Annotated in this window: 75 protein-coding genes and 1 pseudogene; 36 read left to right on the forward strand and 40 right to left on the reverse strand. The window is 71.8% G+C overall.

From position 1 onward, the window contains the following. From NVV95_RS16655 to NVV95_RS16665, 3 genes and pseudogenes are all read right to left on the reverse strand, one after another. A pseudogene (locus tag NVV95_RS16655) lies at nucleotides 1-354 on the reverse strand (hypothetical protein); the annotation flags it as partial. Beyond that, on the reverse strand, nucleotides 344-4477 hold the full coding sequence (locus NVV95_RS16660; RefSeq protein WP_259487680.1) for a glycosyltransferase family 2 protein: 4134 nt from the start codon (nucleotides 4475-4477) through the stop codon (nucleotides 344-346). The pseudogene NVV95_RS16655 and the gene NVV95_RS16660, both read right to left, overlap by 11 nt. 145 nt (nucleotides 4478-4622) lie before the next feature. Then, a complete protein-coding gene (locus NVV95_RS16665) occupies nucleotides 4623-4949 on the reverse strand; it encodes a WhiB family transcriptional regulator (RefSeq protein ID WP_173184054.1) in 327 nt (108 codons plus the stop codon). A gap of 195 nt (nucleotides 4950-5144) precedes the next feature. Between NVV95_RS16665 and NVV95_RS16670 the strand changes: the two genes are divergently transcribed. Further along, on the forward strand, nucleotides 5145-6101 hold the full coding sequence (locus tag NVV95_RS16670; RefSeq protein WP_259487681.1) for a GlxA family transcriptional regulator: 957 nt from the start codon (nucleotides 5145-5147) through the stop codon (nucleotides 6099-6101). Nucleotides 6102-6139: 38 nt separating this feature from the next. Here NVV95_RS16670 and manA read toward each other — a convergent pair whose 3' ends face one another. Then, on the reverse strand, nucleotides 6140-7423 hold the full coding sequence (manA, locus tag NVV95_RS16675; RefSeq protein WP_259487682.1) for a mannose-6-phosphate isomerase, class I: 1284 nt from the start codon (nucleotides 7421-7423) through the stop codon (nucleotides 6140-6142). 124 nt (nucleotides 7424-7547) lie between these two features. Between manA and NVV95_RS16680 the strand changes: the two genes are divergently transcribed. The 4 genes from NVV95_RS16680 to NVV95_RS16695 all read left to right on the forward strand — a co-directional run bounded on the left by NVV95_RS16680 (nucleotide 7548) and on the right by NVV95_RS16695 (nucleotide 12370). Beyond that, nucleotides 7548-8726: an acyl-CoA dehydrogenase family protein gene (locus NVV95_RS16680; protein WP_259487683.1), complete on the forward strand. Its 1179-nt coding sequence runs from the start codon at nucleotides 7548-7550 to the stop codon at nucleotides 8724-8726. 88 nt (nucleotides 8727-8814) lie between these two features. Beyond that, nucleotides 8815-10170, forward strand: coding sequence for an O-antigen ligase family protein (locus NVV95_RS16685; protein ID WP_259487684.1), 1356 nt, complete (start codon nucleotides 8815-8817; stop codon nucleotides 10168-10170). Then, nucleotides 10167-11492: an O-antigen ligase family protein gene (locus NVV95_RS16690; RefSeq protein ID WP_259487685.1), complete on the forward strand. Its 1326-nt coding sequence runs from the start codon at nucleotides 10167-10169 to the stop codon at nucleotides 11490-11492. The genes NVV95_RS16685 and NVV95_RS16690 overlap by 4 nt, the downstream gene beginning before the upstream one ends. Then, nucleotides 11489-12370 (forward strand): glycosyltransferase family 2 protein, encoded by an 882-nt coding sequence (locus tag NVV95_RS16695; protein ID WP_259487686.1) that lies wholly within the window; start codon nucleotides 11489-11491, stop codon nucleotides 12368-12370. The genes NVV95_RS16690 and NVV95_RS16695 overlap by 4 nt, the downstream gene beginning before the upstream one ends. On the opposite strand, the gene NVV95_RS16700 is transcribed toward NVV95_RS16695, so the two are convergent. Both NVV95_RS16700 and NVV95_RS16705 read right to left on the reverse strand, forming a co-directional pair. Next, nucleotides 12367-13170, reverse strand: a complete 804-nt coding sequence (locus NVV95_RS16700; protein ID WP_259487687.1) for a glycosyltransferase — start codon at nucleotides 13168-13170, stop codon at nucleotides 12367-12369. The two genes, NVV95_RS16695 and NVV95_RS16700, sit on opposite strands and share 4 nt — an antisense overlap. Continuing rightward, nucleotides 13167-14441: a hypothetical protein gene (locus tag NVV95_RS16705; protein ID WP_259487688.1), complete on the reverse strand. Its 1275-nt coding sequence runs from the start codon at nucleotides 14439-14441 to the stop codon at nucleotides 13167-13169. The genes NVV95_RS16700 and NVV95_RS16705 overlap by 4 nt, the downstream gene beginning before the upstream one ends. 56 nt (nucleotides 14442-14497) lie before the next feature. On the opposite strand from NVV95_RS16705, the gene NVV95_RS16710 reads away from it, so the two are divergent. The 4 genes from NVV95_RS16710 to NVV95_RS16725 are packed head-to-tail and all read left to right on the forward strand — an operon-like array spanning nucleotide 14498 to nucleotide 18182. Beyond that, the gene (locus NVV95_RS16710; RefSeq protein ID WP_259487689.1) at nucleotides 14498-15394 is read left to right on the forward strand and encodes a glycosyltransferase; all 897 of its coding nucleotides are present in this window, start codon (nucleotides 14498-14500) and stop codon (nucleotides 15392-15394) included. 27 nt (nucleotides 15395-15421) lie between these two features. Continuing rightward, complete coding sequence (locus NVV95_RS16715; protein WP_259487690.1) at nucleotides 15422-16159, forward strand: glycosyltransferase family 2 protein; 738 nt, start codon at nucleotides 15422-15424, stop codon at nucleotides 16157-16159. Further along, nucleotides 16156-16536 carry a DUF2304 domain-containing protein gene (locus NVV95_RS16720; RefSeq protein ID WP_259487691.1) on the forward strand — a complete coding sequence of 127 codons (381 nt, stop codon included), beginning with the start codon at nucleotides 16156-16158 and terminating at the stop codon, nucleotides 16534-16536. The genes NVV95_RS16715 and NVV95_RS16720 overlap by 4 nt, the downstream gene beginning before the upstream one ends. After that, entirely contained in the window at nucleotides 16533-18182 is a 1650-nt protein-coding gene (locus NVV95_RS16725; protein ID WP_259487692.1) for a DUF2142 domain-containing protein, read from the forward strand. Before NVV95_RS16720 ends, NVV95_RS16725 begins: the two co-directional genes overlap by 4 nt. Here NVV95_RS16725 and NVV95_RS16730 read toward each other — a convergent pair. After that, entirely contained in the window at nucleotides 18160-18693 is a 534-nt protein-coding gene (locus tag NVV95_RS16730) for a GtrA family protein (protein WP_259487693.1), read from the reverse strand. The genes NVV95_RS16725 and NVV95_RS16730 overlap by 23 nt on opposite strands. A gap of 143 nt (nucleotides 18694-18836) precedes the next feature. Between NVV95_RS16730 and NVV95_RS16735 the strand changes: the two genes are divergently transcribed. Genes NVV95_RS16735 through NVV95_RS16755 form a run of 5 tightly spaced genes read left to right on the forward strand, consistent with a single transcriptional unit; the run spans nucleotide 18837 to nucleotide 24909 of the window. Beyond that, nucleotides 18837-20042 carry a nucleotide sugar dehydrogenase gene (locus tag NVV95_RS16735; protein WP_259487694.1) on the forward strand — a complete coding sequence of 402 codons (1206 nt, stop codon included), beginning with the start codon at nucleotides 18837-18839 and terminating at the stop codon, nucleotides 20040-20042. Then, on the forward strand, nucleotides 20039-20788 hold the full coding sequence (locus tag NVV95_RS16740; RefSeq protein WP_259487695.1) for a glycosyltransferase: 750 nt from the start codon (nucleotides 20039-20041) through the stop codon (nucleotides 20786-20788). The genes NVV95_RS16735 and NVV95_RS16740 overlap by 4 nt, the downstream gene beginning before the upstream one ends. 44 nt (nucleotides 20789-20832) lie before the next feature. Further along, the gene (locus NVV95_RS16745) at nucleotides 20833-21858 is read left to right on the forward strand and encodes an NAD-dependent epimerase/dehydratase family protein (protein WP_259487696.1); all 1026 of its coding nucleotides are present in this window, start codon (nucleotides 20833-20835) and stop codon (nucleotides 21856-21858) included. Between the two features lie 16 nt (nucleotides 21859-21874). After that, the gene (locus NVV95_RS16750; protein ID WP_259487697.1) at nucleotides 21875-23569 is read left to right on the forward strand and encodes a hypothetical protein; all 1695 of its coding nucleotides are present in this window, start codon (nucleotides 21875-21877) and stop codon (nucleotides 23567-23569) included. Further along, the gene (locus NVV95_RS16755; RefSeq protein WP_259487698.1) at nucleotides 23560-24909 is read left to right on the forward strand and encodes a hypothetical protein; all 1350 of its coding nucleotides are present in this window, start codon (nucleotides 23560-23562) and stop codon (nucleotides 24907-24909) included. The genes NVV95_RS16750 and NVV95_RS16755 overlap by 10 nt, the downstream gene beginning before the upstream one ends. Before the next feature lie 25 nt (nucleotides 24910-24934). Here the strand turns inward: NVV95_RS16755 and NVV95_RS16760 are convergent, their stop codons facing one another. The 5 genes from NVV95_RS16760 to NVV95_RS16780 all read right to left on the reverse strand — a co-directional run bounded on the left by NVV95_RS16760 (nucleotide 24935) and on the right by NVV95_RS16780 (nucleotide 31418). Beyond that, a complete protein-coding gene (locus tag NVV95_RS16760) occupies nucleotides 24935-27613 on the reverse strand; it encodes a hypothetical protein (protein ID WP_259487699.1) in 2679 nt (892 codons plus the stop codon). Between the two features lie 59 nt (nucleotides 27614-27672). Then, nucleotides 27673-29712 (reverse strand): glycoside hydrolase family 99-like domain-containing protein, encoded by a 2040-nt coding sequence (locus NVV95_RS16765; RefSeq protein WP_259487700.1) that lies wholly within the window; start codon nucleotides 29710-29712, stop codon nucleotides 27673-27675. 28 nt (nucleotides 29713-29740) lie between these two features. Then, nucleotides 29741-30550: a rhamnan synthesis F family protein gene (locus tag NVV95_RS16770; RefSeq protein ID WP_259487701.1), complete on the reverse strand. Its 810-nt coding sequence runs from the start codon at nucleotides 30548-30550 to the stop codon at nucleotides 29741-29743. Between the two features lie 4 nt (nucleotides 30551-30554). Beyond that, nucleotides 30555-30815, reverse strand: a complete 261-nt coding sequence (locus NVV95_RS16775; RefSeq protein WP_259487702.1) for a nucleotide exchange factor GrpE — start codon at nucleotides 30813-30815, stop codon at nucleotides 30555-30557. 81 nt (nucleotides 30816-30896) lie between these two features. Further along, the gene (locus NVV95_RS16780; protein WP_259487703.1) at nucleotides 30897-31418 is read right to left on the reverse strand and encodes a hypothetical protein; all 522 of its coding nucleotides are present in this window, start codon (nucleotides 31416-31418) and stop codon (nucleotides 30897-30899) included. Nucleotides 31419-31481: 63 nt separating this feature from the next. Between NVV95_RS16780 and NVV95_RS16785 the strand changes: the two genes are divergently transcribed. The 7 genes from NVV95_RS16785 to NVV95_RS16815 all read left to right on the forward strand — a co-directional run bounded on the left by NVV95_RS16785 (nucleotide 31482) and on the right by NVV95_RS16815 (nucleotide 40679). Then, on the forward strand, nucleotides 31482-34046 hold the full coding sequence (locus tag NVV95_RS16785; RefSeq protein WP_259487704.1) for a glycosyltransferase: 2565 nt from the start codon (nucleotides 31482-31484) through the stop codon (nucleotides 34044-34046). A gap of 96 nt (nucleotides 34047-34142) precedes the next feature. Next, a complete protein-coding gene (locus NVV95_RS16790) occupies nucleotides 34143-35054 on the forward strand; it encodes an ABC transporter permease (protein ID WP_259487705.1) in 912 nt (303 codons plus the stop codon). After that, nucleotides 35054-36262 (forward strand): ABC transporter ATP-binding protein, encoded by a 1209-nt coding sequence (locus NVV95_RS16795; RefSeq protein ID WP_259487706.1) that lies wholly within the window; start codon nucleotides 35054-35056, stop codon nucleotides 36260-36262. Before NVV95_RS16790 ends, NVV95_RS16795 begins: the two co-directional genes overlap by 1 nt. Nucleotides 36263-36281: 19 nt before the next feature. After that, nucleotides 36282-37280 (forward strand): glycosyltransferase family 2 protein, encoded by a 999-nt coding sequence (locus NVV95_RS16800; protein WP_259487707.1) that lies wholly within the window; start codon nucleotides 36282-36284, stop codon nucleotides 37278-37280. An 88-nt stretch (nucleotides 37281-37368) separates the two neighbouring features. Beyond that, complete coding sequence (locus tag NVV95_RS16805) at nucleotides 37369-38520, forward strand: glycosyltransferase family 4 protein (RefSeq protein WP_259487708.1); 1152 nt, start codon at nucleotides 37369-37371, stop codon at nucleotides 38518-38520. Further along, on the forward strand, nucleotides 38517-39407 hold the full coding sequence (locus NVV95_RS16810; RefSeq protein WP_259487709.1) for a glycosyltransferase family 2 protein: 891 nt from the start codon (nucleotides 38517-38519) through the stop codon (nucleotides 39405-39407). The genes NVV95_RS16805 and NVV95_RS16810 overlap by 4 nt, the downstream gene beginning before the upstream one ends. A 66-nt stretch (nucleotides 39408-39473) precedes the next feature. Beyond that, the gene (locus NVV95_RS16815) at nucleotides 39474-40679 is read left to right on the forward strand and encodes a glycosyltransferase family 2 protein (protein ID WP_259487710.1); all 1206 of its coding nucleotides are present in this window, start codon (nucleotides 39474-39476) and stop codon (nucleotides 40677-40679) included. Nucleotides 40680-40730: 51 nt separating this feature from the next. Here NVV95_RS16815 and NVV95_RS16820 read toward each other — a convergent pair whose 3' ends face one another. The 8 genes from NVV95_RS16820 to NVV95_RS16855 all read right to left on the reverse strand — a co-directional run bounded on the left by NVV95_RS16820 (nucleotide 40731) and on the right by NVV95_RS16855 (nucleotide 50029). Then, a complete protein-coding gene (locus tag NVV95_RS16820) occupies nucleotides 40731-43121 on the reverse strand; it encodes a cell wall-binding repeat-containing protein (RefSeq protein ID WP_259487711.1) in 2391 nt (796 codons plus the stop codon). Between the two features lie 75 nt (nucleotides 43122-43196). Further along, on the reverse strand, nucleotides 43197-44069 hold the full coding sequence (gene rfbA / locus NVV95_RS16825) for a glucose-1-phosphate thymidylyltransferase RfbA (protein WP_259487712.1): 873 nt from the start codon (nucleotides 44067-44069) through the stop codon (nucleotides 43197-43199). Beyond that, nucleotides 44069-44680, reverse strand: a complete 612-nt coding sequence (gene rfbC, locus NVV95_RS16830) for a dTDP-4-dehydrorhamnose 3,5-epimerase (protein WP_259487713.1) — start codon at nucleotides 44678-44680, stop codon at nucleotides 44069-44071. The genes rfbA and rfbC overlap by 1 nt, the downstream gene beginning before the upstream one ends. 17 nt (nucleotides 44681-44697) lie before the next feature. Further along, complete coding sequence (gene rffA / locus NVV95_RS16835; protein ID WP_259487714.1) at nucleotides 44698-45846, reverse strand: dTDP-4-amino-4,6-dideoxygalactose transaminase; 1149 nt, start codon at nucleotides 45844-45846, stop codon at nucleotides 44698-44700. Further along, complete coding sequence (locus tag NVV95_RS16840) at nucleotides 45836-46882, reverse strand: glycosyltransferase (RefSeq protein ID WP_259487715.1); 1047 nt, start codon at nucleotides 46880-46882, stop codon at nucleotides 45836-45838. The genes rffA and NVV95_RS16840 overlap by 11 nt, the downstream gene beginning before the upstream one ends. Continuing rightward, nucleotides 46882-48690: a hypothetical protein gene (locus NVV95_RS16845; protein WP_259487716.1), complete on the reverse strand. Its 1809-nt coding sequence runs from the start codon at nucleotides 48688-48690 to the stop codon at nucleotides 46882-46884. Before NVV95_RS16845 ends, NVV95_RS16840 begins: the two co-directional genes overlap by 1 nt. Next, nucleotides 48687-49526 carry a glycosyltransferase family 2 protein gene (locus tag NVV95_RS16850; protein ID WP_259487717.1) on the reverse strand — a complete coding sequence of 280 codons (840 nt, stop codon included), beginning with the start codon at nucleotides 49524-49526 and terminating at the stop codon, nucleotides 48687-48689. Before NVV95_RS16850 ends, NVV95_RS16845 begins: the two co-directional genes overlap by 4 nt. Next, nucleotides 49526-50029: a GtrA family protein gene (locus NVV95_RS16855; protein WP_259487718.1), complete on the reverse strand. Its 504-nt coding sequence runs from the start codon at nucleotides 50027-50029 to the stop codon at nucleotides 49526-49528. The genes NVV95_RS16850 and NVV95_RS16855 overlap by 1 nt, the downstream gene beginning before the upstream one ends. Before the next feature lie 120 nt (nucleotides 50030-50149). Between NVV95_RS16855 and rfbB the strand changes: the two genes are divergently transcribed. Genes rfbB through NVV95_RS16870 form a run of 3 tightly spaced genes read left to right on the forward strand, consistent with a single transcriptional unit; the run spans nucleotide 50150 to nucleotide 53141 of the window. After that, nucleotides 50150-51136 (forward strand): dTDP-glucose 4,6-dehydratase, encoded by a 987-nt coding sequence (rfbB, locus tag NVV95_RS16860; RefSeq protein WP_259487719.1) that lies wholly within the window; start codon nucleotides 50150-50152, stop codon nucleotides 51134-51136. Between the two features lie 14 nt (nucleotides 51137-51150). After that, nucleotides 51151-52002 carry a dTDP-4-dehydrorhamnose reductase gene (rfbD, locus tag NVV95_RS16865; protein ID WP_259487720.1) on the forward strand — a complete coding sequence of 284 codons (852 nt, stop codon included), beginning with the start codon at nucleotides 51151-51153 and terminating at the stop codon, nucleotides 52000-52002. Further along, nucleotides 52002-53141 (forward strand): glycosyltransferase family 4 protein, encoded by a 1140-nt coding sequence (locus NVV95_RS16870; protein WP_259487721.1) that lies wholly within the window; start codon nucleotides 52002-52004, stop codon nucleotides 53139-53141. The genes rfbD and NVV95_RS16870 overlap by 1 nt, the downstream gene beginning before the upstream one ends. A 91-nt stretch (nucleotides 53142-53232) precedes the next feature. Here the strand turns inward: NVV95_RS16870 and NVV95_RS16875 are convergent, their stop codons facing one another. The 6 genes from NVV95_RS16875 to NVV95_RS16900 all read right to left on the reverse strand — a co-directional run bounded on the left by NVV95_RS16875 (nucleotide 53233) and on the right by NVV95_RS16900 (nucleotide 59688). Beyond that, entirely contained in the window at nucleotides 53233-54609 is a 1377-nt protein-coding gene (locus NVV95_RS16875; RefSeq protein WP_259487722.1) for an LCP family protein, read from the reverse strand. Continuing rightward, nucleotides 54606-55106: a 5-(carboxyamino)imidazole ribonucleotide mutase gene (purE, locus tag NVV95_RS16880; RefSeq protein ID WP_259487723.1), complete on the reverse strand. Its 501-nt coding sequence runs from the start codon at nucleotides 55104-55106 to the stop codon at nucleotides 54606-54608. Before purE ends, NVV95_RS16875 begins: the two co-directional genes overlap by 4 nt. A 123-nt stretch (nucleotides 55107-55229) precedes the next feature. Next, on the reverse strand, nucleotides 55230-57152 hold the full coding sequence (locus NVV95_RS16885) for a cell wall-binding repeat-containing protein (RefSeq protein WP_259487724.1): 1923 nt from the start codon (nucleotides 57150-57152) through the stop codon (nucleotides 55230-55232). Between the two features lie 31 nt (nucleotides 57153-57183). Beyond that, nucleotides 57184-58311, reverse strand: a complete 1128-nt coding sequence (locus tag NVV95_RS16890; protein WP_259487725.1) for a 5-(carboxyamino)imidazole ribonucleotide synthase — start codon at nucleotides 58309-58311, stop codon at nucleotides 57184-57186. 4 nt (nucleotides 58312-58315) lie between these two features. Further along, entirely contained in the window at nucleotides 58316-58864 is a 549-nt protein-coding gene (locus NVV95_RS16895) for a PH domain-containing protein (RefSeq protein WP_259487726.1), read from the reverse strand. A gap of 29 nt (nucleotides 58865-58893) precedes the next feature. Further along, the gene (locus NVV95_RS16900; protein WP_259487727.1) at nucleotides 58894-59688 is read right to left on the reverse strand and encodes a biotin--[acetyl-CoA-carboxylase] ligase; all 795 of its coding nucleotides are present in this window, start codon (nucleotides 59686-59688) and stop codon (nucleotides 58894-58896) included. 122 nt (nucleotides 59689-59810) lie between these two features. Between NVV95_RS16900 and NVV95_RS16905 the strand changes: the two genes are divergently transcribed. Together NVV95_RS16905 and NVV95_RS16910 are read left to right on the forward strand one after the other, a co-directional pair. Then, nucleotides 59811-61382 carry an acyl-CoA carboxylase subunit beta gene (locus NVV95_RS16905; protein ID WP_259487751.1) on the forward strand — a complete coding sequence of 524 codons (1572 nt, stop codon included), beginning with the start codon at nucleotides 59811-59813 and terminating at the stop codon, nucleotides 61380-61382. Further along, nucleotides 61379-63064, forward strand: a complete 1686-nt coding sequence (locus NVV95_RS16910; RefSeq protein ID WP_259487728.1) for a M1 family metallopeptidase — start codon at nucleotides 61379-61381, stop codon at nucleotides 63062-63064. Before NVV95_RS16905 ends, NVV95_RS16910 begins: the two co-directional genes overlap by 4 nt. A 27-nt stretch (nucleotides 63065-63091) precedes the next feature. On the opposite strand, the gene NVV95_RS16915 is transcribed toward NVV95_RS16910, so the two are convergent. After that, a complete protein-coding gene (locus NVV95_RS16915) occupies nucleotides 63092-65614 on the reverse strand; it encodes a phosphatidylglycerol lysyltransferase domain-containing protein (protein ID WP_259487729.1) in 2523 nt (840 codons plus the stop codon). Between the two features lie 50 nt (nucleotides 65615-65664). Between NVV95_RS16915 and NVV95_RS16920 the strand changes: the two genes are divergently transcribed. Beyond that, on the forward strand, nucleotides 65665-65901 hold the full coding sequence (locus NVV95_RS16920; protein WP_259487730.1) for an acyl-CoA carboxylase epsilon subunit: 237 nt from the start codon (nucleotides 65665-65667) through the stop codon (nucleotides 65899-65901). A gap of 321 nt (nucleotides 65902-66222) precedes the next feature. Here NVV95_RS16920 and NVV95_RS16925 read toward each other — a convergent pair whose 3' ends face one another. The 4 genes from NVV95_RS16925 to NVV95_RS16940 form a co-directional block, all read right to left on the reverse strand. Continuing rightward, nucleotides 66223-67242 carry a DUF8320 family protein gene (locus tag NVV95_RS16925; RefSeq protein WP_259487731.1) on the reverse strand — a complete coding sequence of 340 codons (1020 nt, stop codon included), beginning with the start codon at nucleotides 67240-67242 and terminating at the stop codon, nucleotides 66223-66225. After that, on the reverse strand, nucleotides 67239-68444 hold the full coding sequence (locus tag NVV95_RS16930; RefSeq protein ID WP_259487732.1) for a sensor histidine kinase: 1206 nt from the start codon (nucleotides 68442-68444) through the stop codon (nucleotides 67239-67241). The genes NVV95_RS16925 and NVV95_RS16930 overlap by 4 nt, the downstream gene beginning before the upstream one ends. Beyond that, a complete protein-coding gene (locus tag NVV95_RS16935; protein ID WP_259487752.1) occupies nucleotides 68434-69081 on the reverse strand; it encodes a response regulator transcription factor in 648 nt (215 codons plus the stop codon). Before NVV95_RS16935 ends, NVV95_RS16930 begins: the two co-directional genes overlap by 11 nt. Nucleotides 69082-69201: 120 nt before the next feature. Next, on the reverse strand, nucleotides 69202-70584 hold the full coding sequence (locus tag NVV95_RS16940; protein WP_408611209.1) for a class I SAM-dependent RNA methyltransferase: 1383 nt from the start codon (nucleotides 70582-70584) through the stop codon (nucleotides 69202-69204). A gap of 81 nt (nucleotides 70585-70665) precedes the next feature. On the opposite strand from NVV95_RS16940, the gene NVV95_RS16945 reads away from it, so the two are divergent. The 3 genes from NVV95_RS16945 (at nucleotide 70666) to NVV95_RS16955 (ending at nucleotide 74830) form a co-directional block, all read left to right on the forward strand. Then, a complete protein-coding gene (locus NVV95_RS16945) occupies nucleotides 70666-71370 on the forward strand; it encodes a Maf family protein (protein WP_259487734.1) in 705 nt (234 codons plus the stop codon). 92 nt (nucleotides 71371-71462) lie between these two features. Continuing rightward, a complete protein-coding gene (locus NVV95_RS16950) occupies nucleotides 71463-73247 on the forward strand; it encodes an acetyl/propionyl/methylcrotonyl-CoA carboxylase subunit alpha (protein ID WP_259487735.1) in 1785 nt (594 codons plus the stop codon). Continuing rightward, nucleotides 73244-74830: a Gfo/Idh/MocA family oxidoreductase gene (locus NVV95_RS16955; protein WP_259487736.1), complete on the forward strand. Its 1587-nt coding sequence runs from the start codon at nucleotides 73244-73246 to the stop codon at nucleotides 74828-74830. Before NVV95_RS16950 ends, NVV95_RS16955 begins: the two co-directional genes overlap by 4 nt. Nucleotides 74831-74961: 131 nt before the next feature. Here the strand turns inward: NVV95_RS16955 and NVV95_RS16960 are convergent, their stop codons facing one another. Continuing rightward, a complete protein-coding gene (locus NVV95_RS16960; protein ID WP_259487737.1) occupies nucleotides 74962-76395 on the reverse strand; it encodes an NAD(P)H-quinone dehydrogenase in 1434 nt (477 codons plus the stop codon). A gap of 85 nt (nucleotides 76396-76480) precedes the next feature. Between NVV95_RS16960 and NVV95_RS16965 the strand changes: the two genes are divergently transcribed. The 3 genes from NVV95_RS16965 (at nucleotide 76481) to poxB (ending at nucleotide 81019) form a co-directional block, all read left to right on the forward strand. Further along, the gene (locus tag NVV95_RS16965) at nucleotides 76481-77314 is read left to right on the forward strand and encodes a purine-nucleoside phosphorylase (RefSeq protein WP_259487738.1); all 834 of its coding nucleotides are present in this window, start codon (nucleotides 76481-76483) and stop codon (nucleotides 77312-77314) included. A 68-nt stretch (nucleotides 77315-77382) separates the two neighbouring features. Beyond that, nucleotides 77383-79116, forward strand: coding sequence for a phospho-sugar mutase (locus NVV95_RS16970; RefSeq protein WP_375163857.1), 1734 nt, complete (start codon nucleotides 77383-77385; stop codon nucleotides 79114-79116). Nucleotides 79117-79279: 163 nt separating this feature from the next. Next, nucleotides 79280-81019: a ubiquinone-dependent pyruvate dehydrogenase gene (poxB, locus tag NVV95_RS16975; RefSeq protein ID WP_259487739.1), complete on the forward strand. Its 1740-nt coding sequence runs from the start codon at nucleotides 79280-79282 to the stop codon at nucleotides 81017-81019. A 116-nt stretch (nucleotides 81020-81135) separates the two neighbouring features. On the opposite strand, the gene NVV95_RS16980 is transcribed toward poxB, so the two are convergent. Both NVV95_RS16980 and NVV95_RS16985 read right to left on the reverse strand, forming a co-directional pair. Beyond that, nucleotides 81136-81408, reverse strand: a complete 273-nt coding sequence (locus NVV95_RS16980; protein WP_259487740.1) for a PTS sugar transporter subunit IIB — start codon at nucleotides 81406-81408, stop codon at nucleotides 81136-81138. 4 nt (nucleotides 81409-81412) lie between these two features. Further along, nucleotides 81413-81889: a PTS sugar transporter subunit IIA gene (locus NVV95_RS16985; protein WP_259487741.1), complete on the reverse strand. Its 477-nt coding sequence runs from the start codon at nucleotides 81887-81889 to the stop codon at nucleotides 81413-81415. Between the two features lie 117 nt (nucleotides 81890-82006). On the opposite strand from NVV95_RS16985, the gene NVV95_RS16990 reads away from it, so the two are divergent. After that, nucleotides 82007-82414 (forward strand): VOC family protein, encoded by a 408-nt coding sequence (locus NVV95_RS16990; protein ID WP_259487742.1) that lies wholly within the window; start codon nucleotides 82007-82009, stop codon nucleotides 82412-82414. 60 nt (nucleotides 82415-82474) lie between these two features. On the opposite strand, the gene NVV95_RS16995 is transcribed toward NVV95_RS16990, so the two are convergent. Beyond that, nucleotides 82475-83596: an adenosine deaminase gene (locus NVV95_RS16995; protein ID WP_259487743.1), complete on the reverse strand. Its 1122-nt coding sequence runs from the start codon at nucleotides 83594-83596 to the stop codon at nucleotides 82475-82477. 131 nt (nucleotides 83597-83727) lie between these two features. On the opposite strand from NVV95_RS16995, the gene NVV95_RS17000 reads away from it, so the two are divergent. Next, nucleotides 83728-85086 (forward strand): hypothetical protein, encoded by a 1359-nt coding sequence (locus NVV95_RS17000; RefSeq protein WP_259487744.1) that lies wholly within the window; start codon nucleotides 83728-83730, stop codon nucleotides 85084-85086. Nucleotides 85087-85180: 94 nt separating this feature from the next. Here the strand turns inward: NVV95_RS17000 and NVV95_RS17005 are convergent, their stop codons facing one another. Both NVV95_RS17005 and NVV95_RS17010 read right to left on the reverse strand, forming a co-directional pair. Next, a complete protein-coding gene (locus tag NVV95_RS17005) occupies nucleotides 85181-86005 on the reverse strand; it encodes an IclR family transcriptional regulator (RefSeq protein ID WP_259487745.1) in 825 nt (274 codons plus the stop codon). A 2-nt stretch (nucleotides 86006-86007) separates the two neighbouring features. Next, complete coding sequence (locus tag NVV95_RS17010) at nucleotides 86008-87189, reverse strand: adenosylhomocysteinase (RefSeq protein WP_259487747.1); 1182 nt, start codon at nucleotides 87187-87189, stop codon at nucleotides 86008-86010. Nucleotides 87190-87226: 37 nt separating this feature from the next. On the opposite strand from NVV95_RS17010, the gene uriH reads away from it, so the two are divergent. After that, nucleotides 87227-88216 (forward strand): uridine-preferring nucleoside hydrolase UriH, encoded by a 990-nt coding sequence (gene uriH / locus NVV95_RS17015; protein ID WP_259487748.1) that lies wholly within the window; start codon nucleotides 87227-87229, stop codon nucleotides 88214-88216. Nucleotides 88217-88364: 148 nt separating this feature from the next. On the opposite strand, the gene NVV95_RS17020 is transcribed toward uriH, so the two are convergent. The 3 genes from NVV95_RS17020 to NVV95_RS17030 form a co-directional block, all read right to left on the reverse strand. Further along, nucleotides 88365-88883, reverse strand: a complete 519-nt coding sequence (locus NVV95_RS17020) for a DinB family protein (protein ID WP_259487749.1) — start codon at nucleotides 88881-88883, stop codon at nucleotides 88365-88367. 114 nt (nucleotides 88884-88997) lie between these two features. Next, entirely contained in the window at nucleotides 88998-90017 is a 1020-nt protein-coding gene (locus NVV95_RS17025; protein ID WP_375163856.1) for an HAD-IIA family hydrolase, read from the reverse strand. Continuing rightward, entirely contained in the window at nucleotides 90001-92349 is a 2349-nt protein-coding gene (locus NVV95_RS17030; protein WP_259487750.1) for a hypothetical protein, read from the reverse strand. The genes NVV95_RS17025 and NVV95_RS17030 overlap by 17 nt, the downstream gene beginning before the upstream one ends. Between the last annotated feature and the right edge of the window lie 1513 nt (nucleotides 92350-93862).

Raw genomic sequence — 93862 nt, forward strand, 5'->3', positions numbered from 1 at the left:
GGCCCGCTTCGCGGCGGCGCTGTCGGCTGCGCCCGTCGCGGTCGCGGCGGCACCGTCGGCTGCGCCCGTCGCGGTCGCAGCGGCACCGTCGGCGGTCGCGGCGGCGGGTGCGGCTACGCCGGTCGAGTCGGTGACGGTCGCGTCGGACGCGTTCGCGCCGGCGGCGGCCGCGCCGGTGGAGGCCGCATCGGAGGCCACGCGGTGGGCCGGGGCCGAGTCGACGGTGCCGAGCTCGCTCTTCGTGGGCTCGGCGCTCGTGGGCACACCAGCTGCGGGCGCACCATTCGTGGGCGCGGCGTACTCGGGCTCGCCGTTCTCCGGCTCGCCGTTCACGGGGCGGGTCTCATCGGGCATCGGTGGGTCCCTCCTCGTGGTCGTCTTCGTGGTGGGCGTCTGACCCGTGGTCGTCGTGCTCGTGGGCGTCGGGGGTGACGCCGTCCTCGCGGTCGATGGCGTCGCGGATGCTCAGCACCGTCTCGTCGTCGGGGTCGTAGTCGTCGTACTCCGGGGCCGGGAGGGGGGTGCCCTGCGGCGCGACGTAGCCGGGCTCGAACCGCGACTGCGGCTGCGCTGCTGCGACGTCGGCGGAGCCGTCGTGGCGGTCCTCCGCACGCTCGTCCACCCGGCCGTCGGCCTGGGCCGCCGCGTGGTCGAACGCCGACACCGGGGCGGGCAGCTCCTCGGCGTGGACGCGCTCCGTGTCCACGGAGTCGCCAGCCGGTTCGGCAGCCTGTGCCTCCGCCGGCGGGATGATCGGCGTCGGAGCGGTGTCGGCCGTGGCGGCCTCCACCTGCTCGCTCAGGCTCGGCTGCGGCGCCACGGGCTCCTCGGCGGGCGCGTCGCGAGTGAACCCGGCCGCATCTCCTTCGTCGCCCAGCTCCACGGGCGCGTCGACAGTCGGAGCGTCATCGGCCACCGGCGTGACGACGGCCGGGGTGGCGTCGGCCGGGGTGGCGTCGGGCTCGGGGCGGTGGCCCGCGTACTCGGCGGTGGAGTTCTGCTCGGCCACGGGCATGCTGGGGCGCGAGGTACCCGCCCACCACGGCGCGTCGGAGCCGGACTCGGGGGCCGTGACGGCGGCGGGAGCATCCGGAGCAGCGGGCTGCTCGTCGACGTAGTGCGCCGCGTAGACACCGGCCGCGGTGGTGACGCTGCTCGCCGCAGCACGATCGTCTTCGGGAGCGGCAGCCGGAGCCGCGGGCTCGGTGGCACCGGCGTCAGTCGCGTCAGGTGCCTCGTCGGCCGTCTGGGCCGCCGCGGTGCCGCCAGTGGACGGTTCGGCGGCGGTCGAGGGGCCGGTCGACGGGTTGGCGTCGGCCGCGTCGTCGGTGGTGGAACGGTCCGTCGCCTCCGCGGTGGTCGCGCCCGCGAGGGCGATCGCCGAGACGGTGGCAGCCGCCGCGCCGCCGGCGCCGATTCCGGGTGCCGCCGCGGGGCCGGCGCTCTCGACCGCGACCGGGGCGGCCTCCGCCGAAGCGGGGGTGACCGGGGCAGCGGAAGCAGGGGCAGTCGCAGGGGCGGCCGCCGGCGCGCGGGCGCCCGCAGGGGCGTCGAGCGCCTCGGGCTCCTCGCCGACGGGCACGCGGTCGGAGACGTCGGTGAGCTTCTCCTCCGCGATCTCCTCCTCGACCGAGTCGGCCGCGCCGACGTGGGCCGTGGTGCTGACCGCGCGGTTGCCCTGCACCTGCAGGCGCCCGGCCGGCAGGGCCAGCAGCAGCGCGACGCCGAAGACGAAGGCCTGCACGACGAGCACCAGCACACCGAGCGGCGTACCCCCGTTCGTCGGAGACGGCTCGGGCAGGCTCGCGAGCGTCCCGTCGTCGGCCACCTGCCAGAGCGCTCCGGCGAAGGTCTCGCCGATGAAGGTGAACTGGGCGTTGCTGTTCAGCGCGTTCGCGGTGCGGGTGGCGATCTCGTCGGCGGGCGCACCCTGCTCGTCGGCCGGGGCCGGGGTGAGTAGCACGAACTCGATGCCGAGCGCGGTCAGGCGGCTGGAGACCTCGGCGCCGCTGATCGACGCCGCGTTCCCGACGATCGAGGCGAGCTCCGACCCGTCGGCGCCGTCGACCCCCGCGTACGCCGCGGTCGAGGCGAGCGTCGACTGCTGGTCGAGCGTCGGTCCGGCTCCGTGCACGACGGATGCCCCGATGCCCCCGTCGCCCTGGGGCGCGAGCAGCAGCGTACCGACGCGGGGCGTGTTCGACGCCTCGGCCGTGACGTAGGCCGGCAGCTGCCGGCCCGCTCCCGCGGCGACCTCGGAGGTGCCGAGCAGCAGTCCGAGCGCCGACGGCAGCACGATCACCGCGACGGCGGCCGTCGCGACCACGGCCGGCAGCGCGACGAGCCGCGGCAGCGACGACAGTCCGAGGATCGCCGCCCCGATGAGTCCCAGCCACGCGAGGCTGAGCCCCGACCCGGGCCAGATCGCCACCGACTGCGAGCCGCTCGTGGCGAGCGCGAGCTGCTGCGATCCGACCGCGGTGGCGAACCCGAGCAGGGCGATCACGACGGCGACGACGGCGCGGTACGAGCCGGGCAGGAACAGCGCGGCGAGGGCGATCAGCGCGAGCGGCACCACGAGGATGCCGAGCACGAGCAGCACGATCCCCGCGTCGATCCCGACACCGGCGGCCAGCGACTCCCAGCCGCCGAGACCGGTACGCGGAAGCCCGAGCAGGAGCTCGACCACCGGCACGGTCGGCCGCCAGACGGTCAGCCCGGGGTCGGCGAGCAGGGCGAGCGGGGTACCGCGCTGGAACTGGTCCCAGATGAGCGGGGCGAAGAGCACGAGCGCCGGCAGCGGGATGCCGATCAGCCGCATCACGTCGCGGCGGCTGGCGATGGTCGCGATCAGCCACACGACGATCAGCGCGGGCCAGAGCGACGGGGCGCAGGCGAGCACCGCGGCGAACAGGATGGACGCGATCGCCGACGCCGACCACGACTTCGGCGCGGCGAGCAAGGCGAGCACCAGCCAGGGCAGCAGCAGGTGCGCGATCACCGGCCCGATCATCCCGGCATCGAGGGCCCCGACGAACGGCGGAGCGAGCACCCAGAGCACGGCGGCGGCGCTGCGCAGCACCGGCCGGTCGGTGAGCCGGGCCGCGCAGAACCACGCGGCCAGCGCGGCCAGCGGCAGCGCGACGAGGTAGAGGCCGACGATCGCGAGCGACGGCGACCAGAAGGTGATGCTGCCGAGCACCGCGAGCACGGCGGCGAACGGGTCGGCCGCCCCCACGAAGCCGAGGCCGATGTCGCGGAAGCCGGTGCCGATCTGGGCCCAGAGCCCGCCGACCGTGGTCTCGAGCGGCAGCGCACCGCCCCCGGTCAGGGCCGCGGCGCCGAACACCGGGAGGAAGACGACGGAGCCGATCAGGGCGATCACGAGAACGGTCGCGACTCCCCCGCTCGAGATGAACTGGATGCGATCGCGCTCGCCCCGCAGGTAGGTCAGGGCGATCTCGCGCTGCAGGGAGGCGCGGCGCCGGATCTCGTCACCGGGCATCCGGAGCGGGGCGATGGCGCGCCAGCCGACCTTCTTGGAGGCCTTCAGGCGCCGGCGGGCCGCCCCGATGTGCGAACCGAAGGCGGTCTTGAAGGCCGCGGCGAACTCCCCGCCGATGGCCCCCGGCTGCTTGCGCACGAGCTGGAACAACGAGCGCGCGACGGCGAGCGGCACGAGCGAGAGCCAGTGGAAGACGACGGCGAACGCGGGCGCGTAGACCAGCCGGCGGTGCAGCTGGGCGGCGCGGCGGGCGGTCTGACGCTTGCGGCGCGCCGAGCCCTTGATCGAGCGGCCGGGGCCCGAGAGCCCGTCGCCGTCGGTCGCGACCCGGGCGGCAGGCACCGCGATCACGCGATGTCCGGCCAGGCGGGTGCGGATGCCGAAGTCGAGAGCGTTGTCGGCGGTCGGCAGGGCCGGGTCGAAGCCGCCCACCTCGTTCCAGACGGTGTGGCGCACGAGGAGGCCGGCGGCGCCCATGGCGAGCACGTCGCTCATACGGTCGTGCTGGGCCTGGTCGAGCTCGGTCTCCACGAGCGGCACGCTGGCGCCGGTGCGGGTGATCGTCTCGCCGAACTCGCTGATGTAGTCGGGGTCGTCCCACTCCATCTGCTTCGGGCCGGCGGCGGCGACGGAGGGGTTGACCTCGACGGCGGCCAGCAGGGCGGCCAGGGCATCCGGCTCGGGGGCCGTGTCGTGGGCGAGCAGCCACAGCCACTCGTTCGCGTCGTCGGGCGGGGGCGCGACGCCGAGGGCGTGCGCGATCGCGGTGCCGAAGTTCAGTCGGCTCGAGGCCTGAATGAAGCGGGTCGGATGCGCGGCCGCCAGCAGCGCCGAGGTGGCGTCGGTCGAGGCGCAGTCGACCACCACCAGCGCATCGGGGGCTCGGGTCTGGGCCGCGATGGCCTCGAGGGTTCGCGGGAGGTAGTCGGCTCCATTCGAGGAGACGAGGACGGCAGTGACTCGGGCGCGCATATCGTGACGACTCTAGGTGGCCCCCGACGCCTTGCCCGGCGACCGCTCCGGCGTGCCGGTTTCTTATGAATCCCGTGTGAAGTGGGGAGGGAAGCGCGCCGCAGAGGCGGCGGCGCACCGGACGGGCGCAGCCCGGCCCAGCGATTCAGACGGCTCGCTTGCGCAGCTTACGGCGCTCGCGCTCGCTGAGCCCGCCCCAGATGCCGAAGCGCTCGTCGTTCTGCAGCGCGTAGTCGAGGCACTGGGCCTTCACCTCGCAGGAGGTGCAGATGCGCTTCGCGTCACGAGTCGATCCGCCCTTCTCGGGGAAGAACGCCTCGGGGTCGGTCTGCGCGCAGAGCGAGTCGGCCTGCCAGGCGAGAGGATTCTCCTCCTCATCGACCCGCGGCTTGCGCACCCCGGGAACACCGAGGCTGACCGGGTCGACGAACCAGTCATCCGGTACGCCTGAGCGGTACTCTGACATGGCCATATCACGCTCCACCCTCTGAACCAGCTTGCGACTTGCCGAAAACCCCGATGCCTAATTACACCCGTGTAGTTCCCTCACGTCAAGTCGCGGATGCTAAACCCTCAACCCCGCCTTAAGGCTTGCGACACGGCGCGTGTCGTGCGCCATCCGAGGGTCGGCTGGACATTTCTCGGCCGCCGTCGATATCCTGCCAGCATGCTCCACAAGGTCGCCCTCATCGCCATCCCCGGCGTCGCCCCGTTCGAGTTCGGCACCGTCTGCGAGGTGTTCGGGATCGACCGCACCGACCACGGCGGCCCGGAGTTCGACTTCACGATCGTCACCGCCGAGCCCGGCCCCGTGCGCACCAGCCTCGGCTACGACATGATGATCTCGGCGGGGCTCGACCAGGCGGCCGACGCCGACCTCATCGCGGTGCCGGCGCACGAGATCGACGCCGACGTGCACCCGGAGGTCGTGCGCCTCCTGCAGGAGGCGTCGGCGCGGGGGGCGTGGATCCTCAGCATCTGCAGCGGAGCCTTCACGCTCGCGAAGTCGGGGCTGCTCTCGGGCCGTCGTGCCACGACGCACTGGATGCATGCCGACCGCCTCGCCCGCGACTTCCCCGACATCGAGGTCGACCCCGACGTGCTGTTCGTGGAGGACGGCACCATCATCACCGGCGCCGGCACAGCCTCGGGCATCGACGCGTGTCTGCACCTCATCCGGCTGGAGCTCGGCGCCTCGGCCGCGAACGTGGTCGCCCGGCGCATGGTGGTGCCCCCGCAGCGCTCGGGCGGGCAGTCGCAGTACATCGCGACGCCCATCCCCGAGTGCCGCAGCGATTCCTTCGCCGAGGTCACGGCGTGGATGCTCGAGAACCTCGACCAGGAGCTCACCGTCGACGAGCTGGCCCGCAAGGCGCTGATGTCGCCGCGCACCTTCGCCCGGCGCTTCAAGGCCGACACGGGGGCGACCCCCGGAGCCTGGCTGAACCGGCAGCGGCTGCTGCGCGCGCAGCAGCTGCTCGAGGAGAGCACGCTCGCGCTCGACGGCGTCGCCGCCGAGAGCGGGTTCGGCACGGCCGCCGTGATGCGCCACCACTTCTCGAAGACGCTGAACACGACGCCCGCTGCCTACCGCCGCGCCTTCACCCTGCGCGCGACGGCCTGACGCGCGACCCCGCCGAGCCCGCCGAACGAGCGCGGCCCCTACGGCAGCTCCGCCGCCGGCGCCCCCGGCGCCGCCACGAACACCGTGCCCGACCCGCCGAACGCCAGCGCCCCCTCGTCGGGCGTCGCGAAGAACGCCTCGCCGCGCGCGAACCGGTGCGTCCCCGACGCCCCCGTCACGGTCACGGCCCCCGCGATGCAGATACCGATCGCCGCGCCGAGCGGCGTGAACCCCACGGTGGGAGCGGCGAACGGCCGGTCGATGCCGACCTCCACCTGCGCCAGCACGAAGTCGGGCACTCCCGGCGTGAACACCGACAGCCCGGGCACCGGCCGCGTGGGCACGAGGTACGGCACCGGCAGCGCGTCGAAGTCGAGCACCTCGAGCAGCTCGGCGACGTCGACGTGCTTCGGGGTGAGCCCGCCGCGCAGCACGTTGTCGCTCGCCGACATCAGCTCGACGCCGAGGCCCGACAGGTAGGCGTGGATGTTGCCGGCCGGCAGGTAGAGCGCCTGCCCCTTCGCCAGCGTCACACGGTTCAGCAGCAGCGAGATCACGATGCCCGGGTCGCCCGGGTACTCCTCGTTCAGCCGCACGACCGTCTCGAGCGACGGCGTGTACGGATCGGTGAGGTGCGCGTGCGCCGGGTGCAGCGCCTTCTCGGCCGTGCGCACGAGGTGCCCGACGAGCGCCGGCACCTCCTCGGCCCCGCTCAGCAGGTAGGCCACGACCGAGCGCAGGATGTCGGCGTCGCTCTCGAACGCGGTGGGCGAGTCCTCGAGCAGGTGCACGATGGGCCCGTAGAGCTCCCAGCGCGGGGCCGTCTGCGAGCCGTCGATCATCACCAGCAGGTCGACGATCTCGCGCACCTCGGCGAGCGCGCGGAAGCCGCAGAGCGCCTCGTACCGGTCGCTCAGCGCCACCACCAGCTCGGGCTTGTGCAGCGCATCCTTGTAGTTGCGCGCCGGGTCGTCGAGGGCGATGCCCGCGGCGTTCTCGCGGGCGAACCCCTCGCGGGCGCGCTCGAGCGTCGGGTGCGCCTGCAACGACAGGGGGGCCGCGGCGGCCAGGATCTTGAGCAGGTACGGCAGCGTGCCGCGGCGCCCGACGATGCGGGTCGGGTCGCTCGCGATCCACGACTCGAGGTCGGTGTGCCCCTCGGTCAGCGACGGGTCGAAGATGCGCGCCGGGCTCCCCGGGTGCGCTCCGAGCCAGAGCTCCGCCTGCGGCTCTCCGGTCTCCTCGGTGCCGAGCAGTCGCGGGATGGCCGTCTCCGACCCCCAGGCGTAGTCACGCGGCGTGTTGGTGATGGGTACGAACATCTTCCCTCTTCACTTCGGGGCCTTATCAACGACCTACAAGCAGCGGCGGCCCGTCGATGGGCCGTTTAGACCAAACTACCAAGCGCCTCGAACACCGGATGCACGCCCGAATAGGCTCGCCGCCATGACCTTCGAGCTCCTCGCCAGCGACTTCTACTCCTATGAGAACCTCCTCGACGAGCGGGAGAAGGCGGCGATCGCGGGGCTGCGGCACTACCTCGAGACCGAGGTCAAGCCGATCGTCAACGGTCACTGGGAGGCCGCGACCTTCCCGCACGAGATCGTGAAGGGCCTCGCCGAGCGCGACGTCTACAGCTACGCCTGGGACGAGACGAAGCCGTTCGAGAACTCGGCCGTCTTCCGGGGCTTCGTCGCGCTCGAGCTCGCCCGGGTCGACGCGAGCGTCGCCACGCTGGTGGGGGTGCAGAACGGTCTCGCAATGGGCTCCATCAGCGTGACCGGCTCCCCCGAGCAGCGCGCCGAGTGGCTGCCGAAGATGGCGCGGGGCGAGATCGTCGGCGCCTTCGGCCTCACCGAGCCCACCTCGGGATCCGACAGCGCCCAGGGCCTGCGCACCGTCGCCACCCGCGACGGCGACGAGTGGGTGCTGAACGGCTCGAAGCGCTGGATCGGCAACGCCACCTTCAGCGACATCACCGTCATCTGGGCGAAGGATGCGGCCGACGGCCAGGTCAAGGGCTTCATCGTGCCGACCAGCACCCCCGGGTACACCGCCACCAAGATCGAGGGCAAGCAGAGCCTGCGCATCGTGCAGAACGCCGACATCACGCTCGAGGACGTACGGGTGCCCGAGAGCCTGCGGCTGCAGAACGCGAATTCGTTCCGCGACACCGCGAAGGTGCTTCGACTGACCCGCGCCGAGGTGGCCTGGGCCGCGGTCGGCAACTCGGTCGGCGCCTACGAGGCGGCCCTGCGCTACACCAAGGAGCGCGTCCAGTTCGGCAAGCCGATCGCGAGCCACCAGCTCATCCAGGACCTGCTGGTCAAGAGCATCGGCAACATCACCGCCAGCCTCGGCATGGTGGTGCGCGTCTCGCAGATGCTCGACGAGGGCACCCAGAAAGACGACCACTCGGCGCTCGCGAAGGCCTACACGACGGCCCGGATGCGCGAGACCGTCGCCTGGTGCCGCGAGGCCCTCGGCGGCAACGGCATCGTGCTCGAGTACGACGTCGCCCGCCACTTCGCCGACGCCGAGGCGCTCTACTCCTACGAGGGCACCCGCGAGATGAACACGCTGATCGTCGGCCGCAGCCTCACGGGCTTCGCCGCGTTCGTCTGAATGTATTCGGATGCGCCCCCGTCGCATCCGCCTGCCGATGGCGGACGCGCCCCCGTCGTCGGCGCGGGCCCTGGGTAGGATCGTCCCCATGCGCTACCCGACCGACGCCGTGATCCGGTCGCTCGCCGTGCTCGTGTTCTTCACGGCGTTCGGGGCCGACCTGTGGCGCAACCTGATCGGCTGGTGGGGCTACCTCGCGGTGGCCGCCGTGCTGACCGCGGCATCCGCTGTGCTGCTCACGCGGCGACGCCTCTGGGGGCGCCTGCACCCGCGCCGCCTGCCGCGCACCTTCGTGCTGTTCGCACTGCTGCTCGTGCTCTCGCTGGCCTGGTCGTCCTACCCCGGCGCCACCGTGCTCGGCCTCCTCGCCCAGGCGGCCACCACCCTCTGCGCCCTGTTCCTCGTGGCGGCCCTGAGCTGGCCGCAGCTCGTGGCGGCGGCCTCCACCGCCCTGAACTGGATCCTCGGCCTCTCCCTCGTGTTCGAGCTCGTGGTGGCCCTGTTCGTGCGTCAGCCCGTGCTCCCCTTCTTCACCGACTACGCCGGGCAGAAGGTGCCCGACGCCTTCTACTGGTCGCAGGGCCTGCTGTTCCACGGCGGCCCGATCCAGGGCGTCGTCGGCAACCGCAACCTGCTCGCCTTCGCCGCGGTGCTCGCCCTGGTGCTCGTGCTGGTGCAGCTCGCCCAGGGACTGCGCCGCCGCGGCCCGGGCCTCGCCTGGGTGGTCGTGGCACTGGCGACCTTGGCGCTCACCCGCTCGGCCACCGCCATCGCCGCCCTGGTCATCACGGCCGGGATGCTCGGGGTGCTGCTGCTCGCCCGCCGCGTCGGCCCCGGCCGTCGCACCTGGCTGCTCGCGGGTGTCGCCGCCGTCGTGGCCCTCGCCATCGTCGGCGTGAGCACCTTCTGGTCGCAGATCCTCGCGCTCTTCGGCAAGAGCGACGACCTCACCGGAAGGCTCGACATCTGGCGCGCGGTGAGCGAGCTGTCCGCCCAGCGTCCGGCTTTCGGCTGGGGCTGGGTGAGCTACTGGGCGCCCTGGGTCGAACCTTTCCAGGGTCTCGCCGTGCGGAAGGGCGTGACCTACCTCCAGGCCCACGACGCCTGGCTCGACGTGATGCTGCAGCTCGGCATCGTCGGCCTCGTGCTCTTCGCGATGCTGGCCGTCGGCACCTTCTACCGCAGCTGGTGGTTCGCGGTCGACCACCCGCTCGACGGCGGCGGTCGCCCGCTCCCGCGGGTCGCGCTCACGCTGGCCCCCGTGCTGCTGCTGACCGCGCTGCTCGCGCAGAGCGTGGTCGAGAGCCGCATCCTGGTCGAGGGCGGCTGGCTGCTCTTCGTCGTGATCGCGGTGAAGACGAAGATCGAGCTCGGCGCCGTCGCGCAGGACCTCGGCACCGAACCTCCCCGCCTCATCGGCCTGGCCGAGCCGGCGCGGCGATGACCGCGGAGCCGAGGCCTCCGCACCATCCCGTCGCGGCCGCGCTGACCTTCTTCGGCCAGACCCGGTTCGCGAAGGCGCTGACCACGGCGATCCTCGGCACCGCGTTCCTCTCCCACCTCCTGCGGTCGACCGTCGGCTGGCCCGGGCTGATCGCGATGATCGCCGTGCTGGTGCTGTTCGCCGCCCTGTCGTTCGCGGGTCGCTGGCGCGCGCTCGACTGGCACGGGCTGCTGCCGGTGTCGCTGCTGCTGTTCCTCGCCTGGTGCGCGCTGACCTCGCTCTGGAGCCAGTACGTGCCCACGACCCTGAACGGGCTGGCCTACCTCCTGGCGTATGCCTTCCTCGGCATCTACGTCGCCGTGGTGCGCGACCTGATCCAGATCGTGCGCGCCCTCGGCGACGTGCTGCGGGTCGTGCTGACGCTCTCGCTCGTGGTCGAGGTGATCTCGGGCGTGCTGCTCGACGTGCCGATCCGCTTCCTCGGCATCACCGGCTCCCTCGCCTCGGGCGGCCCGATCCAGGGGGTGCTCGGCACCCGCAACATGCTCGGCTTCGTGGGGCTGATCGCCCTCGTGACGTTCGCGATCGAGCTCGCCACCCGCTCGGTGCGCCGCGGCACCGGCGTGTTCTCGGTGGTCGTCGCGGCGCTCGCCATCGTGTTCTCGGGCTCGCCCATCACGGTCGGCGTGGCCGTGGTCACGGCCACGGCCGCCCTCGTGCTCTTCGCCCTCCGCCAGGCGGCACCCGAGACCCGGCGCGGCTGGCACTTCGTGCTGCTCGCGGTCGGCCTGCTCACCCTGGTGCTCGGCTTCCTGGTGCGCGGGCGCATCCTCGAGATCCTCAGCACCCGCCGCGAGTTCACCTACCGGCTCGAGATCTGGCGGGAGCTCTGGCGGCTGATCGACCTCAACCCGCTGGAGGGCTGGGGCTGGGCCGGCTTCTGGCGCTCCTCGGTATCGCCCTTCTTCGCGCTCGACGTGATCGGCAACCGGGCCCACACCTCGGCCCTGAACGCCTACTTCGACGTCTACTTCCAGACCGGGCTGATCGGCATCGCGATCTTCGTGGTGCTCGTGGCTCTCACCCTGGGCCGGGCCTGGGTGCTCGCGGCGGCCCGCAAGAGCATCGTCTACGTCTGGATCGCGCTCGTGATGGTGGTGCTCGTGGTCACCAGCTCGGCCGAGAGCGCCGTGCTCGTGGAGTACGGCTGGCTGCTGCTCGTGATCTGCACCGTGAAGGCCGCCCGCGACCTCAGCTGGCGGCGCAACCTCCGCCGCGCCGACGACCCCGTGCCCGCCCCCTCCCAGGAGACCACCCCGTGACGCTCGACATCATGATGCCGTTCTACGGTCGCCTCGACCACTTCCGCGAGGCGGTCGACAGCGTGCTCGCCCAGAGCGACCCCGACTGGCGGCTGGTGATCGTCGACGACGTCTACCCCGATCCCGCGCCGGGCGAGTGGGCGGCCTCCCTCGGCGATCCGCGGGTGCATTACCTCCGCAACGTGGTGAACCTCGGCGTCGGGGGCAACTTCCGCGAGTGCGTGCGGCTGATCGAGAACGACCGCGCCGTGCTGATGGGCTGCGACGACCGGATGCACGCGGGCTACGTGGCCCGCGTGGCCGAGCTCGTGCGCGAGCATCCTGACGCCGCCATCGTGCAGCCGGGCGTCGAGGTGATCGACGCCGAGGGGCGGGTGCACCGGCCGCTCGCCGACCGGGTGAAGGCGAGACTGCGGCCGCGTGGCCCGAAACCGGAGCTGCTCGGCGGCGAACCCCTCGCCCGCAGCCTGCTGATCGGCAACTGGGCCTACTTCCCCTCGGTCGTCTGGCAGGCCGACGCGCTCCGCCGCTTCGGCTTCCGGCCCGGCTACGAGGTGGTGCAGGACCTGCAGCTGATGCTCGACATCGTCTTCGACGGCGGATCGATGCTGCTCGACGACGAGGTGGTGTTCTCGTACCGGCGGCATGCCGGCAGCGTCTCGGCGGTCACGGGGCCCGACGGCGCCAAGTTCGGCGAGGAGCACGCACTGTTCTCCGAGACGGCCGCCCGGGCGCACGCGGCGCGCTGGCACCGGGCCGAACGGGCGGCACGACTGCACCCCACCTCACGGCTGAACGCGGCGACCGAGCTGCCCGCGGCTCTGCGGGCGGGAGACCCCGCCGGGCGCCGGGCGCTGCTGCGGCACCTGCTGCGCTAGCGCGACGCCCGCGCGGCCCGGCCGGCGCGCAGAGCCTGCCGCGCCCGCTTCGCCGCCAGCGCGCGGCGCCACGCCTCGAGCACGGCGCGGGCGAGCATCCGCCTGGCCCGCAGGATGGTGCCGAGCCCACGCACCCCGAGCGGTGTCTGGTTGCTGTCGTGCAGGCGACGTTCGACGACGTCTCGCTCGAGGTGCCGGATGCTCCCCCGCACGTTGCCCGTGATGGCGATCCAGACGTCGTGCGACTCGGTGACGAACGGCGGGATCGGCAGCACGCCCCCGTCGACGACCTCTCGCCGGAAGCCCATCGCGCAGCCGAAGTACGGCCGGTAGCCGACGAGGATCGCGAACAGGTTCAGCAGATGCTTCGACGAGGTGCCCGCCCGGAGCGGCGGGTACCAAAGACGCGTGCCGGCCCGACCGAGGATGGAGTGGTTTCCGGCGACCACCAGCGCGTCGGACAGCCCGGCGATCATGGCCTCGTGACGGCCCGGGGTCCAGACGTCGTCCTGGTCGCTGAGGAAGACGTAGCGGCCGCGGGCCCGGCGGATCGCCGCCTCGAACGCCCGCACGTAGCCGACGTTCTCGTTCGTGGAGGTGAGGAACACGCGCGACTCGTTCAGCCGGGCGACGGTCTGCACGATCACGGCGGCCGTGTCGTCGGGCGAGGAGTCGTCGACGATCACGAGCTCGTCGTCGGGCCCCAGCTGGGCGACGATGGACTCGATCTGCTCGGCCACGTAGGCCGAGCCCTTGTAGGTGGCCATGCAGACGCTGGCGCGGATCTCCCCGGAGGTCATGCCACCGTCCTCTCCTGCCGGCTCGCGCGCCGCAGCACGACGAGATGGATCACAAGACCCGCCAGCGGGCCGATGCCCAGGGCGAGCACGGTGCGCAGCTCGGTGCCGCCCTCGCCCTCGAGGGGCAGCAGGAGCAGCAGCACGGCGAGCGCCGTCGCCGCCAGCCACCCGAGCGAGAACCACCGGTGCTTCTCGAGCGCGAGGCAGAGCGCCCCGGTCAGCGTGAGCAGCGCGAGCATCGCGGCGGCGAGCACGAGCCCGGCGACGGTCCAGCCGCTGATGACGTAGTCGGGGCCGTAGACGAGGGTCAGCAGCCACGGCCCGAGCAGGCCGCCGAGCACGGCGCCCGCGGCGGCGATCAGGCCGATCAGCCGGGCCACCGGGGCGAGCGCCCGCAGACCCGCCGAGCGGTTGTTGACGAAGTGCGCGATGGCCACGCCCTGGTAGGCGTTCAGCGGGATGAGCAGCGGGGCCCGGGTGAAGGTGACGGCGACGAGCAGGGCGGCCGCCGCCTCGTACTCGGCGCGGGTCGAGGTCAGCGTGAGGACGACCGGGAAGCCCACCACGAGCACCGCACTCGACCCCGACGCGAGACAGGCGTGGCCGATGCGCTTCAGCAGGTCACCGAGCCCCACGTCGCTGCGGGCCGAGGCGGCCCGGCGCAGGGTGGGCGAGAACACGAGTCCGATCAGCCACGCCACCGACGCGACGCTGGCCGCCACCGCGAACCCGGCGACCGTCGCCGCGATCAGGGCGGCGCCGCCCACCAGCACGATCCGGAGCGCCGAGTCGCCGATCACGAGGCGCGCGAAGGTCGCCCACTCCAGGCGCCCGCCGAGGATGCCGACGAGGGTGGCGTGCCCCGAGTAGAGCGCGACCGAGCAGCTGAGCGGCAGGGCCAGCCAGGCGTACTCGGCACCGAGCACCGCGGGGCCCCACCAGAGGCTCGAGGCCCAGAGCAGCACGCCGAGGCCGACACCCACGGCGAGCCCGACGACGAGCAGCCGCGGTTCCCGGCGGTCCGGCCGGTCGATGGTGTCGCTCGCGTGCACGGCCCGGGTCGTCTCCGACGAGAGCCCGCCGAGGATGCCGTACCAGGCGAACAGGAACGACCAGAACGCCAGGAAGGTCGTGGTGGCGGCCTGGTCGTCGCCGAACGTCCGCGGCACGATGACGATCACGGCGAAGCCGACGCCGGCCGAGATGAGCGAGGCGACCCCCACGCCCACGAAGGAGCGCCGGCCGATGGTCGCCCGAGGCTCTCCGGTCATAGCGTGCAAGCATAGTAGGCGCGCCCGGACGAGCCCCGGGTCGGGAGAGGTGCACAGTGTCCGACGAGGTCGTCGCGGTCGTCACCGCCTTCGCTCCCGGCCCCCGGCTCGCCGAGCTGGTGCGGGCCCTCGTGCCGCAGACGGCGCGTGTCGTCGTGGTCGACGACAGCGGGGCGACGGATGCGCGTCCCGCCGTCCTGGCGGCCGAATCCGCCGGGGCGACCGTCGTCCGGCACCCCACGAACCGCGGCATCGCCGCCGCCCTGAACACCGGCGCCCGCGAGGCCCGCGCCGTGCCGGGCGCCCGCCACCTGCTGACCTTCGACGAGGATTCCGGGATCGACGACGGCTTCGTCGACGCCCTCGTCGGCGCGCTCGACACCGCCCGGGGCGCGGGCATCCCCGCCGGACTCGCCGCTCCGGCGGCCGTGTCGGGCCAGCCGGCTCCGGCGGTGCGCACGCAGCGCGGCATCCTGATCGGGCGCACGCCGATCCAGTCGGGGCTCCTCGTGCCCTTCAGCACCCTCGACGAGGTCGGCGGCTTCGCCGAGGGGCTGTTCATCGACGGCGTCGACACCGACTACGCCCTGCGGGTCGCCGGGGCGGGGCTCGCGGTCGTGCACGCCCGGGGCACCGAGCTCGCGCACAGCCTGGGTCGCCGGCACACGGCGACCGTCGCCGGCCGCCGCGTCGAGCTGACCCACAGCGCGCCGTTCCGGTACTACTACCTCGCCCGAAACCGGGTGCTGCTCAACCGCCGCCGCGGCCTCTACCGCGGTTACCGGCCCGTGCGCGACACGCTCGCCGACCTCCGGCACCTCGTGATCGTCTCCCTGTTCGTGCCCGGCCGGGGCACCCGGCTGCGCGCGGCGGCCCGGGGCCTCGTCGACGGCTGGGCCGGGCGCACGGGGCGCATCCCGCGCGACCTCGAGGCCCGGCTCTCCCGGGTCTGACCGGGGCCCGCCGCTATGATGGGCCGCATGCCGACCGCCCTCGAACGCACGCTGATCGTGATGCCCGCGTTCAACGAGGAGGAGTCGGTCGCCGCCGTCGTGCGCGAGGTCTTCGCCACCGTGCCGGGTGTCGCCGTGCTCGTGGTCGACGACGGCTCGCGCGACGCGACGGCCCGCGAGGCCGCGGCCGCCGGCGCCACCGTGCTGCAGCTGCCGATCAACCTCGGCGTGGGCGGCGCCATGCGCGCCGGCTTCAAGTACGCCATCCAGAACGGGTTCCGCAACGTCGTGCAGGTCGACTCCGACGGCCAGCACGACCCGGCCGGCATCGCCACCCTCGTCGAGGAGCTCGACCGGCACGACCTGGTGCTCGGCGCCCGGTTCGCCGGGGTGGGCGACTACGCCGTGCGCGGGCCACGGCAGTGGGCCATGAAGGTGCTGTCGGGCATCCTGAGCCGGCTCACGAAGACCCGGCTGACCGACACGACCTCGGGCTTCCGCGCCAGCGGCCCCCGCGCCGTGGCGCTGTTCGCCCAGCACTACCCCTCGGAGTACCTCGGCGACACGGTCGAGTCGCTCGTGATCGCCTCGCGGGCGAAGCTCACGGTGGCGCAGGTGCCCGTGGCCATGCGCCCGCGCGCCGGCGGGGTGCCCTCGCACAACCCCTACAAGGCGGCCGTCTACCTCGGCCGGGCCGGCATGGCGCTGTTCGTCGCCCTGATCCGCCCGCCCGTGACCTTCGTCGAGCCGGCGGTGACCGCGTGACGCTCGCGAGCTACATCCTCGGCATCGTCGCCGCCCTGATCGTGCTGGGCGTGGTGATCGAGTCGCTGCGGCGGCACCACCTGCGCGAACGGCACGCCGTCTGGTGGCTGCTCGCCGGCATCGTCGCGCTGATCATCGGGGTCTTCCCCGACCTGCTCGGCTGGGCCGCCTCGCTCGTCGGAGTCACCGTGCCGACCAACCTCGTGTTCTTCCTCAGCATCGCGGTGCTGTTCCTGGTCTCCATCCAGCACTCGGGCGAGCTCACCGAGCTCGAGAGCGAGACCCGCACACTGGCCGAGTCGGTCGCGCTGCAGGATCTGCGCATCCGGGAGCTCGAGGCCGCCCTCGCCGAGATCGAGTCGCGAAGGAATCGATGACGTCCGCACCACCCGAGGCGGCACCCGCCACCACCGCCCCCGTCTCCCGCCCGGTCGGCCGCTGGCTGCTCCTCCCCTGGCTGCTGATCGCGCTGATGGGCACGCTCTGGGCCCTCGCGACCCCGATCGGCGGCTCGCCCGACGAGCCCGCCCACGTCGTGAAGGCCGGATCGGTCGTGCGCGGCGAGCTGCTACCCGAGACGATGATCCCGACAGGCGGCGTGCTGCACGTGCCGGCCGCGCTGGCCTTCGAGTACAGCCAGAACTGCTTCGCCTTCTTCGCCGACACCCCGGCCTCGTGCGCGCCGGAGTTCAGCGGCGACCCGTCGACGCTCGTCGAGAGCTACTCAGCGGCGAGCCTGTACAACCCGGTCTACTACTGGCTCGTCGGCTGGCCCTCCCTCGCCCTGCCCGACGTCACGGGCATCTACGCCATGCGCATCGTCAGCGCCGTCATCACCTCGTTCTTCGTGGCCTCGTGCTTCTTCATGATCGGCTCGTGGAAGCGGCGCCGGCTGCCCACCATCGCACTGCTGGCCGGCCTCACGCCGATGGCGGTCTACCTGATGGGCACGGTGAACCCGAACGCGCTGGAGTACACCGGCGGCCTCGCGCTGTTCACGGCGATGCTCGGCATCACGCTGCAGCCGAACCCGAGGCTGCTCGGCAGCCGGCTCGCGATGGTGGTGGTGGCCGCCGCGCTGGTGTCGAACTCACGGGGCATCTCGCCGCTCTGGGTGGCGGTGCTGCTCGTGGCACCGCTGCTGCTGCTCGGCGGCCGGGAGCTCGGGGCGCTGCTCCGGCGGCCGAGCGTCCTGGTGAGCATCCTGCTGATCATCGCGACGGCGCTCGCGAGTGCGTGGTGGACGCTGACGAGCAACTCGCTCGGTACGGCTCCGAGTGCGGGCCCCGCGACGCCGCCGGTGAACGAGGGCGTCGGCCTCAGCCCGGTGGAGGGGTTCTTCGGGCTGCTGGGGAACTTCTACCTGCAGCTTCGGCAGATGGTGGGCATCCTGGGCTGGCTCGACACCACCCTGCATCCCTCGGTGTATTGGGTCAGCTACGTGATCTTCGCGCTGCTCGTCGTGGGGGTGCTCGTCTGGGTGCGCGGGCGGCGGCTGGTGTTCGTGATCGCGCTGGCGCTGGCCTTCTTCTTCCTGCCGCCGCTGGTGCAGGCGTTCTACGTGACCGCGGGCGGCTTCATCTGGCAGGGGCGGTACACGCTCATCCTGCTGATGACGTTCCTGCTCGGCATGGCGGCCGCGATCGCCACCTCACCGCGGTTCGAGCGCCGCCCGCCGCGGGTGCTGCTCGGCGTCGTGGCCTGGCTGTTCGGGGCGGCCTGGATCTACGCCACCGTCTACGCGTTCGCGACCACGCTGCGCCGCTTCGCCTCGGGCTATAAGACCGACTGGCCCGCGATGCTCGAGCCGAGCGCGTGGGTGCCGCCGTTCGGGGCGATCCCCCTGATCGTCGCGTTCGCGGTGGTCGCCGTGGCGTTCGCCCTGACGGTCGCGGTCGTCGGGCGCGACCCGAAGTGGGTCGCCGTGCCGCCTGCGACGCCGCCGGCGGGGCCGTTCGGATTCGGGCCGGCCGTTCCGGGCGCGGGCGACGGGCCGGAGCTCAGCCGACCGGTGCGTCTCTGACCGCTGCCGCCTCGGCCTCGGCGGCCTCGGCGGCCTCTCGGTTCTTGATCGCCGTGAACCCGTCGGCGCGGCCCGGTGCGAACACCCAGTAGCGGTAGAGCAGGAAGCGGAAGGCCGTCGCCAGCACCAGGCCGACGACGTTGCCCGAGATGTTGTCGGCGACGATGCTCGTGAGGCCGAGGAGATAGTGCGAGACGTAGAGGCAGGCCAGCGAGATGCCGAGGCCGAGCACCGCGATGAGGGTGAACTCGGCGAGCTCGAGCAGGAAGTTCTTGCGCCGGTGGTCGCGGAAGGTCCAGTACCGGTTGCCGAACCAGGTCGCGAGCGTCGAGATCGCGACCGAGACGAACTTCCCGCCGAGCGGGGTCTCGTACCAGCCTTCGCCGAGAGCGCCCGACCAGAGCAGGTTCGACACGCTCAGATCGATCACGTAGCCGACCAGTCCGACCACTCCGAACTTGAGCGCGTAGCGCACCAGGCGTTCCCAGAGGTAGTCCCAGATCTTCTTCACTAACGATGCCTTCTGCGCGTCGATGCCGGGGCTCGCGTCCCGAGCCCTCAAAATGATAACCGCCGCTGTATCCTGTCCACTGCTCTACCGCTGTCGATCGACCGTGTCGCAGTCGGGCACCCATCACGAACGAGGTCAAACGCGTGTCATCGAAGTTCAGCAACGACGTCGTCGTCATCGGAGGCGGGGGCCACGTCGGTCTCCCCCTGGCCATCGCCCTCGCTGACCGCGGCTCGAAGGTGGTCGTCTACGACGTGAGCGAGCGCGCGGTCGCCGGCATCACGGCGGGGCGCATGCCGTTCAGCGAGCCAGGCGCGGAGCCCGTGCTGCAGCGGGTGCTGGCGAACGGCATGTTCTCGGCCTCGACCGACGCCGCCGTGGTCGCGACCGCCGAGAACGTGATCGTCGTGATCGGCACGCCGGTCGACGAGCACCTCAACCCCGACCCGAACGCCATCCCGAAGGCGCTCGAGACCTGCATGCCCTACTTCAGCGACGAGCAGCTGCTCATCCTGCGCAGCACGGTCTACCCGGGCGTCACCGCGCTCGTCGAGCGGCGCCTCCGGGAGGCGGGTCTCGCCACCGAGGTGGCGTTCTGCCCCGAGCGCATCGCCGAGCACAAGGCGATGGAGGAGCTGTTCACGCTGCCGCAGATCGTGTCGTGCCGCACCGCGGCCGGACGGGCCCGGGCATCCGCCCTGTTCTCGACCCTCACCGAGCAGATCGTCGACCTCGAGCCCGAGGAGGCCGAGCTCGCCAAGCTGTTCACGAACACCTGGCGGTACATCAAGTTCGCCGCGGCCAACCAGTTCTACATGATGGCGAACGACCGCGGCCTCGACTTCGAGAAGATCCGGGCGGGGCTCACCCACGACTACCCGCGGGCGAAAGACCTGCCGGGCCCCGGTTTCGCCGCCGGGCCGTGCCTGTTCAAAGACACGATGCAGCTCGCCGCCTTCAGCGACAACAAGTTCGCACTCGGCCACTCGGCGATGCAGGTCAATGAGGGGCTGCCCCTCTACATCGTGACCCAGCTCGAGAAGCGCTTCGATCTCGAGAACCTCACCGTGGGCATCCTCGGCATGTCGTTCAAGGCCGGATCGGACGACATCCGCTCGAGCCTGTCGTACAAGCTGCGCCGGGTGCTGAAGTTCCGGGCGAAGGCCGTCATCGGCACCGATCCCCACGTCACCGAGGAGACCGACGACACGCTGCTGCCGCTCGAGGCCGTGCTCGAGAAGGCCGACATCCTGATCGTCGCCACCCCGCACAGCGAGTACCGCGGGCTCGTGACCGACAAGCCGGTGGCCGACGTGTGGAACCTGCTCGGCCAGGGGGTCGTGATTTGAGCGAGGCTCCCCGCGCGTCGATCGTCATCCCCGCCTACAACGAGGGTGAGGACATCGTTCCGGGGCTCGACCGCATCTTCGAGGCGGTGAAGCTCGACGCCGAGGTGCTCGTCGTCGTCGACGCCCCCACCGACAGCACGGTGCCGGTCGTGTCGGCCTACGCGTCGGCCGGGCGGCCGAACCTGAAGGTGCTGATCAACGACTACGGTCGTGGCCCGGCCTACGCCATCCGCTACGGCATCGACCACGCCACGAGCGACACCGTCGTCGTCACGATGGCCGACGGCTGCGACGACCCGCGCCAGATCGACGACCTGGTGCGCCTCGTCGAGCGCGGCGTCGTGGTCGCGGCGGCCTCCCGCTACATGCCGGGCGGCCAGCAGGTCGGCGGCCCCCGGTTCAAGAGCTTCCTGTCGCGGATGGCCGGCATCACCCTGCACGTGTTCACGAACGCGGGCACGCGGGACGCCACCAACTCGTTCAAGGCCTACAACGCCGAGTTCGTGCGGCAGGTCGGCATCGACTCCAAGGACGGCTTCGAGATCGGGCTCGAGCTCACGGCGAAGGCCAGGCGGCTGCGGCTGCCGGTCGCCGAGATCCCGACGATCTGGCTCGACCGGGCCTTCGGGGAGTCGAACTTCAAGCTCGCGAAGTGGATCCCGAAGTACCTGCGCTGGTACCGTTTCGCGTTCGGCCGCAAGCTCACGCTGGAGGAGCTGCACGCCCTCACCGACCCCACCCCCTGATCGTCATCGTCACGTCGAACACCCCAGAAGAAGGAACGCATCACATGAAGAAGGTTCTCGTCACCGGATCCGCGGGATTCATCGGCGGCTACATCGTCGAGGAGCTGCTCGAGAAGGGCTACCAGGTCGTCGGAGTCGACAACTACTCCAAGTACGGCCCCGTCAAGAAGTCGTACGACGACAACCCGAACTACGAGCTCGTGGTCGGCGACGTGCAGGACGTCGAGCTGATGACGCGTCTGCTCGAGGACTGCGACCACTTCATCGCGGGCGCCGCGCTGATCGGCGGCATCTCCTACTTCCACACCTACGCCTACGACCTGCTCGCGCAGAACGAGCGCATCATCGCCTCGAGCGTCGACGCCGCGATCGCCGCGCACAAGAAGGGCCGCCTCGAGAAGGTGACCTACATGTCGAGCTCGATGGTGTTCGAGTCGACCGACCGCTGGCCGTCGAAGGAGGGCGACGAGCGCGAGGTGCCGCCGCCGCTGTCGAGCTACGGCTTCCAGAAGCTCGCCGTGGAGTACTTCGCCCGCGCCGCCTGGGACCAGTACAAGCTGCCCTACACGATCCTCCGCCCCTTCAACTGCGTCGGCATCGGCGAGAGCCGTGCGCTCGGCGACGTCGAGATCGACTCGGGCAATGTCAAGCTCGCCATGAGCCACGTCGTGCCCGACCTCGTGCAGAAGGTGCTGAAGGGTCAGGACCCGCTGCACATCCTCGGCTCGGGCGAGCAGGTGCGTCACTACACCTACGGCGGCGACCTCGCGCGCGGCATCGTGCTCTCGCTCGACCACCCGGCCGCGCTGAACAACGACTTCAACGTCTCGACCGCCGAGGGCCACTCGGTGCTCGAGCTCGCCGAGACGATCTGGCAGAAGATCAAGGGCCCCGACGTGCCCTTCAACTACACCAGCGACCCCGGCTTCGAGTACGACGTCGCCAAGCGCGTGCCCGACGTCTCCAAGGCGAAGGAGCTGCTCGGCTTCGAGGCCACCACGACCCTCGACGACATGCTCGACGAGGTCATCCCGTGGATCGAGAACGCCGTCGCCGACGGCACCATCTGATCCGCCGCACCGCACCGTGAGCACCGAGCGAACGTCCGCAGCCCGCCGCCTCGATTCCGCCGTCGACCTCAGGGTCGTCGGAGCGCAGCGGCGGCTGCGGGCGTTCGCCGACCGCCTGAACCCCGATCTGGTGGCGGCGGTCGCCCTCGCCCTGGTCGTGCTGGTCGCGGGCGCCGTCGTGCTCGCGAACGTGCGCACGCAGTACTTCATCTACGACGAGTTCGACTACCTGACCCCGCCCGACGGCGCCTCCTGGCTGGGCTGGATCATCACGCCGCACAACGAGCACACCATCCTGTTCACGAAGGTGTGGTTCTCGCTGCTCTACCAGGTCATCGGGCTGCAGGGCTACTGGCTCTACGCCCTGCCGATGGTGATCTGCCACCTCGCCGGAGGCGTCGCGGTCTACGCGCTGCTGCGCCTGATCATCTCGTCGCGGGCGGTCTGCGTGGCGGTCGTGGCACCGGTGCTGATCATGGCAGCCGGGGCCGGCACGCTCACCTGGGCGGGGCAGTTCCAGTACACGGCCGCCACGACCGCCGGCCTCTGGATGCTCTACCTCGCCCTGTCCCCGCGGGTGAAGCCGCGCATCCGGGTCATCGGCGTGATCGCCCTCTCGCTCTTCGGGACCTTCAGCGGGTCGGCCTACATCCCGCTCGGCATCGCCGCCGGGCTGGCGCTCCTGACCCTCCGCCGCTACCTGCTCGGCGCGATCGCCGTGCTCGTGCCCGCGGTCTGGTTCGTGGCCGTGCGGGTGCTCTTCACCATCCCGAGCTACAACAGCGCCCACAGCGTCGATCAGGTGCTGCGCGACGGCCCCGCGTTCGTCTACGCCCTGCTCGCCAAGGCGGTGAACGACTCCATCCCGCTGAGCGACCCGTTCACCCCGGCCATCCTCGTCGTGGCGACCATCGGCACGCTCGCCTACCTCGCCGTGCGCGACCCGGCCGGCGGCAGTTCCCGGGCCCGTCGCACCTATCTCTTCCTGCTCGTCGCCCTCGTGCTGTCGCTGGCCATCACCCTGATCGGCCGGCTCAGCCGCGACGTCGCCGAGTCGGCCAGCGGCGGCTACTCGTACTTCATCCTGATCGCCGCCATCCCCGTCTTCGTCGCGAGCCTCGCCCGCTTCCTCAGCGGCACGCGCATCGCGGCCGGGATGCTCGTGCTGCTGCTCGGCGGGTGGGCCGCGATCAACGTGGTGGGGCTCGGTGACACCGCCGAGGGCCTCGCCGACTGGAAGTCGTCCAACGCCGCGCTGCTCGGCGCGGCGGCCTCGCTCGCCGACGACGGACTGGTCGCCGTCTCGCCCGACGCCGTGCCCTCGCCGCAGCTCGCCCCGTCGGTCGACTGGCGCGAGCTCTCGGAGATGGCGGCCGACGACCGCATCGCCGACGTGCAGCCGTCGGTGCTCGACGCCGACCAGGTGTCGCTGAACGTTCAGTGGACGGGGCTCGACGAGCCGGTGGGCGACGAGCTGACGACCTGCCAGCCGATCGAGCCGTACGCCGCGATCGAGCTGCCGGCGACCGGACGGCTGGCCCTCGAGCCGGTCGGCTCGCTCACGCAGACCGTCACCGTGACCCTCGCCTATCCCACGAGCGCCGCGACCCTCGCCGTGGGCGTCGACGACGACGGCACGCTGCTCGCCTCCACCGCCGACCGCCCCGTCGTCGTCACCGCCGGCGACACCGCGGTGACGGCGTGCCGCTGAGCCGCGCCCGCGCCGCCACCTGGGTCTTCGGCCCGGAGGCGGGGCGGGTCTCGCCCTTCCCCGCCCGGGCCGGAGCGGTGACGGCGCTCTTCGTCGTCGGCACGGCCGTCGCCGCCCTGCGACTGCCCGACGGGCAGCGGAACGTGCTCTGGTCGGAGGACGGCAACCAGTTCCTCGAGGGCGCGTTCGCGCACGACTACCTCACGAACCTCGTCACGCCCTACGCGGGCTACATGCACTTCCTGCCCCGCACGGCCGCTCAGCTCGTCGAGGCCGTGGTGCCTACGACCCAGCTCGGCACCGGGATGAACCTCGCGGGAGCGATGGTGTGGGCCGCCGCGGCCGTGGCGGCCTTCGTCTTCACCCGCGACCGGGTGCAGCGGCCGCTGCGTCTGCTGCTCTGGCTGCTCGTGCTCATCGTGCCGATCGGGTCGCTCGAGGTGGCGACCAACGTCGCCAACTCGCACTGGTTCCTGATCTTCGCGCTGTTCCTCGCCCTGTCGGCCCGCTCGGGCCCGGGCGTCGGGCGGCTGCTGTTCGGCTCGGTGCTCGTCGCCGCCGCCGTCATGAGCGATCCCCTCGCGATCGCGTTCGCTCCCCTGGTGCTCGCCCGGGCCGTGCTGCTCCCCCGGCTGCGCGAGAACGTCGTGGGGATCGTCTTCGCCGCCGCCGCGGTCGTGCAGGTGCTCGTGGTGCTCGGCACCGAGCGCGACCGCGGCGAGCCCGAGCTGGAGCCCGCGGCGATGGCGGCCACCTATCTCGTGCGGGTGGTCTTCGGCGACCTCCTCGGCCACACCACCGGCAGCGCGGTCTACGACACCCTCGGGCGCCACCCGGTCGTGCTGATCGCCGCCGCGGTTGTGGCGCTCCTCGTGCTGCTGATCGCCCTGCGCCTCGGCCGGGACGGCCTGCCCGCCCTCGCCCTGGCGGCCTCGGCGGCGTTCTTCACCGTCACCGCGGTGCTCACCTGGGCGAGCCTCGGCGCGCCGGCGCCCGGCCAGGAGGTGTTCCGCGCCGGACGGTACCTCGTCGTGCCGTCGCTGCTGCTGATCGTCTCGACCGTCTCGGCGACGAGCGCCTGGCTGCCCGGGCCCGACGCCCGGGGCGGCCGTCGCGTCGCCCGCATCGTGGGCGTCGCCATCGTGGCCGCCGCCCTGATCGCCCCCGGCGTGGTCGACTACCGCTCGCCCGACAACAAGGCGGGCGTGCCCGAGCTCACCGAATCCGTGCCCACCTTCCGCGCCGAGTGCGAGGCCGACCCGGCGGCGGAGGTGCGGGTGCCCATCGGCCCGGCGGGCTACTGGTTCCTCGTCCCCTGCGACCGCATCCTGCACGAGTGAGAAAACGCCCGGCGGGAGCGCCCCGCTACGGGATCGTGACGGTGCTGCAGCCGAGCGAGCGGTTGTCGAACGTCGCCGTGATGCACACCTTGCGGGTGCCCGACGGCGCCTTCACGACAGAGTCGACGCCGTGGTTCGGCCCGACGCCCGGGAAATAGGAGTCGATCCAGGCGAGCGGCTTGTCGGCCGCCACCGGGAAGCCCCCGACACCCTGCACGTCGACCCAGAGGTAGGTGCCCTCGGTCGTCTGCCGATTCACCGACCAGCCCTGAACGCGTACGCCACCCGCGACACCCGTGACGGAGTCGACGCTCGCGGCACCGGGCGACTGCACGTCGACCGTACGGCACCCCAGGTCCTGGTTGTCGAAGGTCGCGGTGACACAGACCTCGCGCGGGCCGGCGCCGGCCGGCACGTCGATGGCGAAGCCGTGGTTCGGGCCGACACCCGGGAAGTAGGAGTCGATCCACCCCAGGGGGCGGTCGGCCTTGTACGCCTTGCCGACTCCGTCGATGCTGACCCAGACGTAGGTGGTCGCCTTCGAGAGCCGATCGACGGCCCACCCGGTCAGCGAGACGGTGCGGTCTCCCGCGGTGACGCTGTCGAGACTGGCCGCGCCGCTCGTCGGGACGGTGACGGTCTTGCAGCCGTACGAGACGTTCTCCTTCGTACCGGTGAGGCAGACCTCGTGGGATCCGGCGGTGGCGGCGAAGGTCGCGGCGAAGCCGTGGTTCGGGCCCGACTTCGGATACAGGACGGGAATCCAGCCGAGGGCGCGGTCGGCCTTGATCGGGCCGGCGCTCTTCCCGTCGATGAAGGCCCAGACGTACGTCGTGGCCGACGAGGTGCGATCGAGCGACCATCCCGTCACCGAGATCTTGCCCATCACGGCGCTGATGCTGTCGAAGTTGCCCACCTCGTTGTTGGGCACGACCACCTGCTGGCAGCCGTAGGAGGTGTTGCCCGAGGTGCCGGTGACGCAGAGGCGGTGGGCGCCGGGCTTGGCCGGGATGGTGACCTTGTAGCCGTGGTTCTTGCCGAGCGAGGGGAACGCCGCCGCAGCGGAGGCCGAGGGCAGGTTCGCGGCCACGGCGCGACCGGCGCCGTCGACGTCGACCCAGACGTAGGTCGAGGCCGAGCTGCGCTGGTCGAGGCTCCAGCCGGCGACCTCGATGCCGCCCACGACACCCGTGGCGCTCTCGACCTTGCCGGTCTCGAAGGGCTGCACGGTCACGGTCTTGCAGGCGATCAGCAGCGATTGCACGCCGTAGACGCAGATCTCCCGGATGCCCGGGGTGGCCGGTACCGTGACGTCGAAGCCGTGCAGGTTGCCGACGTTCGGGAACAGGTTCGGGGTCCAGCTGAGGCGCTTGTCGACCTTGTAGGCCGAGCCCTTGCCGTCGACGTTCACCCAGAGGTACGTCTGGGCGCCGCTCTTCTTGTCGACCGACCAGCCGGAGATGTGGATCCCGCCGGGTGTGCCCTCGGCGACGTCGAGCGACGCGGCCGCCCGGTCGTTCGACGGAACGGTGACGCTCTTGCACCCGAGGTCGACGCCGTTCGCCTTCGACACGCACACCGTGTGCTTGCCGGGGCTCGCCCCGATGACCTGGCTGAAGCCGTGGTTCGCGCCGAGCGTGGGGTACAGCACCGGCAGCCAGTCGAGCCGGTAGTCGGCCCGGTAGGAGCTGCTGGTTCCGTCGATGGCGACCCAGATGGAGGTCGGGTCGGCGGTGTTGGGGTCGACCGCCCAGCCGGTGACCTGCACGCCGCCGATGACCCCGGCGACCTTGTCGAAGGCGCCGTGCGGGTTCGAGCCCGTGCGGGGGTCGCCGAACCAGTCGGTGTAGAGCCGCCAGAAGTTGCGGTTGCCGTAGGAGGAGCAGCCGTCGGTCTGGCCGCCGTAGAGATTCGACATCGCGACCGCATTGGGCTGGTACGGCGTGTAGTAGTAGAGGCCGGCGGTCGCCTTGTTCTTGATCAGCACCGGCGAGGAGCCGCAGGCGGCGTTCGGGTGGTACCGCACGGCCGAGTACTTGCCGACCGGGAACCAGGTGAAGAACGCCGAGGTGCCGGCGGGGTTCGTGTAGCGCTTGTACTGCCACGCCGCCTTGTAGACCTGGTTGTAGAAGCCGGAGAACTCGGCGTCGCAGGGGGCGGTGTCGGGGCAGGCGAAGCCGGTCGCCGAGCGGTACTGGCTCTCGCTCGGCCAGGAGTCGGTGATCAGCGACTGCTCCTTCTGCAGCAGCACGATCAGCACCGACTGGCTGACGTTGCAGGCCTGGCCCACCTTGTAGATGATCGTCGCGGAGGTCTCGTTGGCGGCGCCCGAGTAGGCGTTGCACATCGCGTCGGCCGAGCGTGACCAGGTCGTCTGCCGGTAGTCCTTGAGGCAGGTGTAGCCCGAGCGGCAGCTGGAGACCTGGCTGTTCAGGAAGTTCTGCACGGCGCCGGCCGACATCGCGTTGCCGTTGAAGAAGTTCTCGTCGCTGATGATGTTGCCGGGGTCGAAGTCGGCCGCGGTCGCCGTGACGAGGGCCTGCGGAGCGGTACGGGTGAGCGCCGACGACGCCGCCGAAGCCGAGGCCGCCGTGGCCGGCGACGCCCCCGCGGCGGTCAGCCCGGCCACGACGAGGATCAGGCTGAGAACGGCGGCGACCAGTCCCCGTCGAGTGGTCGTGCGTGTCATCGTGGCTCCGCTCATCACACCTCATCCTAAAGAGAGGCTGTACGAAGCCCGGGGACTCGCCCGGTTGCGGCGTGTCAGCGGTGCAGCACGTCCCGCACCGCGAGCAGGTACGTGCGCCCGTAGCGCTGCGAGGGCTCGAGCACGGCCCCCTCGGCCCACTCGTTCCACGCGTTGATGAACACGACCCGCTCGTCGCGCGGCCGCTCGGCCACCGAGGAGACGGTGGTGTTGAGCCAGCGCCGGAACGTGAACGGGTTCGAGCCGTACCACATGTCGGGCTGCCACTGCCGGCGGGCGGTGTTGTCGAAGTTCACCATCACACCCGGGTAGCGGTGGGCGGGGGGCGCGGTGTTCAGCCGCTCCTCCGCCTTCTCGGCCATGGCCGGGTAGGAGAGCAGGTTGCCCTGGAAGCGCTCGTCGAGGCCGCGGTGGTCGCGGGGCAGCGACTGCCAGAACATGTTGTGCGGCGCGAACTCGAGGTAGGCGTCGAGCCCGTGCTCCGCGAGCGATCCCTCGACGCCCTGCATCGAGGTGCCGACGTCGACGGTCACGAGGTGCAGGCCCGGGAGCCCGGCCTCCTCGGCGACCTGACGCCAGTGCGCGACGACCTCGACGTGGTCGGGGATCTGGGTGATGCGGTAGACCGCGATCACCGGCTTGTCGTCGATGCGGATGTAGCGCGGGTCGGTGATCAGGTGCAGCACGTCGTGGATGAACTGCTTGGCCGAGACGCGGTCGTAGTCCTGGGCGATCAGGATGTTCTTCTCGCTGCCGTCCCAGCGCCTCGTCCAGTTCTCGTTCGCCCACATGAGGCAGAACGGCTGGTCGGAGTCGGACGCCGCCAGGTCTTCGACGGGCAGGTCCATCAGCTTCTTGCCCGCGAACCAGTAGTAGTAGTACATGAAGCCCTCGAGCCCCGCCGCGGCGGCGAGCTCGTACTGGGCGTCGCGCACGCCGGGGGTGCGCAGGTCGTAGAAGCCGAGCTCGCTCGGCAGCAGCGGCTGGATGTGGCCCGGGTAGAGCGGGGTTCCGGCGGCCACGTTCGACCACTCGGTGAAGCCCTTCTCCCACCACTCGTCGTTCTCGGGGAAGGTGTGGAACTGCGGCAGGTAGAAGGGGATCACCCGCGCGCGCGGCTGCACCACCGCATCCGCCCCGAACCGCTCGAAAGCCGTGCCCTCGGCGGTCGAGGTCAGCGTCGAGGCGTCGCGCACGTCGTAACCGGCCTCACCGGCGACGATGCCCAGGATGCGCTCGATCGCGTGAGCCGTCGTGGCGTCGACCTGGCCGGCCTCCTCCTCGAAGTCGGAGGCCTGCAGCTCGAAGGCCCGCAGCCCCTGCAGCAGGAAGCCGCGCACCCAGTAGATGCTCCCGGCGGCGAAGCGCAGGCGGTCCTCGTCTCGGTCCATCTGGATGCGCCGCAGCAGCGACCCGACGATCTCGCGGTCTCCGCCCCAGAACTCGGGGCCGAGCACGTTGCCGGTCGAGGTCAGGATGCCCAGGGCGGGGTCGCTCGCGAACTCGTTCAGCACGCGGGTGACCGTCTCGACCGAGCCGGCCAGCTCCGAGAAGAAGCTCTCGCGCCACTCGTCACCCGAGCCGGCGAGCTCGCCGTGCGCCTCGCGCCAGGCGCTCTTCTTGGTGTGCACCTTGAACACGAGCTCGTAGGGGTCGAGGAGGCCGGCGTTCACGACGGAGACGAGCGGCAGGATGTCGCGCCCGTGGTTCGCGATGTCGAAGACCTGCACGCGGCCGACGTTCGCGAGGCGGCTGGTGTCGAGCGTGAGCTCCTCGCCCGAGGCGTTGGTGACGATCAGGTCGAACTGCACCGGCAGCGCCTCGAGCGACCCCAGGATCTGCTCGACGAGGTCGGTGTAGAACACGTGCACGACGACGGCGACGCGCGCGGTGGTGGGCTCGGCGACGAACTGCTTCTTCCACTCCCCCGGGTACAGCGCCTTGAGGCGGTTGGTGCGGTTCTTCGACCAGGCCCCGAATCCGGCCGGGAAGTCGTCGGGGGCGGCGGGCGCCGGCGACTCGGCGAGCTTGTCGCCGACCTTCAGCATGGCCCGGCCCGTGCGGCGCTTGACGCCGCCGATGGTGATTCTTCTCATGACCCTCTAACTCTCCCCAGCTGGGCTCTCACACCCACGCGCGCGGGTCTTCGCCGAACATCCGCTCGATGACGGCGGGCACCTCGAAAGCGTCCCCCACGATACCCGGGTTGGTCACGAGCTCCCGCTTGACGAACGGGAAGCCGTGCTCGAGCAGGCCCTTCCAGCCCTGGATGGTGGGGTTCTGCGTGTACTGCACCACGAGCTCGTAGTCGAACCAGGCGCCCGAGACGTAGCCCTCGCCGTAGAGCAGGCGACTGAGGCCGAGCTCATACTTGTCGATGATGTCGAACTTCGTGGGCTGCTCGGGCAGGTTCTGCCAGAAGTGCTTCAGCGTCGGGTCGTCGAGCACGCCGCCCTTGAATCCCATCAGGAAGCTCTGCAGGTGCTGCATGTACTGGCTCGTCCAGGTGCCGCCCCAGACATCGAAGAAGCTCGTCTCGAAGTCCTCGACCATGGGCGCGAGGCTCGCGAACGGCCCGACCAGCGAGTCGTTCGTGAGCAGCACGTAGGGCTTGCGCCTGATCTCGGGGAAGAGCTCGAGGCCCGTCGCCCACGAGCCGAAGTCGTAGCCGATGTTCGGCTTCCGCACCACGATGGCGTCGTTCGCCGGCCCGCGCGACCAGTCCAGCGGGGCGTGGTCGTCGGATGCACGCACCACGACGACCTCGTAACCGGCCTCCTCGAGGCGCGCGACCATCCACGACAGCGACAGTGAGACCGTCGAGGAGGTGCCGAAGCTCGCGACCACGGCGACGCGGTCGGTGGCGGGCAGGCGGCGCTTCTCGGTCTCGACGACGGTGAGCGGGAGGACCTTGTCGAGGACTCTCGTGCTCACCGGATCAGGTCCAGCCGTTGTTGAGGGCCTTGCGCCGGCGCATGCGCAGCGGGCGGGTGATCGTCCACGAGCTCGACCCCCGCAGCGCCTTCAGCTGGGTGGCGAGCCGCTCCGCCTGGTTGCGGCTGGCCACGAGCCGCCGCCGGTATTCCTCGGTCTCGGCCGTGCGGCGCGCGAGCTGCGCGCGCAGCGCCTGCACCTCGAGGCGCAGTTCGCGCAGTTCGTTCGCGACGTCGCCGTCGGGGGGTGTCACTGCTGAGCTCATGCTCGGTACCGATCCTTCATGACGGGGGAAACTCCCCCACTGTAATCGGGTTCGAGCGCCGCCGCCTGGGAGCTCCGCCCGTCAGGCCGCCTCGATGCTGCCGGTGGTCGACCCGGAGTGGGTGGGGTCGGTGAAGGTCAGCTCGACGCTCCAGGTGCCGGTGGCGCCGGCGGGCAGCACGACCGCGAGGTTCGAGCAGTAGGTGACTGCCGCATCCGCCATGCCCGCCGCCTCGGTGGTGGCGCTCTGGTCGCCCTGGGCGACGGTGAGGGTGCAGGTGCCGGTCGAGGAGACGAGGTCGGTCACCATGCCCGCGACCGAGACCGTCGAGGTCGAGGGGTCGTAGGAGCTGTTCAAGATCTCGAGGGAGACCACGGAGGACTCCGGGGTGGTCGGGGTGGGGGTCGGCGTCGGCACGGGTGCGGCGGTCGGGGTGGGCGTGGGGGTGGCCGTCGGCGTCGGGGTGGCCGAGCGCGTCGGCGTCGGCGAGCTCGCCGAGGGGCTCGGCGTGGCCGCTCCGCCGATGCAGGCGGCCGTCGACAGGGCCGCTGCGGCGACGATGAGCGTGCTGAGGGATGCGCGGAGGAGCGTCGTACGTGCCATGTCCCCGATCCTAGGCATCGGGCATCCGGATGCCCGCTGACGCTCCGGCGATAGGCTGATCGGGTGAAGATCGCCATGCCGAAAGCCCAGCCCGGAGTCGTGTCGGTGGTCGTGGTGAACTTCCGCGGCGCCGACGACACGATCGAGTGCGTCTCCCAGCTGGGTGCCGTCGACTGGCCGCGCGAGAAGCTCGACGTCGTCGTGGTCGAGAACGGCTCGGGCGACGACAGCCTCGCCCGGCTCACCGCCGCCTTCTCCGACGACGAGCGGGTGCGCGTGATCGAGTCGGCCGAGAACCTCGGCTTCGCCGGCGGGTCCAACCTCGGCGCGGCGAATGCCCGCGGCGAGTTCGTGGCCTTCCTGAACAGCGACGCCAAGCCGCACCCCGCCTGGGTGCGGGAGGCCGTCGCCCAGTTCGACACCAGTCCCGCGGTCGCCGCGGTCGGCAGCAAGGTGCTCGACTGGGAGGGCAAGGTGGTCGACTTCGTCGGCGGCAGCCTGACCTGGTTCGGCATGGGCTACAAAGACCACGAGAACCAGCCCGACGACGAGCGCTTCCAGGAGCCGCGCGACATCCTCTACGGCACCGGGTCGGCCCTGTTCGTGCGGGCCTCCGCCTTCGCCGAGGCCGGCGGCTTCGACGAGCGCTTCTTCATGTTCTACGAGGACGTCGACCTCGGCTGGCGCCTGAACCTGCTCGGCTACCGGGTGCGCTTCGCGCCCGCCTCGATCGTCTACCACCGCCACCACGCCTCGATGCGCAGCTTCGGCCCGTACCGCGAGAGCTACCTGCTCGAGCGGAACGCCCTGGCCACCCTCTACAAGAACCTCTCGGCCGAGAACCTCGGACGCTTCCTGCCGGGAGCGATGGCGCTGCTCGCCCGGCGCGCGGTCGCGAAGAGCGACCTCGACTCGCAGCTGTTCGACATCCGCCGCTTCGGCGGGGCTGCCGACGAGTTCGACGCCACGACGCCGGTGGCGAAGGAGTCGCTCGCGAGCCTGTTCGCCCTCGACCAGTTCGTCGAGGAGCTCGAGTCGCTGAGCGCGACCCGCGACGAGCTGCAGGCCGCCCGACGGCGCACCGACGCCGAGCTGTTCCGGCTGTTCGGCAACATGATCCACCCGCTGCTCGGCGACTCCTCCTATCTCTCGGGATTCCGCGCGGTGGTCGACGCCTTCGAGATCGAGGCCTCGACCGATCGGCGCCACGTGCTCGTGATCACGGGCGACGCGCTCGGCGAGAAGATGGCGGGGCCCGGCCTCCGCGCCTGGAAGATCAGCGAGGCGCTCAGCGCCGAGCACGACGTGCGCCTGGTCACCTGGAACGCCGCCAAGCGGCAGTCCGACCGCTTCGAGGTCGCCCACGTGCAGCTGCAGAACGAGCGGCAGATGGCCGTGCACGAGCAGTGGGCCGACGTGATCTTCTTCCAGGGCTACGCGCTGCACCACTTCACCACCCTGCAGAAGTCCGAGAAGATCGTCGTCGCCGACATCTACGACCCCATGCACCTCGAGCAGCTCGAGCAGGGTCGCGAGTTCGGCACCGAGCGCTGGACGAACATCGTGCGCTCCGCCACCGAGGTGCTGAACGCGCAGCTCGCCCGGGCCGACTTCTTCCTCTGCGCCTCCGAGCGGCAGCGCCTGTTCTGGCTCGGTCAGCTCGCCGCCCTCGGCCGCATCAATCCCGCGAACTACGCCGCCGACGACTCCCTCGACGAGCTGATCTCGATCGCGCCCTTCGGCCTCGACTCGACTCCCCCGCGGCACACCCGCGACGCCGTGCGCGGGGTCGTGCCGGGCATCGGTAAGAGCGACAAGCTGGTCATCTGGGGTGGCGGCATCTACAACTGGTTCGACACGCTCACCCTGGTGCGGGCCGTCGGGGTACTCGCCGAGCGCCGCCCCGACGTGCGCCTGTTCTTCATGGGGGTCGCGCATCCGAACCCCGACGTGCCCGAGATGGCCATCGTGCAGCAGACCAGGCGGCTCGCCGAGGAGCTCGGGTTGACCGGCCGCCACGTCTTCTTCAACGACTCCTGGGTCGACCTCGACGACCGGCAGAACTACCTGCTCGAGGCCGATGTCGGCGTGAGCACGCACTTCGACCACATCGAGACGACATTCTCGTTCCGCACGCGCATCCTGGACTACCTGTGGGCGTCGCTGCCGATCGTCACCACCCGCGGCGACAGCTTCGGCGACCTGGTCGAGAAGGAGGGGCTCGGCGTGAGCGTGCCCGAGCGCGACGTCGAGGCCCTGGCCGACGCCCTCGAGCGGATGCTCTACGACGTCGACGAGCGCGCCGCGGCCGTCGAGGCGGTAAAACGGGTGCGCGAGCAGTTCACCTGGGAGGAGACGCTGCGCCCCCTCGTGGAGTTCTGCCGCGACCCGCACCCCGCCGCCGACCGCGTGCTCGGCTCGCTCTCGGCCCCGATCGAGCTCGGCGCCGGTGCACGCCGCACCCGACCCGTCACCGCGGAGGAGAAGTTCCAGGCCATCTCGACCCGGCGGCACGGCCTCGGGCGCGACATCGCGCTGGCCCGGCACTACCTCACCAACGGCGGCGTCTCGTCGCTGATCGCCAAGGTGCGCTCCCGCTCCGAGCACGCCCGCGCGGGCCGTCGCTGACCTCGGCTCCCGCCCAGGGGCCGTGTTGTATCCTCGAACCCGGCAGTCGGCCCTCCCAGCCGACCTACCCGGATGATGGCTTTGGAGGCCGGAAGCATGACTGGCTTGCAAGAGTCCCCGCTGCAGCGGGCGAACCGACTGAGCACCGAGCCCTGGCAGCAGGCCGGCGGCCGCAGCTCGGGCGTGACGGGCACCGTCGCCTCGGTGCGCGAGATCTGGGAGCAGCGTCGTCTGCTCCGCCTGCTCACGGGGCGCGAGCTCAAGTCCCGCTACAAGGACAGCGCGGGCGGGTTCCTCTGGAGCCTCGCCAAGCCGCTGACCCAGCTGTTCATCTACTACCTGGTGATCGGCCAGTTCCTCGGCGCCGCCCGGGGCATCGAGAACTTCGCCATCTACATCTTCGCCGGCCTCACCATCTACACGCTGTTCAGCGAGATCGTGGGCGCCGGCACCGGCTCCATCATCGCGAACGCGGGCCTGGTGAAGAAGGTCTACCTGCCGCGCGAGATCTTCCCGCTCGCCGCCGTCGGCTCGGCGCTGTTCAACTTCGCCGTGCAGTTCGTCATCCTCATCATCGCGTCGATCGTGGTCGGCACGCTGAGCTTCGGCCCGCAGCTGCTGTTCGGCCTCGGCGCGCTCGTGCTCATCCTCATCTGGGGCACCGCCGTCGGTGTGCTGCTCGCGGCGCTGAACGTCTACCTCCGCGACATCCAGTACCTCGTCGAGGTCGTGCTGCTGCTGCTCATGTGGGCCTCCCCCATCCTCTACTCGTGGCAGCAGGCCGCGGCGATCCTGCCGCAGTGGCTGCTCGAGATCTACGTCAACTCCCCCATCACGCTCGCCGTGCTGGGCTTCCAGGAGGCCTTCTGGTCGGAGGCGTCCAACGGCGTCCCCCTGCCGCACCTGGCCATCCGGATGCTGATCGCCGGCGTCGTGGGCCTCGTGGCCCTGTTCGCCGCCCAACGAGTCTTCAGCCGCCTGCAGGGCGACTTCGCACAGGAGCTGTGATGGCAGAGCACGTCCCCGTCGTCGAGGTCAACGACGTCTCGAAGCGGTTCATCATCCGCAAGGAGAAGAGCCTCAAGGAGCGCCTGGTCAACGCCGGCCGCTCGAAGCAGTTCAAAGAGGACTTCTGGGCCCTCAAGAACGTCTCGCTCGAGATCGGCTCCGGCCAGACCATCGGCCTGATCGGGCCGAACGGCTCGGGCAAGTCGACCCTCCTGAAGACCATCGGCGGCATCATCCAGCCCACGAGCGGCACCATCCGTCGCCGCGGCCGGCTGGCGGCGCTGCTCGAGCTGGGTGCGGGCTTCCACCAAGACCTCACCGGGCGCGAGAACGTCTACCTGAACGCCTCCATCCTCGGCCTGTCACGCAAGCAGACCGACCTCTACTTCGACGACATCGTCGAGTTCTCGGGCATCAAGGACTTCATCGACACCCAGGTGAAGTTCTACTCCTCGGGCATGTACGTGCGACTCGCCTTCGCGGTGGCCGTGCACGTCGACCCCGACCTGCTGCTCGTCGACGAGGTGCTCGCCGTCGGCGACGAGGCCTTCCAGCGCAAGTGCCTCGACAAGATCCGCTCGTTCCAGCGGGAGGGCCGCACGATCGTGCTGGTCACCCACTCGCTCGGCCAGATCACCGAGTTCTGCGACCGCGCCGTGCTGCTGAACAAGGGCGAGGTGCTCTTCGACGGCGTGCCGCACGAGGCCGTGCGCGACTTCCGCGACGTGCTCGAGGAACGCCGCCAGGACGAGGCCGAGGCCCACAACGCCACCCACGAGGAGCAGGTGCCGGTCAACAACGGCCGCATCGTCTCCACCACGGTGCACGCCGCCGGCCGCGCCGAGGGCGACCCCGTGCATCCGGGTGACGACCTCATCGTGCGGGTCACGTACGAGCACCCCACGGGCCTGCCCGACTGGATCGCCGCGATCCAGATCGACAACGTGCAGGGTGTGCCGGTCTACGGCACCGCCTCCCCGCGCATGAAGCTCGACCTCGGCGTGCTGCGCGAGCCCACCACGGTGGAGTTCGTGCTGCACGACGTGCAGTTCGGCACCGGCAAGTACTTCATCAACTCCACGCTGATGAACCGCGAGCGCGCCCACGTGCACGACGTGCCGCAGGCCGTCTCGTTCGACGTGCCGTACTACGACCTCGCGGTCGGCATCGTGCACTCCACGCCCGAGATCCGCGTCGTCGGCGCCTGAGCCGCCGGGCCCTCCGACCATGACGAGCGACACGGATGCCCGGGTCGCCGTCTCGGCGATCCTGGTGAACTGGCGGCAGCCCGATCTCACCTCCGCGGCGGTGGCGTCGCTCGAGCGGCAGACCGGCCTCGCCGAGCGCGGCCTCGAGCTCGCCATCACGATCGTCGACAACGGATCGGGCGACGGCTCGCTCGAGGTGCTCCGGGAGCGTCATCCGCAGCACCTCGTGGTCGACGGCGGGCGCAACGACGGCTTCGGCGCGGGCGTGAACACGGGCATCCGGGCCCGCCCCGCCGACGTCTACGTGCTGCTCAACAACGACGCGGAGGCCGAGCCCGGCTTCGTGGCGGCCCTGGTCGACGAGCTGCGCGGGGCAGAGGGCCGCGGGGCCGTCACCGCGCGCATCCTGCTCGCCGGCACCCACCCGGTGCTCGTCAACAGCACCGGCAACGAGATGACCCGCTCGGGCAACGGCCGCGACCGCGACTGGCTCGTGCCGGCGGCCGACGAGCACCGCCCGGCGGGCGAGGTGATGGGCTTCTCGGGAGGCGCCGCGGCGCTCGACGCCCGGGCCCTCGACGACGTGGGGCTGTTCGACGAGAGCCTGTTCATGTACTACGAGGACACCGACCTCTCCTGGCGGCTGCGGCGCGCCGGCTGGAGCATCCGCTACACGCCCGACGCCGTCGTGCGGCACGCGCACGCGGCCTCCTCGGGCACGGGCAGCGACGTCTTCCGCTTCAGCAACGAGCGCAACCGGATGCTCGTGGCCCTCCGCCACGCGCCCGCCCCCGTCGCCCTCACCGCCGTCGCGCGCACCGCGGCCGGCACCCTGCGCGCCCTCGTCGCGGTGGCGCGCACCCCCACGCCCGCCCACCGTGCCGACGCCCGACGGCGCCTGCGCTCCTTCGGCTCCGCCCTGCGCCTCACCCCGGCGAACCTGGCCCGCCGGGTGCGGATCGACCGCTCCGCCCGCGCACCGCGCCGGGCCGTCGCCGCCTTCCTGGTCGCCGAGTGACGCCGGAGGCGGCGGGTATGCTTGAGGCGGCCTCCGGGCACCCCTCCCGGAACGAGACCCCGCCGGGAACGAGAGCTAGGACGTCGTGGTGAGCACACAGATCCCCGTCCTCCTCGACGCGACGAGTCTGCCGCCGTCGTGGGGCGGCGTCGCCCGCTACATCGAGGGGCTGCTCACCGGTCTCGACGAGCTCGGGGTCGCGCTCGACGTCGTGGTGAAGCCCGGCGATCTCGACCGGCTGCGCGCCGCCGCGCCGGGTCACCGCTACCACGCCGGCCCTGCGTCGCTTGCGAAACGACCCGTGCGCTTCGCCTGGGAGCAGCTCGGGCTGCCCCGGCTCGCCAAGCGACTCGGCGCGCGAGCCGTGCACTCGCCGCACTACACCTTCCCGCTGCTCACCCGTCGCTCCCGCATCGTCACCCTGCACGACGCCACCTTCTTCACCGACCCCGGCGTGCACTCGCGCCTCAAGCGCACCTTCTTCACGAGCTGGACCAGGTGGGCCGGCCGCCGGGCCACCGCTCTCGTGGCACCCAGCCGCGCCACGGCCGCCGCCGTGCGCGACGCGGTACCCGTGCGCGCCGAGATCCGCGTGGCCTACCTCGGCGTCGACCCCGAGGTCTTCCGGCCGCCGGCCCCCGCCGCGGTCGACGCCTTCGCCGCCGCGCACGGCCTCGGCGGCACCGGCTGGATCGCCTTCCTCGGCACCATCGAGCCCCGCAAGAACGTGCCGGCCCTGCTCGGCGCCTACGCGAGCCTGCGCGCCGACCGCCGCGCCCGCGACCTGACCACCCCCGAGCTGGTGCTCTCGGGCTCCCGCGGCTGGGACGAGGAGGCCGCGCGCCTGCTCGACACCCCCGGCGAGGGCGTCACCGAGGCCGGGTACCTCCCGCTGGAGGAACTCGGCGCCTTCCTCGGCGGCGCGACCGTCGTCGCCTACCCCTCCCTCGGCGAGGGTTTCGGCCTGCCCGTGCTGGAGGCCATGGCGTGCGGTGGAACCGTGCTCACCACCGATCGGCTCTCGATCCCCGAGGTCGGCGGCGACGCGGTGGCGTACACCGAGCCGGATGCCCACTCCATCGCCGTGGCGCTCGAGCAGCTGCTCGACGAGCCGGGGCGCCGCGCCGAGCTGTCCCGGGCCGCCCTCGAGCGCTCGCACGGGTTCACCTGGGCGGCCTGCGCGCGGGTGCACCTCGACGCGTACGCCGCGGCCGGGGTCACCGTGGAGGTGGCCGCGTGAGGGCGGAACGCGCATCCGGAACCCGCCCCCGCATCGCGGTGGTGACCGTCAGCTACGACTCGGCCGCCGTGCTGGGGCCGTTCCTCGACTCGGTGCCGGCCGCCGCGGCCCGCACCGAGGTCGACGTGGTCGTGGCCGACAACAAGCCCGGGTCACCCGCGCGTGCCGAGGTCGAGCGCCTCGTCGCCGCGGCGGGCGGCCGCTACCTGCCGATGACGGGCAACGTGGGCTACGGGCACGCCATCAACGAGGCCGTCGCCTCGCTCGGCGGCGGTCACGAGTTCGTGCTCGTCTCGAACCCCGACGTGGTGCTCGCGCCGGGGTCGGTCGACGTGCTGGTCGACACCATGCTCGAGCTCGACGACGCCGGGGCGATCGGGCCGAAGATCCTCGAGAGCGACGGCAGCGCCTATCCGTCCGCGCGGTCGGTGCCCTCGATCCGCAACGGCATCGGGCACGCCCTCTTCGCCAACGTCTGGCCCACGAACCCATGGACCCGCTCGTACCGTCTCGAGATCGGCGAGAACCCCGAGCGCCGCGACGCGGGCTGGCTCTCGGGCTCGTGCTTCCTGGTGCGGCGGGAGGTGTTCGACGCCTTGGGCGGTTTCGACACCGGCTACTTCATGTACTTCGAGGACGTCGACCTCGGCTACCGCATCGGCCGGGCCGGCTGGCGGAACGTCTACGAGCCCGCCGCCGAGGTGCTGCACACCGGGGCGCACTCGACCACCACCGAGTCGGCCCGGATGCTCCAAGCCCACCACGACAGTGCGAAGCGGTTCCTCGGCAAGAAGTACTCGGGGCCGCTGCTCTGGCCGGTGCGGGCGGCGCTGTCGCTCGGTCTCGGCGTGCGCTCGGCGTTCGTGCGGCGGCGTTCGGCGCACTGAGCCGCGACCCACGCGTTCGCTAGGGTGGAGGCTGGACGACCCCGACCTGAGATGGAGATCCGCCCGGTGAAGCTCGCAATGACCCTGATGGTGCGCGACGAGGCGGACATCATCGGGCCCATGATCGACCACCACCTCGCCCAGGGTGTGGACGTGCTGATCGTGACCGACAACGGTTCCGGTGACGGCACCGCCGAGATCCTGCAGCGCTACGCCGACGAGGGGCGCATCGACCTCCGGCACGACCCGGTGCACCGCAAGCAGCAGAGCCCCGTCGTCACCCGCATGGCCCGCGACGCGGCCGCCCTGCACGGCGCCGACTGGGTGATCAACGCCGACGCCGACGAGTTCTTCGCCCCCGTCGACCGCTCGCTGACGCTGCACGACGTGTTCGAGCGCCTCGATCCCGCCATCCGCTCCTTCCTCGTGCCGGTCACGAACCTCACCGGCACCGCCGCCGAGGCCGGCACCGGTTTCGACCGCCTCGTCTACCGCGACCGCCGACCGGTCGAGAAGCTGCGCGCCACCGGCCTCCGCGACCACCCCACCGCCGACGCGGTGCACGTGGGCGACCCCGAGGTCGACGTCATCCAGGGCAACCACTTCGTCAGCATCGCCTCGGCCGGCCTGCCGCCCGAGGAGCTCGCCATCGAGGTGCTGCACCTGCCCTGGCGCTCCTGGGCCCAGTACCGGCACAAGGTCGAGGTCTCGGGCCGCGCCTACGACGAGAACCCCGAGCTCACGCCCAGCCCGAACCACCACGGCATGCGCGACTACCGCCGCCTGCAGCAGGGCGCCCTGCTGCCCTTCTACCTGCTGCGGCACCCCGACGAGCGCGAACTCGCCGAGGGTGTGGCCGCCGGTCACTTCGTCGAAGAGCGGATGCTCGCCGGCACCCTCGCGTCCCCGGTCGCCGACCTGGCCTTCGACCCGGCCGTGCTCGAGCGCTTCCGGGAGTTCGCCCCCGCGCTCCGCGACTCGGAGGCCCGCGGCTTCCGCATGCTCACCGCGGCCGAGGAGCGACTTCGGTTGAGCGAGGAGGAGAGCGCCCAGGCCCTCGCCGTACTGGAGGCCGAGCTCCGCGGCGAGGTGAACGCCATGAGCGACCGGCTCGGGGCCTCCGATCACGAGCGCCGGTTGGCCCAGGAGGAGCTCGCGCTCACCAAGGCGCACGCCGCCTCGCTCGAGGCCGAGCTCGCACGCCTGCGGCACCGGCCCGAGGTGCGCGTGGCGAACCGGCTGCGTCGGGCACTGCCCGGCACGAAGGGCTGACGCGCGGTCGATCCGGCCGGCCGCCCTGGGGGCTCCCAGCCCCGGGCGGCGTCAGTTCGTGCAGGCCGTGAGGCCGGCGACGCCCGCGGTGAGCGTGTCGGCGCCGCCGAGCAGCACCACCTTCGTGGCCTTCAGCGCCCCGATGTCATTGATGACGGCCCGCGGGATGCAGTCCTTCGGCACGATGTAGAGCGGAGCCTTCGTCTTGCCCGCCAGCACCCCGCCCGCCAGGGCGTCGGGGAAGTTGTAGCCCGTGGCGAGGTAGACGGTGCCGCTCGCCGTGAACACCGAGCGGTTGACCGCCTGGGAGGTGCCGAAGCGGTCGTCGCCCTGCAGCCGCTGCACCGTGATCCCGGCCGACCCGAGCGACGAAGCCACCCCGGCCGACACGGAGTAGACGCCGCCCGCGATCACCGCCTTCGTGGTGCCCTTCGCCGCGAACAGGTCGAGCGTCGGCCGGTCGGCCGTGGCCGCTCCGCCGTTCACGAGCACGATCGGTGCCCCCTTCGCTCCGGCGGCCGGGCCGGCCGAGAGCGCGTCGGGGAAGTTCGCCCCCGTGGCGGTGTAGGCGAGCGGGGCGGTCGGGAAGGCGGCGTCGGCGACCGCACGCGACACGGCGAAGCGGTCGTCGCCGTCGATCCGCGTCGTGTCGGCGACCAGGGCCTTCAGCTGGCCGAGCACGGCGTCGTTCACGGCGAAGCGTCCACCGACCACCACGATCTTCGTCGGCTGCAGACGGCTGATCTCGGCCGCCACCACGGGCAGCAGCTGGTCGGTGGGCGTGAGCAGCAGGGGGCCGCCGAGCTTCACGGCCGCGGGGGCGGCGCTCAGGGCATCCGGGTAGTTGCTGCCCGCCGCCACGAAGACGACCTTCGCCGTGCCGGGGTAGGCGCGTTTGGAGATCGTGGCCGCCACGTCGTAGCGGGTGGCGCCGCCGATGCGGTCGACGGCCGGGCGGGGCAGCAGCTGGTAGCTGTCGGTCACGACCGGTGAATAGGTGACGTCGCCCCACTTCGCACCGACGGTGAAGCTGTGCCGGCCCGACTGCAGATTCGACGGGATCGGCAGCGACCAGGCGCCCTTCGCGTCGGGGGTGACGCTGTAGGAGGTGCCGTCGATCGTCACGAGCACCCGGTGCCGCGGCCCGCCGCCCGCGAGGGTGCCCCGGATGCTGTCGCCGACGAAGGAGGGTCGCAGATAGCTCGGCGTCGCCACCTTCACGCCGAGCTCCCAGTTCGGCAGGGCGCTGGCCACGCTCGGGCTGCCGTTGGAGGTGATCAACGGGAAGAAGGCGCTGATCGCGTTCGGCTGCGAGCCCCGGTCGCAGGTGCCGACCCAGTCGCCCGCGGTGCCGAGCCCGAACGCCGAGTCGCCGATCAGGGCCGAGGCGCCGCTGTCGCCCGGCAGCATGCACACGTCGGTGAGGGTCAGGTTCACGTACTGCGGGGTGCCCGAGTGGTTGTAGACCGGGTAGGACTCGTTGACGACGAGGATGCTGCCGCAGGTCCAGCCGGTGGTGCGCCCCGACTTGCAGATCGGGGAGCCGACGATGCCGGTGGTCGCGTCCTTCACGGTGACGGGGGTGCCGTCGCCGAGCGCTCCGGCCCCACCGCCCCAGGTCGACACGACGGGTCGCGTGCCCCAGTCGGGCGAGACACCCACGGCGCCCACGTCGGCGCCGCCCCCGAACTTGTACTGGTCGGCGATCGGTGCCCCGATGATGGAGCCGCGGGTCGGGGTTCCCCCCGCCGCCGACTGCTTCGACTCGTAGTAGTAGGTGCCCGAGGCGTGGTCGGGCTCGATGCAGTGCCCCGAGGTGACGAACTGCGGCTGCGGGTAGGCCTTGTAGCGCCCGGTGAAGCCCACCGAGCAGACGTAGGTGTAGCCCTGGGCGAGGAACTGGAAGCCCTGGCCGCCCACGATGTCGGCGAGGGCGTCGAGCTTCAGCCCGGAGAGGTCGGGCTCGGCCGGGGCGCCGAGCTCGGCCGTCGCGCCGAGCGACTCGACCGTGGCCGCCGCCTGCTCGTCGGGCACGTTCACCACGAGCGAGGTGCCCTCGAGGCGCGAACCCAGCACCTCGAGGCCGCCGGCGGCGAGGGCGTCGACCACGTCGGAGGCGTCGGCGGCCGCGTTCGAGCGGGCGAGGTACTCCTCGGGGGTCTCGCCGAGGTCGCGCTCGACCGCCTCCGTCAGCTCGGCCGGGAGCTCGGCCGCCTCGGCGACGTACGACGCCGCGTCGTAGGACGACATGATCGGCGCGTCGGCCGGGAGCTCGACGGTGTCGCCGGCCTCGGCGTCGGGTCGGGCATCCGGAGCCGGGGTGGACGTCGTGGGCGGCGGGAGCGTCTCGGCCGAAGCCGTGGCCGCCGGGGCCACGAGGAACGCGCCGGCCACGAGGGCGGCGGTCAGGAGCGCGAGCGGAGAGCGGGCGGGGCGGGGCACCCTCTCACGCTACGGGGCGCACCCCGCCCCGCCCGGCTGCGACTCGCGCCGCCGCCGAGCCGGGGCGTGCGGGCGTCAGGCCTCGTCGGCCGCGATCAGGGTCTGCAGGTAGGCGCCGTAACCGCTCTTCACGAGCGGGGCGGCGAGCTTCGCGAGCTGCTCCGAGTCGATCCAGCCGGCACGCCAGGCGATCTCCTCGATGCAGCCGATCTTGAAGCCCTGCCGGTCCTCGATCACGCGCACGTACTCGGAGGCCTGCATCATCGACTCGAAGGTGCCGGTGTCGAGCCAGGCCGTGCCGCGCTCGAGCACCTGCACGTGCAGGTCGCCACGCTCGAGGTAGCGCTCGTTGACGGTCGAGATCTCGAGCTCGCCGCGCGCGCTCGGCTCGATCGACTTGGCGATCTCCACCACGTCGTTGTCGTAGAAGTAGAGCCCGGGCACCGCGTAGTTCGACTTGGGATGCTCGGGCTTCTCCTCGATCGACAGCGCGGTGAAGTCGTCGTCGAACTCGACCACGCCGTAGGCGCGCGGCTCGGCCACGTGGTACGCGAAGATCTTCGCGCCCTCGAGCGTGCCGTTGTCGCGAAGGGAGGAACCGAGGCCCGAGCCGTGGAAGATGTTGTCGCCGAGCACCAGGGCGACGCTCTCGTCGCCGATGAACTCCTCGCCGATGATGAACGCCTGGGCGAGGCCGTCGGGCGAGGGCTGCACCGCGTACTCGAGCCGGATGCCCAGCTCGGAGCCGTCGCCGAGCAGCGCCTTGAACTGCTCGTTGTACTCGGGCGTGGTGATGATCAGGATCTCGTTGATGCCGGCCATCATCAGCGTCGACAGGGGGTAGTACACCATCGGCTTGTCGTAGATGGGCATCAGCTGCTTCGAGATGCCCTTCGTGATCGGCCACAGCCGCGTGCCGGAACCGCCGGCCAGGATGATTCCGCGCATCAGACGCCCTTCTCGCTCAGCGAGGCGTAGAACGCCCGCGCCTCGTCCCAGGTGGGGAGGATGCCCGCCGCGGCCGCCTCGGCGAGGGTCGGCGCATTCGTGTCTTTGGGGCTGAGCAGCGGCTCGCCCGCCTCGGGCGGGAAGACCAGGCCGATCGCCGGGTCGCGCGGGTCGATGCCGTGCTCGCGCTCGGCGTTGAAGGTCGAGGTGACGAGATAGCTCACGGTCGCGTCGTCGGTGAGGGCGACGAAGGCGTGGCCGAGGCCCTCGCTGAGGTAGATCGCGCGGCGGTCGACGTCGTCGAGCAGCACCGAGTCCCACTGGCCGAAGGTCGGCGAACCGACGCGGATGTCGATCACGAAGTCGAGCACCGCCCCGTGCGTGCAGGTGACGTACTTGGCCTGCGACGGCGGGATGTCGGCGAAGTGGATGCCGCGCACGACACCCTTCTTCGACACCGAGGTGTTGGCCTGCGCCAGGTCGAGCGGATGCCCGATGACCTCTTCGAGCTTGTCGAAGCGGTACCACTCCAGGAACACGCCACGGTCGTCGCCGAACTGCTTCGGCGTGATCTCATAGCTGTCGGGGATCGTCAATTCGCGGATCTGCACGGTCAGAGTCTAACGAATCACGCCACGCGCACCGGGCGGTAGCCCGTCACGCCCTCGATCACGCGCTCGATCTGCGCGTCGGACAGACCCGCCCAGAGCGGCAGCCGCACCAGCTGAGACGAGAAGGCCGCCGTGCGGTCGAGCTGGTGCGCGGTGCGGCCGAAGCGCCGGCCGGCGGGCGAGGAGTCGAGCGGCACGTAGTGGAAGGCCGCGCGCACGCCGGCCTCGCGGAGATGCGCGATCAGCCCCTGCTGGCCGTCGTGGTCGCCCATCACCGCGTAGAAGAGGTGCGCGCTGTGCTCGAGACCCACCGTGTCGGAGACCAGGGTGGCTCCGACGTCACCGGCCCACTCGGCGAGGCCCTCGGCGTAGGCCGTCCAGACCCTCAGGCGGCGCTCTTGGATCTCGTCGAAGGCCGCCAGCTGCGCGTCGAGCACGGCGGCGTTCAGCTCGCTCGGCAGGTAGCTCGAGCCCTCGTCCTGCCAGGTGTACTTGTCGACCTGGCCACGCAGGAATCGGGCGCGGTTGGTGCCCTTCTCCCGGATGATCTCGGCCCGCTCCCAGAGCGCCGGGTCGTTCACCAGCAGGGCCCCGCCCTCGCCGCAGTGCACGTTCTTGGTGTCGTGGAAGCTCTGGGTGCCGAGCACCCCGGCGGTGCCGAGCCGGTGCCCGCCGGAGCGGCCGCCGAGGCCGTGGGCGTTGTCCTCCACGAGGGCGACCCCGGCCTCGGCGGTGACCGCGAGGAGGGCGTCGAGGTCGACCGCGGCGCCGCCGTAGTGCATCGCGATCACGGCGCGGGTGCGCGGGGTGATCGCCTCGGCCACCTGACCGACGTCGAGGTTGCCGCTCGGGCCCTCGATGTCGACGAACACGGGTGTCGCCCCGCGCGCGACCACCGCGATGGCGGCGGAGGTGAAGGTGAAGCTCGGCAGCACGACCTCGTCGCCCGGGCGGACGTCGACGAGCAGCATCGACATCTCGAGGGCGTGCGTGCAGGAGGTGGTGAGCAGGGCGTCGCCGGCTCCCGAGATGCCGCGCAGGCGCTCGGTGGCCGAGGCGGTGAACGCTCCGTCGCCGTGCGAGTGGTCGGAGTCGAGCACGGCGGCGAGGTTGGTCAGCTCTCCGGGCGCCCGGAAGGGGCGGCTGAAGACGATCTCATCGGTCACGGGGCGCCTCCTCGGACTCTCCCGGCTCGGGGTCGTCGGGCATGATCGTCTCCGGGTTGTCGACGGTGAGGTAGAGCGGCCGCCCCATCGACACGTTCAGGCCCACCCCGATGTACTCGGCGATCACCCCGAGGGCGAACAGGATGGCGCCCGAGCACAGCAGCACGGCCACCATCAGCGAGGCCCAGCCCGCGGTCTCGGGGTTCGACCCCACCTGCGGGGCGATGATCACGTAGAGCGCCACCGCGATGCCGAGCAGCGCGATGATGCCACCCAGCACGCTCACGGCCCGGAGGCCCGCGGTGCCGCTCGTCAGCACCATGCGCCAGAAGTAGGCGAACAGCGCGGGCAGCGAGTAGCCCGAGACCCGCCCGTCGGCGGTGCGCAGCCGGGTCGGGCAGGTGGCCACGCGGTTCGTCACCCAGGAGAGGGCGACATCCAGGTAGACGCCGGTCGCCGCGAACGAGGCGAGCTTGCGGCCCATGTCGCCGCGCACGAGACGGAAGCTCTGGAACTGGCTGGCGTCGGGGAGGTGGAAGGCGGTGCCGAGCATCCGCTTCGACGACTTCGACGCCGCGGCCCGCAGGAACCCGTGCGGGCGCTCGTTGGTGAACCGGGCGTAGACGACGCCGGCCCGCTCGCGGACGGCGGTGTCGAGGAAGGCGCCGAGGTCGGCCGGATCGTGCTGGCCGTCCTCGTCGAGGGTGACGATCCAGCGGCCCGTCGACTTCGCCATGCCCGCGATCGTCGCCGCGTGCTGACCGAAGTTGCGGCTCAGCCAGATGATGCTGACGAAGGGGTGCTGCTCGGCGAGGGTGCGCATCACCGCGTCCGACTGGTCGGGCCCGTTGTCGTGCACCAGGATGACCTCGGCGATGCGGTAGGCGTGCCCATCGGGGGTGATCGCCCCGTGCGTGTAGGGCACGAGCTCGCCGACCATCGCGGCCAGGGTGCGCTCGCCCTGGTAGACCGGCACCACGACCGACATCGTGTAGACCGGCTCGGCGCGCGGCGGGAGGGGATCGACGGGGGTCATCACTGCGGGAGCTCCAGTAAGGTGAATCGACCGTCGGGTGAGTCGAAGGTGGTGGTGGGGCCGACGACGGCCGTGAGCTGGTCGATGACCGCCGAGCCCCCGTCGGTGTAGGCGGCCCGGTCGAGCACGAAGCCGCAGGCGCCGAGACCCTCGACGGCCTCGACGAGCTGCGGGGCGGGCAGGGAGGCGAGGGCGCCGACCTCGTCGATCGGGGCGCGGCCCTTGATGCCGCCCGCCGACCAGCGCAGGGTCTCGGAGTGCAGGAACGGCCGCAGCTCGTCGGAGTCGGTGGCCCCGTTCACCGGCGGCGACTCGGGGAAGGCGATGTAGGGCAGCTGGTAGATCAGGCACTCCGGCGCGACGTCGGCCTCGACCTGCTCGGTGAAGGTCTCGTCGGAGTCGTAGGCGGCCACGGTCGCCGCGCGGGCCTCGGTGTCGACCGGCGGGATCTGGTCCCAGACCGCCAGCAGCACCAGCAGCACGGCGAGCGGCACGGCGAGGAGCGGGAGGCGTCCGCCGCGCATCCGCGTCGCCGCCCGGCGCAGCACGCCGTCGAGCAGCAGGCCGACGGCGGCGAGCGAGAGCAGGGCGATCAGGATCGCGATGCGGTTCCAGGAGCGGATGGGGAAGTCGACGAAGGAGAGCAGCGTCGAGAGCCCGCCGACCGTGCCGAAGAGGAAGGCGACGAGGGTGAGCCCGGCGAGCACGGCGAGGGCCCGGGTCGACTGCGCGGGGCCCCGCCAGCCCGTGCGCCCCGCCGAGAGCAGCGCGTGCACGGCCACCACGACGAGGGCGACGAAGCCCGCGGCGGCGATCAGGCCGAGCGCCGGCTCCTCTGAGGGCAGCGGATAGTAAGTGTCGTAGAGCTGCCGCAGGGTGGCGAAGGGGCCGAAGCGGTGGCCGGGCACCGGCAGCAGCAGCGACGAGAGCTTGAACGAGTAGAGCTCGGCCTCGGGTGGGCTGCGCACCAGCACGGCCTCGTTCACCCCGTTGGCGAGCCGGTACAGGATGCTCGGGGTCAGGTTCACCAGCATGGTGACCGCGATCAGACCGCCGGCCGCGGCCGCCCCGAAGAAGCGGCGCCAGGCCCGGCTGCGCCAGAGGGCGCTGAGCCCCGCGACGGCGAGCACGAGCGCGACGAACACCGAGTAGTAGCTGGAGGCCGTGCCGAGCAGGGCGACGGTGCCGACGGTGGCGGCGTTCCGGCCCGTGATCGGCCGCAGCCAGCGCCGCTCGCGCGAGCCGTCGGCGCGCACGGCGGGGCGCAGCCGCCAGAGCGGCCGGCCGGTCGCGACGAGGTAGATCAGGCCGACGGCCAGCGGCACCACGAAGTAGGCCGCGAGGAACAGGTGGCCCTCGCCCTTGACGAAGTGGTACGGCGCGATCGAGTAGACGACGCCGAGCGCGACGGCGAGCGGAGTGCCCACACCCACGAGACGCAGGAACCAGAGCGCGGTGATCGCCGCCAGCGGGAAGCCGATGACGAAGTAGACGTTCATCGCCACGCCGAAGTGGGAGGTGAACAGCCGCAGCACGTCGGCGGCGATGAAGTGCAGGTTGTCGGCCTGCGGGTAGTCGCTGTAGAACTGCCCGTACGGCGCCCCGAGGTCGGGCTGGTGGGTGAACCAGCCGGTCTCGATGATGGTCTTGAAGTGCGAGGCCACGGCGAGCGCGTCGCCGGAGTAGTAGAAGGGCACGCGCCAGTCGACGGCCCAGAGGTTGAGGCCGAAGAACACGGCGACGAGCGAGACGACGGCGGCGACCCCGTACGGGGCCAGTCGCAGCGCCACGCCCTTCGCGGCGCTCATCGGGCGGCTCGCATGCGGCGGGCGTTCAGGGCGTAGTAGCCGCGGCGGGCCAGCGCCATCAGCTCGGCACGGCGGTCGCCGAGGCGCACGTCGGCGGCGCTGATCACGTCGGGCGCCTGCTCGCGGCACCACGCGTGGTAGGCCTTGGCCTGGGTCGACTGCTCGTCGACGAGGGCGACGCTCCACTGCGTGTCGTTCACGCGGAACCCGGCGAGCGGACGGTCGACCGGCAGGTAGTCGCCGCGCAGCAGCACCGTGGAGTAGCTCGTCTGGTCGATCAGGTACGGGAAGCGGGCGTCCCAGCCGCCGGCGGCCTCGAGCACCTCGCGGCGCATCGTCACCGAGCCCGGTTCGCCGAACACGTTGGTGCCCTTTCGCACCGTGGTGCGGATGGCTTCGACCCCGGGCTGCACGGCCCGCCGCACCCCCTGCAGACCCCGGTTGCGGATGGTCACCCGACCCCGCGCGTCGACGATGTCCCGCGGACTCGACACCAGCACCACGCCCGGATGCGCGTCCAGTGCCTCGGAGTGCGCCTCCAGGGCGCCGGGGTAGAGCAGGTCGTCGCCGGGCAGCAGCTTGAGGTACTCCCCCGTCGCCGCCTCGGTGACCCGGCGCCAGTTGGCCTCCGCGCCGCCGCCGGCGGGGGTCGAGAGGATCGTCAGCCGAGCATCCGCGTCGAAGGCCCGCACCGCCTCGAGGGTGCCGTCGGTCGAGGAGTGGTCGGCGACGATCAGCTCGAAGTCGCGGTGGCGCTGGGCCAGCACCGAGCCCACCGCCTCGGCGATGTAGGCGGCGTTCTCGAAGGCCGGGATGACGACGGAGAGCTGGGGCATCAGCGGGGGCTCTCCTCGTGCAGGTCGAGCTCGGTGGCCGCCTCGGCCTCCTGGGCTCCGCGGCGGAAGGAGAAGCCCTTGTGGCCGAACCAGCTGATCGCGGTGGTGACCACCAGGATCGACAGCTGGGCGAGGATGCGGTTCCAGCCGAAGCCGACGAGCACGGGCAGGATCACGGCGTTGATCGCGATCGCCACGAGGTAGACGCTCTCGAAGCGCGCGAGGTCGCGCCAGACGTGACCGCGCACCTTGAACACGAAGCGGCGGTACATCACGAAGGCGAAGAGCACCCCGAGCACGTGCGCGCAGGCCAGGGTGCCGAGCGAGCCGACCGTCTCGTTGACGGCGGCGTCGAGCCACGCGCCGACGGTGAGGTCGAAGGCGATGAAGAAGAGGAAGCCGACGCCGGTGTTGGTGGCCCCGACGAGGAGGAACGCGATGCGCTGGTCGCGCACGAGCCGGAGCAGCGGCCCGGGCGCACCGGCCTGCTGAGGATCGTTCACGGTGCACACTCTAGAGGCCCCAGCCGCCAGCGAGCCGTGCGACACCCACCCCACTCCGAGGGCGGTTCCCGGCCCTCCCGTACAATCGGGAGCGACCACATCTGAGGAGACCTCCCCACCATGAAGATTCTTGTCACCGGCGGAGCCGGGTTCATCGGCTCCAACTTCGTCCGACGCACGCTCGAAGACGCCTATCCGGGCCTCGAGGGCGCCGAGGTCGTCGTGCTCGACGCGCTGACCTACTCGGGCAATCTCGACAACCTGCTGCCGGTGAAGGACGACCCGCGGCTCACCTTCGTGAACGGCGACATCCGCAACGGCCAGCTGCTCGACGACCTGTTCCCCGGGCTCGACGCGGTGGTGCACTTCGCCGCCGAGTCGCACGTCGACCGCTCCGTGCGCGACGCCTCGATCTTCGTCGAGACCAACGTGCTCGGCACGCAGCAGCTGCTCGACGCCGCGCTCCGCAACAACCTCCCCCGCTTCGTGCACGTCTCGACCGACGAGGTCTACGGCTCGATCGCCGAGGGCTCCTGGGCGGAGGACCGCCCGCTCGAGCCGAACTCGCCCTACTCGGCCTCGAAGGCCGGCAGCGACCTGCTCGCCCGCTCGTACCACCGCACGCACGGCATGAACATCTCGATCACGCGCTGCTCGAACAACTACGGGCCGTATCACTTCCCCGAGAAGGTCATCCCGCTGTTCGTCACCAACCTGATCGACGACAAGCACGTCCCGCTCTACGGCGAGGGCAACAACATCCGCGACTGGCTGCACGTCGACGACCACACACGGGGCATCGCGATGGTGCTCGTCGGCGGCCGCGCCGGTGAGATCTACAACATCGGCGGCGGCACCGAGCTGACCAACAAGGAGCTGACCCAGCTGCTGCTCGACGCCACCGGCAAGGACTGGTCGTACGTCGACCGCGTCGCCGACCGCCTCGGTCACGACCTGCGCTACTCGGTCGACATCTCCAAGATCCGCGACGAGCTCGGCTACGAGCCGCAGGTGCCGTTCGAGCAGGGGCTCGCCGACGTGGTGCAGTGGTACCGCGACAACCGCCAGTGGTGGGAGCCCCTCAAGGCCCGCGCGGCCCTGAGCTGAGTGTCGGGCATCCGATGACTCGCTATCTCATCACCGGAGCGGCCGGGATGCTCGGCCGCGACCTGCAGGAGGCCCTGGCGGGCCGCGACGTCGTGGCGCTCACCCGCGCCGAACTCGACATCACCGACCCCTCGGCCGTGGCCGCCGCGGTCGCGGGCGTCGACGTCGTGTTCAACTGCGCCGCCTACACCGCGGTCGACGCCGCCGAGACCGACGAGGAGGCCGCTTCGCTGGTCAACGCCGTCGGGCCGGCCACGCTCGCGGCGGCCACCCGGGCGACCGGCGCCAAGCTGATCCAGGTCTCGACCGACTACGTCTTCCAGGGCGACGCCACGTCGCCCTACGCCGAAGACGAGCCGCGCGACCCGCTGAACGCCTACGGGCGCACGAAGGCGGGCGGCGAGGAGGCGGTGCTCACGGGCAACTCCACCGGCGGCTACGTGGTGCGCACGGCCTGGCTGTACGGCCGCCACGGGGCGAACTTCCCCGCGACGATGCTGCGGCTCGGGCGCGAGCGCGACTCGGTCAGCGTCGTGCACGACCAGGTCGGGCAGCCCACCTGGACGTCCGATCTGGCCCGTCAGCTCGTGCTGCTGGCCGACTCGGATGCTCCGGCCGGCGTGTATCACGGCACCAACTCGGGCCAGGGTTCGTGGTTCGACTTCGCCCAGGCGACCTTTCAGGAAGCGGGACTCGACCCTGATAAGGTCAAGCCCACGGACAGCTCGCAGTTTGTTCGTCCCGCCCCGCGGCCCGCGTACTCCGTACTCGGGCACGACGCGTGGTCCCGAGCGGGATTGGAGCCCATGCGAGACTGGCGCACCGCCCTGCACGCGGCGGTGACCTCGGGAGTTTTTGGAGAGTAATGGCCACGCTACGAGTCGTCGTCGACCAGCTCGTGGCACCGGTCCCCGGCGGAATCGGCCGGTACACCCTCGAACTCACCCGGCAGCTCATCGCCACCGCTCCCCGCGACTGCGACGTCGAGGGCATCGTGTCGGCCGTCCCCCAGGAGACGGCCGACTCCCTCGTCGACCGGTTGCCCGGCCTCGCCGGCCTGCACCGCGCCACGCTCCCTCGTCGCGAGCTCTCGGCGGCCTGGCAGCACGGCGTGATCGGCTCCTCGGGCTCGGGCATGGTGCACGCCACGAGCCTGATGGCTCCGCTGCGCAAGCACGACCGCCGCGCCGACATCGGCACCCAGACCGCGGTCACGATCCACGACGTCGTGCCGTGGACGCATCCGGAGACCCTCACCCCGCGCGGTGTGAGCTGGCACCGGGCCATGGCCAAGCGGGCCGCGCGCTTCGCCGACGCCGTCGTCGTGCCCACCCACGCGGTGGCCGAGGAGCTCTCGCGGCACCTGCGCTTCGGCGACCGCATCCGGGTCATCGGCGGAGCCGTCAGCGACGAGCTGCGGCTGCCCGCCGATCCGGCCGCCCGCGCCCGCGAGCTCTCGCTCCCCGACGAGTACCTGCTGGCCGTCGGCACGCTCGAACCCCGCAAGGGGCTCGCGGCGCTGATCAAGGCGCTGGCGCTGCCGGCCACCGGATCGCTGCCGCTCCTGATCGCCGGGCCCGAGGGCTGGGGCGACGTCGACGTGGCCTCCGTCGCCGCCGCGGCCGGGGTCGACCCCGCTCGGGTGCGCGTGCTCGGCTTCCTCAGCGACAGCGACCTGGCGCTCGTGCTCGAGCGCGCCACCGTGTTCGTCTACCCCTCGCTCGCCGAGGGCTTCGGGCTGCCGCTGATCGAGGCGTTCGACTTCGGAACACCGGTCATCCACGCCGACGTGCCCGCACTGCTCGAGGTGGCCGACGGGTCGACGTTCGTCGTCACGCGCACCACCCCCGAGCAGTACCCGGCGCAGCTGGCCTCGGCGATCGCCGACGTGGTCTCTGACGCGGCGCTGCGCACGCGCCTGTCGATCTCAGGCCTCGACCGGGCCCGCGCCTTCTCCTGGCGCGACTCGGCCGAGAAGGTCTGGCAGCTGCACGCCGACCTCTGACCCCCCCCTCCCCTTCGCGAACGGTCACTTTCGGCGCCAAACCCGTGGGTTTCGCGCCGAAAGTGACCACTCGCCGGAGGGCGATGGAGGCTTACTGCGCGGCGGTGTCGGTCGCGGTGGAGAGCACGAGGGCGTCGGCGACCGTCTGGTGCACGACGTCCCAGTCCGGGTCCTCCGGGTCGATCAGGGGCGGCGTCAGGTCGACGCGGTCGATCGGCAGCTCTTTGGTCTTTAACGCCAGGTCGATGAAGTACGACAGCGTCGACTGCGGGATGTCGGTCTGCACCACCTGCGTGCCGGCCTGAACGATGCCCTGGAACTTCGACAGCACGTTCACCGGCTGGAACTGCTGCAGGATGGCCGTCTGCAGCTCGCCCTGCCGCTGCATCCGGTCGTAGTCGCTCGTGGTGTGTCGCGAACGCGCGTACCAGAGGGCCGTGTACCCGTTCATGTGCTGCTCGCCGGGCCAGATCCAGCCCTCGATCTCGTTGCCCTCCTCGTCGCCGCCCATGGGCAGCGCCTCGGTGACGTTGATGTCCACGCCGCCGAGCGCGTCGATGAGGTCGGAGAATCCCTGCATGTCGATCATCACGTAGTACTGGATGGTGATGCCGAGGGCGCCCTCGATCGCATCCTTCGTCGCCTCGACACCGGGGTTGGAGCCCTCGGCGTCGGCGTTCGGGTAGAGGTCCTGGTCGAAAGCCTCGACCCGCGGGTAGAGGAAGCTGATCTGGCAGTCGCTGCCGCAGTCGTAGCTGCCGTCGGGGGCGTAGTCGCTGCCGATCAGCGGCGATCCCTCGACGATCGGCACCTGCTGCAGGTCGCGCGGCACCCCGATCATCGTGGCGCGGCCCGAGTCGGCCTCGATCGACACCACGGTCATGCTGTCGGGGCGCATGCCGTCGCGATCGGGCCCGGCGTCGCCGCCGAGCAGCAGGATGTTGTACCGCCCGTCGACCGGGGGCTCGGCCGCGGCCTGGGCCGAGAAGATCGAGTTGAGGCCGTCGGCGGCCACGTTCGCGTACCAGGCGCCGGCCGCCGCGACCCCCGAGGTCGCCACCAGTAGCAGCACCGAGAACGACGCCAGCCACGGACGCGCCCGCTCCCCCACCCGCACGAACCGCACGAGGCGCAGCGTGTCGAGCGTCAGCACCACCCACAGCACGGCGTAGACGATCAGCACCACCTGCACCAGAAAGAGCGGAATCGGGTTGGTCGCGATCGAGAAGATGACCTGCGGCCAGATGAGGTAGATCACGAGGCCGACCGCGGCGATCGCCCAGAGGCTGAGCGTGAAGTACAGCCCGAAGCGGCCGAGCTTGCGGTTGCCCGCGAGCACCTGCGCCGAGCCGGGGATGAGCACGTTGAGCACCACCAGCCACCACCCGCGAACGGTCATGGCCTTCGGCGAGGTGGTGTCGGGGTACCGGATCGGGCTGGCTGTCGTGCTGCCGGGCATCGTGGTCATAGGCGCGCTTGGAGGTCTTCGTTCTTCTGCGCGACGAGCCGGGTGAGCTCGTCGCGGTAACGGGCGAGGGCGTCGGCCAGCCCATCATCACCGGTCGAGAGAATGCTGACAGCGATGAGCGCCGCGTTCTTCGCCCCGCCGATCGAGACGGTAGCCACCGGGATGCCCGCCGGCATCTGCACGATCGACAGCAGTGAATCGAGACCGTCGAGGCGGGCCAACGGCACCGGCACCCCGACCACGGGCAGCGTGGTGACGGCCGCGATCATGCCCGGCAGATGCGCCGCCCCGCCGGCTCCCGCGATGATCACCTTGAGCCCGCGCTCACGAGCGCTGCGGCCGTACTCGATCATCGCCTCGGGCGTGCGGTGCGCCGAGACGACGCGCACCTCATGGGGCACGCCGAAGTCCTTCAGCACCTGCACGGCGTCGCTCATGACGGAGAAGTCGGAGTCCGACCCCATGACGACACCCACGACGGCTCTCTCTTCGGGCATGCCCCCATCGTAGGCTCGCCCCCGCCGGCTTCCCCGGAACGCCGCGCTCGAGCGCCTCAATCCGTCAAGCCCCTCCCGAGCCGCCTCGCACCCGTCCCATCCGCGCTACGCCACCCCACCCACTCAATCCGGCAGGTAGCTCTCGAGCTGGGTCTTCACGACGTCGGAGACCGCGTTCGGTCCTCCCAGCAGCACGATCCGATACGGCGACAGCCGTTCCAGCTCGGCCGCGACCGGCGCCGGGATGGTGTCCTTCGTGACCAGCAGCACCGGCGAACCCGCCATGATCGCCGCCGGTCCACCGGCCAGCGCATCCGGGAACGCCTGCCCCGACGCCACGTACACCGTGTACGTGTGCGGCCGGAACGACCGCTTCGACGCCGCCGCCGACACCGCGAACCGGTCCGGCCCATCGACCCGGATCACCGTCGCGATCTTCGACACCTCCGCGACCACCGCAGCACTGATCGCCTGCTCCCCGCCCATCACGTACACGTACTGCGCCTTCAACCGCCCGATCTCCGCCCCCACCGCAGCCGGCAGCGTGCCCTTCTGCGTCAACAGCACCGGCCCCGCCTCCCGCCCCGTCAACGGCGACGCCGACAACGCATCCGGGAACGTCTCCCCCGACGCCAGATACGCATACGTCGCCCCACCCGGGAACGCCTTCGCCGAGATCGCGGCCGACACCGCGAACCGATCCGGGCCCCCGACCCGCGACACCACCCCGAACTCCCCCAACGCCTTCTCCACCCCGGCACTGACCGCAGCCGTCCCGCCCAGCACCACCACCCGCTGCGGCCGCAACCGCCGCAGCTCCTCCACCGTCGCCCCCGGCAGCTCGTCCCGCCGCGTCAACAGCACCGGCCCACCCTCAAGCCCCGCAGCCGCGGCCCCGCTCAACGCATCCGCGAACACCTCCCCCGACGCCACATACGCGACCGGAGCAGCCCCCGACTCGAACGAATCCCGTGACACCCCCGCCGCCACCGCGAAGCGATCCGCACCCCCCACCCGATCCACCGCCGGCAACGGACTCACCCGCGGCTCCACCAGCACCACCCTCGACCCGCCTTCGAGCGCGACGAGCCGATGACTCGCCGGGTCGAGCGCCACCTCCGCGTAGTAGTCCACCCCACCCTCCCCGATGGTCGTCAGGTCTCCGGCGCGCAGAGCGACCGTGCCCGACGAGTCGAAGTCCTTCCCGACGGCGTAGATCGTGTGCCGAACCGGGTCTCCGACCAGGTCGGTCAGCGAGCTGGCGAACGACGCCGACACCGCGGTGCGCGTCATCGTGGCCGGGTCGAAGAGCTGCACCCGGAAGCCGATCCCCGCGTCGTCCCCCACCGCGAGCTGCCCGTCGATCACCCGCACGACCACGGGCGCGCCGTCGACCGGGATGCGCGTCCACGACCCGTCGGGCCTGATCGCGGCGAGGGAGTCGTCCTGGTTCGCGACGTAGGCGATCTGCGTCGCCGGGTCGATGGTGATGTCGCGCGGCCTCAGCCCGGTCGCCACCGACGACCGCGTCGCGTCGTCGAGGTCGATCACGCTGACGTCGTCGGTCGCGGCGTTCGCGACGAGGACGCGGTGGGAGCGTTCGTCGACGGCGGTGGCGACCGCTCCCCGCCCGCCGGTGGGCACCCGACCGGTCACGGCCAGCGACCGCGAGTCGAGGACGACCAGCTCCTCCTGGCCCGAGCCGTTGTCGACGACGTAGACCTCGTGAGCCGCCTCGTTGACGGACAGCCCGACCACCCACCCGGCCCCCGACCCGGCGGTGGCGGCACCGGCCGGAACCAGCGCACCCGTGGCGACGTCGTACGCCAGCACCGAGCGCGTGCGCCCCTCGATCAGGAAGGCCCGCCGGGCGACGGTGTCGAGCTCGAGATCGTGCAGGTCGAGGGAACCGGTCGCGACCGTGTCGAGCACCTCGAAGCGCACACCCGACCGCGCCAGCTCCTCAGAGCCGGCCGCCGACAGCGCGCCCCCGGCGAGAGCCACCGCCACCACTCCGAAGACGACGGCGCGGAGGAGGGGCTTCATGCCCCGATGCTACCCCAGAACTGAGGTTATATCAGGAGTCGAAGGCGGCGGCCGCCGCACGTGCGACGTAGGCGACCTCGTCGAGCTCCTCGCCCGAGGCCGTGACGTGGCCGATCTTGCGGCCGGGGCGCGGGGGCTTGCCGTAGAGGTGGAGCTTCGCCGTGGGGTGCGCCGCCGCGGCCGCCCGCAGCGGGGTGTCGAGGTCGCCCGAGGCCGGACCGCCGAGGATGTTCACCATCACCGACCACGGCGCCGTGTGCCCGGTCGCCCCGAACGGCAGGTCGAGCACGGCCCGCAGGTGCTGCTCGAACTGGCTGGTGGTCGAGCCGTCGATGGTCCAGTGGCCGGTGTTGTGCGGCCGCATGGCCAGCTCGTTCACCAGGATGCGCCCGTCGACCGTCTCGAACAGCTCCACCGCGAGCACCCCCGTGACCCCGAGCGACTCGGCGATCGTGGTGCCGATCTGCGCCGCCACCGGCGCGAGTCGCGACGATCCCCCGGGAGCCGGCGCGAGCACCTCCGCACAGACCCCGTCTCGCTGGGTCGACTCCACGACCGGCCACAGCGTGACGTCACCCGAGGGGCGGCGGGCGACCAACTGCGACAACTCACGCCGGAAGTCCACGAGCTCCTCCACCAGCAGCGCCTCGCCCGAAGCGAGGGCCGAGAACCAGTCCGCCACCTCGCTCGACGACGACACGACCCGCACTCCCTTGCCGTCGTACCCGCCCCGTGCGGTCTTCACGACGGCCCGCCCGCCGTTGTCGGCGAGGAAGGCGTCGAGCGCGGGCGCATCCGACACCGACGCCCAGACCGGCACCGGCACCCCCAGCGACGCCAGCCGAGAACGCATGAGCAGCTTGTCCTGGGCGTACTGCAGCGCATCCGGCCCCGGATGCACGGCCACCCCGGCCTCGACGAGCCCCCGCAGCACGGCCTGCGGCACGTGCTCGTGGTCGAAGGTCACGACGTCGACCTCCCGCGCGAAGGCCAGCACCGTCGGAAGGTCGGTGTAATCGCCCACCGCGGTGGCCGCGAGCGCCGCCGACATGCCCTCGGCCTCGGCCAGCACGCGGATCTCGATCCCCAGCTCGATCGCCGGCGGGATCATCATCCGCGCGAGCTGTCCGCCACCGATCACACCCACACGAAGAGTCACGGATTCAGCCTAGCGGCGGCCCACCACCGAACGCCCCCGCATGCGAACCCGGGAACGCCGGCAGCCGCGACACCGGCGGCGTGTGCTCGGTCAGCTCGTCGAGCAGCGCCGCCACGAGCTTCGCCGACGGCACGTCGTGCAGCTCGAGCGTCAGCTCAGACCCCGACTCCACCAGCACGTTCCCGCTGGCGAACGCCGCCTGCGCCGGGTTCCGCCGCAGGTGCACGGCCGTCACCCGCGACAGCCACAGATCCTGCCGGTGCCGGTTCACGAGCCCGCGCCGCGCGATGATCCGCCGCGTCGTGATGGTGTACCGATGCCCGAGCCAGACGAGGAACGGCAGCAGCGTGCCGACCACCACGAGAAGAACGGCACCGCCCAGGGCGGCCTGATTCTGCCACTCCTCGGCGAACCGCCCGCCGAACCAGCCGTACGCCGTCGTCGTGGCGAACAGCAGCAGCACGGGCACCGTCAGCCGTCGCGCGTGCGGCCGCACCCGGGCGAGCACGAGCTCCCGAGGCGGCTCGAGCGTCGTGGGGTCGGGCCGGGACATGGGGCCATTGTCACCCGCCACCGCCCGGATCAGCCGTCGCGCAGCCGGAGGTGCGTCACATCGCCCGCCGCGACGACGAGCGGCGCGCCCTCGTCGGTGTCCACCACGAGCCTTCCGTCGTCGTCGATCGCGGTGGCCGTTCCAGTGCGCACGACCCCACCCGGCAGCTCCACCCGCACGGCCCGGCCGAGGGTCGCCGAGGTCGTGGCGAGCTCGTCGAGCAGCCCGGATGCGCGTGCCGACCCTCCGGCCTCCGACCACGCCGCGTACAGCACCGTGAGCTCGTGCAGGTACGCCGAGAGCACGGCGTCGACCCCGACCGCCGCCGCCGGGGCGCCCGCGAGCGCCAGCGACGTGGCGGTCGGCACGGGCAGTTCGTCGGCGGCCAGGGTCAGGTTGATGCCCGCCCCGATCACGAGGCCCCGAGCATCCGGCAGCAGTTCACCCAGGATGCCCGACACCTTCGACCCCGCGACGAGCACGTCGTTCGGCCACTTCAGGGCGACCGGATGCCCGGGCAGCACCCCCGCGACCGCCCGCCGCACCGCGGCCCCCGCGAGCAGCGGCAGCGTGCCCCAGAGCGAGGTGTCGACGCGGGGCCTCAGCAGCACCGACACGGCGAGCGCCGTTCCGGCCGGAGCCGACCAGGTGCGCCCGAGCCGCCCCCGCCCGCTCACCTGGTCGTCGGTCGCCACCACCGAGAACGACGGCCAGGCCTCGGCGGACGGCCCCGACGCCGCCCGCACCAGCACCTCGTTGGTCGACCCCGCCCTCTCCATCCATTCCAGACGCGGGACGAGGGCACGGGACAGCGGCAGCTCCATGCCCCCACGCTACGGCCTGCCAACGACAGCCCCCGGATTTGTAGGGTTTCGTCAACCGGATCGCCCGAGGGCTGGCCGGTAGAGTGAACCGCGTGAGTGAAGACGTGACGACGCAGCCCGATATGTACACCACGGCGGGCAAGCTGGCCGACCTGAAGAACCGCTATCACGAGGCCGTGACGGCGAGCGGCGAGGCGGCCATCGAGAAGCAGCACAAGCGTGGCAAGAAGACGGCCCGCGAGCGCATCGAGCAGCTGCTCGACCACGGCTCCTTCGTCGAGATCGACGAGTTCGTGCGTCACCGCACACACGCCTTCGGCATGGAGAAGTCCCGCCCCTACGGCGACGCGGTCGTCACCGGCACGGGCACGATCCACGGCCGCCAGGTGGCGGTCTACGCCCAGGACTTCACGATCTTCGGCGGCTCGCTCGGCGAGGTGGCCGGCGAGAAGATCATCAAGGTGATGGATCTCGCCCTGAAGACCGGCGTGCCGATCATCGGCATGCTCGACTCGGGCGGCGCGCGCATCCAGGAAGGTGTCGTCGCGCTCGGCAAGTACGGCGAGATCTTCCGCCGCAACACGGCGGCGTCGGGCGTCATCCCGCAGATCTCGATCGTGATGGGCCCGGCGGCGGGCGGCGCGGTCTACTCCCCCGCCCTCACCGACTTCGTGATCATGGTCGACAAGACCAGCCAGATGTTCGTCACCGGCCCCGACGTGATCAAGACGGTCACGGGCGAAGACGTCGGCATGGAGGAGCTCGGCGGCGCGCTCACCCACAACAGCATCTCGGGCGTCTCGCACTACCTCGCGAGCGACGAGGACGACGCGCTCGACTACGCCCGCGCCCTGCTCAGCTACCTGCCCGACAACAACCTGGCCGAGCTGCCGGTCTACGACAGCCAGGTCGAGCTCGAGATCACGGATGCGGACCGGAAGCTCAACACGGTCATCCCCGACTCGCCGAACCAGCCCTACGACGTGCACACCGTCATCGAGCACCTGGTCGACGACGGTGAGTTCCTCGAGACGCAGCCGCTGTACGCACCCAACATCGTGGTGGGCTTCGCCCGCATCGAGGGCCGCTCGGTCGGCATCGTGGCCAATCAGCCGAACTCGATGGCCGGCACGCTCAACATCGAGGCCGGTGAGAAGGCCTCGCGCTTCGTGCGGTTCTGCGACGCGTTCTCCATCCCGATCCTGACGCTGGTCGACGTGCCCGGGTACCTGCCGGGCACCGACCAGGAGTGGACCGGGGTCATCCGGCGCGGCGCGAAGCTGCTCTACGCCTACGCCGAGGCCACCGTGCCGCTCGTCACGGTCATCCTCCGCAAGGCCTACGGCGGCGCGTACATCGTGATGGGCTCGAAGCAGCTCGGCGCCGACATCAACCTCGCCTGGCCGACGGCCGAGATCGCCGTCATGGGCGGTCAGGGTGCGGTGAACATCCTGTACCGCGGTGAGATCAAGCGGGCCGAGGAGGCCGGCGAGGACGTGGCCGCCGTGCGCACGAAGCTCGCGAACGAGTACACCTACAACGTGGCGTCGCCGTTCCTCGCGGCCGAGCGCGGCGAGCTCGACGGCGTGATCGAGCCGGCCGCCACCCGCGTCTCGGTGATCAAGGCGCTGCGGGCGCTGAAGACGAAGCGGGCCTCGCTGCCGCCGAAGAAGCACGGCAACATCCCGCTGTGACCCGGCGCGGGCCGATCGTGGTCGTCAGCTCGGCGGTGGTCGGCTCGGTGCTGCGCGGCAGGGTGCCGGTCGGCTCGGTGCTGCTGGGCTCCGTGCTGCTCGGCTCCGTGCTGCTCGGCTCCGTGCTGCTCGCCGGCTGCGTCGCCGGGCCCGCCGAGCCCGACCCGGGCGACGGATTCTCGGCCGGCGCCGAGGGCATCGGCGACCCCTACTTCCCGCTCGACGGCAACGGCGGCTACGACGTCGCCCGCTACGACCTCGACCTCGCCTACGAGCCCCGGAGCGGGGAGCTGTCGGGCTCGGCCACCATCACCGCGACCGCGACCCAGGACCTCTCGGCGTTCGACCTCGACCTCGACGACCTCGAGGTGCGCGAGGTCACGGTCGACGGCGTCGACGCCGCGTTCACGAGGCGCAGCACCGAGATCAGCGCCCTCACCGGGCAGCCGCTCGAGCCCGGCAGCGACGACCCGGTGACCACCCCGCCGCGCTCGGAGCTGACGGTGACCCCCGCCGCGGGGCTGCCCGCGGGCGCGAGCTTCGAGGTGGGCATCCGCTATGCCGGCGTGCCCGAGACGATCGACGACGGCTACGGCGAGGCGGGTGTCTTCACGACCGGCACTGGCGCGGGCCGCGAGCTCCTGGTCGCCGGGCAGCCGCGCTCGGCCGCGACCTGGTTCCCGGTGAACGACCACCCCTCCGACAAGGCGGCCTTCGCCCTGCGCATCACGGTGCCCGAGGGCCTCACGGCGGTCTCGAACGGCCGCCTCGTCGGCACCGAGACGAGCCCCGGCCACTCCCGCTGGACCTGGCGGCTCGACGAGCCGATGGCCCCCTACCTCGCCACCCTGGCGATCGGCGACTTCGTGCTCACCACGGCGACCGTCGACGGCGTCGACTACTGGAACGCCGTCGACCGCGACCTCTTCGACCGCCCGCTCCCCACCGACCCGACTGACGCCGGCACCGCAGCCGCCCCCGGCAGCGACACTGGCACCGCCACCGACTCCGCCACGCCCCCCGCCCTCACCTACGGCGCCGTCGCCACCGCCCAGTTCGCCCGCCAACCCGAGATCGTCGCCTTCCTCGCCGACCGTTTCGGCCCCTACCCCTTCGCCCAGGCCGGAGGCATCGCCGCCGACCAGCCCGACCTCGACTTCGCCCTCGAGACCCAGACCCGCCCGGTCTACCCCATTTGGGCCTGGGAGGACCCCGACGACCTCGGCCTCGTCGTGCACGAGTACGCCCACCAGTGGTTCGGCGACAGCGTGACCATCGACCGCTGGAGCGACCTCTGGCTGAACGAGAGCTTCGCCACCTACGCCGAGTGGCTCTGGGCCGAGCACACGGGCGGTCCGACCCCGGCGATGCAGGCGGATGCTCTCGCCGACCGCCCGGCCGACGACCCGTTCTGGTCGCTGACGGTGTCCGACCCGGGCCCGGCCGGGCTCTTCGACGACGCGGTCTACGAGCGCGGGGCCATGACGCTCCAGGCGCTGCGCGAGCGGGTGGGCGACGAGACGTTCTTCGCGATCGCGCGCGGCTGGGCATCCGCCAATGCCGGAGGCACCGTCACCACGGCTGACTTCGTCGCCTACGCCGAGGGGGTCTCGGGCGAGGACCTCGACGACCTCTTCGAGCAGTGGATCGAGACCCCCGAGAAGCCCGCCGCGAGCGACTAGCCGCGCCCTACGACTAGCCGCGCCCCGCTAGCGCCGAGGCACCAGCGTGCGCACCAGCGCCACCGTCTCCTTGGCGCTCATCGACGGCAGGTAGGCCCGCCCGATGGCCCCGCCGATCGACGGCAGCCCGAGCGGATCGGGGTAGGCCATGTAGATGGTCGAGTACGTCGGGTTGAACTTGGCCTTGAACTTGAACAGCGACGAGAAGCCGTAGGCCGGCTCGAGAGTGCGGGCGAGGAAGTCGCTCAGCTCGGTCATCACGGTCGGAGCCGGAGCCTCGGCCCCCTTCGGCACCGGGGCCTGGGCGAGCGGCGCCCCCGACAGCGAGAGCACCTCCACCCCGAGCTCCTTCATGTGCAGGGCCGCCGAGGCGATCAGGAACTCCATGGTGCCGCCCATGGACTCGTCGGCGCGGCGCATGAAGTCGAGGGTGTAGCCGACGGCCCGGCCGTCGCGGTACACCGGCAGCCAGCTGGTGACCGCGGCGATGCGCCCGTCGGAGTCGAGCGCGAGCATCAGGGCCACGTCCGGGTCCTTGATCTCCTCGAGCGCGCCGAGCGTGAAGCCCATCTCGGGCAGCTCCTTCTCCGAGACCCAGGCCTCCGAGATGGCGTTGATCTGCGAGACGTAGCTGCGGCTGAGCTCGTCGTAGGTGGTCCACAGCGTCGTCATGCCCTCGCGGGTGCCGCGATTGAGCGAGGAGCGCACGTTCTGCCAGGCCTTGCCGGTCATCTCGAGCGTCTGGGGATGCATCAGCGTCTCCTCGCCGACCGACATGTGCTGCCACTCCAGCTCGTCGAACGCCGGCAGGAACTGCTCGTGCACGCTGTAGAACACCGGGGTCCAGCTGCGGGAGTCGCAGAACGCGACGAACTCCCGCACCACCTCGCGCTCGGTGCCGGGCAGGCACACCGGGTCGCTCATCGTGATGGCCACGTCGTTGATCACGCGGTACGCGACGGCGGCGTCGCCCGCGGCGTTGAACCAGTACACGTTGCCCGGCCAGGTCGTCATCCAGCCGAGCGTCCCGCCGCCCCCGCGGCGCAGCAGCGCGCGGATGCGCTGGTGGTCGCCCACGTTCACCCGCTGCTCGGTCGACGCGATCAGCCGGAACGAGGCGATGGTGAACACGGCCCAGAACACCGGCCCGATCCACTGGAAGACGAACGAGGCGATACCCGCCGACGGCACGAGCACGTCGCCCGTCACTCCCACGAGGGTGACCGGCAGGAACCGCCGGGGCAGGTCGAACCAGAGGTCGACCACGGTCGTGTCGTTCGGCGTGAAGGAGCCGAGGCTGAGGCCGCCCACCACGAGGTAGACGGCGGCGAGCACGATCCAGCTGCCGGCCACCACGACGCCGAAGCGGATCAGCGCCTCGCGCGGCGCCTTGAGCGCGAAGCGTCGGCGGTTGACGAACAGCAGCACCGCGACCGCCAGCGGCACGGCGATGGTCGACCCGCCCCAGACGATGTACTCGCCCACGTCGATGGCCTGCAGCGGGGTGTCGTCGGTGGCCGCGTTCTGGCCGCCGGCGAGGGTCAGGATGAGGCCGAGGAAGACGAAGGCCAGCACGATCATGGCCAGGTTCGTCACGATGCCGAGCCAGAGCGCGAAGCGCCGGCCCTTGCGGAGCCCCCAGGCCGACACCAGCAGCAGCGCCAGCGGCACGAAGGTCTGCACGATCGGCCCGAGGCCGCCCAAGGCGGCGAGCCGCTTCACGTCGTCGCAGACGTCGGCGTTCGCGGTCGAGCAGAAGTCGTCAATGCCCGACGCCGTGGGGAAGATGTCGCCGTAGAAGCTGCCGGCGAGACCGAACGCCCCGCTGCCGTTGGGGTCGAGCCACGACACGAGTGGCCCGACGGCGGTGATCAGCACGACGGCCGCGATCAGCACCCGCACCTCGCCGAAGGAGCTCTTCAGCCACACCACCCGCCGGGTGCGGCCCGACACGTAGTGGCCGATCACGAGCCCGGCGATACCGGCGATCAGGCGGTACACCGTGGAGGTGTCGCCGACGTAGAGCGCGAACATCACGAGGAACCCGATCGTCACGAGCCGCACCCGACGGCGCCAGAGCGGCCCCATCAGCGAGCTCGACGCCAGCAGCGCCCCGACGATCGGGGTCAGCGGGTCGATCGTCAGGTCGTAGCTGGTGCCGTCGGCCCACCACTCGCCGGCGAGCGAGCCCACCCACTGCAGCAGCACCCCCAGCGAGACGCCGACCAGGCCGGTGACGAGGAAGACGAGCACGAGCCGGCGCGAGCCGAGCAGGCGCTCGGCCACGCCGAGCAGCGTCAGCGAGGCGAGGATGCCGGCGACGAGCTGGAACTGATCCCACGGGATGAACAGCGCGGTGGCGATGGTCCACCAGTGGCCCATGTCGATCACCGTCGTGACTCCGGCCGCCCACGTGTTCTCGGTGACCTCGGACGGCGGTCCGAAGAAGGTGCCGGCGACGAGCGAGGTGACGAGGATCAGGACGGCGAACCCGATGCTCAGGGGGATCGTGGCGAGGTACCGCCCGAGGAAGGTGAGTGCCTTGCGCATCAGCGTCGACCGCCCTTTCGTGGTCCGGCTTCTAATGTAGCCTCGACGATGTGCACGAATCGACTGACATCGCGGCCTCGGAACCCCCCTTCCGGGTGGTGACCCGCGGGCTCACCGCCGGGGAGCTGGCCGCCGTGACCGTGGTGGTCGAGGCCGCCGTGCAGCAGGAGCTCGAGCAGCTGCAGTCCGAGCCCACGACCTCCACCACCGCCTGGCAGCGCAGTCAGCGGTCGCTCCGCACCCCGCTGCAGCCCGGCCCCGGGGTCTGGCGTTCGTTCTCCGCGTAGCAGTTCCGAGGAGCAGCTCCGCGTTAGCAGCTCCGCGAGCAGCTCCGCGTGACAGCCTGCACGCTGGTTGCGTGTTTCCTGAACGCACGGGCGAAAATGTCCTCCGAAATGACGACTGTGCGGGCATCCGCGACTCGACATGATTGCTAGTGCTAGGTGAGGCTCTTCGGAGCAGCACCGCGCCGGATGCGGGTCGACTAGGGTAAGCGGGCTCGCATTCCGGGGGCGAGTCAGGGCGGTATTCGGGTTATCGTCCTGACTCGAAATCTCGACCGGGGGCCGACACATCGGCCCCCGGTTCTTTTTTCACGCGCCGCGCTCCTAGTCGTCGGACGGACTGCGCGGCACCTCCAGGAACAGCTCCAGCGTCGGCTCCTCGTCGACGGTGCCCGCAGCCTCCTCGAGGTCGCGCAGCCCCACGATCGTCACGGCCACCTCGCCGTCCGGTCGCGCCGTCCGCACCACCAGCCGGTCGGCGGTGCTGTCGCCGATCTGCTGCGCGATCACCGCGGTCACCCGGGCGTGCTGGTGGCGGTCGAGGTCGTCGATGCCCCCGTCGTCGAGCAGGGTCACCTCGACGCCGCGACGGCGGGCCTCGAGCACCTCCAGCCGCACCCGGTCGTCGAGCAGGCGCCGCCCGCGGATCTCGTCGCGCATCGCCGCCTCGAGGTGCAGGCACTCCTCCCGCTCCTCGGGTGTGAGCCGCCCCTCGGCGGCGATCACCGCACGCAGCATGGGTGCGACCACCCGGTCCATCTGGCCGAGCCGCACGCGCCGTTCGAAGAACTCCGCCTCCTCCTGCGCCTCCCACTCGGCGGCGCGCTGCTCGGCGAGCTCGAACAGCCGGGCGTCCCGGGTCGCCCGCACGATCGCCATGGTCGCGGCCTGGCCGATGCCCACCCAGATCGGTCCGCCGATCACGCCCAGCTCGGGCAGCTGCAGCGGGTCGCGCGTCCAGACCAGGATGCCGATCACCATCACCGCGATGCCCGTCCAGGCGAACAGGGCGCGCTGCCGCACCACCGTGATGGTCATCAACGTGCCGATCGCGCCGATGATCCAGGTGGCGTAGCCGTTCTCCTCGGCGGGATCGAGCTGGGGCAGCACCAGGATGAGGGAGGTCGCCGAGACGGCCACGTTCCCTGCGGCGATGCCCACGGGCATCCGGATCGACCGCATCGAGAACAGGCTGAGCGCGGTCGCGGCCGCGTAGAGCACCATCGCGACGACCCCCGGCCAGGGGTTCGTGGGCACGTCGAGGGCCGAGACGCCGAGCACCAGGTGGAAGGTCGAGAAGATGGCGGCGAGGCCGACGAGCAGCAGCCGTGGGACGGCGATCACGCGAGCGCCTCCTCGGCCGGCACCGCGCCCGGCGCCCACTCGAGCACGACCACCGTGCCCTCGCCGGGGGTCGACCGCACCGTGGCCGACCCGCCCACGGCGTCGACCCGCTCGCGGATCGACACCCGGAGCCCCAGCCGGTCGGCGGGCACCTCGTCGGCGACGAAGCCGAGCCCGTCGTCGCTGATCACCACGCTGAAACCGGATGCCCCCCAGCAATGCACCCGCACGCTGCGGGTCACGCCCTGATCGCCCGCGTGCCGCACGCTGTTCGACACCGCCTGCACCGCGGCGCTGTAGATGCCCTCGAGCACGCGCGCCGGAACGAGCTGCGCGGTGTCGCCCTCGGAGTGGAAGGAGACCTCGGCCGTGATGGTGCCGGCGAGGGCGCGAAGCCGGTCGACGAGACTGCCGAGCGGGCGGTCGCCGCCGAGCTCCGACTCGGCGTCGGCGCTCTGCAGCGCCACCAGCGCCTGCTCGGCCATGGCGACCACGCGGCGCCGGTCGTCGGCACCCTCGGCCCGGGACGCCGCGAGCAGGGTCGACAGCACCCGGTCGTGCACGACCGTGTCGACCCGGGTGCGCTCCTGCTCGGTGGCGTGCCGCTTCGCCGCTTCGGCGTACCGCCGCACCGCGGTGCGCTGGGCCTCGTCGACCCCGTCGGCGGCAGAGCGCAGCCCGGTGTTGACGATCACGAGGAAGGCGCCGAGCACCAGCGAGTACACCGTGTCGAGCAGCGCGATCAGCACGGGCGCCCCGCCCCCGGCCGGCAGCAGCCGCAGGGCGAAGAACAACCCGGGCACCGCGATGGCGTAGACCACCGCCCACGGGGTGGGCAGCGCGTTGGCGGCCGCGCCCACGGCCACGATGAGGATGTAGTAGAGCCAGGGCTGGGTTCCCAGGGCGAGCTCCGGGCTCCGCACGGCCAGTGGCCAGAGCAGCAGGGCGAGGGCGAACGCCCCGGCGAACAGCGTCATGCTCACCCGGATGCCGCGGCCGATCAGCGAGGTCACGAAGCAGACGGCGATCAGCCCGAACAGCACCACGGCGACGCCGCGGCCCCACTCCGGCTTGAGCGTCGACGCCGAACCGGCCAGCACCGGGATCGACAGGAGAGCGAAGGCGAAGCCGAACAGCCCCTGCAGGCGCGAGAGCACCAGGTCGATGCGCGCCCGGCTGAGCGGCACGGTGCTAGCCGACATGCCCGTTGTCGTCGAGGGCCAGGATGCCGTCCTCCACCGCCCGCCGCAGCAGCTCCACCTTCGACCGCGCGGGCCGGCCGACCTCGACGTACTTCGCGCGCACGCGGTCGAGGTACTCCTTGGCGGTGGAGACCTTGATGTTCAGCTTCAGCGCCACCTGCGACAGCGGCAGCCCCGAGGCGTAGAGGTGCAGCACGTCGCGCTCGCGCTGGGCGAGCTGCGCCCGGCCGAACTCCGGGTCGGCGTCGATCGCGCTCGCCCACTCGAGGTTGTTCAGCACGTCGCCGCGCGCGACGGCGGCGATCGAGGCCATCACGGTCTTGGTGGCGGCCGACTTCGGGATGACGCCGGCGGCTCCGGCGGCGAGCGCCTCCCGCACGAGCCCCACCCGGTCGGCGATGGAGTGCACGAGCACCGAGGCGCCCATCGAGCGGGCGTGCTGCACGTTCTCGGTGACCGAGAAGCCGTCACCGAGACTGAGGTCGAGCACCACCACGTCGCACTCGGCACCGGCGAGGTCGACCCAGAGCTCGCTCACCGAGGCGCTGGCGGCGACGACCTCGAAGCCCGCCTCCTGGCAGGCGGCCCGGATGCCCAACCGCACCGACTCGTGGTCGTCGACGATCGCGACGCGCACGCGGGGAGCGGCGGCTGCCGGGGCGTCGCTGCCCGCATCCGTCGTGGTCGGCTCGTTCTCGTCGTGCACGGTCACCCCTCGCGAAGACTGTCCCCATCCTACGGCGGGGCGCGGCCCGTCCTAGGAGCGGACGAGCACGCCCACCGTCTCGAGGTGGTGCGTGTGCGGGAACAGGTCGAAGGCGCGCACCCGGTCGAGCTCGTAGCCGGCCTCGCCGAAGAAGGCGACGTCACGGGCGAAGGCCACCGGGTCGCAGGCGACGTAGACGACCTGCGCGACCTGCAGCCGCGTCAGCGCGCCCACGACCTCCTTGCCGGCGCCGGATCGCGGCGGGTCGATCACCATGGTGGCCGCGGCGAGCCGCCGGCGGTCCTCGGCCGAGGCGTCGCGCTCCAGCTCGGCGAGGTAGCGGTCGACGCGGCCGGTCACGGCCCGGGCGCCGATCCACTCCGCGAGGTTCTCGGCGGCGTGGTCGGTGGCGGTCGACTCGCTCTCGACGCTCGTGATGCGGGTGGCCTGGCCGAAGCGGTCGGCGAAGGCGGCGGCGAGCAGCCCCACGCCGCCGTAGAGGTCGTGGTTGGCGGCGCGCGGGTCGACGAGGTCCTCCCGGGTCAGCTCCTGGACCGCGGTGGTGAGCATTTCGGCGGCCGAACGGTGCACCTGCCAGAAGCCGTTCTCGGCCAGCCGGAACTCGCGGTCGCCGACGCGCTCGACGATGGTCGCGGGCTTCTCGACGCTCGTGCCGCCCGGTGCGCCGGTCTGCGCGCCCCGGCCGTCTCCGGATGCGCGGCCCCCGCCGCGCCCACCGCGACCGCCACCGTTCCGCCCGCCCGGGCGCACTCCGCGGCGGCCGCCCGACTTCGAGACCTCCTCGGCGACGAGCGACACGCGCAGCTCGCCGTCGGCGGTCTCCACGAGGTCGACCGCGGCGGCGCCCTGCCCGTCCGACCGGAGGGCTCCGGCCACGGCGCGGGCCTCGGCCTCGATGGCCTCGGTGGCGAGCGGCAGGGTCTCGACGGGCACCACCGTGTGCGAACGGGCGGCGTACGGCCCGATCCGGCCACCGCGACCGACGTGCAGGCGCACCCGGCTGCGCCAGCGGGTGCCGTCGGCCTCGCCCGGAACGGCTTCCACCTCGACGGCGCGGTCGATCCGGCCGAAGCGCGACAGCGCATCGGTGAGCACCTGGCCCTTGAGCGCGCGCTGGCGCTCGAGGGCGATGTGCCCGAACTCGGCGCCGCCGGCTCGCGCGGAGGGGTCGCGCTCGAGGGCCGCCGCCGGCCAGATGTGCGGCACCCGGTCGGGCGAGGCCTCGAGCACCTCGACGGTGTCGGCGCGCCAGAACGACGACTTGGCGTCGACGACCCGGGCGAGCACCCGCTCCCCGGGCACGGCGTCGGCCACGAAGACCACGCGGCCCTCGTGCCGGGCGACGAAGACCCCGCCGTGGGCTACATTGTCGATGGTCAGCTCGAGGAGCTCGCTGTCGGTGTCAGGCATCATCCGAGCATCCCACAGCTGCCTGTCGACCACGTGCGAACACCCGCGCGACCACCCGCGATCGCTGAGCGGAAGGGATGCCCGATGCGGCTCTACCTGGCCTCCACCTCACCGGCCCGACTGGCCCTGCTGCGCCAGATCGGCATCGAGCCGGTCGTGCTCCCGTCGGAGGTCGACGAGGACGCTGCGGTCGACGCCGAGAACGCCGCGCGCCTGGCCGGCGGGCGCGCACCGCTGACGACCACCGAGCTGGTGCAGCTGCTCGCCGAGGCCAAGGCCGAGGCGGTCGTCTCGGCACTGGCGACCCTGCCCCTGGAGGCGCTGCCGGACGGCGAGCCGGTCGACGGCTTCGTGCTGGGCGGCGACTCGGCGTTCGAGCTCGACGGGGTCGCCCACGGCAAGCCCCACCGGCCCGAGGTGGCGCGCGAGCGCTGGCTGGCGCAGCGCGGTCGCACCGGGGTGCTGCACTCGGGCCACTGGCTCGTCGACCACCGGGGCGGTCGGCGGCAGGGGGCGGCCGGGCGCACCGACCAGGCCGAGCTGACCTTCGCCGACGACATCTCCGACGCCGAGATCGACGCCTACGTGGCCTCGGGCGAGCCGCTGCTGGTCGCCGGGGCGTTCACCATCGACGGGCTGGCGGCTCCGTTCATCCGCTCGATCACCGGAGCGCCGTCGGCGGTGATCGGCTTGTCGCTGCCGGTGCTGCGCGATCTGCTCGGCGGGTTCGGGGTGTCGTGGACGGAGCTCTGGGAGCCCGGTTCCGGCGAGCATCCGTCGTCGCCCTAGCCCGGCTTTGTAGGGTCGGCACCTGCCCACCCGGGCATTTTTGTGCGCACATGCCAAATCGGCGATGTGCGGCGGCAATAAGCTAGGTCACTATGCCCCGTATCTCCAAGGTCCTGATCGCCAACCGAGGCGAAATCGCGGTCCGTGTCATCCGGGCCGCCCGAGACAGCGGAATCGGCTCCGTGGCGGTCTACGCCGATCAGGATCGCGACGCCCTGCACGTGCAGCTCGCCGACGAGGCCTACGCGCTCGACGGCACCACCAGCGCCGAGACGTACCTCGTGATCGACAAGATCCTCTCGGTGGCCCGCCGCTCGGGCGCCGACGCCGTGCACCCGGGCTACGGGTTCCTCGCCGAGAACGCCGACTTCGCCCGCGCCGTCATCGATGCCGGCCTGATCTGGGTCGGCCCCTCGCCCGAGGCCATCGAGAAGCTCGGCGACAAGGTCTCGGCCCGGCACGTCGCCGAGAAGGTGGGTGCCCCGCTCGCTCCCGGCACCATCGACCCGGTCACCGGCGCCGAGGAGGTGCTCGACTTCGTGGCCGAGCATGGCCTCCCGGTCGCCATCAAGGCGGCCTTCGGCGGCGGCGGTCGCGGCCTCAAGGTCGCGCGCACCGTCGAGGAGGTGCCCGAGATGTTCGACTCGGCCACCCGCGAGGCCATCGCCGCCTTCGGCCGAGGCGAGTGCTTCGTCGAGAAGTACCTCGACCAGCCCCGGCACGTCGAGACCCAGTGCCTCGCCGACGCCCACGGCAACGTCGTCGTGGTGTCCACCCGCGACTGCTCGCTGCAGCGCCGGCACCAGAAGCTCGTCGAGGAGGCCCCTGCGCCGTTCCTCACCGAGGAGCAGAACGCGCTGCTCTACAGCGCGTCGAAGGCCATCCTGAAGGAGGTCGGCTACCTCGGTGCCGGCACCTGCGAGTTCCTCGTCGGGCGCGACGGCACCGTCTCGTTCCTCGAGGTCAACACGCGCCTGCAGGTCGAGCACCCCGTCTCCGAGGAGGTCACGGGCATCGACCTGGTGCGCGAGCAGTTCCGCCTGGCCGAGGGCGGCGTGCTCGACTACGACGACCCGGCACCGCACGGCCACTCCTTCGAGTTCCGCATCAACGGGGAGGACCCGGGGCGCTCGTTCCTGCCCTCCCCCGGCCCCGTTCACGTCTTCAAGCCCGCCGGCGGCCCCGGCGTGCGCGTCGACTCGGGCGTGCAGGCCGGCGACGTCATCTCGGGCTCGTTCGACTCGCTGCTCGCCAAGCTCATCGTCACCGGCTCCAGCCGGGAGGACGCGCTGGAGCGCGCCCGCCGCGCCCTCGACGAGTTCGAGGTCGCCGGGCTGCCCACCGTGCTGCCGTTCCACCGCGACGTCGTCCGCAACGACGCCTTCGCCCCCGCGGCGGGCGAACCCTTCTCGATCTACACACGCTGGATCGAGACCGACTACGTCAACCCCGCCGAGCCCTGGAGCGGCTCGCTCGAAGACGCCCCCGTGCCCGCCGAGCGCCGCACGGTGATCGTCGAGGTCGACGGCAAGCGTGTCGAGGTCGCCCTGCCCGCCACGCTCGTCTCGGCCGGCGCGCGCGCCGGCGCCGGAGCCTCGCGCACCGCGGGCGCCCCGCCCCGCCGCCGCGGTGCCGCCGTCGGAGGCGTGTCCTCGGCCACCGGCGACTCGGTGAAGGCCCCGATGCAGGCCACGGTCGTCAAGATCGCGGTCGCCGACGGCGACACCGTCGTCAAGGGCGACCTGGTGCTCGTGCTCGAGGCCATGAAGATGGAGCAGCCGATCACCGCCCACAAAGACGGCACGGTCACGAACATCGCGGCCACCGTCGGGGCCACGGTCTCCTCGGGCCACGTGCTGCTCGACATCTCGGCATGACGGTGGCCGCGTCCGCGGCCGCGTCGGCGTCCGCTGACGCCGGTCGCGAACCCGTGATCGGCGTCGTCGGGGCGGGTTTCCACGCGACCACGAACATCCTCCCGGCGCTCGGTCTGGCCGGGGTGCCGATCGCGGCGCTGGCCACCCGCTCGACGGAGCGGTCACGGGCCGCCCTCGCACGCGTCGGGTCGAGCGGTGCGGCGTACGACTCGGTCGAGGCGCTGCTCGCGCATCCGGGGCTCGACGGCGTGATCGTCGTGGCCCAGCCCGGCGACCAGCTCGCGATCGCGCAGCGGGCGGTCGCGGCCGGTGTCCCCGTCTTCGTCGACAAGCCGCTCGGCCTCACCGCCGCCGAGGCGCGCACCGTCGCCCGGGCGGCCGACGAGGCGGGGGCGGGGGTGCAGCTCGGCTTCATGAAGCGGCACGCGCCGGTGTACCGGCAGCTGCGCGCCCTGCTCGAGAACGGCTCTCTCGGCACGGTGCGCTCGTTCTCGGTGCAGTTCGGCTGCGACTCGACGCCGTTCTGCCGCACCGAGGCCGAGTTCGTCACGCTCGCGGCCATCCACCTGATCGATCTCGCGCGGTTCCTGTTCGGCGAGGTCGCCACCGTGCACGCGGTGAACAGCGGCTCGGGCGCGCACGTCGCCCTGTCGGTCACGCTCGGCTTCGCCTCGGACGTCGCCGGAACGCTCGAGCTCACCGGCCTGCCGAGCCGCGCGAACGAAGTCGAGAGCGTGCGCGTGCTGGGCGACGCGGGCTTCGCCGAGACGACGGATGCCCACACCCTCCGCCTGCACCGCACCGCCGCCGCGCCGGCCGACCTCCTCCCCGCTGCCGGCCGTGCCCCCGGCGCGCCCGCCGCGGCCGCCACCCCCGGTGCCGCATTCGCCGACCCCGCCGCCACCGGTGCCGCGCTCGCGCCCGCCGGGCCCGCGTGGGGCACCCTCGCGCAGGCCGACGTCATGCTGCACCCCGCCGAGAGCGCGATGTCCGGCGTCGGCCGCGACCTCCACCTCCGCGGCTTCGTGGGCGAGCTCCGCGCCTTCGCCGACGCGGTCGCCGCCGGCACCCTCTCCCCCGACGGCGCCTGGGACAACGTCGCCACCATGGACCTCTGCGACCGCATCCTCGCCTCCGCCGCCGCGAACCGCGCCGCGACCGTCACCCGCGACGACGCCGCCGGGCTCGAGCCGCTCGTCTTCGGCGAGCCGGGCCCCTTCCGCGACGAGATGGTGGCACGCATCCGCTCGGGCCGCAAGACGGGCAGCAGCACCCTCGCCGCCGCCTACGCGATGACGGGAACCCCCGTGCCGCACGTCGGCGAGCGCCGCGCGCTGCTCGACTCTGCCGGCCGCCCGGCCGCGGTGGTCGAGTACCTCGAGGTCGCGCCGACCACGCTCGCCACCGTCACCTCCGAGCTGGCGCTGCACGAGTCGCCCTCCGTCGAGGCGTGGCGAGACGTGCACCGCGCCTACTTCGAGACGCTCACCGCCGAGCTGCGCTCCCACCTCGGCGACCCCGCCTGGATGCTCACCGACGACACCCCCGTCATCGCCACCGTCTTCCGCGCGACCCCGCTCTAGCGGAGCGCCGGGGCACACGCGCCGGGGCACACGCGACGGTGCCCTCGCGACGGCGCCCCCGCACGGCACCCGCTGCGCAGCATCGCCGACGACGCACCGGTCCGCGGCCCGCGACCCGGGACCCGGGCGCCCTACAGCACGATGTGCATGGCCCGCGCCGCATCCGAGATCGACCCCGACAGCGACGGGTACACGGTGAACGCCCTCGACACCTGGTCGACCGTCAGCCGGTGCTCGACCGCGAGCGCGATCGGGAAGATCAGCTCGGACGCGTTCGGCGCCACCACGACCCCGCCGATCACCGTGCCCGACCCGGTGCGGGCGAACAGCTTCACGAAGCCGTCCTTGATGCCCATCATCTTCGCGCGCGGGTTCGACGACAGCGGCAGCTTGTAGATGTCGCCCTGGGCGATGCCCTCCTCGATCTGCCGCTGGGTCCAGCCCACGGTGGCGATCTGCGGCTGGGTGAAGATGTTCGACGCCACGTTCCGCAGCTCGGTCGGGTTCACGGCGTCGCCCATGGCGTGGAAGAGCGCCGTGCGCCCCTGCATCGACGCCACCGACGCCAGCGGCAGGAACGTCGTGCAATCGCCCGCGGCGTAGATGTTCGGCGCGCTAGTGCGGGCCACCCGGTTCACCCGGATGTGCCCCGACTCCGACAGCTGCACCCCCGCCTCCTCGAGGCCGATGCCCTTGGTGTTCGGAATGGAGCCCACCGCCATCAGGCAGTGCGACCCCTCGACGGTGCGTCCGTCGCTGAGCGTCGCCACGACGCCGTCGGCCGTGCGCTCGACTTTGTCGGCCCGCGACTTCGACAGCACGGTCATGCCGTTGCGCTTGAAGACGTTCTCGATCACGGCGGCGGCGTCGGCGTCCTCGCCGGGCAGCACCTGGTCGCGGCTCGAGATCAGCGTCACCTTCGAGCCGAGGGCGGTGTAGGCCGAGGCGAACTCCGCTCCGGTCACACCCGATCCGACGACGATGAGGTGCTCGGGCACCGCCTGCAGGCTGTAGAGCTGCGTCCAGGTGAAGATGCGCTCCCCGTCGGGTACGGCGGTGGGCAGGATGCGCGGGCTGGCGCCGACCGAGACGACGATCGTGTCGGCGTCGATGTGGTCGAAGTCGGTGCCGCCCGACACCGCGGTCGAGACGATCACCGAGCTCGGCCCGTCGAGCCGGCCGTGGCCGCTCACGATGGTGACGCCGGCCCGCACGAGGCTCGCCCGCATGTCTTCGGACTGCTGGCGCGCGAGCCCGAGCAGCCGCTTGTTCACCTGGGCGAGGTTCACCGCCACCTCGGGCCGCACCGGGCGACCGGCGTCGTTGCGCGAGAAGAACTGCACCCCGAGGTCGGCGGCCTCGCCGATGCCGTTCGTGGCCTCGGCCACCGCGATCAGGGTCTTCGAGGGCACGACGTCGGTGATGACGGCCGAGCCGCCCACCCCCACCTGCTCGACGAGGGTCACCTCCGCCCCGAGCTGCGCTCCGGCGATCGCCGCCTCGTACCCCCCGGGGCCCCCGCCCACGACGACGACCCTCTGCTTGCGCTCGAACTCATTGCCCATGCGGCCATTCTCCCCGCTCGGCCGACCCCCGCCAAACCAACTCTCGGCCTGCCGAACGCACGGCCGGGGCCAATAGAGTGGTCGAATGTCCTCTCCGACTCCGAATCCCCTCGACCTGCCCGACGCCGACCCGTTCGAGGTGGCCCGCGACGCGGCCGCACAGATCGCCGAGCTCACCGGGGTGCCGTCGCACGACGTGGCGCTCATCCTGGGCAGCGGCTGGGGCAAGGCCGCCGACCTGATCGGCGAGACGGTCGCCAGCGTCCCGGCCACCGACGTCGTCGGGTTCGGGATGCCCGCGGTGCCCGGTCACGTCGGCACGCTTCGCTCCGTTCGCCTGCCGAACGGCAAGCACGCCCTCGTCATCGGCGCGCGCACCCACTACTACGAGGGCCACGGCGTGCGCCGCGTGGTGCACAGCGTGCGCACCGCCGCCGCGACCGGGGCGAAGACGATGGTGCTCACCAACGGCGCCGGAGGGATCAAGGAGACGTGGACCCCCGGCACCCCGGTGCTGATCAGCGACCACATCAACCTCACCGCCGACTCCCCGCTGGAGGGGGCGACCTTCATCGACCTCACCGACCTCTACTCCAGCCGCCTCCGCGAGGTGGCCCGCGGGGTCGACTCGACGCTCGACGACGGCGTCTACGTGCAGTTCCGAGGGCCGCACTACGAGACCCCGGCCGAGGTGCAGATGGCCAAGGCCATCGGCGGCCACATCGTCGGCATGTCGACGGCGCTCGAGGCGATCGCGGCTCGCGAGGCCGGCATGGAGATCATCGGGTTCTCGCTCATCACCAACCTGGCCGCGGGCATCCAGAAGACCCCGCTCAGCCACGCCGAGGTGATCGAGGCCGGCAAGAACGCCGAGGCCGCCATCGGCGACCTGCTCGCCCGGGTGGTCACCGCGCTGTGACCGACGAGCACCACGAGCACCACCTGCCCGGCACCGACGACCGCGGCACCGACGCGAACGGCACCGACCTGAGCGGCACCGACGAGAACGGCAGCGACGAGCTGAACGAGGTCGAGCGCTTCGTCGAGCAGGCTGTGGCCTGGCTGAACCAGGATCCCGACCCCGAGACCCACCACGAGCTGCACATGCTGCTGCGCCGGGTCGGAGCCAACGACACCGACGCGGTCGCCGACCTGCGCTCGCGCTTCGGCTCCCGGCTCGCGTTCGGCACGGCCGGCCTCCGCGGAGAGATCGCGGCCGGCCCCAACCGCATGAACCGGGTGCTCGTGGGACAGGCGGCCGCCGGTCTCGCCGCGTTCCTCCTCGAGCGCGCGCATCCGGGAACCACCCCCTCGATCGTGATCGGCTACGACGGCCGCACCAAGTCGCAGGTCTTCGCCCAGGACACCGCCGAGATCATGGCCGGCGCCGGCGTGCGCGCGGTGCTGCTGCCGCGCCTGCTGCCCACCCCGCTCGTCGCCTTCGCGGTGCGCGAGCTCGGCGTGTCGGCCGGGGTGATGGTGACGGCCTCGCACAACCCGCCGCGCGACAACGGCTACAAGGTCTACCTCGGCGGCGACGACCAGGGCTCCCAGATCGTGCCGCCCGCCGACGGCGAGATCGCGGCGCAGATCGACCGTGTCGCGGCCACGCTGAGCGTGCTCGAGCTGCCGCGCTCGACCGACTACGAGATCGCCGACGAGTCGCTGATCGAGCGCTACGTCGAGGCCACCGCCGAGGTCGCCGGAGGCCGGGCCGAACGGGCTCCGCTCTCCGTGGTCTACACGGCCATGCACGGTGTGGGCTGGGAGACGTTCTCGCGGGTGCTCGACGCGGCGGGCTTCCCACGGCCGACGCTCGTCGAGCCCCAGATCGCACCGGATGCCGCGTTCCCCACGGTCGCGTTCCCCAACCCCGAGGAGCCCGGCGCCCTCGACCTGGCGTTCGAACGCGCGCGTGAGGTCGGTGCCGACCTCGTCGTCGCGAACGACCCGGATGCCGACCGTCTCGCGATCGCCATCCCCGACCCCTCCTCGACCGACGGCTACCGCTCCCTCACCGGCAACGAGGTCGGGATGCTGCTCGGTTGGCGCGCCGCGGAGGCCGCCACGACCGACGCCGCTGCAGCCGACGCCGCGCCCGCCCTCGCCTGCTCCATCGTCTCCTCCCCCGCCCTGGGCGCCGTGGCGCGCGCCCACGGCCTCCGCTTCGCCGAGACCCTCACCGGCTTCAAGTGGGTCTCCCGCACCCCGGGCCTCGTCTTCGGCTACGAGGAGGCCCTCGGCTACCTCGTCAACCCCGGCACCGTGCGCGACAAAGACGGGATCTCGGCCGCGATCGCCTTCCTCGACCTCGCGACCGCACTGGCCGCCACCGGCCGCACGATAGCCGACCGCCTCGACGAGTTCAGCGAGCGCTTCGGCCACTACGGCTCCGCGCAGATCTCGCTCCGGGTCACCGAGCTGTCGCAGATCGAGCGCGTGATGCAGCGCCTTCGCGCCGACCCGCCGAGCGACATCGGGGGCCTGCCCGTGCGCGCCGTCGACGACCTCGCCCGGGGCGGCGACGGTGTCCCGCCGAGCGATGTGCTGCGCGTCCACCTCGACGGCGCCCGCGTGATGGTGCGGCCGAGCGGCACCGAGCCCAAGCTGAAGATCTACCTCGACGCCTGGAGCGACACCGGCAGCGTGCCCGAGCGGCGCGACGCCGTCGTCGAGCTCCTGCAGCGCCTCGAGGGCGGGATGCGCGACCGCATCTCCTGACGCGGGCGGCGCCTCGCCCGCGCGAGCGCCCGGCGCGGGCCGCGGCCTCGCCCGCGGGAGTGCCCGGCGCGAGCCGCGGCCTCGCCCGCGGGAGCGCCGCCGCCACCCCGTCGTCCGTCATCCGTCGCATGCGCCACGCAGCCTCGGGACGTAGGTTCGAAGCATGACCACCATCGCGGACACCATCGTCGAGATCATCCAGGACGCCGGAGTGGAGCGCGTCTACGGCCTCCCCGGCGACTCGCTGAACGGCTTCACCGACGCCATCCGCCGCACGAAGGGCGACGTGGCCTGGGCGCACGTGCGCCACGAGGAGGCCGCCGCCTTCGCCGCCGCGGCCGAGGCCGCCCTCACCGGTGAGCTCACGGTCTGCGCCGGCAGCTGCGGCCCCGGCAACCTGCACCTGATCAACGGACTCTACGACGCCAACCGCAGCCGCGTGCCCGTGCTCGCCATCGCGGCCCACATCCCCGCGAGCGAGATCGGCACGGGCTACTTCCAGGAGACCCACCCGCAGGAGCTCTTCCGCGAGTGCAGCGTCTACACCGAGCTGGTCAGCGTTCCCGAGCAGCTCCCCCGCGTGCTCGAGATCGCGATGCGCACGGCCATCGAGAAGCGCGGCGTCGCGGTCGTCGTCATCCCGGGCGAGATCTTCCTGCAGGCCAGCGGCGGGCGCCCCAAGTCGGCCCCCATCGTACGCGCGGCCACGGTCGCGCGACCGGCCGACTCCGAGCTCGAGAAGGCCGCCGCCATCCTGAACGGCGCGAAGAAGGTCACGATCCTCGGCGGTGCAGGCACTCAGGGCGCGCACGACGAGGTCGTGGCCCTCGCCGAGCGGCTGAAGGCGCCGATCGTGCACGCGCTGCGCGGCAAGGAGTTCCTCGAGTACGACAACCCCTACGACGTCGGCATGACCGGCCTGCTGGGCTTCGCCTCGGGCTACCGCGCCATGGAGGACTGCGACGCCCTGCTCATGCTCGGCACCGACTTCCCCTACCCGCAGTTCTTCCCGTCGAAGGCGACGATCATCCAGCTCGACCTCCGCGGCGAGCAGCTCGGCAAGCGCACACCGATCGACCTCGGGCTGGTGGGCGACGTCGGCGACACCGCGCGCGCCCTGCTCCCGCTCCTCGCCGCGGACGCGCACTCCCGCCACCACCTCGACTCCTCGATCGCCCACTACGCGAAGAGCCGCAAGGGTCTCGACGAGCTCGCCGACAACGACCGCAACCGCACCCCCGTGCATCCGCAGTACGTCGCACGGCTCGTCAGCGAGCTCGCCACCGATGACGCGGTCTTCATCCCCGACGTCGGGTCGCCCGTGGTCTGGGCCGCCCGGTACCTGAGGATGAACGGCCTGCGCCGCCTGATCGGCTCGTTCAGCCACGGCACCATGGCGAATGCGCTGCCCCACGCCATCGGTGCCCAGTCGGCGTTCCCCGACCGCCAGGTCATCGCGCTCTCGGGCGACGGCGGCCTCGCGATGCTCTTCGGCGAGCTGCTCACGGTGCGTCAGAGCAGGCTGCCGGTGAAGATCGTCGTCTTCAACAACTCCTCGCTGAACTTCGTCGAGGTCGAGATGAAGGCCGCCGGCTTCGTCAACTACGGCACCGAGCTCGACAACCCCGACTTCGCCGCCGTCGCCGCCTCCCTCGGCATCTTCAGCCGCCGGGTCGAGCAGCCCGACGACCTCGAGGGCGCCCTGCGCGAGGCGTTCGCGCACGACGGCCCCGCGCTCGTCGACGTCGTGACCGCCCGTCAGGAGCTGTCCATCCCACCGACCATCTCGGTCGAGCAGGCCAAGGGCTTCGGCCTCTACGCGATCCGCACCATCATGTCGGGTCGCGGCGACGAGCTGATCGACCTGGCCGACACCAACGTCTTCCGCCGCCTGTTCAGCTGAGCAGCGGATGCGCGGCGGCACGCCCCCGCCGCGCATCCGCCGCCCAGCCGCCCTGTGGGCGAGGTCGCCCGCCCCGCCGTGGGCGAGGGTCGCTCGGCCGCCCCTGAGGGCGAGGGTCAGCCGACCGCGACCTCGAGCTTCGCCGTGATCTCGTCGAGGTCGAAGTAGTTCTCGATCACCACGACGTCGGCGTTCGTGCGCCCGATGGCCGACACCAGCTCGGGCGACGTCAGGATGACCTGCGCATCGGCGGCGGCCACCCCCACCCCCGCCACGTCGGACGCCGACACCTCCGCCTCGATGTCGAGGCGCTCGAGGGCTCGGACGGCGTTCACGCGCAGGATCTCGGAGGTGCCGATGCCCGCCCCGCAGAGGGCGACGATCTTCACGGCCTCAGCCTAGGTCAGGGTGCGAGGCCGCCGCGAGCAGCCGGCGCACCTCGTCGGTGTCGCGGGCCGCGGCGAGCGCCGGGATGACGCTCTCGTCGTTGAACAGATTCGCGAGCGCCGCCACCGACGCCACGTGCTGGTCGGCCTCGGTCGCCGCGATGCCGATCACCACCGACACCGGGTCGTTGTAGGCGTGCCCGAAGCTCACCGGCTCGTCGAGGGTGACGATGACGAGCCCGGGGCCGTGCACGTCGGGCCCCGGCCGCGCGTGCGCCATCGCGAGCCCCGGCGCGATCACGATGTAGGGGCCGTACTCCTCGATCATCGCGATCATCCGCTCCCCGTAGGAGGCGTCGGCCGCGCCGCTCGCGGTGAGCGCCTCGGCGGCCCGCCGCACCGCCGCCCGCCAGTCGGGAGCGCCCCGGTGGAGGGCGATCGCCGCATCCGGCAGCTGGTCGAGCGGGGGCATCTGGTACGTCATCGCCCGCCCATTCTCGCAGTCACGGCCCCACCCAACCGGAGAGTTCCCTGCGACCACCCCGCGCGCCCCCTGACCGCACCCTTGACGCCACCCGTCCACCCGAGCAGAATCGCGCCCATGATCGACAACTGGAAGATCGAACTCGTCTTCATCCCCGTCACCGACGTCGACCGCGCCAAGGCGTTCTACGTCGACCAGGTCGGCTTCCACGCCGACCACGACGCCAGCCCCACGCCCGACATCCGCTTCGTGCAGCTCACCCCGCCGGGCTCGGCCTGCTCCATCGCGTTCGGCACCGGCATCGGCGAGATGGCGCCGGGCACCCAGAAGGGCGTGCAGATCGTGGTTCCGGATGCCGCCGCCGCCCGCGCGCACCTCGTCGAGAACGGCGTCACCTGCTCCGAGGTGGTCGACGAGGGCTGGGGCCTGTTCGTCTACTTCGACGACCCCGACGGCAACGGCTGGGCGCTGCAGCAGCTCCCCGCCTACGCCGCCGGGGCCGCCGCCGCGTCAGCGACCGCGTAGCCGCCGAGGCGGGCACCGCGTAGCCGCCGCGGCCGCTTGGCCACCGGGCCGGCCGGCCTCCTAGAGCGCCTCGAACCCGTCCGAGATCGCGTCGGCGAGGTCCTCGCGGTCCTCCACCGGCAGGAACGTCGCCGCTGCCGCGTTCAGCTGGAACACCTCGTGATCGGCCAGTTCGTAGTCGAACGCATCGGTCAGCAGGGCCAGCTCGCGGCTGATCGACGTGTTGCTCATGAGCCGGTTGTCGGTGTTCACCGTCACCTGGAACCCGAGCTGGTAGAGCAGATCGAACGGGTGGTCGACGAGCTCGTCGCCCCACGCCGAGACCGCCCCGGTCTGCAGGTTCGACGAGGGCGAGAGCTCGAGCGTGATCTCGCGGTCCTTGACCCACTGCGCGAGCAGCCCGAGCGAGACGTAGGTCGCCTCGTCGTCCTGCCGCTCGGTCTCGATGTCCTCGGCGATCCGCACGCCGTGGCCGAGCCGCAGCGCGCGCCCGTCGAACAGGGCACCGCGGATGCTCTCCAGCCCGTCCCCTTCACCGGCGTGCACCGTGGTGGGGAAGTAGTTCTTCGCGAGGAAGTCGAACGCCGCGAGGTGCCTGCTCGCCGGGTACCCAGCCTCCGCCCCCGCGATGTCGAACCCCACGACGCCGTTCTCGCGGTGCCGCACGGCCAGCTCGGCGATCTCGAGCGAGCGGTCGGCGTGCCGCATCGCGGTCACGAGCTGCCCGACGCGGATGCTGCGCCCGCTCGCCCGCACGTCGTCGGTGCCGGTCTCGATGCCCTCCTGCACCGCCTCCACGACCTCGTCGAGGCTGAGGCCGCCGGTGAGGTGCTGTTCGGGCGCCCAGCGCACCTCGCCGTAGATCACGCCGTCGTCGGCGAGGTCGAGCACGTACTCGCGGGCCACGCGGACCAGGTTCTCGCGGCTCTGCATGACCGCGATCGTCAGGTCGAACGTGGCGAGGTAGGCGGGCAGCGAGCCGGAGTCAGCGCTGTCCTCGAACCAGTCGCCCAGCTCGACCGGGTCGGTCGACGGCAGCTCGAGGCCGATCCGCTTCGCCAGCTCGACGATCGTCTTGGGCCGGAGCCCCCCGTCGAGGTGGTCGTGCAGCGACACCTTCGGGAGCGAGTTGAAGCTGATGGTCGAACCGGGAACGAGGTATTCCTCCGTGGGGGTGCTCATCTCCCCAGCTTAGGGTTCCCGGCCCCGGGCGACCGGCCCGAATCGTTACCCGACGGCCGTCGAGCACCGGCTAGGCTCTGGTCGCCGGGTGACGCCACGGCGCCCCCTGCGACACCGGAAGCCCCGCCGCCATGACCCCTGAACCCCGCTACGGCGAGCGCGCCGCCGCCCCCTCCGCCGCCACGTCCGACGGCTCCCCCGCTGCCTCCGCCGCCACCACCCCCACCGCCACTTCCGCCGCCGCCGCCGAGCTGTTCAGTCCACCGCCGTTCCCCGAGCAGCCGCCGCTCCCCGCGCTGGCGCCGTCCCCGCGCCGCCGCCGGGTGCTCCGCGCCGTCGGTGTCGCGGCGGGGCTCGTCGGCCTCGTCGCCCTGCTCGTCGGCGGATTCTTCGGCTGGACGGTCGTCGCCGACCAGCGCCGCGCCGACGCCGCCGCGCTCCTGACCGATCGCCAGAGCGACGCCGTCGAGGCCCTCGGCGCCCTGACCGCCCGTACCCGCAGCTCCCAGGCCGAGGCCGACCGCGTACGAGAGGTCGTCGGCTCCGCCCCCTTCGCCGCCGACCCCGACCCGACGGCCGAGCCCCTCCGCACCGCGCTCGGCGCCCTCGACCTCGCGCTCTTCGAAGCCACAGAAGCCGCCGCAGCGCCCGCCCCGGCACCGACCGACGAGCCCTCCGCCACCGAGCCCGCCCCCGCGAATGCCCCCGGCCTCACCCTCCCCTGGGAGCTGACAGCCGAGGCCGACCAGCTCGAGGCGGATGCGCACCGCGCCGACACCGTCGCCACCACCCTCCTGGCGACCGCCGAGGCCACCGACGCCGCCGAGGAGGCCGTCGTCACCGCCGAAGCGACGTACTTCTCCTCCCTCGCGACCCGCGCGCAGTCCGAGATCGACACCAACACCCTGGCGAGCCGCAAGTCGCAGGTCGACCTCTCGTACCTCATCGACACCGCCGCCGACCCGGCCCTCGCCGACTACCGCGACGCCGAGTTCGTCGCCTCCCTCGACAGCGCGCGTCAAGCGCTCCGCGACTCGCAGGCCGTCGAGGCCGCCGAGGCGGACGACCCGGCCTTCGCCACCCGCCGCGAGATCGAGGCCTACGCCCGCTCCCTCAGCGCCGGGGTCGTGCTCGACTTCGTCTGGGCGCCCGAGGTGAACGGCCTCGGCGAGAACTGGCTGTCGGGCACCGCCGAGACCTACGACAGTGACGGCGGCTGGTCGATCATCAGCCTGAACTACACCGTCGAGGAGGCCTGGGCCGACGGCGACGAGAACGCCCGCGCGCTGGTGGCGCACGAGGTCGGCCACACGCAGGTCATCCGCGACGTCTGCGAACCGCTGTTCACCGGCCCCGTCTTCGCATCCGACCACGAGACCTGGGCCACCGCCTGGTCGATCGGCCTCGGCTTCGACCTGCCGGGCTCGGGCATCGAAGCCTACGGCCGCCCCACCGACGACCAGATCGCCACCGCCGCCGGCTGCCGCTGACCCCGGCTCCCGCCTCCCGCGTCGCGCCCAGCGCCTCGCGGTTCCCACGCCGCGCCTCGAGCCCGTCGGCCTGGCCACGCACCTCGCGCGGGCGCTACGACCCCAGGCTCGCCGAGATCTCGGCGGCAGCCCGCCCGGCAGCCTCCCGCACCCGCTCGGCCGACACGGCGCTGTAGCTCGTCGCCACGTACGGCACCGTCAGCGCCGCCACGGCCCGACCCGATGCCCCCAGCACGGGGAACACCACGTCCGTGATCGACGGCTGCACCGCATCCGCCCGCTCGAGAAACCCCCGCTCCCGGATGCCCGCCCCAACCTTCCCGTCATCAATGCCCTCTCCCCGCGCCACGTCCTCCCGCGCGTCACCAGAGCCCCCTGCCCGCGCCACATCCTCCCCCGCACCGCGATCGCCACCGTCACCGGCCGCCACCCCGCCGAACGCGCGCAGCACCGCCCCCGTCGCCGTCTCCTCCACCGAGAACGTCGCCCCCACCCGCACCCGGAACCCGAAGTCCCCCGGAGACTCCGCCTGCGCCACCACCCGCACCCGGTCCACGTCGAGCACGCTCAGGTTGCACGACTGCCCGGTCTCGTCTGCGAGCCGCCGCATCGGCGCCAGCGCGGCCGCGGTCAGCGCCCGCAGCGGCTCCTGCCGATGCGCCAGATCGAAGAGCCGGAGCGACAGCGAGTACAACCCCGTCTGCCGCTCCCGGAACAGATACCCCCGCCGCTCCAACGTCGTCAGCACCCGGAAGATCTGACTCGGCGACCGCTCCACGGCGCCCGCGATCTCGACCTGACTCATCCCGTCGCGCCGCCCCGCGAGCACCTCGAGGATGTCGAGCGCCTTGTCCAGCGCCGGCACCGCGTACTCGGGCCCCTTCGCCGAGGGTTCGGTGCCCGCGGACGCCCCCGTCACGGTCACTCGGCGGCGTTGAGCGCGGCGAGCATCCGCCTCGCGATCGTGCGATCGATGTCGTCGGGAACCGGCTGCGCCCCGGCGACGAGCCCCGCGGCATCCGTCGCCACCCGCTCCAGCGAGAGCGTCTGCAGCAGGAAGCCGAGGTCCATCGACTCGAGCGAGTTGCCCTTCGGCTCGCGACCGGCGAGGTTGAACATCCGCCCGCCCGCCAGCAGCACGACGTGGCGCCCGTTCGGCAGGTCGATGCGCTCGACCGCCTCGATGATCTCGCGGCTGCCGGTCGCTGCCGCCCGCAGCCCGGCCACGTCGATCTCCCACGGGAAGTGCCCGCAGTTGCCGAGCACCGCCCCGTCCTGCATGAGCTCGATGGCCTCGAGCGGCAGCACGTCGGGGTGACCGGTCGCGGTGATGAACACGTCACCCCACGGGGCGAGGGCGAGCGCATCCGCCACCCGGAACCCGTCGAGCGCCGCCTCGAACGCCTTGAGCTCGTCGATCTCGACCACCGCCACCTTGCCGCCGAGCGCCCGCAGGTAGTGCGCCACACCTCGCCCGCACCAGCCGTAGCCGAACACGACGAAGCGCCGCCCGGGCACCATCAGGTTGGTGATGCGCATGAAGCTCTCGATCACCGACTGGCCGACCGCGTGCTTGTTCTCGCCGATGGCCTTGAGCAGGCTGTCGTTGATCACGATCATCGGAAACGGCACGGCCCCGGCGAGCTCGCCGCGCAGCCGGTCGCCGCCCGAGGTGGTCTCCTCGGTACCGCCGATCAGGCTCGCCGCCACTCCGCGCGCGACCACCCCGGCCGCGAGGTCGCCACCATTGTCGAGCAGCATGTCGGGCTCGGCGTCGAGCACGCGCAGCACGTTGGCATGATGCTCCTCGAGGGTGTCGTCGCGCCGCCCGAACAGCGTCATGCCGAGCGTCTGCAGGTAGGCGACGACGTCGTCCTGCGTGGAGCCGTGGTTGCCCGTTCCCACGATCTCGGCCCCGCCCGCGGCGAGCGTCTCGAGCAGCACGGCGGTCTTGGGCTCGATGTGCAGCGACATGCCGATGCGGTGGCCGGCGAACGGGCGGGTGGCGGCGAGATCGTCGCGGGCCTGGGCGAGCAGCGGCATCCGTGAGCGGATCCAGTCGACGCGCGCAGCTCCGCGCAGAGCGAGGTCGGTGTCAGTCATGGCGCGAGTATTGCACAGATGAACGTGCGTTTCATATATGCTCAGGATGCTCGACCCGCCCGATCCCCCAGGAGACCCCGTGCCGAAGAAGATCATCCTCGACTGCGACCCCGGCCACGACGACGCCATCGCGCTCCTGCTGGCGCACGGCAGCCCCGAGATCGAGCTGCTCGCGGTGACGACCGTGGTCGGCAACCAGACGCTGGAGAAGGTCACCCGCAACGCCCTCTCGGTGGCGCGGGTCGCCGGCATCACGGGGGTGCCCTTCGCCGCCGGCTGCGCGCGGCCGCTCGTGCGCACGGTCGAGGTGGCGCCCGACATCCACGGCGAATCCGGCCTCGACGGGCCCGTGCTGCCCGAGCCCGTGATCGAGCTCGACGAGCGGCACGCCGTCGACCTGATCATCGACACGATCATGGCCCACGAGCCCGGCACCGTGACCCTCGTGCCGACCGGCGGACTCACCAACATCGCGATGGCCGCCCGCAAGGAGCCGCGCATCGTGCCGCGCGTGAAGGAGGTCGTGCTGATGGGCGGCGGCTACCACGTCGGCAACTGGAGCGCGACGAGCGAGTTCAACATCATCATCGACCCCGAGGCCGCGCACATCGTGTTCAACGAGTCGTGGCCGCTGACGATGGTGGGGCTCGATCTGACCCACCAGGCGCTGGCGACGCCCGAGGTCAGGGAGCGCATCCGGGCTGTCGACACCGCGCCGGCGCGTTTCGTGGAGGAGCTGCTGCAGTTCTTCGCCGGAACCTATCTCGAGGCGCAGGGCTTCGTGCACCCGCCGGTGCACGACCCGTGCGCGGTGGCGCGGGTGATCGACCCCGACGTGATGACGGCGCGACACGTGCCGCTCGACGTGGAGCTGTCGGGGAGCCTCACGCTCGGGATGACCGTGGCCGACTTCCGCTCGCCTGCGCCCGACGACTGCACGACGCAGGTCGCGGTCGACCTCGACCACGAGCGCTTCTGGGCGCTCATCGTCGACGCCCTCGAGCGCATCGGCGACCCAGAGGCCTGAGGCGGCGCTCGGCCGCGCCCGCTCTCCAGCCCCACCTGCGCCGGGCGGGCAGGGCAGTTCAACCGCTCGCAACCCAGCTCTCTCCATTCCCACCTCTGCCGGGCGGGCGTCGGCGACACGCTCTCCAGCCCCACCTGCGCGTGTCGGCTCAGCCCCGCACGTCGTGCAGGTGATGCACCGGGTCGTGGATGAAGTACTGCGCCAGCGTCTCCACCGTGAACGCCGAGCCGTCGCTGCGCAGCCCGCGCCGCTCCCACGCGTCGTCGGGAACCGCCTCGAGCGCCCGGGCCATGACCTCGGCCGCCTCGATGAGCTCGCGCGACACCACCGCCGGATCCTGCTCCCCGTAGCGCTCCTCGACCGCCGTGGCGTCCTGGTCCCAGTTCGCGAACTCGGGTTCGTGCTCGGCCAGCATCAGCGCCAACCGCCCGTCGAAGACGCGGAAGACATCACGCACGTGCGCCGCGTACTCCAGCGCCGACCAGGTGCCGTCGTCGGGCCGCTCGCGCACGTCGTCGCGCTCGAGCACCGCCGGCCACGCCGCCGCGTTCTCGCGCACGAGCCGGGGCACGTCGCGCGCCGAGGTCGCCGAGGAGTCGAAGCCGCACTCGGGGCACTCCTTCTCGAGCACCCACGTCCAGTTCTTGGTGTCAGGGACGATCGCCATGTCCCGAGCCTAGAGCGGGCCACCGACAGCGCTCCACCGACCGACGGCCACACGGCCGCGTATTCCTGCCAGGCTGCTGGTCGGTGCTCGTGCCGCGCCTCGCCTCGCCTCGCCTCAGCTGTACAGCGCGGGGTCGACGTCGAGCACGTGGATGGACATGCCCGAGTTCCAGATCGCCGCGCATCCGGCCCGCAGCAGATCGATCTGACGCTCACCGGCCTTCTCGACCCGCACCTTCTGCCCACGCACCGAGACGACGCTCGAGCCGACGGTCGTCTCGACGCCGTCCTTCGAGGTGCGCGCCACAGGGTACGGCTCGAACAGCTGCCGCAGATCGTCGAGGATGAAGTCGGGCCGCGAATCCTTCGGCGCCGCCAGCAGCTGCTTCGCCCGGTCGATGCCGGTCAGCACGTGGATCGCCCGCAGCCCCGCCCGCTTCGCCCCCATCGTGTCGGTGTCGAGCCGATCGCCGATGAAGGCCGCGTTCGCCGCCGAGAACCGCTCGGCCGCGACCTCGAAGATCGTCGTCTCGGGCTTGCCGGCCACCACGGGCAGCCGCCCGACCGCGGTGTGCACGGCCGACACGAGCGTGCCGTTACCGGGCGCGACGCCGCGCGCCACCGGGATCGTCCAGTCGGTGTTGGTCGCGACCCACTGCACCGCCGGGTCGTGCAGCGCGAACGCCGCCTCGGCCAGCTGTGTCCAGCCGACGTCGGGGGCGAAGCCCTGCACCACGGCGGCGGGCGCATCCTCGGCCGACCGCGTCACGACGAACCCGGCCTTCTCGACCTCGGAGCTCAGCCCCACCCCGCCCACGACGAGCACGGTCGCCCCGGGCTCCACCAGCGTGCGCATCACGCGCATGGCGGCCTGCGGCGACGTCACGACGTCCTCGGGCGCCACGGCGAGCCCGAACTCGCTCAGATGCCCGGCGACCTGTGCGTCGGTGCGCGAGGCGTTGTTCGTGATGTACCCGACCCGCAGCCCCTCGGCCGCCACCCTGTTGAGCGCGTCCACCGCGTGCGGAATGGCGCCGGCGCCCTGGTACACGACCCCGTCGAGATCGGCCAGCACGGCGTCGACCCCATCGAGCGGATGCACGACCTCTCCCCTGGCCCTACCGAACAGCCCCACGGCCGCCCTCCCCGCCCACGTCGCCCGCACCCGCCGCGTCGCCCGCGTCCGCCGCGTTGTCCGCGTCCGCCGCGTCGCCAGCGTCCGCCGCCTTGGCCCGCGTCCGAGCCGGAGCCTTCGCCTTGGCCGCAGCCTTCGCCCTGGCCGGCGCCTTCGCCTTTGCGGCCGGAGCCTTCGCCTTCGCCTTCTCGTCCGGCGCCTTCCCGTCGACCGACGCCTCCGCGTCCTCCGGCGGCGTGGCCGGGGCCTTCGCCTTCGCCGGAGCCTTCGCTTTCGCGGCCGGCGCCTTCACGTCAGCCGGAGCCTCCGCGTCAACGAGGTCAGGCGACCCAGCGAACGCCTTGGCCTTCGCCGGGGCCTTCGCCCGCGCCTTGGAGGGGGCCTTCGCCTCATCCTCGACCGGCGCGTCGGCCGACGCTTCGGCTGCACCAGCGTCGCCCGACCCGGCGGAAGCCTTGGCCTTCGCAGGGGCCTTGACAGCTGCCGGGGCCTTCGCCGTCTTCGGCTTCACCGGGGCGGGCGCTTCGGCCGCGGCGGTGTCGGGAGCGGATGAACCAGCGTCCGAGACGACCTCCACCGAGGTCGGCGCCTTGGCCACCCGCGGCGCCGCCTTCCGCTTGGTCGGAGCCTTCGCCTCGATCGGCGTCGTACCCGCGCCGTCGCTCGACGCAGCAGCCTCGGCCGGAGCGTCGGCCTTCGCCTTCGCCGCCGTCTTCCGCGGCGCGCGAACCTTCACCGGCTCGGCCGCTTCGACCGGAACGGCGTCGCCGTCCGTCGCATCGGCATCGACATCGACTACGGCCTCGGCGTCGGCTTCGGCTTCGGCTTCGGCAGGCTTCGCCTTGGCGCGAGCACGCGCCTTCACAGGCGCCTTCACCGGAGCGTCGTCAGCGGCATCAATCGTCGAAGGCGCAACCTCGGCCGTGGGAGCAGGTTCCTCGATCGAAGACGCGTCGAGACCCGCATCTGCAGCCGCCTCCTTCACCTTCGGCGCCGCCGCTTTGCGCTTGGAGAGGGCCTTCGTGGTGGTCGAAGCCTCCACGGAAGCGTCCGCACTCACGGCGGACGAATCCGGCTCACCCCCGGTAGCGTCCTTGGCCCTGGACCGCGTCGCGCGCTTCACCTTCGCCGGCGCAACCACCGCGTCATCGGGCGTATCCGCAGCAGCGCCGTTGTCGTCGTCCTCGGCCCCGGCGGCGGCGTCTTCGTCGATGTCGGCGTCGGTGTCGGTGTCGTCGAGCTCGTCGGTCAAACTCTCGGCGTCGAAGTCGCCCTCAGCGGTGCGATCAGCCAGTGAGCGGTACCCGTCGGGCTCAGCGTTGGCATCCACCTCGGAGTCGGCTTCAGCAGCGGCATCCTCGGCATCGGCAGCGGCATCGACATCGGCTTCGGCATCGATTGCCTCCACTTCGAGACCGGCAGGGCCATCCGCGTCGACGTCAACGGCCTCGTCAGCATCCACGTCGAGCTCGTCAGCGTCCGCGTCGAGCTCGTCGGCGTCCACATCCGCATCGAACTCGTCGGCGTCCACATCCATATCCGCGTCGAGCTCGACCGCGTCAGCTTCAGTGTCAGCGCCGAACTCGTCGTCGGCGGGGTAGGACGCGTCGAAGGTGGGGTAGGACGCGTCGAAGGTGGGGTCGTCGAAGTCCTCGAAGACCTCCATCGTGTCGTCCTCGGCGTCGTCGCCGTCGAGGGCCGCGGCGGCGACCTCGGCGCGGCGACGCCAGGTGGCGGCGCCGTCGGCGCGGCCGAGCTCGGAGAGCACCTCGGCGTAGGCGTTGAAGAGGGCGGGACTGTAGGAGTACGCCACGTCGGGGTTCAGCTGCGGGATCTCGAGCTCGCCGAGCGCGGCATCCGTCTGACCGAGGTCGAGGCGGGCGCCTGACATGGCGATCGCCACGGCGACCTGCGCCGGCACCGAGAGCGACGAGCGTTCGACGGCGCGCCCCTCGTCGAGCCCGCGCTCGGGGCGACCCATCCCGCGCTCGCTGTCGATCATGAGGGCGAGCTGCTCGTTGGATCCGGAGATGCGGCGGTAGGTGCGCAGCTCGCGGAGGGCGAGCGCGTAGTCGCCGGTGCTGTAGGCCGTGATGGCGAGGGTCTCGCGCACGACGGCGATGCGCCCGGCACGGCGGCCGGCGGAGATCGCGTGCTGATGCGCCAGCTCGGGGTCGTCGTCGATGAGGCGGGCCGCCATCGCGAGGTGGCGCGCGACCTCGTCGGCGTTCTCCTTGTTGAGCGTCTTCAGCTCGTTGCGGGCGACCTTGTCGAGGTCGCGTGGCGTCACGTCGAACGGGATCTCCGGGTCGTCGTGGCGGGTGCGCACCATGCGCAACTCCTTGGCCAGACGTTCTTCCTCGGTCGGCTCCGGTCGTTCGAACCTGGATGCGCCGGCGTCACCGCGCGCGGGCTTCCCATCGCGGGTCCAGAGGCGACGCTCGCCGTCACCACCAGGCCGCCCACCGTCGCGGCGCGGACGGTCCCCACCGCGGTCCGACCGCTCTCCACCGCGCCCGCGGTCCGACCCGTACGACGGCCGGCCCCCACCACGCGAGGGACGGTCCGACCCATACGACGGACGGTCCCCACCACGAGCGGGCCGACCGGAGTTGTACGACGGACGGTCACCATCGCGAGCGGGCCGACCGGAGTTGTACGACGGACGGTCACCATCGCGGGAAGGACGGTCCGAGTTGTAAGAGGGACGGTCACCACCACGCGACGGGCGATCTGAGCTGGACGGCCGGTCACCACCACGCGCGGGACGGTCCGAATTGTAGGAAGGACGGTCACCACCACGCGCGGGGCGATCCGAGTTGTAAGAAGGCCGGTCATTACCACGCGACGGACGGTCAGCGCCGTAGGACGGCCGACCCCCATCACGCGCGGGCCGATCGGAGCTGTAGGAGCGACGGTCACCACCACGATTGGGGCGGTCGGAGTTGTAGGAGGGACGGTCACCACCACGAGCGGGGCGGTCCGAGTTGTACGACGGACGGTCCCCACCGCGGGACGAACGATCCGAGTCGTACGACGGACGGTCACCACCACGGGACGGGCGGTCAGCGTTGTAGGAGGGACGGTCACCACCACGAGCGGGCCGGTCCGAGTCGTACGACGGACGGTCACCACCTCGAGCAGGGCGATCGGAGTTGTACGACGGACGGTCACCACCACGGGACGGACGGTCTGAGTTGTAGGACGGACGGTCACCACCACGGGACGGACGGTCTGAGTTGTAGGACGGACGGTCACCACCACGCGACGAACGGTCCAGGTTGTACGACGGGCGGTCGCCGACGCGCGACGGACGGTCGGAGTCGTAAGACGGACGGTCCCCACCGCGGGCCGGGCGGTCTGAGTTGTACGACGGGCGGTCGCCGCCGCGCTGCGGGCGGTCGCTCGACGAGGGACGGTCGGCGTTCCAGCGGGGCCGATCGCCATCGCGCTGAGGACGGTCTCCCCCGCGGAACGGCCGGTCGCCGTCGCGCGACGGGCGTCCATCGCCCCGCGGCGGGCGGGCGCCGTCCCGCGACGGTCGATCCCCGTCACGCGAAGGACGGTCCGAGGACGAGCGAGAGGGGACGGAGCTGCTGTCGCGGCGGCCCGTGAAGGGGCGCGAGCCGGAGTCCTTGCGCGGGGGTCGACGGTCGCCGTTGTTCCGCTGCTCGTCGTCGGATTCGCTCACGATGGCCCCCTTGGGATCTCTGTCGTTCTCAGTGTGGTGTTGTGGTGATGTTAAAGCGAAATGGCCACCCATCGCTGGGTGGCCATTTCTCAAAGTATGTCCGGCGGTGTCCTACTCTCCCACAAGGTCCCCCTTGCAGTACCATCGGCGCTGA

This window comes from Herbiconiux gentiana (assembly GCF_024978135.1).
GTDB lineage: Bacteria > Actinomycetota > Actinomycetes > Actinomycetales > Microbacteriaceae > Herbiconiux > Herbiconiux gentiana.

Bases quoted from the DNA above. Each gene is read 5' to 3' on its own strand.
- NVV95_RS16660 (WP_259487680.1), bottom strand. From the start codon at position 4,477: ATGCGCGCCCGAGTCACTGCCGTCCTCGTCTCCTCGAATGGAGCCGAC.
- NVV95_RS16665 (WP_173184054.1), bottom strand. From the start codon at position 4,949: ATGGCCATGTCAGAGTACCGCTCAGGCGTACCGGATGACTGGTTCGTC.
- NVV95_RS16670 (WP_259487681.1), top strand. From the start codon at position 5,145: ATGCTCCACAAGGTCGCCCTCATCGCCATCCCCGGCGTCGCCCCGTTC.
- manA (WP_259487682.1), bottom strand. From the start codon at position 7,423: ATGTTCGTACCCATCACCAACACGCCGCGTGACTACGCCTGGGGGTCG.
- NVV95_RS16680 (WP_259487683.1), top strand. From the start codon at position 7,548: ATGACCTTCGAGCTCCTCGCCAGCGACTTCTACTCCTATGAGAACCTC.
- NVV95_RS16685 (WP_259487684.1), top strand. From the start codon at position 8,815: ATGCGCTACCCGACCGACGCCGTGATCCGGTCGCTCGCCGTGCTCGTG.
- NVV95_RS16690 (WP_259487685.1), top strand. From the start codon at position 10,167: ATGACCGCGGAGCCGAGGCCTCCGCACCATCCCGTCGCGGCCGCGCTG.
- NVV95_RS16700 (WP_259487687.1), bottom strand. From the start codon at position 13,170: ATGACCTCCGGGGAGATCCGCGCCAGCGTCTGCATGGCCACCTACAAG.
- NVV95_RS16705 (WP_259487688.1), bottom strand. From the start codon at position 14,441: ATGACCGGAGAGCCTCGGGCGACCATCGGCCGGCGCTCCTTCGTGGGC.
- NVV95_RS16715 (WP_259487690.1), top strand. From the start codon at position 15,422: ATGCCGACCGCCCTCGAACGCACGCTGATCGTGATGCCCGCGTTCAAC.
- NVV95_RS16725 (WP_259487692.1), top strand. From the start codon at position 16,533: ATGACGTCCGCACCACCCGAGGCGGCACCCGCCACCACCGCCCCCGTC.
- NVV95_RS16745 (WP_259487696.1), top strand. From the start codon at position 20,833: ATGAAGAAGGTTCTCGTCACCGGATCCGCGGGATTCATCGGCGGCTAC.
- NVV95_RS16760 (WP_259487699.1), bottom strand. From the start codon at position 27,613: ATGAGCGGAGCCACGATGACACGCACGACCACTCGACGGGGACTGGTC.
- NVV95_RS16765 (WP_259487700.1), bottom strand. From the start codon at position 29,712: ATGAGAAGAATCACCATCGGCGGCGTCAAGCGCCGCACGGGCCGGGCC.
- NVV95_RS16775 (WP_259487702.1), bottom strand. From the start codon at position 30,815: ATGAGCTCAGCAGTGACACCCCCCGACGGCGACGTCGCGAACGAACTG.
- NVV95_RS16780 (WP_259487703.1), bottom strand. From the start codon at position 31,418: ATGGCACGTACGACGCTCCTCCGCGCATCCCTCAGCACGCTCATCGTC.
- NVV95_RS16790 (WP_259487705.1), top strand. From the start codon at position 34,143: ATGACTGGCTTGCAAGAGTCCCCGCTGCAGCGGGCGAACCGACTGAGC.
- NVV95_RS16795 (WP_259487706.1), top strand. From the start codon at position 35,054: ATGGCAGAGCACGTCCCCGTCGTCGAGGTCAACGACGTCTCGAAGCGG.
- NVV95_RS16800 (WP_259487707.1), top strand. From the start codon at position 36,282: ATGACGAGCGACACGGATGCCCGGGTCGCCGTCTCGGCGATCCTGGTG.
- rfbA (WP_259487712.1), bottom strand. From the start codon at position 44,069: ATGCGCGGAATCATCCTGGCCGGCGGTTCCGGCACGCGGCTGTGGCCG.
- NVV95_RS16840 (WP_259487715.1), bottom strand. From the start codon at position 46,882: ATGACCCCCGTCGATCCCCTCCCGCCGCGCGCCGAGCCGGTCTACACG.
- NVV95_RS16845 (WP_259487716.1), bottom strand. From the start codon at position 48,690: ATGAGCGCCGCGAAGGGCGTGGCGCTGCGACTGGCCCCGTACGGGGTC.
- NVV95_RS16850 (WP_259487717.1), bottom strand. From the start codon at position 49,526: ATGCCCCAGCTCTCCGTCGTCATCCCGGCCTTCGAGAACGCCGCCTAC.
- rfbB (WP_259487719.1), top strand. From the start codon at position 50,150: ATGAAGATTCTTGTCACCGGCGGAGCCGGGTTCATCGGCTCCAACTTC.
- rfbD (WP_259487720.1), top strand. From the start codon at position 51,151: ATGACTCGCTATCTCATCACCGGAGCGGCCGGGATGCTCGGCCGCGAC.
- NVV95_RS16870 (WP_259487721.1), top strand. From the start codon at position 52,002: ATGGCCACGCTACGAGTCGTCGTCGACCAGCTCGTGGCACCGGTCCCC.
- NVV95_RS16875 (WP_259487722.1), bottom strand. From the start codon at position 54,609: ATGACCACGATGCCCGGCAGCACGACAGCCAGCCCGATCCGGTACCCC.
- purE (WP_259487723.1), bottom strand. From the start codon at position 55,106: ATGCCCGAAGAGAGAGCCGTCGTGGGTGTCGTCATGGGGTCGGACTCC.
- NVV95_RS16885 (WP_259487724.1), bottom strand. From the start codon at position 57,152: ATGAAGCCCCTCCTCCGCGCCGTCGTCTTCGGAGTGGTGGCGGTGGCT.
- NVV95_RS16895 (WP_259487726.1), bottom strand. From the start codon at position 58,864: ATGTCCCGGCCCGACCCCACGACGCTCGAGCCGCCTCGGGAGCTCGTG.
- NVV95_RS16900 (WP_259487727.1), bottom strand. From the start codon at position 59,688: ATGGAGCTGCCGCTGTCCCGTGCCCTCGTCCCGCGTCTGGAATGGATG.
- NVV95_RS16905 (WP_259487751.1), top strand. From the start codon at position 59,811: ATGTACACCACGGCGGGCAAGCTGGCCGACCTGAAGAACCGCTATCAC.
- NVV95_RS16915 (WP_259487729.1), bottom strand. From the start codon at position 65,614: ATGCGCAAGGCACTCACCTTCCTCGGGCGGTACCTCGCCACGATCCCC.
- NVV95_RS16930 (WP_259487732.1), bottom strand. From the start codon at position 68,444: ATGTCGGCTAGCACCGTGCCGCTCAGCCGGGCGCGCATCGACCTGGTG.
- NVV95_RS16940 (WP_408611209.1), bottom strand. From the start codon at position 70,584: ATGATGCCTGACACCGACAGCGAGCTCCTCGAGCTGACCATCGACAAT.
- NVV95_RS16945 (WP_259487734.1), top strand. From the start codon at position 70,666: ATGCGGCTCTACCTGGCCTCCACCTCACCGGCCCGACTGGCCCTGCTG.
- NVV95_RS16950 (WP_259487735.1), top strand. From the start codon at position 71,463: ATGCCCCGTATCTCCAAGGTCCTGATCGCCAACCGAGGCGAAATCGCG.
- NVV95_RS16955 (WP_259487736.1), top strand. From the start codon at position 73,244: ATGACGGTGGCCGCGTCCGCGGCCGCGTCGGCGTCCGCTGACGCCGGT.
- NVV95_RS16960 (WP_259487737.1), bottom strand. From the start codon at position 76,395: ATGGGCAATGAGTTCGAGCGCAAGCAGAGGGTCGTCGTCGTGGGCGGG.
- NVV95_RS16965 (WP_259487738.1), top strand. From the start codon at position 76,481: ATGTCCTCTCCGACTCCGAATCCCCTCGACCTGCCCGACGCCGACCCG.
- poxB (WP_259487739.1), top strand. From the start codon at position 79,280: ATGACCACCATCGCGGACACCATCGTCGAGATCATCCAGGACGCCGGA.
- NVV95_RS16985 (WP_259487741.1), bottom strand. From the start codon at position 81,889: ATGACGTACCAGATGCCCCCGCTCGACCAGCTGCCGGATGCGGCGATC.
- NVV95_RS16990 (WP_259487742.1), top strand. From the start codon at position 82,007: ATGATCGACAACTGGAAGATCGAACTCGTCTTCATCCCCGTCACCGAC.
- NVV95_RS16995 (WP_259487743.1), bottom strand. From the start codon at position 83,596: ATGAGCACCCCCACGGAGGAATACCTCGTTCCCGGTTCGACCATCAGC.
- NVV95_RS17000 (WP_259487744.1), top strand. From the start codon at position 83,728: ATGACCCCTGAACCCCGCTACGGCGAGCGCGCCGCCGCCCCCTCCGCC.
- NVV95_RS17010 (WP_259487747.1), bottom strand. From the start codon at position 87,189: ATGACTGACACCGACCTCGCTCTGCGCGGAGCTGCGCGCGTCGACTGG.
- uriH (WP_259487748.1), top strand. From the start codon at position 87,227: ATGCTCAGGATGCTCGACCCGCCCGATCCCCCAGGAGACCCCGTGCCG.
- NVV95_RS17020 (WP_259487749.1), bottom strand. From the start codon at position 88,883: ATGGCGATCGTCCCTGACACCAAGAACTGGACGTGGGTGCTCGAGAAG.
- NVV95_RS17030 (WP_259487750.1), bottom strand. From the start codon at position 92,349: ATGGTGCGCACCCGCCACGACGACCCGGAGATCCCGTTCGACGTGACG.